Origin of the sequence: Geobacillus sp. CX412 (genome assembly GCF_027942335.1) — a bacterium.
GTDB lineage: Bacteria > Bacillota > Bacilli > Bacillales > Anoxybacillaceae > Parageobacillus_B > Parageobacillus_B toebii.
Genome location: NZ_CP103461.1, coordinates 1,902,412 through 2,017,754, shown reverse-complemented (window position 1 = coordinate 2,017,754; position 115,343 = coordinate 1,902,412). Strand labels below are relative to the sequence as shown.

Here is a 115,343-nt window from a genome sequence, read left to right as displayed (position 1 = left end):
GGTTGTAAAGCAAATCGTTGAATGCCTTTTTTGCTTCTGATTCCATAATGGCCATTTACCGCCACCTCCTATCTGATTATGTATTTTCTTTGTGAATAAGGGACATCGAATTATGACAATTTATGTAACTAGTAATTTAATGATAGTCAAACCCCAGCGGGAATGTGAAAATTCCAGCTGAGGTTAGGGGAATGTTATTTGTTTGGCAAAATTTCTGTAACCGTATCAATCGGTGCTTTCACAGCTTCACGGGCTCTTTTGACAGCGGATTCATCCGGTGCATTATAAAAGCAAAGGCATTTTGTCATATCTTCGCATACATACGTTCTAGAGAAAGTGACTTCCGGTACTTCTGCATAGTGTACGGAATTCTTTTTCTTTCTTTCTAAATAATCTTCCATGGTGAGATTTTCAGGAAGGTTCCATTCGACTACGTAGTTTACGGTATCCGCTTCTTTTTTGACTTCTTCGATATCTTTTCCAACTAAACGGACCGGTTTAATAAGAGTAACAGGAATGCCTAACAGTCTTAAGCGATCATTAATAATATTTCGTTCTTCGCTTTCAAAAATGAAAAATGCTCTTGAAAAATCTTTGGAAACTTGGACTTCAATGAGATTTGCATTGTTTTTTCTTACCTCTTCCTTAATCTCGGAAACTTTCTTTTCAAATCCTTCTTTGTCCTTTACTGCCCCATTTAAAATCGATTCCACTAAGTAAAGCGCCATTTTTATTGCCTCCTTTTATTATTATAACCTTAAATTCTTATAAAATTAATATGATTTTATGGTAATTTTATTATAGTTAGTTCAAAAAATCAACCTTAAAAATAAATTATTCTGAATTTATTACTTTGTCACACAAATTTGGCAAGTATGCCTCCATATCACATGTTTTGGGCCATGAACATGCACTATACCAGAAGAAATTGAAAATTCGGCGTCTGATGAAATAAGAAGTTTTTTGACGTTCAGAGGCAAGTGTGGAACATGCTCCTTTGATAAAAAATAGTGGTAAACGAAATTTCTATTCTGCGAAAGGTAAGTTATAATTGAACCGAAACGAGAACAGGAGGTTTTTTTATGAAAGATAGATATGATTTGCCATGCAATATCGCCCAATCCTTGAACATCATCGGTGATCGCTGGACATTGTTGATTGTTCATGAAATTTTAATGGGGCGTCAGACATTTAATGAAATAAGAAAATCGTTAAAAGGGATATCCTCCAATCTTTTATCGGATCGTTTAAAATATTTAGAAGAAACCGGTTTGATCACTTCTGCTTTATATTCTGAACACCCGCCAAGATACAAATACATGTTAACGAAAAGCGGAAAGGATTTGGAAATGGTGTTTAACGCCCTAATCCTTTGGGGCAGAAAGCATTTAAAAAAATGTTATAAAAAATTGGTGCATGAATCTTGCGGGCATGAGGTGGAAATTTCCTACTATTGTCCGCAATGTAAAACAAATGTAGAGAACTTGGCCGTTGTCGAAGTCGATTCTGAAAATATTCCCGAAAAGCGGTGATAATGGCTAGTAAAAAAGACAGAGAGCATGATACTTTCTGTCTTTTTTACTAGTTTATTTATTCGATAACATTCCCCATTGCTTTTCTACCCATCTTTCGAATAATTGGATTGCCTTGTCAAGAATAAGCCCCAAGATGCCGATGAAGATGATTCCGGCTAAAACAAGATCCAAACGTAAAGAATTTCTCGCATCGACTATTAAATAACCCAATCCGGATTGGGCGCCGACCATTTCACCGGCAACGAGGAAAATCCAAGCGGTGCCGAGTGCGATGTGAAGCCCGTTGGCGATAAACGGAAAAGCGGCAGGAAAAATGATTTTCGTCATTAGATGGGGCTGCCTGATCTCAAAATTTTCCGCCACCTTTAAATATATACGGTCCACTTTCCTTACAGCGGAAACGGTGGAAAGCAATACTGGGAAAAACGCTGCGATAAATATAATCACAATCGCAGGGATGTCTCCAATTCCAAACCACAAAACAATAAAGGGTGACCAGGCAATCGGTGAGATAGGTCTTAGGACTTGAACAATCGGATCAATAATATTCCATAATTTTACTAGACGGCCTAACATGAGTCCCAATATAGCAGCAGTAACCACCGCTGAGAGATAACCAATGAAAAACCGGATGAGGCTCACTTTTAGATGTACAAATAGAGTGCCGTTGGTAATCAGAGCCCCAATTCCTTCCCCTACTTTTAAAGGAGAAGGGAAGAGGGCCTCTTCATAATTTCCAATTACAATCACGGTTTGCCATACAGCAATTAATATCGAAAATCCTATGATGACGTTGGTGAATTTCTTTATCATGTTCATACGATCACTTCACTTTATCTATTAATGAATTATCGACAAATTCTTCATAGGACGGAGGATTCTTGGACAATCCCGTTTCGACCATGTACTGACTTAGTTCTTCGTATGCGTTTTTATCTATTCTTAAATCTTTAAATGAAATCCATTTTAAGGATAAATTGAGCACATCTTTATTTACCTTCATGTATTTGGAGGAAGCTTCATAGGTATACTCATCTTTTAATTCTGCTTTTTTTCCGGCTTTGACATATTCACTAACAAACTCTTGAGCGACTTTTCTTTCGTTGCGGATAAAGTCATTTCTTAAAACCAGCGCGCAGCACACAGAATGTTTCCAAAGGTCTTCAGATTGGAATAACACCTTACCCTTATTCATTGCTACAGACAGAGCCCCAAAAGGTTCTGCCACTGCATATCCGGATATTCTGCCTTCTGAAAGGGCTGCCGGCATTTCAGCAGGAGGCAGTTCAACGATATTCACATCTTTATATTGAAAACCTTCCTGCTTTAACATTTGATAGAGCAATAGATTATGTGTAGAAAACTTATGAGGAATCGCAAAGTTTTTCCCTTTTAAATCTTTTACGCTGTGAATATTATGGGACGTCACAACCACATTTCCATCTCTGTGTCCTAACGCCACTGCTTTTAAATCAACGCCTTGTTCTTTTGCTTTCATCGCCAATTCCACAAGCACGCTCGCTCCATCAATCCGACCTGTATTCAGTGCATCCATTAGTTCAGGCCATGAGCCGAATTTAATGAGTTCGAGATTAAAATTCCGGGACTGGCCTTTTTCTAGTTCTTTTTCTATATATAGGGGTACGGCGTGGGTAATCGGCAAGTATCCTATTTTAATGGTCCGCTTTCCGTTTGTGTTGGAATGAGCACTATTGGAATTACAAGCGGTTAGGCTAAAAGCTACTGTCATGATGAATAAAGAAATCATAAGTTTCCTTAATTTTTTCTTCATGGAAATATACCTCCTTTATTATTGCGCTGCATGACTATACTATCTAAAGATTTGGGCAATTTTGCGTGTATAAGGGTTTGTATACATCCTTGGTTAAGTTAGTTAAATATTATAATCAATGGGAGGGGTCGGACGATGAAAATGAAATTCTTCAAGAATAATCTTTCGATAATATTGGAAGTCGCTGTGACTTCGATCTCTAGGCCTTGGGGTGTCAATTTTTAATTCTCTATGGATTCGGCCAGGATTTGCGCTCATGATCAACACCCGATCTGATAAATATACTGCTTCGTCAATATCATGGGTCACAAGAATGATGGTTGTCTTTTCTTTATCTTGAAGACGCAAGAGTTCGTCTTGTAAATAATAACGGTTAAAAGTGTCCAGTGCGGCAAACGGTTCGTCCATTAATATTACCTCTGGTTGAATCGCAAGCGCCCGGGCAATCGCGACTCGTTGTTGCATCCCGCCTGACAATTCATGGGGAAAGCGTTCAGCATAGTCATGTAAACCAACTAGCTTTAGATAATCGAAAGCCCGGCTTCGCCGTTGTTCGGAGGTTAAGTTCATCCCTTCGAGACCTAACTCGACATTTTTCAGGACGGAACGCCAAGGCAGGAGGCCATAATGTTGGAATAACATTACACATCGCCGGCTAGGTCTTTCCACTACATTTCCATCCAACAGGACATGACCTTTGTCTGGTTTTTCGAAACCGCCGATAATATTTAAAAGTGTACTTTTTCCGCAGCCGCTCTGGCCAAGGATGGAGATGATTTCCCCTTTTTCTATGCGAAAGGAGATTTGTTGGAGCACTGGTTCTAATTTTCCTTGATTAGGAAAGCTTTTGCTCAAATTCTCCACTTGAATGATTGCTGAATTTTTCAATCGCCTAACCTACCTTTCATTGTTTTATAGAAACGGACAGACATTTTAGGCAGTGAATAAACGCGGCATTTATGTTTTTTAAAATAATTAATTCCTATATGTTTAATATGATTAATATTTGCTAGTAATTTTATGATACTTTGTTCAAAAAATCAACCTATAATTTTAAGATAATTCTAAAACGTTTGTTTGGAAATCCAGATAGAACACATTGAGTATTTCAAGGGCATTCTTATTCGTTATTGCTTAACTCCAATCAACTAAAATTTGCTAGAAGGCTTTTGGTATATATGGTAATATTTTTACACTGATATGCGATGTTGGTTGTCCGATTTTGATACAAAAATCAAGGAGGCAAACGGTGATGCGGTTAACAGAGGAGGAAGTGCAAACCCTTTTACACGAGATGGAAGGTTGGAAGTTGGTGGAGGAGCGATGGATTGCGAAAAAGTATCGCTTTCAAGACTATTTGCAAGGAATCGAATTTGTGCGGCAAATTGCGGCCATTTCGGAAGAAGCAAACCATCATCCGTTCATTTCCATTGATTATAAGTTAATCACGGTAAAGATTTCGTCTTGGCGAGCGAAAGGACTCACGAAGCTCGATTTCGAACTGGCGAAAAAATATGATGAGGTTTACGACAAAATGAAATGATCAACGCAGAGTAAGAGGGGAAAGCAATGCTTTTGAAATGGATTCGATGTGAAGTGGAGGAAGAGAAGAAAGCTTTGTTTTCCGCCGCGCAAGAAAAATGGCGCGATTTGAAAGGATGCCCTGGTTTTCTCGGGCAAATTGGCGGCTGGAATATTGCAAAGCCGCAAGAAGCGTGTATATTGGCGTTTTGGGAAAATCTTGATTTTTATCAATCCTTTATTGAGTGATAAACATGACGAAATTTTTGAACAAAGCAGGCAAAAAGGAACGTATTACAAAACTAGTTCAATAGAAGAATTTGTTGAAAAACTTATTTCCTATGAAAAGCTAATGTCAATCGAGATACTCCATTCATCGCAGGATTTTGTATTGACTGGAATCCTAGCTTTTCTTTTTCACGTTCGTCCTGCTGGCTTGGAGAAAACAAAAAACAAATAATCGGCAAGAAAATACAGAAAATTCATTGACTTTTATGGGCAAAGAAAATATCCTAATTATAAAGTTTAAAAAGCAGAGGAGAGATGAGTGATGAGTTTAGTTCAGCAAAGAAGAGGTTATTTCGGAGAGTTTGGCGGAAGCTTCGTGCCGCCAACATTGCAGGAAGCGCTTGATTATTTGGAGGAGCAATTTCTCAAGTACAAAGATGATCCAGCGTTTAACGATGAATTTAAGTTTTATTTAAAAGAGTATGTCGGCCGTGAAAATCCGCTTACATTTGCGGCTCGGCTCACTGAACGTTTAGGTGGGGCGAAAATCTATCTAAAGCGCGAAGACTTAAACCATACAGGTTCGCATAAAATTAATAACGTCATCGGACAGATTTTGCTTGCAAAACGAATGGGGGCGAAACGCATAATTGCCGAAACCGGGGCGGGACAGCATGGTGTCGCCACTGCAACGGCTTGCGCGATGTTTGGCATTGATTGCACCATCTACATGGGCGAGGAAGATACAAGGCGTCAGGCATTAAACGTGTTTCGCATAGAGCTTTTAGGAGCAAAAGTCGTTCCGGTATCAAAAGGACAAGGAAGATTAAAGGATGCAGTAGATGAAGCGTTGAATGACTTTGTGCAAAACTATAAGGATACGTTCTATTTGCTTGGTTCAGCGGTTGGACCTCATCCGTATCCAAGCATCGTTAAACATTTTCAGTCTGTCATAAGCGAAGAAAGCAAACGGCAAATTTTAGAAAAAGAAGGACGTTTGCCTGATGTCGTCATCGCTTGCGTTGGCGGCGGAAGCAACGCGATTGGCGCGTTTGCTCATTATCTTGATGAACCAAGCGTGCGCCTGATTGGCGTCGAGCCGGAAAAAGCGGCGACACTTACCAAAGGTGTCCCGGCCGTGCTTCATGGGTTTAAATGCTTAGTATTGTTGGATGAAGAAGGAAATCCTCAGCCGACTTATTCGATTGCCGCTGGTCTTGACTATCCGGGAATTGGTCCTGAGCATAGCCATCTGAAAGTATCCGGACGTGCCGAATATTATACGGTGACAAATGAGGAAGTTCTTGAAGCATTCCAGCTTTTGTCGAAAACGGAAGGGATTATTCCAGCGCTTGAGAGCGCCCATGCGGTTGCTTATGCAATAAAATTGGCACCAACATTGGATAAAGATCAGATTATAATCGTTAATCTTTCAGGGCGTGGCGATAAAGACGTTGAGCAAGTGTTTCATATGTTAAAGTAAGAAATACAAACGCCGCCAAAAGCGCGGCGTTTCAACGATTTTGTCAAACGACAGAATCGTTTTTTTTTATATATGCTGAGAAAATAATTAAGAAGAAGCTGCTTCCGTACTACTGCCAATCTAACCTAGAGATTCAACAAAATCGTTAAACTTATGAATCTGTGATTTCTGTTAACGTGTCTGGCCATCGTTTTTTAGAGACGAGCGTTTGAAGAAAACGAGGTGAGAGGAATGAAATTTTTTCTGCTTTTTGTTCTAGGTGTATTCGATGCTCTTTTTTCCTTCGGCTTTCTGTCAAATACAACGAAAACACATAGAGAAAATAAAAGAAGAGGCAGCGAAGTGCTTCCGCCGTTTTATCATGATACTTCATCCAGCAATGATCACAACGATTACTGCGATTTCAGTGGCGATGGCGGTGGAGATGGTGGAGGGGAAGGAGGCGATTGAACGTTCATCAAATGGTATTGGTGGAACCTTGCAACACTTCGGAAGCACCATGCAGCCCTTTTTTGAAATCCATTGACTTGTCAGTCAATATTTTTTATAATTGGATTGACTCGTAAGTCAATTAACACAAAGCCGCCCAAAGGAGTGGGAAGTATGAAAATTGTAGACGTCAAGAATTTGACCAAGACTTATAAAAAGAACCAGGGAATTAAAAACCTTACATTTTCGATTGAAGAAGGGGAAATTTTTGGTTTTATCGGCCCGAACGGAGCAGGCAAGAGCACAACCATTCGAACACTTTTAAATTTCATTTATCCGACTAGCGGAAGTGCGACTATTTTCGGAAAGGATATCATCAAACACTCAAAAGAAATAAGACAAAACGTAGGCTATTTGCCGTCTGAAGTCCATTATTATGATGATATGAAGGTGATCGATTTATTAAAATACTCCGCTGGCTTTTACAAAAAATTTGATTCAAAGAGAATGAAAGAGCTGGCAGAAAGACTTGACTTGGATCTTAATAGAAAAATTGAGGATCTTTCATTTGGAAACCGAAAAAAGGTTGGGATTGTCCAGGCGCTTTTGCATGAGCCAAAACTTCTAATTTTGGATGAACCGACAGGCGGACTCGACCCGCTGATGCAAAACACCTTTTTTGAACTTCTTGCAGAGGAAAGAGAGAAGGGAACAACGATCATTTTCTCCTCCCATATTCTTTCTGAAGTGCAAAAAATGTGTGATCGGGTCGCCATTATTAAGGAAGGGGAGCTTATTAAAGTAGAAACAATTGAAAATCTTACGAAGAAAAATTTGAAATATATCACGATTACATTCGAACGAGCGGAACAAATAGACCTTAAACTCGAAGGAATAGTGAAGAAAGAAGTAAAAGGAAATGAAATATCGCTGCTTTACAGCGGGGATATGAAGGCGCTTCTGCATAAATTAAATACTCTGCCGGTTAAGGATCTATTAATCGGAGAACCGACTCTTGAAGAAGTATTTATGCATTACTATGAAAAGTGAGGGAAGGATCGAAAATGATTTTTAAGAGAGAGTTTAAGCGAAATTTAAAGTCATTGATCATTTGGAGCATCGTACTCAGCGGACTTATTTTGTTGACATTAAGCATTTATCCTCAGTTTGCCGAGCAGCAAAAAGAAATGACCAAACTGCTTGAGGCCTATCCGGAATCGATTAAAAAAGCGTTCGGAATGAATGAGTTAAACATGGGAGATTTGATGGGTTTTTACGGGGTAGAAATTTATATGATGACCACCCTTTTGGGAAGCATATACTCGGCAATTCTTGCATCCAATATTCTGGCCAAAGAAGAAAATGAAAAAACGATTGAATTTTTGTTATCAAAGCCTGTCACAAGAAGCCGAATCGTAACAGAAAAACTTCTGGCCGTTTTGGTAAATATTTTGATTTTTAACGTAGTTTCAGCCGTAGCAAGCATCATTGGATTTCAATTTGCAAAAGACCCGGATGTTCCGACAGACACATTTAGTTTATTAATCGCCGCAACGATATTGCTTCATTTGACGTTCGGTGCAATTGCGTTTATGTTGTCGTCGATGATGAAAAAAACAAGAAACATCCTTTCGATCTCACTGGGGATTGTCCTAGCTGCCTACTTTATGAATGTGATGGCAGGGATATCGGAAGACTTAGAGTTCCTAAAATATATAAGCCCGTTTAAATATGTGGACGCTGCCTCCATTATCAATGATAACGAGATTGAGCCTTTGTATATCTTTATTATGGCTGCGGTTATTTTGATTAGTATCTTCGCTTCATATATGGTATATAAAAAGAAAGATATTGCAGTCTAATGAAATTAGAGGTGTTAAAATTGTATTCAGCATTTGAAAAGCAGCCTAAAGAGAAAAAAGACTTGATCATCAAAGTGGCCATCGAGGAATTTGTGAAGAATGGTTATGAAAAGACCTCTACAGATGTTATTACGAGACGGGCGGGAATTTCCAAGGGAATCCTTTTTCATTATTTTAAGAGCAAGAAAAACTTATACCTTTATTTAGTGAATTATGTGAAGGACTTTCTGACGGAACTAGCAATGGAAGAAATGGAAAAAATCCAATCTGATGATTTCTTTGAAAGGATCAAAGAAATCGTCCTGTTGAAACAAAAACTAACGGTTCAGTATCTCCAAGAAGCTCAGTTTATTACGGATGCCTTTACTAATCCTCCAGTGGCAGTAAAGAAGGAAATGGAAGAAATTATTAAGAAACATTACGAAGCTTATCAGGAAGATTTTTTGCTGAAGCATGTCTATATTAAAGATCTGATCCAAACGGAAAAACTTAGAGAGGATATTTCCGTGGATACCGCGATCCGCATGACGATGTTTATCGTTGAACAGCTGACGAATAAGTATCTGACTCTCTACAAAAATAAGCAATTTGATTTTATTCATAATCCCGAGTCTTTAATAAAGGAACTTAATGATTATCTTAAGATTGTGAAATATGGGATCTATAAACCAGAATAAACTATTGGCACCTTTCTCCCGCGGTGAAAAGCCGCGGGATTTTTGCATATTATTGATGTTACACAAGTATTATTTTATATTTGTTGAAAATTTTTAAAAATAAGACATTTTCAAGGTGTATTGCGTAACAGATGAATATGTTGTAATCTTTTATTTGTTTTATATAACGAAATACAACTGCTCATCTTCTTATCTAGAGAGGCGGAGGGACTGGCCCGAAGAAGTCTCGGCAGCGGACTCGTTTTCGAGTGCTGTGCCAAATCCAGCAAGCATTGTGCTTGAAAGATAAGAAGGGTTTCTTATATAGATACGTATAAGGCCTCTTCTTATGTTCAGATAAGAAGAGGCCTTTTCTCTAAGTGGAAAGCTCCTTCAAAAAAACATAAAATGAGGTGGAAAGAGTGGAGTTAAGAAAAGGCAATCTATTTGCGTTATTTCCGTTTGTGGTCTTTTTAGTGTTATTCATTGGTGCAGGCGTGGTTACAGGCGATTTTTATAAATTTCCAGTCATTGTAGCAATTTTGATTGCGGCAAGTATTTCGTTGATGATGAATCGGAAAGAGTCTTTAACGAAGAAAGTGGAAGTGTTCACAAAAGGGGCTGGAAATGCCGATGTCATGTTAATGGTCATCATTTTCTTATTAGCAGGGGCATTTTCGGAAGTAACTAAAAAAATGGGAGCTGTTGAATCAACGGTTAATTTAGCTCTTTCCGTTGTTCCGCAAAATTTATTAATAGCCGGTTTATTTGTCATTGGATGTTTTATCTCCATTTCGATGGGAACGTCCATGGGAACGATTGTAGCGTTAGCGCCGATTGGAGTCGGAATTAGTGAACAAACCGATATTTCTTTGGCATTATCTATGGCAGCTGTCATTGGCGGTGCTATGTTTGGAGATAATCTATCTTTTATCTCTGATACAACGATTGCGGCAGTTCGTACACAAAATACAAGAATGAAAGAAAAGTTTAAGGTGAACTTTTTCATTGTTTTACCAGCGGCAATCATCACCATCGTTCTTTTCTGGGCCATTACTGCTGGAGAGCAAGCGGAAATTACGAATCAATCTTTTAATTGGATGAAAATTTTACCTTACCTTGGTGTATTAATAACAGCATTAATGGGCGTTAATGTACTAGTCGTGTTAGCAGGCGGTATTTTATTAGCAGGAATCATCGGTCTTCTTGATGGAAGCTACAGTGCAATGGGCCTCATTCAAGCCATCGGTGACGGGGTCGCCGGAATGCAGGAATTGTCATTGCTTGCGATCTTAATTTCCGGTATGGTGGAAGTCATTAAACATAACGGTGGAATCGATTATTTACTTCAATTAGTAACAAGAAATGTAAAGTCAAAAAAAGGAGCACAATTCGGTATCGCGGGATTAGTGAGCTTAACAAATCTTTCAACAGCAAACAATACGATCTCCATTTTAATTGCTGGTCCACTTGCAAAAAACATTGCTGATCAATATGACATTGATCCGCGTAAATCTGCCAGCATATTGGATATTTTCTCATGCTGTTTCCAGGGGCTCATCCCATATGGTGCGCAAATGCTTGTGGCAGCAGGTGTTGCTTCCATTTCACCATTAAGTATTTTGCAGTATTCGTTCTACCCATTCTTAATTGGAGTTTGTGGCATGATCGCGATTGTGTTTGACTTTCCGAAATTAAAAACACAAAAAGAAGTAAAGGCAGACTTACAAGCGAATAAAGCGGTATAAAGGAAAGGGGCTGACTCAAAACATCCCTTGGAGCGATGTTGAGTCAGCTTTCATTTTCACCAAATGGAGCGATTCTATTTTTTATGATCGAAAAAAGAGTATATTAGTGAATAATTTTGCAAAGTTGAAATCTTTCTTTAATAAGCTGGTTGACTTGTTCAACATTAAACATTTCTAATATAATTTATGAATATTTCACAAAAATAAATTAAGAGAAGAGAGTAATAAAAAATAGGTTCATCACCAAATTTTGTGATTTAGTGATAAAAAAGAGAAAGCATTAACGAAATCCTGGCAATAATGTCAGCGACGAAACAAACATAAGGAGGCTTCGCAAGTGCTTTCTATATCACTAGGATTGCCAGAATTCAAATTGTTAAACAAGAACTTCTTTCCTATGGTTATGCGATTCATGTGGAGAAAACAGAGACACAAGAACGTTGTCCACATTGTGGGTTTCTTACTTCCACTGTCCATGACAGACGGACACGAAAAGTACGGGATTTAGCGATTTTCCGTCAACCGGTGTACTTGTTCGTAGAGGTGAAGCGTTATCGATGCTGGAATTGTTTCCAAGTGTTTTCTGCCTCTTTCGAATCGATTCCACCAAACCAACATTACACCAATCGATGTTGCGGGTACTTGTATGAACTTTGTAAAAGCTCCACCATTCAAGAAGTCAGCCGAAAGCACCGTATCCCATATACGACATTGGAACGCATTTATTACTCCATCGCATCGAAAAAAGCAAAAGAGCGCCAAGCAGCGATGGAGGCCTCTTCTCCAGAAGGGATGGTGCTTAGCTTAGATGAAACCGCGGTAAAAAAGGGATATCAGTATGAAACCGTATTGATGGATGCCAAAGCAGGATCGGTCATGGGATTGCATGCCGACCGCCAATGTGACTCCGCCATCAACTTGTTGAATCAAAACGTCCTGTCGAAAGAAATGGTGCAAACCGTGATTCCTTGACATGTGGGAACCCTATCACAAGGCGGTTCGTGCTCTGTTTCCATCTGCTTCGATTGTGATCGATAAGTACCATGTGGTTCAAAAGGTGACACAAGCCCTGGATCAAGCGAGAAGGAATTCTCCTCATTGAAAAAGGCTAGATTCCTTCTATATAAAAGGCTACTCGAATGGAGGGAACGAATCACAAGATCAAAAACATCAAACGCCGGGCATTGGCTATCGAAATCGAGAACGGTTTCGTTTGCGTGTATTTCTGGAGTGTACAGGGAACACTACAGGCAGTCAGGCTGCCTAAGCTCTCACTTCTTCCGCTATCGGTATGATAGTTGGTAGAATGGAACCTGTCAAGGAAAGCACTTGACTGTTTCCATTCTACCAACTTGGTGGTCCGTATGCGGAAGAAGGAGCCCATCGGATGAACCTGTTTCATCCAGCTAACATGTTTCTAGGATTGAGTAAATGGTGAATTACCCATTTTTTTATGTTGTTCCAACCTTCCTGTCACAATATTAGATTTGGAAAATGCGTATTGCTGAACGGCCTTTCCCTGATGGAATATCGAGAAAAGTCCATGGCATCATAATATACTCTTTTTCATTGTCTACTTGACAGGGGTATGTGCTTTAATTTTAGATTATAAAAAGTTTTGTTTCATCACCCAAAAAATTGATGGCAAAATTTGCTGTTTTTTGTTTAAGTATATATTTCAAATAGTGGATTAACCAAGTATAATTTGATTAGAATTTTCTAAATAAAATGAAAACTAAAAATATTCGTACCTACAAAAATACTTTTCTATGGACATCCGAAAAAAATGATACCGCTTTCAATTGAAAATTAATCTAATGTGAGGGGGGAATGGAATTGATCAAAACATCTAATGGTGAAGAAATTTTTATTATTGATGCACACATTGCCTTATGGGATGGAAGTAAGGAGAATCAATTAAATATCCACGGAGAACAATTTATTAGTTGCTTTTATGATTATCACAAAAATCTAAGTCCGAAAGAATATTGGTGGCCTAAAGATGAGTTCGTAAAGTATTCTCCAGAAAAACTTGTGAATGATGTGTTTATTGAAGGATATGTGGATATGGCGATTTTCCAACCAGTTCTTCTAAAAGAGTTTTATAAAAATGGTTTTGGTAATTTTGATGCAAATGAGGAACTTTCAAAAAAGTACCCTAATCGTTTTATTTGCAATGGAACATTCGATCCCCGACATGGTGAACGAGGTTTAGAAAAATTAGAAGAAAATAAAGAAAAATACAACTGGCAAGGTGTCAAGTTATATACAGCTGATTGGTACGGTAATTCAAAGGGCTATAAACTATCTGATGACTGGTCAAAAAGATATCTTGAAAAATGCCAAGAGCTGGGGATAAGAAATATTCATATTCATAAGGGTCCAACGATCACTCCTTTAAATCGGGATGCATTTGACGTAGCAGATGTTGATGATGCAGCAAGTTGTTTCCCTGAACTTAACTTTATTGTAGAACACGTAGGGCTTCCAAGATTAGAAGATTTTTGTTGGATTGCTACACAAGAGAAAAATGTCTATGCAGGTTTGGCAGTTGCCATTGCTTTAATTCATACTCGACCTCGTTATTTTGCTCAAATTATTAGTGAATTGTTGTACTGGCTTGATGAAGACCGAATCATTTTTGGAAGTGATTATGCTATATGGGAACCGAAGTGGATCATTGAAAAGTTTCTTGAATTTGAACTTCCAGAAGATATACAAGAAGAAACTGGAGTTACATTTGATTTGGAAGTTAAGAAAAAGATTTTAGCAGGAAATGTAGCGAGATTGTATAACATTGATATCGAAGAGCAAAAACAAAAGTTAAAAAATTGCAAATTATCTAGACAAACAGCATAACTGATAATCCATTGAATGGGGGGTGCATCGAAGTTAATGGATGAAGAAAAGCAAGTGTATAGCATGCTTGAAAAAGTGTATGATCCTGAACTGGACCAGCCGTTAACAGAGTTGGGATTTATCGACCATGTTGTAATTAAAGACAATCATGTTGAAGTAGTCATTCGTCTTCCAACTTATTGGTGTTCTCCTAACTTTGCATACATCATGGCTGAAGATATAAGGAAATATGTGTCTGAGTTAGAATGGGTAAAAACGGTTCAAGTTCATTTACTGGATCATTGTGCATCCGATGAAATTAATCATGGAGCATCAGCAGGAAAATCATTTAGCGAAGTCTTCGGCGCTTTATCTGACGGAGACCTCGAAGAATTGCGTAAAACATTTGATATAAAAGCTTACTATGCAAGGCAAGAGAAACTTATTAAGTATCTTCTAAATAGGGGTATGACAAAGAAAGAGATCACGTCCTTATCTCTTCAAGAATTAAATGAACTGCCCCTGCCCGAAGAAGGGAAGTTGTTAAGAGAAAAGTATTTGGAGAAGAAAAAAGTATTAAATCACTCAAGTATATTGGCCATAACAACTCCAGAAGATAAACCATTGTCTGAAGAAGAGTTTTCGGATTACTTGCAAGGCGCCAAGCTGACACGGTTGAGTATGGAGTTTAATGCCCATTATTGCCGGGGATTATTAGAGACACGATATAATTTGCCTAATGCCCATGAAGGCGGTTTGGTAAAATGATTCATTATTTTAACAGTCTGCAAATAATTTAATTAATAATATAAAAGGAAAGGTGATGTAAGATGAGTAAAAATGTTCTTATTATTACTGGTGATGCTGCTGAAGCATTAGAAGTGTTTTATCCTTATTATCGTTGTATTGAAGAAAATATTAATTGTACAATTGCCTCTCCTGTTAAAAAGAAGCTTCAGACAGTTGTTCATGATTTTCTTCCTGAAATGGAGACTTTTACAGAAAAATGGGCATATAAAATCGAATCTCATGCATCAGTAGATGAGATTAATCCTGCCGACTATGATGGATTAATTATTCCAGGAGGGCGTGCGCCTGAATATATTCGTATGAATCCAAAAGTTCAGGAAATTGCTGCTCACTTTTTAAAAGAAAATAAACCTCTTGGGGTTATCTGTCATGGACAATTAGTCTTAACAACTGTAAGAGAATATATTAAAGGAAGAGAGATGACGGCTTACACTGCTTGTAGACCAGAAGTGGAAGCAGCAGGCGCTATTTATGTGGAAAAAATGCTTCATGTTGATGGAAACATTGTATCAGGGCATGCTTGGCCGGATTTACCGGGATTCATGAGAGAATTCTTTAAATTGTTGAATATAAGAGAAAAAGCTTCTGTTTAAATAATAAAAAGGCTGATGTATCCGAAATGTACCCCGAATATCAGATACTTTAAAAAGGTCCGATATTCGGGATTTTTGTTTCATTATGAAAAAATACGTTTACAATCGAATCAAAGGTGTAAGCGGAGGAGATCAAATGAGCAAGGATTATTTTTAATGAAGTTTGTTTAATGAGGCAATTTGAGAGAATAATCAGAATGTCGAACATGTGTCCGAATGTTCGATTGCCTTATCATCTACAAGTCCAAATATTATTGTGTAAATTCCCCTTTGATAGACACCGCGGAATCGATGGCTTGACCTATTAATAGGTAAGTCCGGCAAGTCTCCCTACCGGCTACCTCACCGAACAACATTTGCCGATGTCCTCCTCATTCACTCCCGTGGCGATCAAAACAGCTCTGGAGTGCACTCGCCCATTCTCCTGGACATTTGTATAATTTGCATAAATGGTATCCACTAGTACAAACGGATATACGTGTTCATGCAAGGAATGGAAATTCCAGTCCTGGATAATCGGATCTAGCTCCTTGTACAGCTAGGAGACCATGAGCTTGGAAAACGAAGTCCCGCACAACTTCTTGGTGATTTGCGTCACCTTTCGTGTAACCACCCGTTACCACCATTTCCATTCGTGTCAGTACTAGAGCTTGTTCACTCCGTTGATATCGTCTAAACAGTTCGATGGAGAACTCTCCACCTCTCATGGAATGCGCAAGGTCAACCGCTACCCGGTGGCGTCAGCACCCGTTTCGAATCGTCTTTTTGTCCTTCCGTACGCTTATAACGGCGTGCTTCAGCTATTCTTCAACTTGCGTCTTGAGAATTTGATTCGGGAATTGTTCCAACAGTTTAGATGATCCTTCACTCTGATGTTTGTGAAGCCAATCGTTCTCATTATGGATGAAATGGGATGCTTAAAACTGGCCCCGAACAGCGCACATTACTTATTTCAGGTGATCGCCCGTCGGTACGAATATGTCCTGATTATCCTAATCTCCAACAAAAGCTTTGGAGAATGGAGAAATCGTGGGAGATTCAGTTCTTGCGACGGCGATGTTAGATCGATTACTACATCATTCCATCATTTTCAACCTAAAGGAGGAAAGCTATCGATTACGGGAAAAGAGGCTCCAAGAAGAAAAACAGAAGGATCAATGAGGTCCTTCTGGGGAGTTTTAAACCGGGGATTTTGGGGAAAAAATAATCGGCCTTGATATTACATGTAAATTAGCACATTATTTCAGAATCCCTTTTTCAAATTATTTCAGGCGGATTCGGAAATAATGTGCAAAATTTTTGCGGATTGTTCCGGATTTTGCACATTCTTTCGGAACGTTTGCACGCTCTTTCAGATGAAGATTTCCAGCGCGCCTGATGGACCGATGGAAAAGAGAAAGCACAAAAGAGGCCGATTCGGCCCCTTTCGTGCTAATACCCCATTTCCTCTGCGGCCATGCGCACCATTTCTTCGTCAATGGCGTCCTTTTTCAGCTGATACCCGTATAACAGGCACGTCGTGGCCAACGTGTTGATCACCCGAGGCCATCCCCGCGACTGCAGGGCAATCGCCTCTAACGCCGATGGGGTGAAGATCGGATGCTTCGCCCCAGCCTGTTTCATCCGATGTTCGATGTAGCCCGCCACCTCTTCCTTCTCCAGCGGTCCCATCCGGTATCGCATGATGATCCGCTGGTCGAGAGGGCGGTGCTGATTGAGCCGCAGCTTCCCCTGTAAATGGGGCAGCCCGGCCAAAATCAAGACAAATGGGTTGGTCGAATCCATCTCAAAGTTGAACAAGATCGCGATGTCCTGTAAAAATGCATCCTTCGCTAAATGCATCTCGTCCAAAATGAACACCGGCGTGATCCGCCGTTCATGATACAATCGCTCGATCGCCTGCTGGATTTGGCGGAAGAGGTCTACCTTGCGGTACTTCGGTTCCTCTCCTAATCCCAAGGCCACACCACGGTAAAAATCCATCACGCCTCCGGTGGATAACGGAAAGTAGACGACATGATACAATGATGGATTCAATGACTCTTTCAGCGCCCGAAGGGCGAACGTCTTGCCCGCCCCTGGCTCTCCGATTAACAGCCCGATCCCCCGGGTTCGTTTCACGTACTCCAGCGCCCGCAACGCTTCCTGAAACGGTGCCCCTTGATACGCCTCGGACGGGTCTGTTTCTTTCGCAAACGGCTCCCGCGAAAGGGAGTAAAACGATTTATACACCGTGTTCTCCCTCCTTCGCCGGAATCGCCGCAAACGGGGACCGATGGCGTTTTACATAGGCGTTGTCCTCCAAACGAACCCGAACGGCCTCCGCCACCTTCCTTCCATCTTCGTACACATAGACGCCCCGTTCGTCATAGCGGAGTTCAATCGATTGCCCAATGAACCGGGGCGGCACTTCATACAGCTGCTTGTTCAAGGTGATCGTTCCATCGGCTTTGACCTTGCGGTGCTCCCGCTTCAGAAAAATCGCATCCAGCCAATCGCCATCTTCGATGAACGACACGAGATGCACTTGCGATTGAAACACCTCATGCGGCGTTTTTCCGTCCAGCGAGGCGTGCGGTTTTCGATGATACTCCTCTTCAAGCCACCTCCAAAAACGCTCGTTCAGCTCTTCGAGCGACTTCGGGGGATCCAACTCCAGCAGCGGATAAAACCGCGTCTGTACGGTGCGGAAGAACCGTTCGATTTTCCCTTTGCTTTGCGGGTCATACGGCTGGGTGTGGATGAGCGTAATTCCCATCTCGGCGCACGCATACTGCAGCACCTCGGATCGATAAATTTTCCCGTTGTCCGAGTAAATGCGCTTCGGCTTCCCGCGACGAAGCACCGCTTCCTTCGTGACGATCCGCAGCCCGTCAAACTTCTCCGAAGGGAAACTATACGTACGGCACAAACCGCGAGCAGTCATCGATATAGGCGATCAAAAACGTTTTCTGGGCTTTCCCATTGACTCGAATCGTTGGTCCATGGGATAAGTCCCCTTGCCAAAGCTCATTGATCTGGTCATACGCAAAGCGCTTTCGCTCCGGCATGGGCAAGATTTCTTTCCCGACAAGGTTGTGTTTTTTCAACAATCGGTATATAGTAAAGTAAGAGATATGGTTTTCTGGGATTTCCCCCTGCTCGATCAGGTGTTCGTAGAACACCGTCACGGGCATGGTGGGATGTTCTTTTCTTAGGGCTAAAATATGATCCTCATCATCGGGCGACAGACGCCTTGAGTGGCCGCGGTCCGAACGGCGCTTCGGCTTTAAGGCGTCAAAGCCCCCTTTTTTGTATCGGGTGCACCAATCGAGGATCGTCTTGGCTGCGATTCGTTTGTCGCCCTGGTGGGGAACATGGTGCATTCGCTCGCTCACCTCTTTCAGATACGCCTTCGGTTCCACCTGCCCATTCACCAACGGAGCGATTAGCCCGTACCGAAACAGGGCAATGTCGTGTCTCATCGACTCATCCATTCGAATCTCCTCCTTGTCTCACTTGGAATCAGGACCGTTCCGGTCCGTCTGCCCTTATCGTACCGGATCGCTTTTTCTCCGTCGATAGGAAAGGTTTGTGGGAACCTCAACCATTTCCAATTTAGGATATGTATGTAAAATCAGGATCCCATTTGATTCGCAAAAGGGTGTCGGAATCCGTCCTTCCACATGTCTCTGATGACCGAATAGAGACCGTGTTTCTCCAACGTCCGGATCCACCAGGAAGCCCGTTCCTTTTCTTTTTTCACGATAGGGCCTATGATCCTCCACCGCCTCGCAAAAAAGCTGTGAAGGTTTGATAGGTTTCGGCAGAACCGCCGGACATAAAAGATGATGCCGTCCTTTGTCGGGAGAAACGGAGCCCGGTTCGTCCCCTCGGTCAATTCCAACTGCTCTTTCACGACTTGCCATATGGCGGACAACGTATACTGAAAATACGGGAGGAGAAAGGAAGGCAGCACACTCACCGTCTTCAAGCATTCCCGACAGCGATACCGGACAATCCAAATGCGATAATCACCATGTGGGGTCAATGCGTTTCGCTCATAGTAACCGTGGCGGTGTAACGGGCGCTTGGCCTGGCAATGCGGACACTGTGTCAGAAGAGGGAAGTCGTTTTCTTTTCCACGCTCTGCATACGTTTGGACGTCAATGCCAAAGTCATGAAATTGAATCACGTCCTCCTCCCCCTCCTCTGAACCGATGGATTTTCTCTTCCGAAATAATTCACAAAAAATTTAGCACATTCTTTCAGAAAAGGGGAGAGGGCTTTCTGAAGGAATGTGCAAAAAAATGGCTCTTTTGTTCCGAAATAAAGTGATAATTTACATTACACAATTATGCGGACTTAATTATTCAAAGAATTCAATAACATTAATGATATATAAAATATTACAATTCCTTCTGTTGTTTTAGGGTTAATTCCTGTTAGCTCTTTGATTTTATTTAAACGGTAGTGCAGTGTATTAATATGGATATTCATTTCCTCTGCAGTTCTTTTGATCGATTGATTATTGTTAATATAGTGTTGTAAAGTTTCGACTAGAATTTGGTCTTTTTCAATCGTATGAATCGTTCGTTTTAAAAAATCCTTTTGTATCTCTGTTGGAATATCTTCCAAGATGATTTCTAATATGAGATCCTCATAAAATACAATGCCTTTATTTTTTCGAGCTACCTTTAATGCTTTTTGTGCTTCTTTAAAAGATTTATTGATCATGTGTTTGCAAACTGTTTTTCCTACACCAATAGCTAAAGCGCTTTTGTATCTGCTTTCGAATCTTTTTTTAAAATCATTTAACTGACTGTAAAAATAATTTTGTTTATAAGAAGCATCCATCTTTTTTAATGTTAAAAAGCGCTCTTGCCCCCATCGGACAATAAAATGTTTTTCTTTCCCGAAAATAGCATAAAACAACTCTATGATTTCTTTTTGAATTCGATGAATGTCGTAATCATTTAATGTTTGTATCTCTAATTCCATGAGTGTACAAATATGAGCGTCATACACAGGAATTCCTAACATAAACCCGCGCTCTAAAAAATCTTTATCTACAGATGAAGCGTTGATCCATTCATAAAGATACGATTCTATTCCTCTTATTTCCCATTCGTTTCTTTCGGTATAATACGCTTCTTGTATAATGAGTTCTGTCATTCTTCTAATTAAGTCTGCATAAGGCTCCACTTGTTTCGGTTCGCCAGTTATTCCTATAACCCCTATTACTTTCTTATTAAACATAATGGGCATATTGATTCCTGCTTTGACACCTTTAAGCACTCGTGCTTTGACTTGATCAATGTAAAGCTTTTGTTTGGACTTAATAACAATCATAGCTCCTTCATGAAAAGAACCAATTCTACTTTCGTCAGTAGAGGATATAATGGTCCCATTAATATCAACTAATATGATATCCTCTTTGACTACTTCCTGAACCTCTGAAATAATTTTAGAAGCTAGCTTTGGGGACAAATGCATTTCGTATCACCACCTTTTTGGTCTAAAAAACAATAAAAAAGGTATTTTTTGTATTTTAATTATATCATCATACATAGATAATATGACCTTCATTCTTTATAATAAAACGAAAATGATAAAAGTGAGGGGTTTTAATGATTACTCCTGATGTGAAGAATCGATTAATAAATATTGTGGGGGAAGAAAATTTTGAAGATTCTGAAGTAGAAAGGTTAGTATATTCATATGATGCTACTCCTAATTTTCAATCGATTCCGGACGCGGTAATTTCACCTAGAAATACAGAAGAAGTATCTAAAATACTTCAATTGTGTAATGAATATAAAATACCAATTGTTCCGCGAGGCTCGGGTACTAACTTAAGCGCTGGTACTTGTCCTGTTGAAGGGGGAATTGTTCTTCTATTTAAACATATGAACAAAATTTTAGAGATCGATGAGGAAAACTTAACCGTCACTTGTCAACCAGGAGTCATCACACTTGATTTAATCAAAGCGGTGGAACAAAAAGGCTTGTTTTACCCTCCAGACCCAAGCTCAATGAAAATATCAACAATTGGAGGTAATATAAGCGAAAATTCTGGTGGGTTAAGAGGACTTAAATATGGAGTAACTCGTGATTATGTATTGGCTTTAGAGGTAGTTCTTCCTAATGGAGAAATTGTTCGAACAGGAGGAAAACTAGCTAAAGATGTAGCAGGGTATGATTTAACGCGATTATTTGTAGGTTCTGAAGGCACTTTAGGAGTGATTACAGAAGCAACATTGAAGCTTATCCCACTACCTGAGTCAAAAAAGACAATGCTCGCTTTATTTCAAAATTTAGAAGCTGCTGCGCGTTCCGTATCGAAAATTATTGCGAATAAAGTAATCCCGGCAACCTTAGAGTTTTTAGATCAGCCTACGTTAAAAGTAGTGGAGGAATATTCACAAATCGGTCTACCAACAGATGTGCAAGCTGTATTACTTATTGAACAAGATGGAACTCCTGAAAATGTGAATAAAGATATGAAGATCATAGAAGAAATATGCAGAAGTGAAAATTCTGTATCTGTACAAATTGCCCAGTCTGAAGAAGAAGCCGAAGCTTTACGAACAGCGAGACGTACCGCTTTGTCTGCTTTAGCCAGACTGGCACCAACTACCATTTTAGAAGATGCTACTGTTCCAAGATCAGAAATTGCAAAAATGGTCAAAGCCATTAATGAAATAGCCAAAAAATATAATGTAAAAATATGCACGTTTGGTCATGCGGGAGACGGAAACCTTCATCCTACATGTACGACAGATATTCGTAATAAAGATGAGATGGAACGAGTGGAAAAAGCTTTTGCTGAAATATTTGAAAAGGCCATTGAACTTGGAGGAACAATTACTGGAGAACATGGAGTAGGAGCCATGAAAGCGCCTTATTTAGAATGGAAATTAGGGAAATCTGGAATCAGTGTGATGGAATCGATAAAAGATGCATTAGATCCCAACAATATTATGAATCCTGGGAAATTATTCGCAAAAGATACACGAAAACGTGTGGTGATATCAAAATGATGACGGAATCAGAAAAACAAAATATTCAAAAAGCATTCAAGGAACGTATGGACGAAGATGAGCTATTAAATTGTATGAAATGCGGTTTTTGTTTACCATCTTGTCCAACATACATTGTATCTGGGTATAAAGAAAGCCAATCACCAAGAGGAAGAATTTCTTTAATGAAGGCAGTATATGATGGGGTCATTCAACCAGATGATGAATTTGAGAAGTCTTTAAACTTATGTTTAGGATGTCGTGCGTGTGAAGTGGTATGTCCATCAGGTGTGAATTATGGACATTTATTAGAAGAAGCAAGAGACATAATAAACCAAAATAAAAAACATTCTTTACCTGTGCGAGCAGTTCGAAATGCGGTTTTTAAACAACTATTTCTTAAGAAAAGTAATTTAATAAACATAACTAGCTTAGTTGGATTTTATCAAAGATCTGGACTTCAAAAAGTGGTACGTAAAATAGGATTCATGAAACTATTTCATGATCATCTCAGGGAGATGGAAAAAATATTGCCTGATGTTCCTAAGAGAAAAACATTGAAACAGCGATCTGAATATATACCGCCGAAAGTGACGAAAAAAGCAACTGTTGCTTTCTTTTCCGGATGTTTAATGGATACGTTGTTTCTCGAAACTAATAACGCCACGATTCAATTATTACAAAAAGCTGGGTGTGAAATAGTTATTCCCAAAACACAAGCATGTTGCGGTGCTTTACATGGTCATAGTGGAGAAAAAGAACTAGCGAAAGAACTAGCGAAACAAAATATTGAAGCATTTGAAAAAAGCAATGTCGAATTTATTATTACAAATGCAGGTGGATGCGGTGCTTTCTTGATTGAATATGACCATTTATTAAAAGATGATCCACAATGGTCAGAGCGTGCTAAAAAGTTTGTTGCAAAAATAAAAGACATTACTGCAATTTTATTTGAGCTTAATTTTCACAAAAAATATCGTCTTTCTCTCCCTGATCAAATCGTAACATATCAAGATTCTTGTCATTTAAGAAACGTCATGAAAACTTCGAAAGCTCCCAGAGAATTACTTCGTTCAATTAAAGGAGTAACATTCATAGAAATGGAAAATGCTGATAGTTGTAACCAAAACATCCATAAAATTTTAGATCATAAAATGGAAAAAATGAAGGAAACAAAAGCAACGACAGTAGTAACAGCAAATCCAGGGTGTTTAATGCAAATGAAGCTTGGAATTGAAAGAGAAGGACTAAAAGATGTAAAAGCTGTTCATATCGTTGATCTATTGTTAGAAGCAACGAAATAACAAACAATAAGTAATATGTTTTTATATAATTTGAAATTTGAAGTTTTGTTGTTGAAATTGTTCCAATTTTTAATACCAAGCCGTAGTCTTTGGTCCGGGAGGATTATGTGTAATGGTGAAGTCATTTCAGGTGTTTTTCTTAATTGAAAACTTCCTTTATTAGAGTTTCAAATTAAACATCAAAAAAGAAAAGCAACGAAATGTTTCGAGCGTGTATTCCGTTATTTCAAGCACCGCCAAGATATCATTACAGTTGGCAGAACATAAAGCTTTAACGATGAATGAAATGGCCAAGCGTTTCCGTTTATTCCAGACCTCATTCTAATTATTGGAAGATTTTGCTTGAGGAGTTAGCTAGTAAAGGTCAAGCGCTGCTATTTGTTTTCGTTTGATTATGCAGTCCAGCTGCTTAAGCAGCCTCATTCTCTTCGTAGAACGAGAATACCTTTTATGACTTCAAGCCGATCGATGATTCGATCGGCTTATCATATATCGAAGACTCAACGCATGAATACATTCGTTAGCGTTTCCGCTTGTGAGATGATCGAACCACAGCCAAAATGGTGGCTTCACCACGTAAACAAGTCATGATTGCTCCGCTAAAAAATAAATCTTTTTCACTTTCTCTTTAAACTGTTCAACATGAACAAATCTTGCCTCTCGTAAAACTTCTTTTCCATCGACATATAAAATCAAAACAGGTGCGGTAAATATGGAAAGGTGTCCTGCTATGTTTGGGACATCATCGGCGTTGACAAAGGCCATATGAATTTTTGGAAATTCCGCCATGACTTTTTTCACTTTTGGCAGCAACGCATGACAAACACCGCAATTTGTTTTCGAGATGTATAAAAATGCTAAATGATGGTTGCTTACGAACTGCTCGATTTCTTCTATGGAAAATAGTTCATTCATTGCATTCAAAGTTCATTTCGTCTCCTTCCATGCTGATTTCCAACAACATTATACTACAGTAAGCTGCCAGAATTCTTGTTTCTGATACTGCAGTCATCTGCCCTGACATTGTTGAAAAGGAGGAGCGCGGCTGTTTAGTTTTCGCTATTCGATTGAACATGCATTCAGCCAGTGAAAGAGCATGGGTTAGAGTAGCCTCGTAGAACCGCTATTACTACACGCACCATTATGCGTAAATTTTGAGTTTTTGCTTTGCAACACTTTGATTATAGAAGAATTGTAGAATCAGAGATACAAGTGCTTACTGGCGATGCCATATATCCATTATTTTCGGTCAACTACTGATACGCGGTGCAGGTAACATTAGTTTTATGCACCGCTTGTTCTTCCTCTGTATCGATGCGAGTGAGGAATTTATCCGCTGATTGCTGTAACGCCGGAGAATTCGTGATAATGTCCCCCGCCTGGAAGTGGAATAGCCGGTCCGGTAACGCCTCTTATCTCATGCCTATGCCCATCATCGAAGGATGTAAATGTAAAATAACGGTGTGTATGCGGAACACCGCTTGGCGCGGGTTCTGTCACGCCAACATATTGATGTCTATGGCCCGCGTCGTAAGAAGTAACCCCGGAGAATTGGTGGACATGCACAGGCCTGCCATCCCAAGTAGTAATATACAGGTTATGGGAGTATGTGTGTCCGAATCATCGGAATGAACTAAATATCCGCTAACAGGTATCTCCATCGTTTTTCCCCTTCATTCATTTTCCGTATATCATATGATGATGGTCGTCTAGATGTTATGGGGGAGTATTGTCTGCCAAACAAAAGAAGAAAGCATAGAAAATGAATTTAAATCTATCAAAAGTGATTGACCAACTCAATCCGTTTTTTTTGGCATCATACCAATTTTCAATGCTACAATATAGAAAAACAGCCGGAATGAGCCAGTCTGAACGATTCAAACACCGAAAACATCCTAAGTCTAATAGTTACTTCATTCTGATGCTGAAAAATAGCAAACTAGTTCACGGATAAACCACCAACCCCTTGATATGTGGCGGAGGTGTTTTGGCGTGAATAGTCGGCGGGAGGATGTCAAAGAAATGTGGAAGCGCTTTATTTTTAAAAATGAACTAGATGAAAAGCTTTCCCCCATTGTCAAAGACTCATGGATTCGATCAAAAAAATGGAAGGTAGATCCTTTTCAGCCATATGGCCATATAAAAAAAATCAAAATAGAACGGTATAGAAATCTTATTGATTGGTCCATGCCATTCATGGAAGGACTCTATTCCATCGTAAAGGGATCTGGATTTTTAGTCATCCTTTGCAACGAAGAAGGACAGCTATTAAAATCAATTGGTGATCCCGATACACTAGAAATGGCTGCTAAAATCGGCTTTGTCGAGGGAGCGGATTGGAGCGAACAAACCATGGGCACCAATGCAATTGGAACATCCATTGTTATCGATCAGCCTGTACAAATATTTGCTGAGGAACATTATTCGCAAATATGTCAATCATGGACTTGTTCCGCAGCCCCGATTCATGATTCCAAAGGCAACATTATCGGAGTATTAAATGTCTCCGGCCCATATGAAAAGGTGCATCCTCATACGTTGGGCATGGTGGTTTCAGCAGTCAAAGCCATTGAGTATCAATTGAAATTAAATGAAAATACGGAAAAAAATATCATGATGCAAAGGTTTCTTGAAGCGACAACCAATAATATGAAAGAGGGTATCCTAATTATTGATACAGAAGGAAAAATTATAAAAGCCAATGATCAGCTGAAGAAACTTCTTTGCCTCGATCAATCGCATCTAGAAGGGAAAAGGGTCAACGAAATTTTTATAAATAAATCTATTGTTTCGAATAAGCCTGTCTATCTGCAAAACAAGGAACTCCATTTAAAAGTGAAGCCATCAGGAAATATCCATCATGTAATGATCGATAAAATCCCCATTTATAAAGACAAACGTTGGATTGGTTCGATGATCATGCTGAAAGAAATCGAAAAAGTGCGCCAATTTGTCAATTGTTTATCCGGAAATCAGGCAAAAATAACGTTTGATGATATTATCGGACAGCATCCGCATTTCATTCAAAAACTAAATGAAGCCAAACTTGCCGCAGCAACCGATTCCAACGTTTTAATATTAGGGGAAAGCGGAACGGGAAAAGAAATGTTCGCACAAGCCATCCATAACGCGAGCAAGAGAAAAAACAAACCGTTTATTGCCATCAATTGCGGCGGAATTCCTCGCGATCTTCTCGGCAGTGAACTGTTCGGCTATGTGGAAGGGGCTTTTACGGGAGCCAAAAAAGGAGGAAGCGCAGGAAAATTTGAACTTGCTGATGGCGGAACGCTCTTTTTAGATGAAATTGGCGAAATGTCTTTGGAAATGCAGGTCCTTCTTTTACGGGTCATCCAGGAAAAAGAAGTGATGCGGATCGGCGGCCATAAAGTGATACCAGTGGATGTCCGAATTATTGCAGCCACAAATAAAAATCTCCGCGAGGAAGTCCAAAAGGGAAGTTTCAGGAAGATTTGTTCTTTCGTCTCAATGTCATGCCGATCACTCTGCCTCCTTTGCGGGAAAGAAAAGAAGATATACCGCTTCTTGTCCATCACTTTGTCGGTAAACTTTGCAAAAAATTAAACAAGCCGTTTCCAGAAATCAGACCAGACTTTTTAGAAGCTCTCATTCAGTACGACTGGCCAGGGAATATTCGGGAATTGCAAAATATACTAGAAAGAACGTTAAACCGAAATACAAAACCAATTTTATCTGCAAAAGATTTACCGGAAGAAGTGTTTCAAATGTTTCCAGGGCAAAAAAGGGAGGAGATGTCGTTACATAGGGATGAGATCAAAAAACAATCTATTATCCAGGCATTACGTTTATGTAACGGGAATATCACGAAAGCAGCCAAACATTTAGGGATTTCCAGAAGCACTTTTTATCGGCAAATGAAAAAATTTAATATTTCCTATTAAGTAAATAATTGTTTCATTTTGTATCAAATTGTATCAGTATGTCGCAACAAAGTGTTCCAAAATGGGACACTTTATTTTTTTACTAAAAAACTATTAGCAGAATCTACATCTCATAGAAAACTTCTAGATTTTTTTGATAGAACGATGAAACTGATCAATTTTATAGATTTTCTTCCTCTCATCCGCCTATGTTGGCACGTTTTTTGCATCTTAATATAGATGAAAACGTTTTATTTTTAATGAAGGAGGAGAGCAAGTTGACGACGATTTCTTTGGATCATCTTACTTGGATGTACGAAACAATGTACAAAATTCGTTATTACGAGGATAAAATGGCAGAAGCTTATGCCGAAGGAAAGAACCCTGTCTTTAATATCGGTGCAGGGCCTGTACCGGGCGAAATGCATCTGGCAACGGGACAAGAACCGGCTGCTGTCGGTATATGTGTTCATCTAAAGAAAGAAGATACGGTAACGTCTCCGCACCGTCCGCACCATCACGCGATCGCCAAAGGAGTAGATTTAAATAGAATGACCGCTGAAATCTTTGGCAAAGTGACCGGACTCGGAAAAGGCAAAGGCGGCCATATGCACTTATTTGATCCGGATGTCAAATTTTCCTGCGGGGGAATTGTCGGAGCGGGCATTCCGCATGCACTTGGGGCAGCGCTTGCCGCAAAGAAAAAAGGAACGGATTGGGTAGCGGTTGCTTTTATTGGGGAAGGAGCGGCCAATCAAGGGGCTTTCCATGAATCTTTAAATATGGCGGCACTATGGAATTTGCCTCTTATTGTCGTGATTGAAAACAATCAATACGGAATTTCGGTCCCTAAATCCGCATCTACATCGGTTCCATCCAATGATATAAGAGCTGTCGCTTATGGAATTAAAGGATATTATGTGAAAGATAATGATCCGTTCGAAATGTACCATGTTTCAAAAGAAGCAGTGGAACGAGCGAGAAAGGGAGAAGGGCCGTCGATTATTGAAATTGAAACTTACCGTTATTTAGGGCATTTCCAAGGAGATCCGGAAGTTTACAGAGATAAAAATGAAGTTACTTTACTAAGAGAAAAAGACCCAATTGTTCGCATGCGCCAAATTTTAATCAAAGAATACGGAATAGAAGAACAACAGCTGATCGAATTGGAAAATAAGGCGAAGCAAGAAGTCGAAGCTGCTTATCAGTTCGCGCGCGAAAGCGATTATCCTGAACCGGAAGATGCTTTAAAAGATCTGTTTGTCTAAATCACTATAGAAAGGGGTTATCAAAATGCAAAAAACAAAGCAACGCTTATTAACAGGAAATAAAGCGATTGCAGAAGCGATTAGATTAGAAATGGAAAGAGATCCAAACGTGTTTGTCATGGGAGAGGATGTCGGTGTATACGGAGGCATATTCGGGGCAACAGAAGGATTATTTCAACAGTTCGGTCCTGAAAGGGTGATCGATACACCGATTTCTGAAACGGCATTTATCGGTGCTGCCATTGGAGCCGCTGCAGAAGGAATGCGGCCGATTGTTGAATTAATGTTCGTTGATTTCTTCGGCGTCTGTATGGACCAAATTTATAACCATATGGCAAAAATCCCGTACATGTCAGGAGGCCGGGTTAAGCTGCCAATGGTGTTGATGACAGCCGTTGGTGGAGGATACAGCGACGCTGCCCAGCATTCGCAAACATTATATGCCACTTTTGCGCACCTTCCGGGAATGAAAGTGGTAGCGCCATCCACTCCGTATGATTTAAAAGGAATGATGATTTCCGCCATCCGGGATGATAATCCAGTTGTCTTTATGTTCCATAAGACATTGCAAGGACTAGGATGGATGGATCAATTGGATGCATCCGTCGGCCATGTTCCGGAAGAAGCGTACACCGTGCCAATCGGCAAGGCAAAAGTAGTAAGAGAAGGGACAGACATTACGATTGTAGGCATCCAAATGACAACCCATCACGCTTTAGAAGCTGCGAAAAAGCTAGAACAACATGGCATTCAGGCGGAAGTCATTGATTTGCGCTCTCTCGTTCCTTTAGACCGTGAAACGATCCTTCAGTCGATTAAAAAGACGCATCGTTTGCTGGTAGTTGATGAAGATTACTTATCATACGGCATGACGGCAGAAATTGCCGCAATCGCTGCCGAAGAAGGTTTATATGATTTGGATGCACCGGTCAGAAGATTGGCCGTTCCAGACGTGCCAATTCCATACAGTCGTCCGCTTGAACAATTTGTCTTGCCAAATGCAGACAAAATTTTTAACGAAGCAATGAAACTAGTAAATGAATAAAATCGATTTTCCAATACAGGAGGTAGCCATGTTAATCGAAGTAAAATTACCTCGACTATCCGATACTCATGATGAAAGTTTGATCACCTTCTGGCACGTTTTAGAAGGTGATTCCGTAGAAAAAAACGATACGCTCGTTGAAGTTCAGACAGAAAAAGCTGTTTCGGAAATTGAAGCTCCGGAGTCAGGCGTTGTAAAAGAAATCCGGAAAAAAAGAGGCGAGACTGCGGCCGTTGGGGAAGTATTGGCCGTCATTGAAACAGCATCTTCCACAGAGGAACAACCAAAAGTGGCGCAAGAGGTTCCGGTGGAGAGAAAAGCTACTCCGCGTGTAAAAAAATTAGCCAAAGAACTTGGGGTCGATTGGCGCCTTGTCACTCCAACAGGACCTAACGGCAAAGTCACGGAAGAAGACATCCGAAACGCGGCAAAGCAAAGCGAAGATGAAAAACAACCAAACCGGTTTGTAAAAGCGGCACCATCTGTACGCAAATTTGCGAGAGAACACAATGTGAACCTTGATGAAGTGACACCAACTGGACCAAATGGAAGAATACTAAAAGCGATGTCGAGGCTGTCATTGCCAAACGAAAATTAGAACAAACAGAAGCGGAGAAAGAAGCGGCAGCCGGCAAGGAAACAACGCAAAAAGAGACGATCACGCAAAGTCAACGAAGAATCCCGCTTACTGGCATTCGAAAAGTGATTGCAAACGCCATGGTTCATTCAAAATCGGTGATTCCGCATGTGACTCATTTTGATGAGGCCAATGTAACCAAACTTGTGGCTCATCGCCAAAGAGTAAAACCATTTGCAGATGAAGAGGGAATTAAACTTACCTATTTAGCATACGTGGTCAAAGCGTTAACAGCTGTGTTAAAAAAATATCCAATGTTAAATGCTTCATTGGACGATGAACGAGAAGAAATTATCTTAAAAGATGAATATCATATCGGCTTTGCCGCCGACACCGACCGCGGCCTTGTCGTTCCGGTGATTAAACACGCAGATCAAAAGCCATTGTTCCAAATCGCCAAAGAAATTCAAGAGCTAGCGAAAAAAGCAAGAGACGGTTCCATCAAAGCGGATGAAATGACAGGATCCACATGTACGATATCGAACATCGGATCAGCGGATGGTTCCTGGTTCACGCCGATTATTAATCATCCAGAATCATGTATTTTAGGCATCGGCAGAGTGGAGAAAAAACCTGTCGTCATCAATGATTCCATTGAAATCGCCTCGATGATGGCTTTATCACTCAGCTACGACCATCGGTTAATCGATGGCGTTTTAGCGCAAAAAGCTTTAAACGAACTGAAAAAATATTTAAGCGAACCAGATTTGTTATTTGTAATATAAAAATCTTGGCAAACAGAATGGTTTCAAGCAAAAATAGGCCTTGGGGAATTCCCCAGGGTTTTTGTTTGCTTTTCACCTTTTGAGAAGTTCAAAAGGAATTGAGAGTGCAAGACAATTATTAGCAAGAGATATAATGGAGTTAAGAAGAGTATATCCAGACATTCCTAATTCTCAACTTCGAAAATTAATTGAATTAAATAAACAATTGGGTACCGTCAAGAATTTTGTGTAATGTAATGGGGTAGGGTTTCTCTGAAATGGATTTGAATTGATAGGGGACTGATTTTCTCCACACAGGAGACTGAATATTCGGTCTCCTGTGTGGAAAGGGAGAATCCCCCTATTTTGTTTATTTACAGTATTTGGTTAATGATAACGTTCTTCAAACATTCGCTCGAGGGCTTCATGCGCTTCGGCAAATCCTCGTAACTTTCTTCCTGCCCATTTCTCATTAAAATCTTGAATCGTCAAATACACGATTTTTTCAGCGGCTTCTAAACTACTCAAACTGTTCATGGGCTTGAGACGTTTCCGAATTTCCTTGATCGTTCGTTCGATGGCATTGGTCGTATAAATCACACTTCGAATACTGCTTGGATAATCCATAAATGTAAGGAGGACATCCAACTCATTGGCCCAAGATTGGACTTCCCTTGGGTACTTGCGAGACCATTTGGATTGAAACTGTTGAAACATCTCCAATGCGATTTCTTTATTCGGAGAACGATAAATGAGTTTCAGATCCTCCGCCATTTCGAATTGGTCTTTTTTCCGAACACGATTTAAGGTATTACGTACTTTGTGCACGACACAACGCTGCATATCGGCTTTCGGATACACCGCCTTAAAGGCTTCCTCCAGCCCCGGTCATCCATCGAATACGCCCAGAAGCACTTCCTTGCCGCCTCTTTGATAGAGGTGTTGAAGAATTTCCTGCCATCCATAGGCGCTTTCTTGTCCTCCCACGAAGAAATCAAGAATTTCGCGATACCCTTCTTCATTCACTCCTAACACCACATAAATGACTTCTTTCTCTACCGTATCGCGGCGAAGTTTCACGTACAAGCCGTCCAAATATAAGACAGAATAACGTTTGGATAGTGGACGATGGTGCCATTTCTCGATGTCTTCTTTCACGACATCGGTAATACGGCTGATCGTCGCTGGAGAATAAGCATTTCCTAGAATTCGTTCGATAAACTTGCCAATTTCCCGTGTACTCATGCCACTTTGATACATCCTGATGATGGCTTCCTCCAGCCAGCCGGTGTGGCGTTGGTAAGGAGCGAACAATTGGGTTTGAAATTCCCCGTTTCGGTCTCTAGGGACCAAAAGACCTTCCATCCGGCCATATTGCGTATCTAGATTTCGTTGATAGTAGCCGTTTCTCCTATTCGGCGTTCCATCCTGTTCGATTTCGAGGAAATTCTTGATTTCTTCCCGCATAATCAGCTCTAATTTTTCCTTCACAAACTGACGAATGACACTTTCCAGTTGATTTGCCCAGTCGACATTTGGTATACTTTTAGATATGGGTAGGGTTCTCCCTCTATAAATGTTGATATATCAACGGTTGTAGCCGTCTCAGGGGTGTCAAAAAAATATTTTTCGACAAAGTTTCTAACATTATTTCTTAAATATGTGTATATCTTACATTGATGGGGTACGCTTCGCGGCCACTACTGGTTAAATTTGGTTGTAGTGGGGGAAGCGTATGGGATGCACCGTGGATCTCTGCATCGCTGATGATGACGAACCCTCCCATGTCTCTTGGCATCCTTGTGCCTACATTCCTTCGTTCGGTCTAGTCATCAGGCAGAGGCTGGCTAAGCTCCTTTAGGGACTCAAGGTCGAATGGATGATATCGCGCCAGCTTCTCCGTGTCATCCTTGTTGTCTAGAGAATCGAGACTATAGGCATCAAGCAGCCGTTTCGAGGCCAAAGATGTCCTGCATCATTCGCTTCGCATCGAACGCTTGGTGCTTCGTACATACAGCGTGCAATACCTTCAATAATTTTCCGCTTTAAATTAATCAACAGTATTGATTAACGGAGCCTATGATAAAATGAATGGCAAACATACCAACAGAAAATTCACCAATGTTGTTTATTTGGACTACCCAACAATCGAGGAAGCACACAAAGTAATGAAAGATGAAATGATTGTGATCTACCGTGACTTGTTTCGGAATTCCGGAATTTGGCAATATCCTGGGCTACAAAGATAAACGAAAATCACGAATATTATATTCACATCATTCATCTTAAAGGAAGTTTCCATAAACAGACCCCCTTGGCACCCAAGGGGGTTCAACTAAGCCACTGAAGAAGGATGGTTATTATACTGTCTACTTGACAGGGATATGTTCAAATTTTTCTTTTTTCTTCAATCCAAAACTTTCTCCACATTCACCCTCCCTGAAAAGAAAGTCGCTCCATTGCCCATATCGGCAACTCGGTCAGGAGTAAGAGAATTTACCAGATGTTTCGTACCTGGGGCATCGGCCCAGAGACCTTGAGTGACAACGACACCTGGAAGCACGTCTTCTCCAATAGAAACCTTCAATACACATTCTCCTCGATTGTTCCACACTCGAACTTGATCCCCATCCTTGATCCCCTTCGATAAAGCATCTTTGATATTCATATGCAAACGTGGTTCTTTTTCAAAAGAAATGTGTTTTTCATTATTAGAAAAGGTTGTGTTTAAAAAATTATGGTTAGGACCAGGCACAAACAAAAATGGAAAGTCTCCATCGTTAGCAAGTGGCGTATAGGTTGGCAAAGGAGGGTAGCCATCTTGTTCCATCTTCCTTGAATAAAGTTCAATTTTTCCGCTAGGTGTTGGCAATTTTCCTGGCAACAATGGTTTTACATTTGCTTTTACATACTGCTTTTTAACCAATGTTTCATAATCGATTCCTTCAAGGTAAGGATTGTTTGGGTTATCTAGGGCTTGCGAAATCATTTCAGCTTCTGTCTCATAGAAACATGGATCCTCGAAACCCATTTTTTTCGCAAGCAATTGGAACACTTCGACATTTGATTTGGACTCCCCATATCGTTCAATAACTGGCTGCTGAATTTGAACATAATGGTGCCAGTATGATGTATAAAGATCCGTATTTTCGAATGAAGATGTTGCAGGAAGTACAATATCTGCGTATTTTGCTGTTTCTGTCAAAAATAAGTCATGCACAACGACAAAGAGATCTTCCCTTGCCAGACCTTTTCTTACTTTATTGCTATTCGGTGCAACAACCGCAGGGTTTGTCCCGTACACAAATAATGATTTTATCGGTGGGTCTAATTCCAATAATGCTTGACCGAGCAGATTCATGTTTATGATTCGTGTATGTTTATTTTGCAACAAATCCGGGCGTTGCAAGCTCCTTGTATTAAGGGCCAAATAACCACTATTTGATTTGATGGCACCGCCGCCTTTTACAAGCCATTGTCCTGTCAGGGCAGGAAGACAAGCAATGGTACGAATACACATGCCCCCATTGTCATGATGCTGAAGACCATTGCCGATTCGAATAAAGGAAGGTGTGATTTGGCCATACATTCTGGCTAGTTTATAAATATCTTCAACGGGAACACCTGTTATTCCAGAAACAGTGATGGGATCGTACTGGACAACATGCTCACGCAACTCTTCATGTCCGACTGTATACTTCTTCAAGAAATCGTTGTCTACCATGTTTTCGGCAAATAAAATATGCATCATGCCCAGTGCAAGAGCAGCATCGGTACCCGGCAATATTGGAATGAACCAATCTGCGAATTGGCCGGTTTGATTTTTATGTACATCAATGACAATAATCTTTGCTCCATTCTTTCTAGCCTTTTGCGCAAGCACAACTTGATGCATGTTTGTGCTTACAGCATTGATTCCCCAGAAGATGATTAATTTTGAATGAATAGTATCTTCAGGGTCTATTCCAAAGCCGCCTCCCATTGTATATTTAAGGCCTTCCGAGCCAGCTGACGAACAAATTGACCGATCTAGCAGGGAGGCGCCCAACCGATGAAAAAACCGCCGGTCCATTCCTTCAGCGCTGAGCATTCCCATGTTGCCATAAAAGCTATACGGAAGAATGCTTTCAGGCCCATCTGTTTCAATCAGCTCTTTCCATTTGGAAGTAATTGTCTCGATCGCTTCGTCCCAGCTTATCCGTTCAAATTTCCCTTCTCCTTTAGCTCCTGTACGTTTCATTGGATATTTTAAGCGCTTTGGATCGTAGATTCGTTCAGTCATATTCCGTACTTTATTGCATATATTTCCCTTTGTCACAGGATGATTCGGATCTCCCTGTATTTTTACAATTTTTCCATCTTGTTTATGTACCAGTAACCCACATTGATCAGGGCAATCCAGAGGACAAACCGATGGAAATACACCTGTTGGCTGCTTTACAAATGAATGCATATATAGGCTCCTTTCATAATCTGGTTATATCTATCATAATACTATTTTGTTAATTTAAAAACTCTTGTCTCCATAAAGACAAACACCTCCATCAATCGAATGAAGTTATACTTCGATTCAGGAGGTGTTTTTTCCTTGTCCCATTTTACTAAGGCTTACTATTCAATCTGAGTTTTTTAATGCTAATAACAAGATATTGCCATAAATAATAACTAGGAATGGCTGTGTTTTTAGAAATACAACCCACGAGACCTATAATGTCCAAATTTTAGAGATTTTGCACCAGACTCTTTTTTCCTTTATATTCACAGTTTTTTTCTCTTCCGTTTCTGTTCAAAAAAGAAAATGTGGCAAGCAGCACTAATATGATAAGGCAAACGGTAGAACCGATGATATTATCTTTATTAAATAGAAAAGAGATGAAAATGATCAATAAAGATACGATTGCTAAAATAGTTGTATATGGAAACCATTTTACTTGGAAGAACGGTTTCTCCTTATAATGGGAACGGAGCTTTAGTTGTGCCAAGCAAATGCTCATCCATACTAAAAGAACCGTAAAACCAGGTATCGTCATTAGATAGCTGATGACTTGATCTGGAGTCATATAAGCGAAAAATACCCCAATCAATATACATATGGTGACGATAGAAATACCGTTTATCGGTATTCCTTGTTTGGAAATCTTTAATAATCTTTTTGGAGCTTCACCGTTTTGAGCCATGGAATATAACATTCTCGAAGTTGCATAGATCCCCGTGTTTGCTGCTGATAAAACGGCTGTTAAGAGAACAAAATTCATGATATGTGCTGCTCCAGGCAGCCCTGTGATGCTCAATACTTGAACAAATGGACTGTCTTCCCCCGAAACGTTGTTCCATGGCATTAAACCACATATAATAAGAATAGGAAGAATATAAAAAAGAATGACTCTCCATACGGTTCCCTTGATTACTTTTGGCAATACCTTCTCTGCGTCTTTTGTTTCTGTAACAGTAACACCAATCAATTCTGCCCCGCCATATGAAAAGATGACGACTAAAAAGGCGCTCAACATTCCTTCGATTCCATGTGGAAAGAACCCACCGTGTTCCGTATAGTTAGACAAAGGATTGTCAATAGCACTTGGAATGATTCCTACTAAAATACAAAAACCTAAAATAATAAAAGCGGTTAATGCGATAATTTTGATTCCTGCGAACCAAAACTCAATCTCCCCATAGTACTTTACATGGAACAAGTTAATTCCGACGATCAAGACGGTACAAAGGAAACTTAAAAGCCATAAAGGTACGGATGGAAACCAATATTTTAGGAAGCTTCCTGCCGCTAAAATTTCGACAATGGTGACAATCGTCCAGTTGATCCAATAAAGCCATCCTACGATAAAGGATATATGAAATCCAAACGCTTTATATACAAGATGTTGAACGTTTAAGTTGGGGTAGACAATGGCCATCTCCGCCAATGCCGCCATCACAATAAATAATAATAGGCCTCCTAATAAGTAAGCAAAAACGACACTTGGCCCCGCTATATTTAACGTATCTGAACTTCCTTTAAAAATACCCGTTCCAATCATGCCTGCTAGAGCAATAAACTGAACGTGCCTAGGCAATAAACCTTTCTTTAAATCTTGATGATTTTTTTCCATGTTTGTCCTGCCTTTCTGTCGCGATATTAAACAATGATAGAGTTCTAAAACTGAAATAAACATGCTAGAAAGAAAAGGTAAAATAATGACCAAAGATTGTTAAGACAAAGGTTGTTTTTTCATTTTAATATATTCCTTTTCGAAACTTTTTCACTTAAACGCTTCTACGCTTTTATGCTTTTGTGCAGTTAAGTATAAAATATATGTTTTTAAAATATAATAATGTCCTTTTGTTTGTCAAGAGTATGTTGCAAACTCATTGTTATACAATTAATCTTATATATTTGTAGAAGGTTTTTTCTATATATGGTTTTACACTGATATGTAATGTTGGTCGACCGTTTCTGGCTACAAAATGCGAGGGGGCAAACGGTAATGAGGTTGACAGATGAAGAAGTGCAATTCCTTTTATAAGATGTGGAAGGTTGGAATTTGGCGGGAGAGCGATGGATTGCAAGAAAGTGCCGCTTTTAAGACTATTTGCAAGGAAGCGAATTCGTGCGGGAAATCGCGGCAATTTGATAAAAAATGATTTTTTAGGGAATACTAATGAAAACAAAAACTGGAGGAAAAACAGGCATGCCATGGATCGAAGGGCGCATTATTTCCGGTGAATATGACAATGAAATGAACGTTTTTACCATCCAAAAGTTCAAACAGTTTTTTATTGAATCCGTCCTCCAACCACATCAGCTGCAGCATCTGTCAGACTATCTGAAGAATCATCAAAATGAGGAAGAAGGACAGCTACTCATTCTTTACGATCAAATGCCTGTGAAATTGTCACAAGAAGAAATAAAGCAGCTCATAGCGGATTTAGATGAAATTCAGTCCCGCTGTAAAGGTTTTTCATAAAAAATGCACAAAAATACATCCAAACTACAGATATTTTGGCAGGATATCTGGATGAACGAAATCAATCCCTTGCTAACGGAATTAAAATCGATTGATTGAAATAGTTAAAAGCCCCATCGGAACCATTCGATGGGGCTTTCTACCACACGAAGACACTCCTCTTTTTCGAAACTTTGTACATGCTTGAAAAATGAATTTATTAATACGTGTTAGAGAAGCAAGATCATGCTTGGAAAAGAACTACTAATATCTTAGTTATATTAAAACAACTATTATTGAATTTGCAACGATTATTTTTTTTAGTAAACGGTTACAAATGGAATTGTTGACATTTATTTTAACATTTCCATCGATATGTTGAAAAATAGGTGGGAAGGGCGTATGTTATATATCGTAAAGAATGTGAAAAAAATCACAAAATAGAATGAAAGAGAAGTGTCGGAGAGATGGAAGCAGTTCAAAAATGTAAAGAGTTGGCTGTAAAAAAACGAACCATTCTCGATCGTTCCCTTGTTCAATATGTGATGCGGGCTGCTTTGGCAGGGGTGTACATCGGATTTGCACTTGTTCTTTGTTTTCGTGTAGGCGAATTTTTCCGTGAAGCGAATTCTCCTGCTACTTATTTAGTAAGCGGTATTTTTTTCGGAATCGCCTTAGTATTAATTATGTACGGTGGCGCAGAACTATTTACTGGTAATACGATGTATTTTACAATCAGTACTTTGCACAAAGAAACGACAATCAAAGATACGTTGCGGAATTGGCTTGCATGTTATAGCGGTAATTTATTAGGTGCTGTATTTTTCGCTTTTCTTATTTCACAATCCGGTGTTTTTGATCATATTCCACAAGACCATTTATTATTTCTTGTGGCGGCGAAAAAAATGCATGCAACAACGATGCAGCTCTTTTTTAAAGGAATTCTCTGTAACTGGCTTGTTTGTTTAGCGATTTTTATTCCAATGCAAATGAAAGAGGATATGGCAAAAGTATTTTCGATGATTCTTATTGTTTTTATCTTTTTTGCTTCTGGATACGAACACTCCATTGCCAATTTCGTCCTCTTTTCAATTGCATTAGCAGTCCCGCATCCAGCGGCGATCGACTTAGCAGGAGTGGTGCATAACATTATTCCTGTTACACTAGGCAATATTGTCGGCGGTGCCCTGTTTATGGGAGCGTTGTATACATATTTGACATCTCAAAAAGAAGGGCACGTTTCAGCAAAACAGTCAGTTGGATACTTGTTTCATAAAGAGAAAATTTTAAACAAATGATGAAATGCAAGCCCATACTCAAACTATTTTGTTCAAAATGATGAATGACGATTGAAAATATAGAAAAAGAAAATTTCCAATCCTCTGCAATTGACTTCGTAAAAAACGGCTTCAACATCCATGAAAATGGAAAAATTGAATTGTCCATCGGTATTCATAATGGGAAACTTGAAAAACTGATGTTGCTTACTATTCCGTCGAAAAGGCTTCCGATGGGTTCATCCGAGTAGGGGAAGGAGTCCTTCTTCTTCGTCGAAGCTTCTTTGATGAATTTAGTAAAAACTCCCACCTTCAAACGGAGTGTAGGTGGGAGAGATTCATGAATAACCTTAAATCAGATAGGGTGTTTTCAAAATCAGGGGGTAATCCGGTAAAAGAGGGGCAGTTTCGCTAGGCATTACACGTTTAATAACAAAATTGGAAATCATGTTCACCGTTTGGAAGTGTGTTTTTTAGTCACTGCATATGGTTTCCAAGACGGGAGGAATGCTCCTTTTTGATGTTTTTCATTTAGCCAAGCTACTACATATTAAACGTTTTTTTACTGAAAGGTGCCTTTTTATCAATAATTAGGCTCGAAAACCTGGGAATGGACATGAGGTTCAATTTGAACAATGAATATGCATGGTCTTACAAAACAGAAGTCTTATTCCGATTTTTTAGGTTATATTCTCGTTTTTTCTTGGCAAGCAATCTATGATGGTGGTCTACTGGCAGATACAGTAGACCATTTTTTATTTAGTTTTAAATAAGCGTACTTAGGCACAATGCTCAGAACATTGCGTCAGATGTTGTGCTTCATTCATTTTCAGATGGGAAATGGCACAAACCTTTCACATCTGATTGCCGTATCATGTCTTAAAATCTGTTTAATGCCGGGTCGTATAAATAGGCTCCCGCCCAATATACAGTAACCACATCACAATCGCATGTATACAATATTACACACCGAGAAAATGAGGAAGAGAGGAAACGTATATGAAATGGCTTTATCTAAACGAGATTGTTGCTCAAATTGGCGGGTCATTGGTGCAAGGAACGGGAAATCCTCTCATTAAGAATGTGGTAACGAAACGCTATAAGGTAGATAATCATACACTGCTCATTGATTTATATACAAAAAGAAAAATCCGCTCCAAGCTGTTTCAAAAATATAAACCTATTGTTGTTGTAACGGAAAAGCCACAAGACTTTAACCATCTTGGCGATGATGTGATTGTCATAAAAGTAGAAGATGTAGATGAGGCCTATTGGAAGTTCATTGATTATTACCGCAGCCTTTTTGATATCCCCATTATAGGGGTAACAGGAACCTGCGGTAAAACAACAACAAAAGAAATGATTAAACATATTCTTGAAAAACGTTATAAAGTCCAAGCTACTTATAAGAGTTTCAACGGCGGTCATCGAAATCATCGTTATCTTCTTGGAATTGATGAGACAACAGGAGCAGCCGTGATTGAAATGGGCGTAGACTCCCCAGGGGATATCACTTTTTATATAAAATATTTTCGCCCACAGATAAGGATTTTGTTAAACATTGACGTGTATCATTTGGTGGGATGTAAAACTCCGGAACGTTATCTGGAGGCGAAAGCGGAAATCCTGCATGATTTAGATCCGGTGAACGGAACTCTCATCATAAATGCGGATGACGAGAACATCAAAAAAATTGATGTGAGTAAATTCCGCAACATCATTCTCTATTTCGGCTTCAGCGACGGATGCGACTTTCAAGCAACGGATGTCGCCTATGACCGAGAAGGTATGAGGTTTACGCTCCGTCATCAAAATCAAACCTATCCCGTCTTTGTGCCAGGGTATGGCAAACATAACGTGTATAATGCGCTTGCCGCCATCGCAGCGGTGTGGAGTGCAGGGGTGGATATAAAGGAAGCGTGCGAGCGATTGGCGTCGTTCAATCAAGTAATCGAACATTTGGAGTTCCATTCCGGGCTCGGTGGCTGCACCGTCATTGACGATACATGGAATGTAACTCCTCTTTCTATGGCAAACGCTCTTCAAGTAATGAAAGAAATTGCCGGTTCCAAAACGAAAATCGCTCTTTTAGGATATATGCCCCAGTTAGGGGACGGAGAGTATGCACGGCAAGAGTATGCCAAGATGGGAGAGAAAGTAATCGAAACACAAGTGGATTTTCTCATTGTGGTGGGGGATGAAGCGAAGGAAATCGGAAGAAAAGCCCTAGAACTCGGGATGGATCCAAGTAAAGTTTATTTTTCCAACAGCGGGACGGAAATCTATGAGATCCTTCACCCTCTTTTAAACGAGGAAGCGATCGTGCTTCTCAAGATCCCTCATCGTGTCATGGTTCAGGACTCATTTAAAGAACTAAAGGCGAAAATCATCGTTTCATGAATAAAGGGGAGAATGCACATGAAAAGTTTATATCTCCAAGAAATTCTTGCGGAGATAGGTGGCACTGTCATACAGGGATCCGGCAATCCCTTGATACAAAATGTCGTCTATCGACCCAAAAAAATGAAAGACCAAACGATGCTGTTTTACCGTTACAACGATATGAAAATTGACAAAAAATTATTTCAAAAGTACAAATCGGTCGTTGTTGTTACAGACAATCCTGATTATTTCCAAGATATAGGCAAGGATGTCATGATTATTAAAGTACCAAATATAGAGGAGGCCTATTGGAAGTTTGTTAACTATTATCGCCATCTTTTTGACATCCCGATTATCGGCATCACTGGTACCTGTGGCAAGACAACGACCAAAGAAATGGTAAAGCATATATTAAGAAAATATTATAAAGTCCAATCCACCTTTCTCAGCAATAATCAAAGATCCCTTAATTTAAAATATTTGCTCGGTATTGATGATGAGACACAAGCAGCTGTCTTTGAAATGCCTGTTGCTTCCCCAGGTTATTTGGCCAACACCATTCAATATTTCCAACCCCAAATCAGAGTCTTGCTAAACATTGATGTCTACCATTTAAAGGATTGCAAAACACCGGAAGCCTATATGAAGGCGAAAGCCGAAATCATAAACGGATTAGATCCGAAGACAGGGATTATCATCTTAAACGCTGATGACAGCAACATAAAAAAGGTTCTCGATGTTAGCGGATTTCAACGGGTCATCTATTTTGGCTTCAGTGACGGATGCCATTTTCAAGCAAAAAATGTCCGCAACGTGGATGGCGGAATGCAGTTCACTCTTAAGCATCAAGATCAAACTTACGAGGTTTTTGTGCCGGGTTACGGCAAGCCTAATGTATACAACGCCCTTGCCGCTATCGCGGCCGCATCTAGCGCGGGCATGAGTGTAGAGGAATGTTGCGAACGATTGGAATCGTTTGAACAGATGAAAGAACATCTGCAATTCCGTCACGGAGCGGGCGGATGCACCATCATTGACGATACATGGAATGCAGCTCCTCTTTCCATGGCGTCCGCACTTGAAGTACTTCAAGAAACCTCCGGCTCGAAAACGAAGATCGCGATTTTGGGATATATGCCCCAGCTTGGGGAGAGTGAATTTGCAAGGCAACAATACGCGAGGATAGGCGAAAAAGTGGTGGAAACACAGGTTGACTACCTGTTTGTCGTAGGGGATGAAGCGAAGGAAATCGGAAGAAAAGCCCTAGAACTCGGAATGGATCCAAGCAACGTTTATTTTTCCAACAGCGGAACGGAAATCTATCAAATCCTTAAGCCTTTTTTAAACCAGGACTCTGTCGTGCTTCTTAAAATCCCTCACCGCGTCATGGTTCAGGACTCCTTCCAAAAGTTAAAACAGGCAATAATGCCTTAACTCAAATTTCATGCGATATCAAAAAATGAAATTTTATAAATGAAAGGGATCAGCGATGAAAAAGACAACTCAGTTAAGGAATCTAATCAATTCTAATTCATTGGAATTTATCATGGAGGCTCACAATGGATTGTCGGCGAAAATTGTGGAAGAGGCCGGATTTAAAGGAATTTGGGCGAGTGGACTGTCCATCTCCGCTTCCATGGGAGTAAGAGACAACAACGAAGCTTCATGGACACAGGTGCTGGAAGTTTTGGAGTTTATGAGCGATGCTACGTCCATACCGATTTTGCTGGACGGGGATACCGGCTACGGAAACTTCAATAATGCCCGACGTCTTGTAAAAAAATTAGAATCAAGGCAAATTGCCGGTGTCTGTATAGAAGACAAATTATTTCCGAAAACCAATTCTTTTATCAGTGGAGAAGCACAACCGCTTGCGGATATCGAAGAGTTTTGCGGGAAAATCAAAGCGATGAAGGATAGCCAGACTGACGATGACTTTGTTGTCGTTGCGAGAGTGGAAGCCTTTATCGCAGGATGGGGGCTCAGAGAGGCGCTTCGCCGCGCCGAGGCTTATCGTCAGGCGGGGGCCGACGCGATTTTGATACACAGCAAGAGAAACGATGCTGCGGAGATCGAAGTATTTATGAAAGAATGGGGCAACAGACTTCCAGTCGTGATTGTACCGACAAAGTATTATTCCGTTCCAACGCAGAAGTTTAGAGAATTGGGTGTTAGCCTCGTGATTTGGGCTAATCATAATCTAAGGGCAGCGATCAAGGCGATGCAGGAAACGAGCCGGCAAATTCGTCAAGAACAAAGCCTTGTGAATATAGAGCCTAACGTTGTTTCCGTGAACGAAGTGTTCAGGCTTCAGGGAGTAGATGAATTGAAACAAGCCGAAAAAAGATATCTTCCGGCTTCTGGAAAGAACGTGAATGCCATTATATTGGCGGCGAGCAGAGGCGATATGGATGAGCTGACTGCAGAGATTCCAAAGACTCTGCTTGAGGTCGGAGGAAAATCCTTGCTCGCGACGCAAATTGATGAATTTAATAAGGTTGGCATCAAAGATATTTGCGTGGTTAGAGGCTTTGCCAAAGATAAGGTTGCCGCAGCGAATTTTTCGGTTATTGACAATGACTTGTTTGCAGAAACGAAAGAACTTTACTCCTTATATCTAGCCAAGGACAAAATTAAAGAGAATACTGTGATCAGCTATGGAGATATTATTTTCAAAAACTATATCCTCAACGATCTTCTGAACGATATGAACGACATTACCCTCATTGTTGACGCTGATGTAGAAACGATCAGTCATGATAAAGACCTCGTATCCACCGATACACCTTATTCTAAGAAACTTTACTCCAGCACTGTCCGGTTTATCAAAATGTCAGGGGACTTGAAAGAAGAAGAAATCCATGGTGAATTTATCGGTCTCTGGAAGGTGACAAAAAACGGTTCTAAAATTGTAAAAAAAGCTTTAGAAGAACTATCAAAAAGAGAAGACTTCAAACAGCTGACAATGGCGGACCTTTTTAATTACATTAGTTCGTTCCGCCCTATTGCGGTGAAATATATCAAAGGTTCATGGCTTGATATCGATACCATCCGCGACCTCCAAAAGGCAGGTGATTTATTTGATAAACACTAAAATGTTCGGTGAAGAATTAAAAAAGATGGGCTTTCATTTCTTCAGCGGGGTACCGTGTTCTTTTCTAAAGAACTTAATCAATTATGCGATTAATGATTGCGACTATGTTGCGGCAACGAATGAAGGTGAAGCGGTGGCGATTGCCGCGGGGGCTTATCTGGCAGGCGAGAAGCCGGTCGTTCTCATGCAAAATTCAGGGTTAACCAATGCCGTATCGCCATTGGTTTCCCTGAATTATCCTTTTCGGATTCCTGTGCTTGGATTTGTAAGCCTAAGAGGCGAACCAGGCATTCCTGATGAACCGCAGCATGAATTGATGGGACGTATCACAACGAAAATGCTCGATCTTATGGAAATTAAATGGGAATATTTATCGGCTGACTTCGAGCAGGCAAAAAATCAACTTGTGCGAGCTCATTCATATATCGAAAGGGACCAAACCTTCTTTTTTGTCGTGAAAAAAAATACGTTTGAGAAAGAGCCGTTAAAGGATCAAAAACAACGATCTAACTTAAACGTGTTAAAGGTCGGGAAAACGAAAGATGATCAACTTCCAACCCGAATCGAAACATTAAAGCGGATCAATTCATTAAAGGATAACAACACCATTCAGTTGGCCACAACCGGAAAAACAGGACGGGAGCTCTACGAGGTTGAAGATGCTCCGAATAATCTATACATGGTGGGTTCCATGGGCTGTGTCAGTTCTCTGGGGCTTGGGCTTGCACTGGCCAAAAAAGATAAAGATATCGTCATTATTGAAGGAGACGGGGCTTTGCTTATGCGCATGGGAAGCCTGGCTACAAATGGATACTACGCTCCAAAAAATATGCTGCATATTCTATTGGATAATAACACACATGATTCGACAGGCGGCCAGAGCACTGTATCACACAACGTCAATTTCGTGGATATAGCGGCAGCTTGCGGCTACTCGAAATCGATTTACGTTCATAACCTTGAAGAATTGGAATCGTGTATCAAAGATTGGAAGAGAGAGAAAAGTCTTACGTTTCTATACATGAAAATAGCCAAAGGATCCAAAGAAGGTCTCGGGCGGCCGAAAATGAAGCCATATGAAGTGAAAGAAAGATTGAAGGTGTTTCTTCATGATTAAAACGGCAGTCATTTTAGCGGCGGGAATGGGAACCAGACTGGGAGAAAGAACGAAAAATCAGCCTAAAGGCTTTTTAATGCTTGATGAAAAGCCAATTGTAGAACAGTCTATTTGTAAATTGCTTGAGATAGGAATCGAAAAGATCGTGATTGGAACAGGCTATTTGGCGGAAGCTTACGATCGTCTGGCCACGCGATACCCGCAAATTGCATGCGTACGCAATGACGAATATGAAAAAACAGGCAGTATGTACACCCTTTACCATTTAAAGAATCATATTTCGGATGACTTTCTTCTTCTTGAGAGTGACTTAATTTATGAAAAAAAAGCGTTGGATATATTAATCAACAATAAAAGGCCGGATGTTATTTTGGCGAGTGAGTTGACAGGTTCGGATGACGCAGTATTTATCGAGGCCGATGAATATCGTTTTTTGCGAAATATGGCAAAAAAAGAAAATGAACTCAACCATATCTATGCGGAGTTAGTAGGCATTACGAAAATCTCCTATCCTACCTTTCAAGCCATGTGCAAATTTGCTGAAATGAGCTTTGATGATGACCTTAAACTCGATTATGAACACGCTCTTGTCGGCATTTCCCATCAAGTGAATCTATACGTTCACAAGTTGGATGATCTTGCCTGGTGCGAAATTGACAACGAACACCATTTGCTTCGCGCACAACGTTATATCTATCCGATGATTAAAGCGAAAGAAAAGAATGTTCCGCCGGTAAAAAGAAACATCTTGCTCAATCCGGGGCCTGCGACAACGACGGATACCGTTAAATACGCGCAAGTAGTCCCTGACATCTGTCCGAGAGAAGAAGAATTCGGCAATGTCATGCAATTTATTTCCGATGAACTTACAAAATTTGTTGCAGACCCGAGCATTATACCACTGTTTTGTTCGGGGGATCGGGCACCGCGGCCGTTGAGGCAATTTTGAGCTCGGTTGTTGGCGAGGAGGCTGTGCTTATTGTCAATAATGGCGCGTATGGCAAGAGGATGTGCCAGATTGCGAAAGCCTATGGGTTAAATTATATCGAATATCGAAGCAGACCAGACGAACCTTTGGACCTTGCTGCGATAGAAGCGATGATTCAAAACTCTGCACGTAAAATTTCCCATCTGGCCGTCGTTCATAATGAAACAACGACAGGCCTCCTGAATGATATTGAATCCATTGGACGTCTATGCAAAAAATATCAAATCCAAATGATTGTCGATGCCATGAGTTCCTTCGGGGCGATCCCGATTGATATGGAAGCCATGAATATTAGTTATCTTGCCGCGTCTTCCAATAAAAATCTTCAAGGAATGGCCGGTGTTGCATTTGTAGTTGCGAAAAAGGATCATTTAGAAATGACTAAACACCTTCGCCCGCGAAATTTTTATCTTCATCTTTATTCACAGTACAAATATTTTTTAGAAACGAAGCAGATGCGGTTCACCCCTCCGGTGCAGACACTTTATGCACTAAAGCAGGCGATCATTGAGACGCGTCTGGAAGGGATTGAGAAGAGGTATGAGAGATATACCAAATCATGGGAAGTGCTGATCAATGGCATTACTCGCTTGGGTTTAACCCATCTAGTCAAGAAAGAGCATCATTCCCGGATCATAACAGCCATTATGGAACCGAATATCCCTAGCTACGATTTTCAGGAGATGCATAATTATTTTTATCGCCACGGATATACCATTTACCCCGGCAAGCTCGAAGGACAGAATACCTTCAGGGTAGCAAATATCGGGGATATTACCTATAAGGATATAGAATTTTTTGTAAGTCTGCTTGAACAATATCTAATAAGCATAGGTTACTGCACGGAAAGGAAGGAGATTCATGGCGATTCCAAAACATAGATTAGCGGCTTCCGTAGCTGTTGTTAATAGTGAGAACAAAATTCTATTGGTTAAGAATTGGAAAAGAGGGTGGGAATTCCCTGGCGGCTATGTAGAAAACGGCGAATCCATCAAGGAGGCAGCCATCAGGGAAGTCAGGGAAGAGGCAGGCATTGAAGTCCGTTTGACCAAATTTTGTGGAATCATTCAAGATATCAAAAACAGCAGATGTACGGTACTTTTTCTCGGGACGCCGGTAAGCGGTGAATTAGCGGGAGGAGACGATGCTTTAGATGCGGGGTATTTTACCATCGATGAGGCCTTGCAGAAGGTGAAGTGGAAAACATATAAAGAAAGAATTTTGAAATGTTTGAATGAAGAAGAACACCCTTTTTTCATCGAATCCTAATTGAGGGAGGGTGAATGATGCCTGTTTCCTATGTATCTTTGACAACAGAAGAAGCGGTCGCTAAATACAAAAAGAATTATGATGACTATGTCAATAATGAATTGGTGAAAGTGGCTCAGTATAGAGAAGCATATAAACATATCAAGGGAAGTCTGGCTGATCAAATCGTAGAACGCGCGATATGGTATATGGAGCATGGCTATACGGTATACGGCCATGGCTTCAACTCATACCATTCCCACGGAGTTGTCGATTGTTCGGGGTTTACGAAATTAGTCTATGGCGACTTTGGTTTTGAATTAACTGGCGTCGCTAAAAAATATGACAATATCGGTACAAGAGTGGAAGGCGTCTATACGAAAATCGTCGATGGGTATTGGAGCCTCGAAGGGTTAGAAAACCTTCGTCCCGGAGATATACTCACTTGGTGGAAACAGCGGCCCGACGGTACTTTTTACATCGGCCATGTTGGGATTTACATGGGGCAACTCGACGGAAACCCAGCGGTAATCTGCACAGCAAGTGGAGCTCCTACAGCCATTGGGATTATCACCGGCTTTAAACGCTGGTATGGACTGCGTTTCTATAATGCTCAACGAATTCTGCCGGAAGGATCATGGACACCAGGAAAAGTGATTCCAGGCCATGAAGACAGAGGGCCGGTTATTCCAGAGCGATATGTACTCCCGCCGCAAAAGCCTATTGTTATGCCTAACACCCAGAATTCCCAAGAGCAATAAACCTTTTTGCTCTCCTTAAACATGTGATGTCAATAGGGGGGGTTAAGCTTTTTTAAATAGTTCCTTTTACTTCTTCCATCGAGTCTGCTTCTGTTCGCGCTTTTCTGCTCTTTCGTCTTGAATGAGCTTGACCTAAATGCTTTTTATTTATGCCAAATGATTTATTTGGACTTATACACCAATAAATGACGCAGTCATAAGATAGAGTATTGAAAGCTGTTATCTGATCGGAAGTAAAGAGGTGAAACTAGTGCAAACAGAAACCGTTGACTTTGGTTTTATATATAATGCAAAAAAACAGCAGCACATTTTTCCAAAAATGATTGACCATTTCAGCAAATTATCAGAAGAATACAACATAAGAACCGTCTTGTTTACATTACAAAATCTAGATTTGGAGGGGCAGGCCATTAGCGGCACGATCATAGAAGGAGATCGGGTAAGTCAAGGATTTTGCGAATTACCCCCTCTTATTTATAATTTTGCCCTTCATTCGACCGAAGATAAAATTGGGAAAATGAGGCACTTAAGGAAAATGGAAAATATCATGGTCATCAATCCTGTTAATCGTTTTGTTCAGGGCATCATTTTCGAAATGTTAGCCTCTTTAACAGGCTCTGAACAATTTCTCTTGCCCTCCGTAACATTAAATGCCGCCACTTTAACGGAGTATCTTCACAAGTACGATACGCTATTTCTTCTGCCGGAAAAAACATTCCATCCACCAAAAGCTGTCGTTATCAAAAAAACTCAGAACGACAACTACATGATTTGTATCGGCCAAAACGGACAGATATGCGAAAAGAACGATATTGTTAACTATATCCAAAAAATGACGAACAACAAAAAACATATTCTAATGAAGGGAATCGAATGCTTTCAGTGGGAGAACGGCCCCTTAGAAGCCAGAATCTATCTTCAAAAGGACGCAAATGGAGGATGGTCCGTTACAACCATAGCGGCCAAGAACGGCATATTTTCAAGAAATGCATTCTGTTCTTCTAAAATAAGTGATATACTCTGCGATCCTTATCATAACAAAAATGTTGAGGAAACATTAGCCGATGTTTCTTTACGAATAGGAGAATTTTTAGATTTTTACATTCCCTTCATGGGGAGTTGTACACTTGATTATATATTTGATGAGAATGGTTGTCCCTACCTCATTTACGTTGCTGGTTTTGAACAAGATCCATACTTGTATCGTCACATGGATTCGGAAGCACAATCGAATCTTCTGAATAATGCTTTTCATTATCTGTTATTTCTCATGCATAACCACGTAACGGAAAGGGGGCAACGAAATGAAGTGGATCAAAGTGGAGAGAGAGGACACGGGGGGGATTGAAGATTCAGGAAATACGATATATGTTTCAAAAAATCTGGCAGACAAATTGAAAACTCAGACTAAACTGATATTTGGCCAAAACGAAATCCCCATCACAGTGCAAGCTTCATCCTCCATTGATGAATGTACGGGAGATCATTTTCATGATCCTGCTCTGATCCGGCTTTCCCAAAATGTGTTTGATCAGCTTTTGATTCAGAAATCTGCCACGTATCAAATACGCTATACCAACACAACCATTTATATCGGTCCAGTTATTGGCTTTTTGCTTGGCGACCAGCATTATTATTATCACCATCGCAGATTAAAGGAATTAACGGATGCTATGGGAGTTTATGAAAAAGTAGGGGGGCTTTTCATCGCGTTCAGGCACTGCTCCATAAGCTGGCGAGAAAAGTGTATTTATGGCCTATACTTCAACTACGAGAACAAAAAGTGGGTATATGGCAAATTGCCTCTGCCGTCGGTTGTTTATCGAAGAGGATTTAATTCCAGGAATAATTTCGTTAACGAATGCAGCGACGTTTCCAGTTGGGAAGTATTTAATGCTGTAAGGTTTGATAAATGGCAGTTGTATACTCAGTTAAAGGAAAATGATCGGCTGAACCCATATTTGCCAGAAACGGCATTATTAAGTGTTGACAGCTTATCAGCGTTTCTTCATAAATATTCAAAAGTCATTCTGAAACCGAATAAGCTTTCTAGAGGCAGAGGGATATCGATTATCACATCCAAGCCTGACGGGACCCTCGAAGTTCATGATTATCGACAGTTTACCAATTTTACGATTCCCGCATCACAATTGGAGGATTATTTGCACGAAGGAAAATATTTAAAACGCGATTATATCATTCAGCCTTTTTTGGATTTAGCGCGAATCGATGGCAGTCCCTGGGATATAAGAGTAGTGATGCAAAAAAACAGATGGAAGCAGTGGGTTTGTAATGGAATAGAGTGCAGACTTGCAGGGACGGGGAAGATGATTACGAACATTTCCAATGGAGGCAGAGCGCTTGAGTTGAGTGAAGCGTTAACATTAGCCTTTGGTTCTGAAGTGGATCCCACACAAGTGAGAAAAGATATTCACTCCATTTCGATGGAGTTTTGCAAAATGATGGATCAAACAGGATTCCATTTTGCTGAATTTGGATTGGATCTTGCTCTTGATCAACAAAAACATTACTGGTTTATAGAAGCTAATGTTCGCCCAACCTTTAAAGGATTTAAAACATTGGATGATGACATCTACCGGCGGATATGTTACGAACCCATTCTTTATTCAACTTCTATTGCCGGTTTTGGCTGGGAGGATAGCGATGAATCCGAAATATAAAATCATTCCGGACCTGCAGGCTCAAGACTGTTTGACGATCCATCCGAACACCGCGAAACAAAAAAATATTTCCGCCCTAAAAAAATGGTTTCTTCGCTTTGGCATCCAAGCGTTAGAAATTAAGCTGAAAATATCTTCTAGGTTAAACGAAAACGAAATGAAATTATCGATTGGGGTGATTGAGTCCTTAAGGATTCCTCTCAGCGGCCGTTACGAAATCCGGCGGGAGGGAAATGAAATTCTAATCGGGCCTTATATAGGTATTCTGACCGCATCAAAGAAGAGCAGTTTGGACGATAGCGTGCAATATTTATCCAACTACTTATACGATTATGACCGCATTGGCGGAGCGATTGTTGCTTTTTCACTAGAAGGCATGGATCCTTTCAAATATACAATAGAGGGATATATGTTTAACCCGGACACGAAAGAATGGGAACAAGGCGTTTATTCGTATCCAGCCGCCGTGTTTAAAACGATTTATCTTAACAAAAGCTGGAGAAATCATTTTCAAACGATTTTCGGCAACCGGCTATTTAACAGTTATGTATTCAATAAGTGGGAAATGTATAAATGGTTAAGTCAAGCATCTCACTTAAAGCAGTATTTGCCTGAGACGATTCTCTACAAAAAGCCACAGGATCTTGAATCTTTTTTGAACCTTCACCGGCAAATTTATGTAAAACCGCTTCATGGCAGCATGGGTGAGAGAATTTTCAAGGTTTCCAAAAGCGAGGAACATGGCCTGAAATTGCAGTATCATCAAGATGGCATCCCTTATGAGATGACCTTTTCCAATCTCTTTAGCCTGGCTGATTTCTTCAAAAGCCAATTCAAGGGGAAAAAGTATATTTTGCAGCAAGCTCTTGACCTGATATCGTTCGAAGAAAAGAAAATCGATTTCCGCATCGTGATGGTAAAAGACCAAGCAGGTGTGTGGAATGATATGTGCATGGTGGCCAAATATGGCCAGCAAGGCAGCATTGTGACCAATATTTTAGCGGGCGGCACTGCCGAAATTGGAGAAATTACGCTGCAAAAAATATTTGGCCTTTCCACTGAAGAGGTCTTTAAGTGGCGAAAAGAAATATCGCGTATCGTACATGAAGCCGCACAAACGATTGAACAATGCGGGGTACATTGCGGAAATTTAGGCATTGATATCGCCATAGACACCCAGAGAAGGATGTGGATCATTGAAATGAACAACCTAAACCCTAGTCCGTTGTTTGCTCTTGATATTCATGATCGTCCGCTGTTTTATCAAATAAAGCTTATGAATATGCTTTATGCCAAGAGACTTGCTGGGTTTCCGGAGGTATAAGCAGTTTGTTAAACATCTATAAAAATGTATAAAATCATGTAAATATCTCTTGTTATTGGACGTAAAGAGGTGGATGTTCTCCATCTTTTTCATCGTTTCTTGTCTGATGATAAAAAATCATCTCCCTCTTCCTCATGTAAAAAGGAAATGAAGAAGATTTGGCGAATATATGTTCTAAATGATTCAAACATAGGGGGAAGGCAAGGGGATGAAAACGGTTCGGGTGATGAAAATTGTTTCCAATGATGAAACACACCTTCGTTCATTAGATGAGTTGATGCGCGTCTTTGGTTCCGCGAAGCGATACGCGTTCAACCGTTTGCTGGAGGGAAGGAACGCAAAAGAAATCATCAAACACCTTCCGCACCAATTTCGGCTCAACAAACGGTTTGCCGAAGATGCGGTCTTGCTTGCTCAATCGCTGATTTCTTCTCAACGTGAGCTGCTTCCAATACGCTTGGAGGATGTGCAGGCGAAAATCGAAAAAACCGAAAAGAAAATCGATGAGTATCAACACGGAAGAAAAATACCGAAAAAAGTCGATCTTCCAACGTGTTTAGATGGATTACAGCGACGATTAGAAAAACTGAAATCCAAAGAAGATGAGCTAAAGCACCATCTCGACCAAGGAACGATTCCACGTGTGATTTTTGGCGGAAAACAGAACTTTTATAAGCGCTTGAAAGGAAAAATCACGAACGAAGAATGGAAAGATTTGCGTTCGAATCAGTTGTACGCTAGAGGTGATAAAAGTAAAAAAGGGAATTTGAATATTCGCCTCACCTATGACGACAAGACGTACCAATGTTATGTAGAAATCGCCAATCCACTTGGACAACCAAAAGGGAAATACGCTCCCCGTTTACGATTCCCTGTGTCTGTTCCTGAAAAATATGAAGAGGAAATCATCCATCTCGTCATGGGAGAACAAGTTGGAGTGAATGCAAAAGGCAAGCCGATCATCGAATATCAACCATACACCGTCGAAATCAAACGCAAAAACGGGGAATATTACATTCATCTCATCTATGAAGAAGAGGTATATGGCAAGGAACTTGCCTATGATGAACCAATTCAAGCGGAACGAATTGCAGGAATTGACATCAATATTGACCGCATCGCCGTAAGCATCGTTTCGAAACAAGGAAACTTTCTTAAATCAAAGGTATTTTACTGCCATGAACTGGAATACGTAAGAGCGAATAAGAGAAACAACCTCATCGGTGAAACGGTGCGCGATGTGTATGACTGGCTGCTTCAAGAGAATGTTGGGGCAGTGGTCATCGAAAACATTCAACTAAGACAGCAGCACGATACGGACAAACGATTCAATCGCTTGACCCACCATTTCAAAAAGAAAAAGCTGACAGAAACAATCCTTCGTCGGGGCTTAAGACTGGGCTTTTGTATCAAAAAGGTGAATCCGGCATATACAAGCGTCATCGGGCGGTTCAAGTATATGAAAAAGTATGGGTTATCCGTCCATGAAAGTGCCGCATTTGTCATTGGCAGAGGGGTTGGGTATCTGAACGTTGCCAAAAGAACTCATTCACATCATAAAAACGAAAGTGAAGCGCCATTTGATTGCTGTGTTAGGGTCGATGGAAGAATCCTACAAGCAATCGAAAAGCGGCAAGAAACAACGCCAATATATCGCGACGATGTTACACAAAATCGAGAATTTCAAACAAGAGCATGAATGGTCATTATGGAACATATTGCACAAATGTTGTTGGCTGAACCAGTACCAAATTCAACTAAAGGAGGGGTAGACCTGGTTGCTAAAATCGTTGTCGTGTACTGACCGATGGAAGGAATGGTGCACGACAGATGCCGTCGCTAACAGCGAGCCACGGGATGTCTTTCACAGCAGGTGAATGACAAGGGGATTCCCTTCCTGATGGAACTCGGTGAGAATCCGAGTGGTAAGCGATGTTTCCTGGTTCCATCGCGATGTGTCGATTTTTATAGATTTTAGTAACCAGGGGTTATCATGAAGTGGTATATAAAATGGATTCCAGAGAAAAAATTCAACACGATTTTTCTTCCCGAATCAATCATAGAAGAAAGGGAAGTGATACCTCGGCGGATGATCTTACAAGTTGGCATATGGAAACAGGAAGTCGAAGTGGAGATTCATAGCAGCATACCTGAAAATACGGTTGGCTTATCAAGCGCAATAAAACTGCCTTTCCAATTGCCGGAACACCTTCCATATGAAATAGAAATGAAAGGAAGAGAACTGCATCTCGGCCCGGTGATTGCCTTTATGGCCTTCAAGGAAGAACGGGATATCACGCCTGAGTCATTAAATGCATATAAGGACTACTTAAGCAGCTACTCAGACATACGAGGACTCATTTATATTTGTGCAGCCAATAGAATCCATTCATCCGCCCAAACGGTTGAAGGTTATTACTATGACCCGGCTGCGAAAGAAGATGAAACTCCATGGAAGTATGGTTTCTTTCCGTATCCGAACGTCATCTACCGGAAAATAGATGTAAAAAGATTAGTGTATGATCGGATTATCTCTAAAATTGGCGAAAATATGTTTAATTCCTATTTATTTAATCAGTGGGAATTGTGGCAATGGCTCTTCCCATATCCTTATTTGCGCGAACACTTGCCATATACCCAGCAGTTGGAAAACGTTCAAAGCTTGGATCATATGTTGTCTTTGTATGGAGAAGTCTATTTAAAACCGATAGAAACAAAAAATGAAAAGAGACTTTTCAAAGTGGATCAAACATGCGGCGGATATCGTTTTCTTGACGAATCTAAGGGGGAAAGATTTCATTCCAAAGAAGAAGCAGCGGAATTTCTTAACAGCTTAATAACGCATGAGGACTATCTTATACAACAGGCAGTTTCGGCCAAGAGCTATGGAGATCACCGCCTTGATTTCCGAGTCATTATGCAAAAAAACAGTTCTAAACATTGGAACTGTTCGGGCATTATTGCCCGTTTGGGAGACACAACAGGAATTACTGCCAACTTTGACCGGGCAGGAATCTTTTTAACTGGAAAGGAAGCGTTGAGGAAAGTTTTTCAAATGAACGAAAGGGAAGTATTTTTAAAAGAACAGGAAATGATTGATCTTTGCGTCTCAGCTTGCAAAACCCTTGATCAATGCGGAGGGAATTATGCGGATTTGGGTATTGATCTGATCATCGATGAAAACTTAAAAGTGTGGCTAATCGAAATCCATCCGCTGTATGACCACCAATTGCTTCTCTATTCGATCAAAGATAGGCAAATGTATTTAAAAGTAGTGACCACTCCTTTCGAATATGCGAAATCTCTGGCTGGTTTCAGTTAATGAAGGCCGCTCCCTTTAACCATCTCCTCTATCCTCGTTCCCGGCCAGGCGATTATTATTCCTCATCTTCCTGCCAAAGGTTCTATTCCATATACAATCCATATTTCTGTCAGCCGCCGGCAGTTAACGTTAAAAAGGAAGGGAAGCATCGTTCGTACGTATCCGATTGGTGTTGGAAAAATGGTGACCGCAACACCTGTTGGCGACTTTGTCATTGTCAATCGCCAGCCGAATCCTGGCGGGCCTTTTGGCGCTATGTGGTTAAGTTTATCGAAGATTCATTATGGCATTCACGGCACCAATAATCCATCTTCCATCGGAAAATATGTGTCAAAAGGATGCATCCGAATGCACAACAAAGACGTACTACAATTAGCTTCGATGGCGCCAAACGGAACAGAAGTTTTTATCCGTCCATAACATCAAGAAATGTTTTTTTTACATCAGACGTTTAAGTGAAAGATTAATAAAAGGCTGAACGAAAGCAAGTGTCAGACTCCACAGCGCAATTATAGGACATAAATATTGGATCAATGAACGATATATTGTGAAATGCACGTGAGGTCAGGCACTGATGGGTCAGCCTTTTTGTTTTTTCAGCAATAGTTAACACATTAATACTTATAAAAAATAGAAAGTTCGGATTTAATTTGATCCGAACTTTCAGACTGTTGAAAAGAGAATCCCTCTTTTAAATAAGGAATACCGCCTGGAGATGATATAGCTATAAAAAGCAATCTCTTTGTAAAAGTGAAGGAATAAAAGTCGTTGCCCATTAAAACAAGTAATTGGTGATTTCTAGAAGCAATGATACGATGAGGTAGCGGCCGTTAATTATCAATGCTACGCCTGCAAAAGATTGCGAACACGATCTTGAAATTAAGGCAGCCGGGAATGGATCTCGTCATTTTCCCGAAATACAGCACTAGATGGGCATCATATACGACAGGAAAGATTAAATGCTGTTCCATATTTCTAATTTAATTTTTGATTCATAAAGTTAATAGACCCATATATATATTTCATTGGATACCATCCAAAATAATATAAGGGGAAACGGTCATGGCTAAAATTCGAAATGAAAAGTTGAACAAATCCGTTTTTGGAGGGCATGAGACAGTACGCGTAGCAGCAGTGCAAGCACCGCAAATTGTTTTCAACAAAGAAAAATCTATTGAAATCGCCTGCCAAAGAATCAAAGAAGCAGGAGCAAACGGCGCGAAATTAGTGGCGTTCTCCGAAACCTACATACCTGTCTTTCCGGCATACTATAAAGCCGGTTACGCGAGCCAAATCGATGAATGGTATGAGTGGAATGTAGCGCTTCAAAGCAACTCCATTGCCATTCCAAGTGAAGATACTGAAATCATTGGAAGAGCATGCAAAGACGCAGGGGTCTATTGTGTAATGGGAGTCAACGAGATCGATGATACCGATGGAGCGCGCACGTTATATAATACGCAAATCCTTTTCGGTCCTGACGGCTCCATACTCGGACGGCACCGTAAGTTAATGCCAACCTTTAATGAGCGTCTTTACCATGGGCTGGGAGATGGCAGCGATCTAAGAGTGTATCAAACCGATATCGGACGAATCGGTATGCTTATTTGCTGGGAGCACCATACCATTTTGGTTAGAGCAGCCCAAATGTTGATGGGAGAAGAGTTCCATATCGCCAACTGGCCTGGAACTTGGACGTTCGGGCAAAAGACCGGCGATGGCAAGAGAAAAGGACGAATTTTCCACGCAACGACGGAACCAGGAGATCCATGCGATTTACAGTTTGCCATCAGAGAATACGCTTTTGAATCAGGAAGCTTTGTCATCAGCGTGGCTGGTTTGTTAAGAGAACAAGACTTTGAACCTCAATATAAGCATTTTATTGATAGCCCAGAAATGGATTTCAGCTGGGCGGTAGGCGGTGCCGCAATCGTTAACCCATTTGGTGAATACATCGCCGGACCAGTTTATAACGAGGATACGATTGTTTACGCGGATTGCCATGCGAATGAGATCAAGGCGGCGAAAGTGGTATTTGACGGATTGGGCCATTATTCGAGACCAGATGCGGTTCAACTATTGCTGCATGATCATGAACAAAGAAATCTTCTCCGCAGCTCAAAAGGACTTTCCTACCAAGATTTGAAAAATATTTCCGAAAGCACAGAAGTGCCGCTTGAAAAATTAGAAAAAGTTCTTGAAAAAGTGGAGACAAAATTGAGCCAAAAATAAAAACGCGAGCGATAGAATCCCTATCTTTCAGCTATGGAGATAAGAGCGAGCGTCGGACGGGAGAGGGTGTTTGCTCTCTCTCAAGTCCGACTTTTTTTACTGGATTTGTTAAATATATTGATCTAATTCTTTTTCTAGTGAATAAAACAAATATAAATTGAGAAAGAAAGCAGTCTTAGAATGCAAAATATTCATCAAATAAATAAATGGTTCTTTTTCAACTAAATTGCTGAATAGCTCATAACATTTTATAACCTAATATCTGGATCATGATTTGTATGGATGCTATCACTGTCCGAGTTCTTGAAATTTCAAGACATTCGGGAAGGTGACAGCTTTTTTGCGTTTTTTACGATTTCATTTGTTTCAATGTTTCTCTGATTCCTATCTCTAGGGAGTTAGCGGAACGGGACCGATTAATCTCTCGTATTTGCTGCCGTCTAATACAACGGGTTTTTCGTTCAAATACATCATTTCAGCATATTCTCTCATAAAGGGGTCAAATAAGCCGACTAATTGGATCATCCATTTATATATCGGCTTTACGCGGATTTCTTTTTTTAAATATTCTCCAGCGATCTTGGCAATTTCCTTTCCGGAAATTGTACCGGCTCCAGGAATGTTCCATGCCTGTCCAAAAGCTTCTTCTCTCAGAGACAGCTCTACTAATGCTTCGGCTCGATATTTTTATGTAGAAAAACTCTCTCTGAGAGGAATAAATTATGTGGAGATGAGTGTAGGGGTAAAATATTCTATAATAATTCAGATAATGAATCGAAATAATTTGAAAAAGTAAATCCAATAATGCGCTAATTTACAGTCAGGAAGAAGTCATGATTCGCTGAATCTCCCTATCCCGATCGGAGAATTGCAATGCAATATAGAAGGGGATGGGGGGATTAGTCCATAGCCATCAAGTTAAGAATTTGATCTTTTTTCAGCGCCAAAAACATGGTATCCTTTCTAACGAAAATCATCGTTGGAAAGGATTGTTTTTTGATGGCAAAAAAGATGAAGGCATGGATAAAAACGATTCGTCAACTCTTCTCCTCTGAAGAACTGACCCGTCTGGCACGGAAAGTCGGATTCATTCAGCGGCAGCGTTCATTAACAGCGGAAGCCTTTCTGACGCTATGTGCTTGGGGAGACGGATCGCTCGCCTGTCAGTCGCTTCAGCGGTTGTGTGCCGATTTGGCGCTCTGGCATGATTGCTCTCTCTCGAATGAAGGACTGAATCAGCGGTTTACGCCTCGTGCCGTGGCGTTTTTAAAAGAGGTCTTTTTTACTCTCCTGATGCATCAACGTCCGGCACTCTCTTCCATCACCGAGACGTATCGCGCTTGTTTCACCCGTCTGCGGATCTTAGACTCTACCAGTTTTTTACTCCCGGCCGACTATGGTGAGGACTATCAAGGTTCGGTTTCATCTGGCGCCAAAATCCAATTTGAGTATGAGCTGTTATCGGGCACCTGTCTTCAGCTGTGCGTCCAACAGGCCAATGATTCCGATGCCCGCTTTGCTTATCATACCCAGCACACGATTTTACCGAATGACCTTTGCATTCGGATCTGGGGTTTTTTTCACTCGCCACGCTGGCGGAGATCGATGCTCGAGGTGCTTATTATATTACCCGGTTGCGTTCCGATATCAAAGTCTATATCAAACAGGACGGGGAGTGGCACGAATGGGATTGGGAATCGATAGGAAATCGATTGGGCGAGGGAGAAGCCGTGGAAGTGGAACACGTGTATATCGGACACCAACGCCTGTATGTTCCGCGTCTGATTTTTCGCCGTCTCACGGCGGAAGAATGGGAAAAACGGCTGACGTATGTGCGGAAAAAGGAAAAAAAGAAAGGGAAGGCGCTGTCACGCCAAACCCTTGAACAAAAGAAATATCACATCTTACTGACCAATTTACCACAAGAATCGTTTGATGCGCAACAAGTTTATGAGCTGTATTCGCTGCGCTGGCAAGTGGAGCTGTTATTTAAGGGCTGGAAATCCTTATTTGACCTTGACCGTGTCAAAAAGATGAAGAAGGAACGATTCGAATGCCACTTATATGGGACATTGATTGCCATTTTAGTCACGCAGACTCTTCTGTTCCAAGCCCGAAGGTATTGGCATCAACGGGAGGGAATCGAGATCAGTGAATGGAAAGCGCTTAATATCCTCCAATCGTATTGGCATCGGTTTCTTTTGCATCCCCAAGCGATGGAAACCGCCCTTCCATCTCTCCTGTCTCTGTTAAGGAAACACGCGAGGAAAGACCGAAGGAAAGGAGAGGAAACGGTATCGGATCTTTTAAAGAAATTGGGGATATGGTAGTGTGGGTTATGGATATAAATGCCAAATAACCCTCTTCTTGAGGGGTATTTGGCATGCCCAGCATTTGGTTTTCTCTTCATCCTTTGATTGATTTTTCGAACATGCGTATCATCCTAAAAAATTTTATACAGCTAACTTGACGGGTATGGGGGATTAGTCCCCATAGCCATCAAGTTAAGAATTTGATCTTTTTTCAGCGCCAAAAACATGGTATCCTTTCTAACGAAAATCATCGTTGGAAAGGATTATTTTTTGATGGCAAAAAAGATGAAGGCATGGATAAAAACGATTCGTCAACTCTTCTCCTCTGAAGAACTGACCCGTCTGGCACGGAAAGTCGGATTCATTCAGCGGCAGCGTTCATTAACAGCGGAAGCCTTTCTGACGCTATGTGCTTGGGGAGACGGATCGCTCGCCTGTCAGTCGCTTCAGCGGTTGTGTGCCGATTTGGCGCTCTGGCATGATTGCTCTCTCTCGAATGAAGGACTGAATCAGCGGTTTACGCCTCGTGCCGAGGCGTTTTTAAAAGAGGTCTTTTTTACTCTCCTGATGCATCAACGTCCGGCACTCTCTTCCATCACCGAGACGTATCGCGCTTGTTTCACCCGTCTGCGGATCTTAGACTCTACCAGTTTTTTACTTCCGACCGACTATGGTGAGGACTATCAAGGTTCGGTTTCATCTGGCGCCAAAATCCAATTTGAGTATGAGCTGTTATCGGGCACCTGTCTTCAGCTGTGCGTCCAACAGGCCAATGATTCCGATGCCCGTTTTGCTTATCATACCCAGCACACGATTTTACCGAATGACCTTTGCATTCGGGATCTGGGGTTTTTTTCACTCGCCACGCTGGCGGAGATCGATGCTCGAGGTGCTTATTATATTACCCGGTTGCGTTCCGATATCAAAGTCTATATCAAACAGGACGGGGAGTGGCACGAATGGGATTGGGAATCGATAGGAAATCGATTGGGCGAGGGGGAAGCCGTGGAAGTGGAACACGTGTATATCGGACACCAACGCCTGTATGTTCCGCGTCTGATTTTTCGCCGTCTCACGGCGGAAGAATGGGAAAAACGGCTGGCGTACGTGCGGAAAAAGGAAAAAAGAAAGGGAAGGCGCTGTCACGCCAAACCCTTGAACAAAAGAAATATCACATCTTACTGACCAATTTACCACAAGAATCGTTTGATGCGCAACAAGTTTATGAGCTGTATTCGCTGCGCTGGCAAGTGGAGCTGTTATTTAAGGGCTGGAAATCCTTATTTGACCTTGACCGTGTCAAAAAGATGAAGAAGGAACGATTCGAATGCCACTTATATGGGACATTGATTGCCATTTTAGTCACGCAGACTCTTCTATTCCAAGCCCGAAGGTATTGGCATCAACGGGAGGGAATCGAGATCAGTGAATGGAAAGCGCTTAATATCCTCCAATCGTATTGGCATCGGTTTCTTTTGCATCCCCAAGCGATGGAAACCGCCCTTCCATCTCTCCTGTCTCTGTTAAGGAAACACGCGAGGAAAGACCGAAGGAAAGGAGAGGAAACGGTATCGGATCTTTTAAAGAAATTGGGGATATGGTAGTGTGGGTTATGGATATAAATGCCAAATAACCCTCTTCTTGAGGGCTATTTGGCATGCCCAGCATTTGGTTTTCTCTTCATCCTTTGATTGATTTTTCGAACATGCGTATCATCCTAAAAAATTTTATACCGCTAACTTGACGGGTATGGGGATTAGTCCCCTTCCTGCTTATTACTTGAATATTTTCGCTTTTTTTAATAAGGAGAAAAATCCTCGCTTATGGTTTTCTAAATCTTCTTCGACAGATTCATTTTCCGCTTTAAGAAAGGTTGTTTCATTTTTTAGAACCTTATCCTGCGTTTGGGAAGATGTTTTTGGAGGTTCGTCATGAAAGGTTGGTTCTGCTGACGGATGTGGAGGTGCTGCTTGAATTTCTTGGCTAGAAGAATCATTTGTTTCTATCTCTAGTGTTTCTTGCACATTCTCTACCATTATGGAAACAGCGGCGCTCTCTATTGGAGATGATACGTTTGTTTCGTCTAAACCCTCGCTTTCTGTTTCTGGATTTTCAGATTTTATCTCTTCAAAAATTTCGCGGTCGTAAATATTTTTGCTTTTTTCTTCTTGAGCAGCAGTGGGATTTTCATGTTCGATAAGAATTATATCATCATGAATCTCTTCTTCAGCCTGTTTGGACATAGCTGGATGTGTTATCCATTGCTCAGCTGCCTTTTCCTCTATATGTGTGATTGGCTCTTCCTCTGTTGCTGCTTTCAGTTTGGTAGTTGATTCAAGTATATCGTCACTAACTAATGTATGGGTAAGGCTTTGGATGTCTGAAAGATCATCTTGAGGGTCTGTGTCTAATAGTGTTGGTGTTACTGGATTGGGTGATTTATCATCATCCTCTCCCGACTGCTTATGTTGAAATGGTTGGCGAGTGCTTTGGAAAGGTTGTTCAACTCGTACATTTTTAATCTGGCTGGATTTCTGAGGATATACATTGGACGTTTGCGGATTCATTTGGTTTTGACCTTTCTTTTTAACCGGAGATACAACGATTGATTGCTGTGTTTCATCAATGAATTCCTGTAATTTTAGAAAGCTATTGGTAGGTGGTGATGTCGTGTTTCCTGTCTGTTTCTTTATAACAAGACTTTTTTGCGAAGGAGTTATTTCTTTTGGTTTCTCTTTAACAGGAGGAACTTCTTGTTGAGTTGCTAACAGTTGTACTAATTGTGACAACATTTCTTTCATTTCGTTCGTTTCTGAGTTGGGAGAATCCCCGTTTTTCTGTTCTACTATTTCTGTTAACTCGGAAAGCTGCTTCGATATTTTTTCTATCTCTGTCGCAAAATGAGATGTCTTTTCGAGAAGGGTTTCAATTTCAACATATTGATGTAAAATATGTTTTTGTAAAACCGCCATATCTTTTTGTTTTTCCGTGTCTAACTCTGATAACATTTCTTCGATTGTATGAAATTTTTTGGTTAATACACGGACTTCTTCTTTTAAATCTTCTGTTTCTTGTTTTTGTGTAAAGAAAACGTCTTTCAACTCTTCAAAATCCCTTAAAACCTTATCGATGTTTTCTTTCAAAAAATCATCATTTTTTTCCATCGTCTTGATCCTTTCTGTCCAAGATGCAAATGATTCTAATTGTGATTTGAATGAAAGATACTCATTCATAAGAGCGCGGTGGGAAGAGAGTTCTCTCTCCAATGCCTGTGTTTTTTCCCCCATGATCTCTTTTTCTTTTTCCAGTTCAGCTTGCCTTTGTTTATAGTTAGATAAGTCACTTAATAAGGATTGGATTTTTTCTTCATTTGCTTCTACTTTTTGCTGAAGAACGAGATTTTCATTTTTTAATTCTTGAATCTCATTATGCAATAAGCGATTTTCTTTTTTTGTTTCCTCCAACTCTGTGGATAAGCGGTCAATCTCATGATTTTGAGTGGAAATCGTTTCTTCATAATCATGGCATTTCTCTTTAAGCTGGGCGTTTTCGGTTGTTAACTGTTCCATTTGTTCTTGGAGATGGTTCCGTTGTTGATCAGATTGAAACGAAGCAAGCAAGGTTTTGTATTTTTCCAGTTCTGATTTGAGGTGGATAATTTTTTGTTCCAATTGGATGCTTTTATGTTCTTCGTTCACGACCTCACCACCTTTTTTGGCGATTTTTCACATAGGAAATGCCCATTTCTTTACAATTGTATGCAAGAGCCTAATAAAGGTTGACATGGAAAACCATTTGCGCATATTAGGAAATTTAGGCATTGATACTGTCACTCATGATGGCGAATTACATAGTATAGAGTAGCCTGAAAAAATCATGAAAGGAAGGTTGCTCGATGGCAATTAACTTAGAGCAGTTTGCCCAAGAATTTCGCCCTGAGTGTATTCAAGTATGTAAAGTATATGACTGGACAACAAACGTTGTGGCGATCACACGAGATATCACATTTACTTTCCCTACAGGTTCTCTTGCTGGTTTAACAAATCTTACAGCTGATTGTTCACTGACGCTTTTAGAATGTACGGAAGAGGGTCGCCGTGATATTGAATGTATGGTAGGAGATGAAACAGTCGAACTTCAAGCCGTTACATTAACCAAAACGATTTCCGTTACTTTAGAAGTGACAGGAACAAACGCAGCTGGCGCACAAGTGACTGTAACCAGCAACCCAGTAACGATTACAATAACTGAAGAAGTGATTCTTTGCGCACCAGAAGGCACAACCGTATGTTGTACATCTACATCAGATACTTTCAACGGCTGCCGAGTGATTTCATTTACACCGCCAGCAGCAGGTGTGGATACGATTACTGCGACAATTTTTGCGAGAGTTTGTCAAAATATTGTCGTCACATTTGAAGTCATTTTAGAAGTGTTTGCGAAGTTTTGCCAACCTCGTCCGCAAATTATTTGTGAGGACGAATGTCCAGTCGATGTATTTCCACCGCAATGTCCAACTATCTTTCCGCTTAACCACGAATAATTTTGCAAAAGAGGAGAGTTCCAAACTCCTCACCATTTGGAAAAAGAGGGGATTTCCTCCTCTTTTTTTCATACATATAACATGGAAAGAAATCTTTATTTCGCAAGGAGGAGGAAAATGAGCGATCTGCTTTTGGACGTGGAAAAAAAAGTTCATGCGCTGGAACGGGACATTCAGGCAGTCAAGCAAACATTGAACGAAATAAAAAAAGCAAAAGAACAGGGGAAAGGGATTGATCAAATAAGTATCATTCCCTATTTCACGTATTCGCTATTATTGCCGAAAACGGAAGAGCAAAAGGGAACTGTCATCGGAAACTTTGTCATTTACAATACCGGTTCGGTTCCGCTCGAAAACCCAATTATATGTCTGAAAGTGATGCCAAAAGAACGTGCCATATTGTCCGCTAAGCTTGGAGAGGATGTCCAATATGACCGCCGTTTGAATCCATTAGTGATGGAACCGTGGCAATATATTGATGAAGAGGCGAATAAAATCGTGGAGGAAAAAGGAGAATTTTGGCTAAAGCCTGTCCACATTTCAAAGATCGAAGATGGACAGAAATTATCTTTTTCCAATTTCCAGCTAAAGTTTGATATCGGTGAAGAACAAACGACTTATAAAGTGGAAGGGTTTTTTTATTGCAAACAACTTCCAAATGGCGTTCGGGCTTTGAACAATATTGTCATTCATGCGTAGCAAAAATGATTTGACCGAAATTGGAATGTTCATAGAAAAATGAAGACGAGAGAAGTGAAATGGATTTGCTAGCAACGTTAGTGAATGGAAAATGATATGTTTTCCATTAGATAAGGAAGGCTGACTCAATATCTACTTTGTCCTGTTTGAGTCAGCCATTGTTTATTTATGCTTCTCGAACGACAAGAGCGTTTAATGCGCGAGTTTCTGCACTAAAAGTAATGCCAGCTATAGTTGGAACGTTTATAACGACACGGTAAGTGTGTGTTCCGACGCCTGGTACGTCTACCCAAGTAAGGTTCGGATATAAAGTAACCGTAGCAGCACCAGTTATTTGAGTGTCTATATCAAGCTGAGCCAAATCCGCGAACGCTCCTCCGTTTGTAGAGCGCTGTAGAATATAAGTTGCACCTGTTACGTTAGTTGTTTCTGCGTTAGCGGATGTAATTGCTAATTCAACGATCGAATCTAATTTTACCTCATCTCCGCTAAGGGTAACGATTGGCCCAAGAGTAAGCACTACATTTGGATTAGTAGCAGCTGTTAGCGCTTGAGGGGTTAATGATTGTGTAAAAAACAATTGCGGAAATAAGCCTCCATTACATAAGCAAGCCATTATGCATCTCTTCCTTTCAGATGGTTTTATGCTTTCGCACCTATTGTATTAAATGAAAAAAATAGAAAAATGTTTCGGACGAATAACTATTTCTTTCACCTGTTTTGATAAATAGGAGAGTAACCAGAAATTTAGTTAAAAAAAGTGGACACACCAAAAGAAACGTTATTATAAAACAAATTGCATGGAGGGAGCGCCAACGTGGGAAAACGTATTGATAAAGAACGGAAATTTTATGCAGTCAAACTTTTCGTGGAAAGAGGAAATACCGCCGCTGAAAAGGCTCGACCATTGATTGATCACCGATCTTTCCTTCAGAGAAGCCCTATTTATCTTACATTTAAACAAAATTCTTGACGGTACTATAGTTTTTGTTTATATATTGTCATAAAATTATAACAATTCAGTTTCCATGAGCGTTTTTATCGTTTTTTATAACCGGAATATGATAAGTTATAATTAATCACTTGTTAGGGGGAAGCAAAATGAAGTTTTTGTATATTCTTTTAGCCTTGTTGGGCGGGATGATGGCGGGGATTCAGGCGCCTATAAACGGAAGCCTCGGCAAAAAAATTGGCAGTGTTGAAGGAGCGTTTACTTCCTTTTTTATTGGAACGCTGTTTTTAACATTTTTCGTCTTGTTTTTTGGAAAAGGGCAGATCGCTCATTTGTTTCAAGTGCCTAAATGGAATTTGCTTGGTGGTTTGTTAGGGGCCCTTTTTGTGACGATTGTCATTCTTTGTGTACCGAATGTAGGGGTGGCCTTAACGATTTTTGCGGCAATCGTTGGCCAAATGGTCATCAGCATTATCATTGACCATTTTGGTTTGTTCGGTGTGGAAAAAATTCCGATGAATGCAAGCCGCTTGCTTGGCCTAGGGCTAATGTTGGCGGCTCTGTTCTTCATTTATCGGGGCAGTGTTTCATCATAGAACGCATGCCTGTCGTGTTCAAATAAGTTCAATTGTTTGATTTTCTATAAATAAAATGTAATAATTTTTGTTACAGAAGGCGTGTTCCCAATTGCGTGTCTTTTTTAAAAGATATTATAACACTTTAAGTGGTGGTGAATTCAATGGATAAAATAAGTAATTCGCCAGTAGAAGTAGGGGATTGGGTAAAAGGGAAAACAAAAAATGGAGAATTGATATACGGTTATATTGAAGCAGTAAATTCATTACAAGGAACTGTCAAAATAAAGGTGATGGATTGTGATAATGAGCAAATCATTGGAAAAACCGTTGAAACATTAAAACACTGGGTGAAAAAACTGCCGATGTCGACCTTTGATGGTGAGGAACCGATTAAGGCATTAATTGATTTGGCTTTATTAACTAAGGATGAAAGCTGGTTTATGGAGCTGTCCGCCAAATTAAAATCAATAAGACAAGTTGCAAAAGAAAGTGAAATGCAAAATGCCTCTCACCCCTCTTTTCAAAATAGATTGGGAACATACGGCACGAGAGATTGAAGGATGAAAATACTCTAGGGCACACCAAGAGCGACAAGCGTAAACAGGTTGAAAGAATGGAAGAAGATCGGTTAACAAAGAAAAAAAACGCCTCATCTGTTTCGTTTTTGACGATCCATCTCGGTGGAAACTCACAGTTTGCGCGAGGCAAGAAGGAGTCCGCCAATGGTTCAAAGCAGAGAAATCTCGTGGATAATGAAGGTGCTCTTGCATGAGAAATCTCTCTTCATGATGTAGGATGACATTGTTATTTTGGCGAGATTTCTTGTGCAAGAGCTATTTTACGCTTATATAGCGCTATGAATAGATAGCCTAAATTTCCCATAATATTTTAAGAGATTAACTTCACTTGCCTAAAGAAGCATTCCGTGACATGGAACAGCGTCTCGAAGCACATCCGCACTGGACAGACTTGCAATTGCTTCCGTAAAATATCATATTGAAATGAAGGAGGGGCTGAATCCCAGAGTTTGGGATCAGCCCCTTCATCATTGTTTGGAGCAAACCTTCACGATCGCTTTGGTGCGAGGGCGGTTGATTCCCTTTTAATTAGTTTAGAGGAGAGCAGGATTTCTTGGAATGGTTCATTTTTGTTTTCCATTCTCCAGAAAAGCAGTTCGACCGCTCTTCTCCCGTAAAGTTCCAAGTCAATGTCAACCGTCGTCGTTTTCGGTGTAGAGATTTTCGATAATTGACCATTATCGTAGCTGCATATGGATGCTTGATCAGGAACTTGAATGCCTTGCTGCCTTAAGCATGAGTTGACTAAAAATCCTAATGCATCATTGACACAAAACCAAGCAGTCGGTTGCCGCTCTAATTGCTTAATGTACTGAAGTATCAATTCTTCTTTTTCTTCCGCATTTTTGAAAATAAACTCTTCATTTGGTTCAATGCCATATTCCCGCAATGCGAGCAAATATCCTTCATAGCGTTCTTCATAGCTAGGAGAATATTCTACATTGCCGACAAAAGCAATGTCGTGATGATTTAATTCAATTAAATGCTGTACGGCCAAGTAAGCGCCAAAGCGATTATTCGTTAATACGGCATCCGCGTGGATATTAGGATGATGATGGTCAACAAGAATGGTTGGAATGCCGGTTGAAATCACTTTATTAATGTATTCCGTACTGATGTGAGAAAGAATTAAGATTCCGTCTACCATCTTATTTTCGATAAATGAAGGCAAAATAAGCTTTTCTTTTTGTTCTTGATTAACCGATTGGATGTGTAAGTTCATGCCTCGTTTTACGACTTCTTTTTCGATGCTCAAGTAAATTTCGCCAAAAAAATTTTTTAAGGAAAATGTTAAATCCGAAGCGATTAATCCGATGTTCCCCGTTCTTCCTTGTTTCTTTTTCTTGCGCGCTCCTGGATATTGATACCCCATTTCTTCGGCCACACGTTTAATTCGCTCGCGAGTTTCTTCGCTCACCCCTTCTTTTCCTCTTAAAGCTTGGGATACCGAGTTTTTTGATATATTTAATCGATCGGCAATATCTTGCATTGTTACTTTCTTTTTCATATTCCACACCCATTATTCATTTTTAGGAAAGCATTAAAATATCAAACATTTGTATCACAAAAACAAGTCATATGAATAAGTTGGCATGATTACAATTGTATAAAATCTAATGAATGAAATACTGTGATTGATGATGCCATAAAATCTGGGGAAGAGTGACAATTAATATTGTAATATGAAATGAACAGAATTGGAATGATAATGGACTTGTTAAATTTTTTAGGTAAAGTCCTTTTTATTCAGTAGAGTACAAATTTCATTACATTATTTTTTCATTTTAAAAACAGAAAATCAAGGTCTTTTTTTAATGTTACAAAATTAAATAATGTATGTAATTTTTGGTTAACATAAGCTTTTTACATATGAGAAAAAGCTTTTAATGAAAAATTCCTCTTCATTATTTTCTATGATTCCTATTCAATCCTAGGATGATGATAGCTGGAGGGAAATACCCATCAGATGAATTTTTTCTTTCACTTACAAAGCATTACATCCAAGCATTATTTCTGGAGTTGTAAGTGTTTTTTTCTAAATTATAAATGTGATGATGAACCTAACAAATCTATTGACTATAAAAATAAAAGATGGAATAATTTACTTGTAAAGATTACAAATCGATAATTAAAAAATGATATGTAACGTTACAAATATATTTGGTTTTTACATAAATAATCTTAAAATGTTTTCGCTGGGATGTACATCTAATCAGGGCTTTCTGACATTATTGGAAATACATTAAAAAGATAAAGCCGCAATCTTTTCTAAGTAACTGATGAGGTAATTAGCTTTCGTTCCATTATTCTAGTGAAAAAAGAGGGAATTATTATGGAATACATATTAGAAGTTGGAGGAGATTTACTGTGAAAGTCAAGCGGTTTCCGGAAAATCCGTTAATTACTCCTGGCGATGTAAAACCATTCCATCAAGATCATGAAGTGATAGGAGTTTTTAACGCTGGTGTCGCTCAATACAATGGTGAAATTTTGTTATTGCTTCGTGTAGCTGAACGTCCCATTAGTGAAGATCCGAATATTGTCAGAACGTCTGTTATTGATTTTTCAAGAGGAGAAGGAAAGCTGAAAATTATTGATTTACATAAAGATGATTCGAGATTTGATTTTTCTGATCCGCGAGTCATTTTTTACAACGATTCTAATCGAAGAGTCGCGTATCTTACGTCTATATCTTATATTCGTATTGCACGCAGCAAAGATGGACGCAACTTCACCATTGATGAGAAACCTTTTATTTATCCCGAAACGAAACGTGAAGCATGGGGGGTTGAAGACCCGCGCGTAACTCAAATCGATGATACTTATTATATTCAATATAGTGCAGCATCAGCAGAAGGCATTAGTGTAGGACTTATATCAACAAAAGATTTTGTGACTTACGAACGCCTTGGTTTAATTTTTCCTCCTGAAAATAAAGATGTGGCAATTTTCCCTGAAAAAATTAATGGAAAATACTATGCGTTACATCGACCTGTGCCAAAAGGAGTTGGCAGGCCTGAAATTTGGATTGCAGAATCAGATAACCTTCGTTATTGGGGGAATCATCAATATTTGTTAGGCCTTAGTGAAAAGGGGTGGGAAAGCGGGCGAATTGGCGGAGGTGCTGTTCCGTTTAAAACGGATAAAGGCTGGTTAGAAATTTATCATGCTGCTGATAAAAATGATCGCTACTGCTTAGGAGCCGTTCTTTTGGATCTCAATAACCCCGCCAAAATTCTGGCCAAAACGGAAGAGCCTATTTTAGAACCTGAGGAAGATTATGAAAAAAGCGGCTTCTTCGGTAATGTTGTTTTTACTTGTGGTTTAGTTGTAGAAGGAGATACCGTTAGAATCTACTATGGCGCGGCTGATGAATCTATTGCCGGCGCGGAACTTAGTCTGCAGGAAATCATGTCAAAATTAAAGTATTTATAAATTAATGTGGGAGGGAGTAAACATGAAAAAGAAAGGTTTTGCGAAACTCATCGCCTTATTGCTGGCAGCCGTTCTTATTGTTACTGGCTGTCAAGGGCAAAATGGGAATCAAGAGAAAAACGCAAAAGATGATGAAGCTGGCAAAGTTGTTCAATTTGAGTTCTGGGCTGCGCCAAACCCTACACAACAAGCTTTCTGGAAAAAGATGGCCGAGGCTTATATGAAAGAAATAAAAACGTTAAAATTAAGGTTACGCCAATGCCGGAAGCCTACTTCTGAAGCAGGGATTCAATCAGCGATTGCATCAGGGAAAGCGCCTGCGGTCTCTGAAAACATTTCCCGCGGTTTTGCAGCTCAGCTAGCGGCGAGCCGTGCGATTGTGCCATTGGATGAATTTGAAGGTTTTGATGAGTTAATTGATAAACGTCAAATGAAGGAAACCATTTCAAGCTGGAAGTTTGCAGACAACCATCAATATGTTTTGCCGATTTATTCTAATGCCATGTTGTTTGGTTGGAGAATCGATATTCTAAAAGAACTTGGATACGATGCACCGCCAAAAACATATAGTGAAGTCATTGAAGTTGGCAAGAAATTGAAAGAAAAATATCCTGATAAGTTTCTTTGGGCGAGAGCTGATTTAGTAAAACCGACATGGTGGGCAAGATGGTTTGACTTCTTTATGTTGTACAATGCAGCATCGAATGGAAATAACTTTATTAAAGGAAACAAATTTATTGCGGATGACGAAGCCGGTGTAAAAACACTCCAATTCTTTAATGATTTAAGCAAGAATAAATTGCTTTTGACTCGAGAAGCGACTGACCCGTTTGAAACAGGTACATCCATTATGGTGGATCTTGGGCCATGGACATTCCCATACTGGGCTGAGAAATTCCCGGAAATGAAGTTCAATGAAACTTATGTATTATCGTTGCCGCCTGTGCCTGACGGCGTAGATCCAGCAAATTCTAAAACATTTGCAGATACAAAAGGCCTTGTCATCTATGCTTCTGCAAGCAAAGAACAACAACAAGCAGCTTTTGACTTTATTAAATGGGTATTTTCAGATGCGAAAAATGATTTAGCTTGGTTCAAACAAACAAACTTGCCACCTGCACGTGATGATTTATCAACTAATGAAGCTTTTGCATCCTATCTTGAAGAAAACCCTCAATTAAAACAGTATGCGGAAAACATTCCAAACGCAATTCCACCTGTGGATAACGAAAAAACGGTAGAAATTCAAGAATTGATTGGTAAAGAGGCCTTAAATCCTGTTGTCAAAGGCCAAAAAGATCCTGAAACAGCTTGGAAAGATATGAAAAAGGCTGTTAACGGGGTGTTAAAGTAAATGAATAAAAAGACAACATGGTTGGGGTGGCTTTTTGCCAGCCCCTACCTTATCTATACACTCATATTCTTTCTGTTTCCGTTGCTATGGGCTGTTTATTTAGCTTTTACAAATTGGAACATCATTGCTCCTGATTATGAAATGGTCGGATTTCAAAATTTTATCGAAGCTTTTTTTAGCAAAAGCGTACGGGCCGCATTTTTGGTAACTTATAAATTTATGCTCATGTTTGTTCCCATCGTTATTGCGGGTTCACTCCTTTTAGCTTTAATTATTCATTCTTTGCCTAGACTTAAAGGGTTGTTTGCTGTAGGATATTTCCTACCTTACTTGGCATCAGGAGTGGCTTCTTCCATTGTTGTCAATGGGGTGTTATCTTATAACAGTCCATTAAACGTTTTTTTTCGTAAGCATTTAGGTTTAGATATTGATTGGTTAGGTTCTCCAATTTTAGCGCCACTAATCATTGCCCTTATGATGGCGTGGAAATTTGTGGGTTATTATGCGCTGCTGTTTTTATCAGGTTTAGAAAGTATACCTAAAGAAATCTATGAAGCAGCCGAAATGGATGGTGCTGTTGGTTGGAAAAGATTTTGGTACGTCACTATACCGATGTTGCATCCAGCGTTTTATACTGTCACCATTTTAGCAGTAGGTCTAATGTTTGGGATTTTTACTGAACCGTATGTATTAACTGGTGGAGGGCCAGATTATTCCACGCATACATGGCAGTTAGAAATTTATAACCAGGCATTTGAAAGATTAAATGCAGGATATGGAACGGCAATAGCAATCATAAACTCTGTTGTCACATTCGTTTCTATTCTAGTGTTTCGAAAGCTTTTGGAAAAGTGGGGTGCCAGACATGGTTGGGAGTAAGAAATTAAAGACCACGCTGTTGTATATTTTGGCTTTTGTTATCCTTATCATCATGGTGTTTCCTTATTTATATATGGTCTTAAATTCTCTGGCCCCATGGGATCAAGTGGACCGTAAAATGATTCCAACTAAGTTGACCTTGCGTTCATATGAGTGGTTATTTACTGGTGGGGATGATGTTGTTCCTAGACCGTGGCTCCGAGCCTTTTTTAACAGCTTTGTTGTGACTTTATCTTCCACTTTGCTAATGATGGTGACAGCGATCCTAGTAGGATACGCTTTAGCTAAATTAAAGTTTAAAGGCAGCCGTTTGATCAACAATATTATTTTGTTTCAAATGTTTTATCCAGCGGTTATCCTATTAATTCCACTTTTTTTAATCATCCGCTACTTTGGGATGTACGACACCTATTGGGCTATGATTTTGCCAAAGGCCGTTAATTTGTGGGCGATATTTATGTACACTAACTTTTTCCGCAGTATACCCGATGAATTAATTGAAGCTGCCAAAATGGATGGAGCAGGACAATTAACCATTATTGCTAGAATTGTCTTGCCAATGTCTAAGTCGATTACAACCATTATATTCCTATTCCTTTTTATGGAAAGATGGGTAGAACTTTTATGGGATATGCTGGTGGTTAACAGTGAAAATATGTTAACGTTAAACGTATTGCTAGCTCAAATGTTTGGTCCATATGGAGCGTTTCCAGGACCGATGTATGCGGCTTCGGTATTACTGACATTGCCAATTCTCGTCCTATTCATTATCTTTAGCAAAAACTTTAAAGAGGGAATGCAGTTTGTATTGAAGTGAAGGTTTGTTGGAAAAATATAACTGATGCCGAAAAAAGTTTTTTATAGAGACCGCCTGTGAACGATATGAAACAAGGTTTGGTCTCTTTTTCTTTACAGGAAGGAGGAATGAAGAATGTTAATCAATAAAAATTGGAAGATACAGCATTTTGATGTAGGACAGGTAAGGGATTTAACGATTGCAGATCCAAACTATATTGATCACTTTTGGATACCAGCAAAGGTGCCAGGAGATGTACATTCGATTTTACGGGAAAAGAAATTGATTGATGATCCCTTTTTCGGCTACAATGATTTGAAATCGAAATGGGTGGAAGAAAAGGTTTGGTGGTATCGTACGGAATTTACATTTGATAAAAACAATCTAGACAAAGATGAACGGTTAGAGTTGATTTTTGAAGGCTTAGATACCTTTGCGACTGTTTATTTAAACGGAGTGGAATTAGGGACTACGGAAAATATGTTCATTTCTCATGCTTTTGATGTTACTAGAGAAATAGTGGATGGAAGAAATGTTTTGGCAGTGAAATTTAATCCCGTTTCCTATCAGTTAAAGGAGAAAGAGAAAAATTATTGGGCTGGATTTGGAAAAGATCGCATATGGGCGCGCAAGGCTCAATATCATTTTGGCTGGGACTGGGGTCCGCAAATTCTAACAGTAGGAATTTGGAAAGAGGTGCGTTTAGAAAAAAGAAAAATTGCCAAAATCGAAAGTGTTTACGCAAGAACACTTGACTTGAAAGATTCTCGGGCCATTGTTCAAATCGATATTTACACCAAAAACTTTGTTAAGGGAAAAAGTTTACAGGCAGAAGTGACGTTAAAAGATCGAGAACAACAATTTTTCCAAACCGTAAATATTGATCAAAATCGAGCAACACTCACTTTCAACATCGACAATCCAAATCTTTGGTGGACGCATGATTTAGGAGAACCGAATCTTTATCAATTATCCGTCGTTTTAAAATGGGAAGGGGAAGTTCTAGACACATATCAAACAGAAATTGGGATTCGTACGGTGGAAGTAATGAAAAGAGATCGCGAAGGGAATCCGCGGTTTACCTTTGTTTTAAATGGTGTAGAGATATTTGCGAAAGGAGCCAACTGGATTCCTATTGACAGCTTTTTAGGATCTGTACCGGAATCACGCTATCGTCATCTTATTCAGCTTGCGAAAGAAGCGAATATGAATATGCTGCGTGTATGGGGCGGTGGGATTTATGAAAAAGACATTTTCTATCAAGAATGCAATCGCCAAGGTATTTTAGTTTGGCAGGACTTTATGTTTGCCTGTGCGTTATACCCGGATTACAACCGCGATTATATGGAAAACGTCCGCGAAGAAGTGATTTCGGTGATTAAGCGGCTTCGCAATCATCCTTGCATCGCTTTATGGTGCGGAAATAACGAAAACGATTGGTTATATGAAGTGGAGCATGCCGCTGGAAAAATTCACACTCCTTTTTATGGAGAAAAAATATATCATGAGTTAATTCCTGAACTACTGGAAGAATTAGATCCTTCCCGTCCATATTGGCCAAGTTCGCCATATGGCGGCAATGATCACAACTCACAAGAGGAAGGCGACCGGCATAATTGGCAAGTTTGGCACGGGAATATGGAACCTCGAAAATTCGGTCAGAATTTAGGACAAAACATCAGTGTGGAGGGGGTTTCGTTTCGAAATTATAAAAAAGATCGCACCCGGTTTTGCAGCGAGTTTGGCATGCATGCTTCTGCCAATCGTTATACGCTGGAAAAAAATCTGCCTGACGGAACTTTTTCTTGGGGCAGCGATGAATTGGCATATCGCAATAAAGATTTTCATCATGAAAAAGGGCTCTTATTAATGGAAGGGTATACCGGCATTCCAAAAAATGTTGAGGAATACATGAATTATTCGATGCTCACACAGGCTGAAGGTTTAAAGTATGGAATGGAACATTACCGCCGCAATAAACCGCAAACAAGCGGGGCTTTAATCTGGCAATTGAATGATTGCTGGCCTGGCACGAGTTGGTCGATGATCGATTATTACTTGTTGCCAAAGGCTTCATATTATTATAGTAAAAAATTTAATGCCCCTCTTTTATATACGCTTGAACATGACCCTGGCGATGATTTACATCTATGGGTTGTGAATGACCGATTAGAAGATGTGAAAGATACGTTGGTATTCGAAGTGTTCCGATTTAATGGCGAGTTAGTGTATTCGAAAGAATTTTTGATCCATGTGAAAGGAAATGCTTCGGTTCAAATTGCTTCCTTAACAGAAGCGGAGGTTTTACAAGGCAATCCTGCTGAACAAGTTGTCGTCCGCTTAAAATCGTTGAATAAAAAAGCAGAGGAAAACTATTATTACCTAAGAAATCATAAAGATCTTCAGCTGCCTAAGGCGAAATTGCAAGTAAAAGTGATGCCGGAAAAACAAGAAGTAGAAATTTGGACAGATTGTTTTGCGCGTTTTGTTAAACTGGAACTTCCAGCAGAAAAAATTATTTTTTCGGATAACTTCTTCGACCTACTTCCATCGGAGCGAAAGATCATCAAGATTAGACATTTAGATGGCAAGACCATTTCTTTAGACGGTTTAAGCGTATCAGCCATCAACGGCAGTGCTTGATCGGATGATTTTTTATCTAAAAAAGTATGATGGAGGGAAAATCATGAAAGCGGCGGTTTTATTAAAAAAGGGGAAAATCGAAATACAACACTCATCCAATGGCCATTTCCTTGATTGAAAAAGGAAAAGTGAAAGTACAACCTTTAATTAGCCATTATTTTACTTTGCAAGACATTCCGAAGATTATGCCGAAATATGGAGAATTAAAAGTAACAAAAGGGATATTGAAGTTTGAATAGGGGAATAAGCATTGCTAGTCCCCTTTCTCTTTTAAAAACTATGGTGTAAATTCCCGTGATTTGATATATCTTTCTGATTCATGTGGCATCCATCGTGAACAAATAAGCGCCCTTAGCTTGACTGAAAAGCTAAGGGCGCTTGGCATGAAGAGATCAGCTGACAACAAACTCAAAACTTCCGAATATTTTTACTTCTTTTCCGATAAGAAATCCTCCTGTTTCAAGGGCCGCGTTCCATGTTAAGCCATAATCTTCGCGATTAATTTTTCCTTCTACGTCAAAGCCGGCTACGATGCTTCCGGTTATCGGATTTTTGGATTGTCCGTTAAATTCGACTTTGAACGTCTCTGTTTTTGTAACATCTTTAATCGTTAATTGACCTGTTACTTCATATTCATCATCTGAAACCTTTTTAACAGAATCGCTGATAAACGTGATGGTTGGATAATGTTCTACATCGAAAAAGTCGGCTGAGCGAAGGTGGTTGTCTCTGTCTTCGTTTTTTGTATCAATGGAAGCTGCTTGGATGGTCACTTTCACTTTGGAAGATTCCAGCTGATTGACGTCGCCTTCCACTTCAATATCAAATTCGTTGAACTCTCCTTTTGCCTTAGCAATCATCATATGTTTTACTTGAAAAGATATGGAACTATGAATTTTGTCTAATTGAAAATTTGTCATGGTTCCTTTTTCCTCCTTTTGTTTTGGTTATAATAATCATATCTAAAAAATATCTTGAATTCAAATATTTTTATTTAAATTTAAAAAATTTTAAAAATAAGTTAATATTTCTCAATCAATGAGCGGATGAATACATGAATATGTGCATCCATCTCTCTTAATCCAAAAAGCCGCATCTAACGGTTTTTTCTAAGTATAATACCAACATATGCGCTGCTTTCACTTGATAATGGATGCATGATAACATTAGATTAAGTGTGAAAGCGGACAGAGAGGAAGAGGAATCATGATGAAGCAGTTAAGCATTTTAGCGAAAATCGAAAATCAAATGGAACGGTTTTCACCAGCTGAAAAAAAGATTGCTACGTATATTATGGAACATGCGGAGCTTGTGCCAAATATGACGACGAAGGAACTGTCGAAAAACGCAGGATCTAGTGAGGCGAGTGTCGTTCGCTTTTGCAAAACGATCGGCATTGGCAGCTTTACCGCGTTAAAATTGGCGCTTGTCCGTGAATTGACGATTGCCGATATGAACATTAACGATTTTTCGATTATTGAAAAACAAGATGCTCCGTATGATTTATTTAATAAAGTGACCTATGTCAACAAAGCGGCGATCGAAGCGACAACGACGACGATTGATAAACGGGAATTGGAAAAAGCAGCGGAAGTGATTGCCAATGCGAAAAAAATTTTATTTTACGGAGTCGGAGGATCAGCTTCTTCGGCGATGGATGCATGCTATAAATTTACAAAGCTAGGCTATGTGTCGATGATGTCTCCTGATTTTCATACGATGCTTCCGCTTGCGGCAAACTTAGAGAAACATGATGTATTTGTCGCGGTTTCCACATCGGGAAGAACAAAGGATGTGTTGGAAATTGCCCGGTTTGCGAAAAAACAAGGCGCCACGGTGATTGCGATTACAAAACTCGATCCATCTTCGCCATTGTATAAGGAAGCAGATATCAAACTATGTCTTCCAGATGTCGAGCAAGATCATCGGATCGGAAGTATGGCATCGCGAATGACGCAGCTGAATATCATTGATGCGCTTTATTTAATTACGTTCCATCAAGTGGGAAGCCGTGTGCTGGAAAAATTTCATGAAACGAGAGAAGAAGTAGTCCGGTTGCGGAGATAAGTATTTATGGAAGCGAGCAGTCAATGCTTGCTTTTCTCTTTTTATGGAGATTTTTTGAAAATGGAAGAATAAAATTGATATTTTATTTCATATATATATAATTAAAATAAGAAATAAAATTTCAAATCTATAAGAAGGTGACAAGATTGCTAGAACGTTTAACAACCGAACAACGAAACAACAAAACGCAGAATTTAGATGAAATGACGACGAAAGAAATTTTGCAGGTGATGAACGAAGAAGACCAAACAGTGGCCATTGCTGTTTCGAAAGAATTAGAACACATCGAAAGGCTTGTGCAAAAAGTGATTGCGTCTTTCCGGCAAGGCGGTCGGCTCATTTATATGGGAGCTGGTACAAGCGGTCGGCTTGGAATTTTAGATGCGGTGGAGTGTCCGCCGACATTTGGGACGGAAAAGGAGATGGTGCAAGGATTAATTGCAGGTGGTTTGGAAGCGTTTACAAATGCAGTGGAAGGAGCGGAAGATAACGAAGAACTTGCAGTAAAAGATTTACAGTCAATTGGACTGACGGCAAAAGATACGGTTATTGGCATTGCGGCGAGCGGACGAACGCCGTATGTGATCAGTGGGCTCCGATACGCAAAGCAAATCGGTGCCACAACCGGGAGCATTGCCTGCAATAAAGGAGCGGAAATTAGCAAATACGCTGATGTCAGCGTTGAAGTGGAAACAGGCCCGGAAATCTTAACAGGATCCACTCGCTTAAAAGCAGGAACAGCACAAAAGATGGTATTAAATATGATTTCCACCGCTTCCATGATTGGAATCGGAAAAGTATATAAGAATTTAATGGTCGATGTGCAGGCGACAAACTTTAAACTAAAAGAACGAGCTAAACGAATTATTATGGAGGCAACCGATGTAGATGATAAGACGGCGGCGCGTTATTACGAAGCGGCGCGGGGACATGTGAAAACGGCGATTGTCATGATTTTATTGCAATGCAGCTATGAAGAAGCGACAGAGCGTCTGCAAAAAGCGAATGGATTTGTTCGCCAGGCGCTTCAATAAAAAAAATATGTGAATAAGGGGAGAGGTTGAAATGAAAAGGGAACAACAAATGGCCGTTGAAATATTGGAACGGCTTGGAGGGAAAGAAAACATTACACGTATTGCTCATTGTATGACGAGGGTGAGAGTGTCATTGCGCGATCATCAAAAAGCCGATATCGCAGGTCTTAAAAATATTGAAGGTGTCATGGGCGTTATTGAAGATGAAACATTGCAAATCGTTGTCGGCCCTGGAGTCGTTAACAAGGTAGCTGCTTCGCTTTGCGAATTAACAGGGTTACAACTTGGAGAAGTGATGGAAGATATTGCAGCACAGAAAAAAGCCGAGATTCAACAACGCAACCAAACGCCATTTAAACGATTGCTGCGCAAAATCGGAAGCATTTTTATCCCGCTTATTCCAGGTCTTGTCGCATCGGGAATCATTAACGGAATCGCTAACTTTGCGAAAAACGCCGGGGTCGATCCAACAGAAACATGGCTGCAGCTATTATTGCTCATTGGCGGCGGCATTTTCGCTTCGCTCGGCGTTTTAGTCGGATACAATACGGCAAAAGAGTTTGGCGGTACACCTGTGTTGGGAGCGATTGCTGGAATTTTAGTATTTAACCCGGCGCTTGCCGATATTAAACTGTTCGGGGAAGCGTTGACGCCGGGACGGGGCGGATTGTTTGCGGTGATGTTGGCCGCATGGCTTATGGCGGTCATGGAAAAGCGTGTCCGCAAATTCGTTCCAAATGCGATTGATATTATTGTGACGCCGCTTTTAACCGTGTTAATGGTATGTTTATTTACGCTCATCGCCGTTCAGCCGCTTGCCGGATGGTTATCTTTAGGTATCACAAGCGGAATCAAAGCAGTGTTGGATATTGGCGGTGCGGTTGCTGGCGCCATTTTGGCAGGTACGTTTTTACCGCTTGTGATGGTTGGATTGCATCACGGTCTGACACCAATTCATATGGAGTTTATTAATAAAATCGGTTCAACTCCAATTCTTCCGATTTTAGCGATGGCAGGGGCAGGCCAAGTAGGAGCGGCGATTGCGATTTTCGTCAAAACGAAAAACAAACGGCTTCGCAACATTATTAAAGGGGCGTTGCCAGTTGGATTTTTAGGAATTGGAGAGCCGTTGTTGTATGGGGTAACGCTGCCGTTAGGAAGACCATTTTTAACCGCGTGTCTCGGCGCGGCAGTCGGCGGTGCGTTTCAGGCAGTTGTGAAAACAGCCGCGCTCGGAATCGGCGTATCTGGTTTATCGCTCATTCCGTTAATCGCCGACAATAAATATATTCTATATTTCTTAGGATTGGTCATTTCGTACACGTTTGGTTTCCTTTTTACGTATTTCTTTGGCTTTAAAGAAGAAATGGCGGAAAACATTTAATTCTAGGTGGTTTCGATGTTCTATCTATCTTTCTACTTATCAGAACAAACGGATCAAATCGAAAAAAGATTTGCACAGGCAAATTTGTTCGGATGTCGGGAACTATTTACATCGCTTCATATTCCCGAAGACGATCTTACCTTTTATCGCAAGCGATTACAGGAGATCGGGCAGTTAGCGAGAAAATACGAAGTCGGGATCATCGCTGACGTTACCCCGGCTTCTTTATCCAAAATTGGGGTGAATGGAGACAATCTTGATTTGCTTTTTGATGGAGGAATTATTGGACTGCGGCTTGATGATGGATTTTCTATGAAAGAAGCAGCAACGTTTTCTCACCGGATGAAAGTTGTTTTCAATGCGAGCACGATGACGGAAGAAGAATGCGATGATCTTGCTTTTTGTGACGTGAACTGGAATCAAATTGAAGCGTGGCATAATTTTTATCCACGTCCAGAAACAGGATTATCAAAAGAATTAGTCATTCAAAAAAACAAGATTTTACGCCGAAAAGGAATTCGAACGATTGCCGCGTTTATTCCGGGAAATAAAGAAAAACGAGGTCCGCTCCATCAAGGTCTTCCTACGCTAGAGGCTCATCGGTATATGGATCCGCTTTGCGCGTACGTGGAATTAGTGCGGGATTGTGAGGTAGATAAAGTATTTGTGGGCGATGGCGGGATGACAGATGATGTGCTTGCGCGAATGAAGGAGTTTCGGGATGGGGTTATTCCGCTGCGCTACCGGCCGCTTGTGCAACAACATGAACTGCTTTCCATGGTCGAAACGGTTCAAACGAATCGGCGTGACGCGGCAAGGGATGTCATTCGATCACTGGAATCCCGCTTATCTTTCTCATGGCCAAAGCATTTATTAGCACCAGCATGTACGATAGAGAGACAAAAGGGAAGTGTTACGATTGATAATATTAGATATGGAAGATATGCCGGCGAACTGCAAATCACATTAACCGATTTGCCAGCAGATGAGAAAGTCAATGTGATTGGACGAATTTTCGAAGACGATCTTCCTCTCCTTGCGTATGTCAAAGGAGGACAACAGTTTCGCCTTGTGCGGATCACATAAAGCTTACGGCCACCGAATTCGGTGGCGTTTTATTTATCTGTTTATGATAAAATTACATAATAGTAAAAACTTTACAGTTAACGTTCAACAACGGATGCGAAAGGAAGGAACGTTTGACGCACCAACGATCAGAATAAGTGTTACGCCTTTTTTAATTCCATATAAAAAGCGGTTAAAAACTTTCTTACATTAATACGGCATTTTGTTGTTTTTTCTCCTGCTTCGAGCTCTTTCATACGCTTTCGGATTTCTTCAAAATCAAAAAGACGGGGAGCGAAGTGTTCGAACGTGGGATTGGTATAGTCCGTGAGCCCGAGAGAAGATAAATGGGTAAATGCTTGCAGCACCATACGGCGAATGCGTTGTTCCATGGCACGCACTTCTTTTTGAATGGTGGATTCATGATGATGGTGTGTTTGTCGCACAAGCTCGGTGTATAATTCTTTTAAAGACGGCAATTCGTGAATCGTCTGTCCCAATTTCTCTTTTTCTGCTAAGTGGCGCATGATCAGTAATAAATCTGCCGCTCCTGCTTCTCCAGCAATGCCTAATAGAAGAAGAAGATGTTGCACTTGGTGTTCCAGTTGCGTTTGTTCCTTTTGATGTAAAGGGGAAGCGGTTGTTGCAGTTTGATCTAATGCTTTCAGCAGCTGGCGAATTGAATCAAGGGAATGGGAGATAGAGATATGTTCCGCTACTCGCCTCAATACTGCCACCACTTCGTAACGATTAATTGGCTTTTGAATGTATGTATCGACGCCGTGAAGGTATGCCTGTCCAATCATTTCTTTATTTTCCACCTGGGAAATCATCACAAATTGCCCTTTAAACCCTTCTTCTCTTAATTTTTTCATCGTTTGAATCCCATCGCGTCCGGGCATCAATAAGTCGATAAGCACCACATCGACCGAATACAATTGGTCTGCAGTAACGTTTAAGCCATCTTCTGCTTCTCCAACAACCTCGCCGAGCTGGTTTTCTGTAATAATTTTTTCAAGCATTTTTCGTACGACGGCGTCGTCTTCAATAAGAAAAAAACGAAGCGGCATGAATTACATTTCCTCCTTTCGCAGCAACTGGCTGGTAGGAATGGTCAATCGGAATATTGTTTGTCCTGGATTGCTGCTTACAAGTTGTATATGTCCATGAAGACTTTGTACGATATCCCGTGCGTGGGTAAGACCGATTCCTGTCGACGGATTTCCTTGTTGATCGTATTTTGTGGTAAAGCCGGGTTGAAAAATCCAGTCGGCATCTTCCTTGGCAATGCCTATCCCAGAGTCTGTCACCTCCACAATGAGATTGCTTTGTTGCAATTCTACTTGCAGATGAATCGAACCGGATGTCGGAATGGCTTCCACGGCGTTCGCCACTAAGTTGTTTAGTACAGAGAGTAAGGCATAGACATGGTCGGTCGATAAATCGACATGGCACGTTTGGGCAAATTGAATCTTTTTTCCTAATAGCTCGGCGTATTTTTCATTAGCGCGTACCACCATTCCACAAAGTTCATTGATAGGAAGCCTCCGCCGCAACGGTTGTTGCCCGATTAATTTCGATAAGCCTGCAAAAATACGCTGTACATCTTTTTTGACTTCATGAATATGTTCGGCGATATAAAGCGCGGCATGCGGCTTCACTTTTTCTCCTTCCATCAAACGCGAATATAGCTCATAACTTTTTCGTGTAATCTCTTCTAAGTATGTCATCGATTTTTGCAAGTAAAATGTTTCCTCATACAGCCCCGTATTAATCATCATTAGACGTTCCAACTCTTGTTGTCGCGCTTCCCCTAAGGTGCGAAGATGTTTCATTACGAAAATATTATATAATCCAATGACACAGAAACTTCGTAAAATAGCGAATAACAACATTACCATCATCACTTGGTATGTCACGATGAACGACTCACCAAGGAGATAACGAAAGAGCAATTCGCATGAATTAGACGAAAAATCAAGAACTGCGCCGAGCAGGCCAGCGCGGATGGGAAATTCCAGCAAGCGGCGGAAGCGAGTGATTTGTACGATCAAGGCAAAATTAATATAGTAACACGCGGCTGGAGCATGAGTAAAAAAACTATCTGATAACGCAGCTTGCCCAGTCAGCATGTCAAGGGCGATACGGAATCCGACGACAAAACATCCTGCGCAAATTCCGATAAAAAGCGGGGAAATCATCTCAAATGAAATAAGTCCGAAAAAAAAGATAGCACTCCCTAATGAGAAGCGGAACGGGCTATTAAACGGATTAATTTTCATTTCCCCGAAAAAAGCAGTGGCCAATATTAGAATGGTTACGATCAACAGGCGTTCACGCATCGTTTTTCCTTTTTTCACACACCTTTTCACCACCCCAGTTTCTATTATATAACAGATGAGGTGGAAGTAGTTTCATATTTTTCAAGAAAAGAATCATTATATGAGTCTAACGTTGTCGATATTCGAGCCTTCTAGAAACAAGAGATAACGAATAATTGACAACAAAATACATAAGCGCAACAAGAATAAAAATCGGTATCACATAATTGACATTTCTTCCGTTAATAATTTGTGCGTGGTTCATCAATTCTGGGAGGGAGATCACGATCGCTAGCGATGTATCTTTCAGCAATGAAATAAATTGGCTGACAATCGGCGGCACCATTCGGCGCAATGCTTGTGGCAAGATAATATACCATAATGTTTGTATATAGGTGAGTCCGGACGAACGCGCCGCTTCGATTTGGCCTTTGTCAATCGAGTTTAATCCGCTGCGAACGATTTCCGAAAGCATCGCCGATTCAAAGACAACTAGGGCGACAATAGCGGCATAAAATTTATCCAGTTTTAATCCCACTTCCGGCAGCGCGAAATACGTAAAGAAAATGATCAAGAGCAGCGGAAGGTTCCGAATCGTTTCCACCATAACGGCAAAAATTTGTGAAATGCCAGGGATTTTTGTATAGCGTATTACACCAATGATAATTCCAAAGATAAAACTAAAAATAATGGATATAAACGCAACTTCCAACGTGACCAAAAATCCTTGCAGTAAAAAGGAGAGATGTGCTGGAGCGTATGCGCCGATAAAGTCCATGTGTCCTTACCTCCTCGATTACCGACTTTTTGCCAAACGTTGTTCCAAATATCCAACACCTAAACTTAACGGTATAGTTAGCACAAGGTAAAACAACGCGACGAAGATATAAACATCAAATGTAACAAACGTTTCGGATGAAATTAAATCACCGAAATACATTAGGTCAAGCCCGGCGATGACTCCTAAAACGGACGAGTTTTTCACAAGGTTAATAAATTGGTTGCCAAGCGGCGGAATAACAATTTTGACCGCTTGCGGCAAGATGATATAGCGCATGGTCTGCAAGTATGTCAATCCAGAGGAACGCGCCGCTTCCATTTGGCCTTTTGGAACAGCAAGGATTCCAGATCGGATTACTTCCGCAATAAATGCAGCGGTATATACCATAAGGCCTAATGTTCCTGCTGTAAAGGAATCAAAACGTATACCGATAGCGGGAAAGCCGACAAAGAATACAAAGACGATTAAAATAAGCGGAATGTTGCGAATAAATTCTACATAGACAGTTCCGATCCAGTTTAGCGGGCGAATTGGCGCGATGCGGAAGATCGCGATAATGATGCCAATGACTAAGCTGCCGATAAGAGCCAGAACGCTTGCTTTTAACGTGTTGGCAAACCCTTGCAAATACATATCCCAATGTTCTAGCAGGATCGAATATCTTAACATGATGATTCCACCTCTTTCCTAACCTAAGATGAAACAGATGAGCGAAACAGGCTTCGCTCATCTGTTCTTTCATGATTTATTGTTGCGGTTTTTTCCCAATCCATTTTTCATAAATTTTGTCGTATTCGCCGTTTTCTTTAATTTCTTTTAAGTATTCGTTAATGACTTGCAAAAATTCTTTGTCTCCTTTGCGGACGGCGATGCCGTATGGTTCTTCGGTAAACGTTTCGTCAAGAACGCGGTAGTTTGGATCTTGTTTTGCCATTCCCAAAAGCAAAGCATTGTCCGTTGTGAGCGCATCGCCTTGTCCAGCTTTTAGCGCTGTAAACGCTTCAGCATAGTTTTCAAATTCTAATACATTGACTTCTGGCGCTACTTTGCGGATGTTTTGCGCGGATGTAGAACCTTTTGCCGTTAACACGGTCATTCCTTTTTTCAAATCTTTTACGCTGTTAATTTTGCTGTCTTTTTTGACAAGTAACGATTGTCCGGCCATGAAATACACATCAGAGAAATCAACTTCTTTTTTCCGTTCTTCTGTGATGGTCATTGTCGCGATAATCGCATCAATTTCTCCGTTATTGAGCATTGGAATGCGTGTTTTGGATGTCACTTCTTTTAGTTCGATTTTATTTTCATCACCAAGAATTTTTCTCGCTAATCCTTTGGCAATGTCAATATCAAACCCTTCTACTTTTCCGGTTTCTGGATTTTTTAAACCGAACAAGTTCAAGTCATACTTTACTCCAACAACGAGTTTGCCGCGTTTTTTAATTTTTTCTAACGTGTTCGTTCCGCCCGACGTTTCCGTCGATTTTGCCCCATCCCCTTTGTTGGATGTTGACGATTCGCTGCTGCACCCGGCTAAAGCAGTGATGCTTAATAGTGCGATAAGCGCAAGCGTGATCCACATTTTCCAAACTGTTTTTCCTTTCATGAAAAAACCCCCTTTGTTTGATTTGAAACATTTTTTTGCTTATTAATGGTTGAGAATGCGGCTCAGAAATACTTTTGCCCGTTCTTCTTTTGGATTGGCGAAAAATTCTTCCGGCGGCGCTTCTTCCAAAATACGGCCTTGGTCCATAAAGACGATGCGGTCCGCAACTTCACGGGCAAATCCCATTTCGTGTGTCACAACGACCATCGTCATGCCTTCTTTTGCCAATTGTTTCATGACATCAAGCACTTCACCAATGGTTTCTGGATCGAGCGCCGATGTCGGTTCGTCAAATAGCATAATTTTCGGCTTCATCGCCAGTCCTCTGGCGATAGCAACGCGCTGCTGCTGCCCGCCGGACAGCTCGGACGGATAGGCGTTCGCTTTGTCCGGAATTCCTACTTTCTCTAAATAGTACATCGCGGTTTCTTTCGCTTCTTTTTCCGGAATGCGAAGCACTTTCATCGGTGCTAACGTAATGTTTTGCAATACAGTCATATGTGGGTATAAATTGAAATGCTGGAACACCATACCGATATTGCGCCGCAATTGGTTAATGTCGATGTTTTTGTCATTGACTTTGACGTTATCCACGATTAATTCGCCGCTTGAAATCGTTTCCAAACGATTGATGCAACGAACTAACGTGCTTTTCCCAGAACCGGATGGACCAATAATGACGACAACTTCCCCTTGATGAATGGTTAAATTGATATCTTTTAGTACGTGGAAATCGCCGTAATATTTGTTCACTTGATGAAAATAAATCAATGAACCCCCTCCTTCCCGAATAATATGAATAGTTTGTTTTTTTTTAAGATTTATTGTAAACATTATCTACTGAAATCTACTGAAATCGACGATAATCTTCTCTTTGGATGCAAAAACTCTTTCTGCGGAGACGTTTACGCAAATGCCCGCGACAGCGTTGAATGTTATGCGCGGAAAAAGATGGTGACAGAGAGGTATTGATAGAAGAAATCTGTCTTTTGTTGGGAGCTTTCAGTAGAAGAGGGTTTTTCTTATTTTCATGAACAAAATGCACAAAATTCATTTTATTTTCAAAAACTTATTATTCAGAAAATTGTTGTTATAATTACTTTCAAATATGTAAACGCTATCAAAAAATAGGGGGATAAGGAAATGTTAAAAAAGTGGTGGAGCTTGATTGTAATGGGAATCATGATGTTTGTGTTAGCTGCTTGTGGAAGCACTGCAACGACGAACCAGTCTAGCAAACCATCAAACTATCCAACGAAGCCAATTGTGTTTGTCGCACCTTCCGGGGCTGGTGGAGGATGGGATTTGACAGCAAGGGCGATTACAAAAGTATTGGATGAAACAAAATTAGTGAAGCAGACGATTACGGTGGAGAATAAACCAGGCGGCGGCGGGGCTGTGTTTATGGCAGAATACGCAACACAGGATAAAAACAATGATTATAAGCTGTTTGTCAATTCCCCACCAATCATTATTAACAACTTAAAAGCGGAAGGAAACAGCCCATTCGGTTATAAAGACACAACACCGCTTGCTCAGTTGACGAAAGATTTCGGGGCGATTGTTGTTAAGGCGGATTCGGAATTTCAATCATTGTCCCAATTGTTGGAGGCGATTAAGCAAAATCCAAAGTCTGTGACAGTAGCCGGCGGGTCGGCGCCAGGGTCGATGGACCATTTGATCGCAATTCTTCCTATCTACAAATCTGGGATTGATCCGAAAGTAGTGAAATATGTTTCGTATGACGGCGGAGGGGAAGCAATCGCAGCGCTTCTTGGGGGAAATGCGGATGTGATTGCGACGGATGCATCTTCTGTCGGTGAATATGTGAAAGCAGGGAAAGTGCGAGTGCTTGCCATTTCTGCGCCAGAGCGTCTTGGCGGCGCTTTAAAAGACGTGCCGACGATGAAAGAGCTTGGCATTGACGCGGAATTTACGATTTGGCGCGGCGTCTTCGGGCCGAAACAAATGTCTGTGGACGCGAAAAAGTTTTGGGAAGATACTTTGAAAAAGCTATCCGAACACGAAAAATGGAAGCAAGAATTAACGAAACAAGGATGGGAACCAGAATATAAAGGGTCAGAAGAATTCGCTAAATTTTTACAAGAACAAGAAAAGCAGATCAGTGATATGTTAAAATCGCTCGGAATGCATAAATAAACGAACGGGGAAGAACATTCTTCCCTGCCTTTATCAAAAATGGGGGTGTACGTGTGAGCAAAACGTTTGATCGCATTGCCGCCATCGCCTTTTTAGCTGTTGGAGCTTTGTTTATGGTGGAAAGTCTAAAAATCTCAAAAAGCGCTTATGGAAGTGCAGTCGGCCCGAACGTGTTTCCGTTTTTGTTAGGGCTTGTTCTTGCGCTGTTAAGCATCAAATTGTTGCTAGAGACGATGCGATACACAGATTCACGCAAAGAAAGGCAGCCATTGCAGTATAAAAAGTTTTTCATCATTTTGCTTGCCGCCATTTTATATGCCGCCTTATTAGAAACTATTGGTTATGTGATTACGACTTTTTTATTCCTAGTCGTCGGGTTTCAAACGATGGAAAAAGGAACTTTGTGGAAATCGGTAGTGATTGCTGCTTGTTTTTCACTTGGGGTATACGGGTTATACGTTAAACTGTTGCAAGGAACATTGCCGAGTTGGCCGATTTGGTTTCAATAAAGGGGGGAGAGTATGAGTGCACTGACATTTTTAATCGATGGCTTTCAAACCGCGCTGCAGCCGCACAATCTGCTTTTCGCTTTTCTTGGCGTGCTCATTGGGACGGCGGTAGGAGTGCTACCAGGGATTGGCCCGATGAGCGGGGTAGCGCTGTTAATCCCGGTAACGGCTTCGATGACGTCCGGGCTTGACCCAGCTCAAGCGGCGACCAGTTCGATTATTTTGCTTGCCGGTGTCTATTACGGGGCGATGTACGGCGGTTCGACGACATCGATTTTGTTGAATACGCCTGGGGAGTCTTCCTCTGTCGTCACCACATTGGACGGTTATCAAATGGCCAAGCAAGGGAGAGCGGGATCAGCGTTAGCAATTGCGGCAATCGGTTCGTTTGTCGCTGGCATTGTTTCCTTAATTGCCCTCGTGTTGTTGGCGGAGCCGCTTTCCAATGTAGCATTGAAATTTGGGCCAGCGGAATATTTTTCACTAATGCTTCTCGGATTGGCCGCTGTCAGTGGATTGGCAGGAAATTCGATGACAAAAGCGTGGATGATGACCGTTTTCGGTTTGCTGCTTTCGACCATCGGTCTTGATAATGTGTCAGGTGTGGCGCGATTTACGTATAACATTTCTTTTCTATATGGGGGCTTGGAATTTTTAACAGTTGCGGTCGGTTTGTTTGCCTTAGGCGAAGTATTCAAAGCGATTCTTCATAAGGAGAAAAATGACGGAGAAATCGCAAAAATCGGCCGTGTCCTTCCATCGAAAGCGGAGCTGAAAGAAAGCGCGGGTCCGATTGCGCGCGGTTCGCTGCTCGGATTTTTCGTCGGAGTATTGCCGGGAGCGGGGGCGACGCTCGCCTCGTTTTTCTCCTATATCATGGAAAAGAAAATAAGCAAAACGCCTGAAAAATTCGGAAAGGGAACGATTGCTGGCGTGGCGGCTCCGGAATCTGCGAATAATGCCGCCTCGGGAGGGGCAATGATTCCACTGTTGACGCTTGGAATTCCCGGTTCGGGAACGACCGCGATTTTAATGGGGGCGTTAATTATGTATAACGTCCAGCCCGGTCCGCTGCTCTTTGATGAACACCCGGATGTAGCATGGGGATTAATCGCCAGCATGTTTATCGGCAATGTGATGCTGCTGATTTTAAACATGCCGCTCGTCAAAATATTTGCGAAAATTATTGAAACGCCGCCTAAATATTTGCTGCCGCTTATTATTGCGATTTCTGTATTTGGTGTTTACGCGGTGCAAGTGACGACGTTTGATGTCTTTTTATTAATCGCATTTGGTGTATTAGGCTATCTGCTGGCAGAACATGACTTTCCGCTGGCGCCGCTTGTATTAGGGCTTGTGCTTGGCCCGATGATTGAAAATAATATGCGAAGAGCGCTTACGGCTTCAAACGGAGACTTTATGGTATTTTTCGAAAAGCCAATCTCGCTTGTTTTGCTTATCATTGCGTTTTTATGGATCGTCGTGCCATTTGTCATGAAACTAAAAGGGAAATCGGTTATTGTCAGCGAAGATATGTAAGAGAAGAGAAAGACTATTGCCTTTCGGCGGATAGTCTTTCTCTATTTTCCGTTAAGGAGAGATAGCATGAAGCTACAAACGCGGCTCATTATCATTATTTGTTCCTTGCTTTTATTTGTCATCGTTTTTCTTTCCTTTTTGTTTCAGCACATGTTTGCCGCCACGCTAAAAGAACAGATCGGAATGCGCGCGTTGAACGTAGCGGAAACGGTTGCTGCTACGCCGCTAGTCAGGGATGCTTTTAGGCAGCCGGACCCGCACCGACAAATTCAGCCGTTCGCAGAAATGATTCGCCGCAAAACCGGCGCGGAGTATGTCGTGGTTGGAAATAGACAAGGAATTCGTTATGCACATCCGCTTCCAGACCGGATTGGAAAGAAGATGGTGGGAGGAGATAATGACGAAGTGCTCGAAGGAAAAGCGATTATTTCGGAAGCGGTCGGTTCGCTCGGTCCGGCGATACGCGGAAAAGCGCCGATTTTCGATGAGAAAGGGAATGTCATCGGCATTGTATCGGTAGGGTTTTTGCTTGAAGATATTGAGGACATCGTTTGGTCATATAATGCAAAAATTTTTTTCTTTTCTATCCTTGCGCTATTGTTGGGGGTTATTGGAGCAGTTGCCATTGCAAAAACGGTGAAAAAATCGATTCACGGATTAGAACCAAAAGAAATTGGGATGTTATACCAGGAGAAACAGGCAATTTTGGAAGCGATTCGTGAGGGAATTATTGCGGTGAATCGGGAAGGAATCATTACGATGGTCAACAAAACGGCGATGGAGTTGTTGGGATATAAAAAGGAGTATGACGTGCTAGGAAAATATATTTTACATATTATTCCTTATTCCAGATTGCTAGAAGTGATTCGAACGGGGAAAGCGGAATATGATGATGAGACAATATTAGGAGGGGAAACGGTGATTGCCAATCGCATTCCGATTGTCGATAAAAAAGGAAATGTCATCGGGGCGGTATCGACATTTCGCAATAAGTCGGAACTATATCGTTTGACGAAGGAGCTTTCCCAATTAAAAAGCTACGCTGACGCGCTGCGGGCGCAAACGCATGAGTTTTCCAACAAATTGTATGTCATTTCCGGACTCATTCAGCTGGAATCATATGAAGAGGCGTTAGAACTTATTTCTAAAGAAACCAATCTTCATCAGGACATCGTTCGTTTTGTGATGAAAGAAATCCCTGATCCTGTTATTGGAGGGCTGTTCATCGGCAAATTTAACCGCGCAAATGAATTAAAGATTCAGTTTGAAATTGACCGGCAAAGCAGCTTTAAAGATATTCCAAAGCATTTGGATCGCGATCACCTTTTGACTATTATCGGCAATATTGTGGATAACGCAATGGAAGCGGTATTGCACAACGGATGCGAAGAAAAGAGAGTGACCGTATTTTTAACTGATCTTGGCGACGATTTGATCATTGAAGTGGAAGATAACGGACCAGGAATTCAAGCGGAAATAGCCGATCAAATATTTGAACGAGGTTTTTCGACGAAAGCGGCCGCCCATCGCGGCTATGGCCTGGATTTGGTGAAAAAATCGCTGACGGTGCTTGGCGGTCATATTACTTATCAATCGGAACAGGGAAAAGGAACTGTCTTTACGATCATCATTCCAAAACAACGGAGGGTTGATGATGGCTCGCAATATTCAAGTGCTCATTGTCGAAGACGATAAACGTATTGCCGAGATTAACCGCCGTTTTGTCGAAAAGGTGGAAGGCTATGAAGTGATCGGAATCGCCACTAACGAGCAGGAAGGAAAAGAACTGGTGGAAGTGTTGCAGCCGGATTTAGTCTTGCTCGATATATATTTTCCGGATATGAATGGACTTGCGTTTTTAAAATGGATTCGTGTGCATTTTACTAATATAGATATTATTATGATCACTGCGGCAAGAGAAATTGACACCCTGAAGCAAGCGATGCATGGAGGGGTGTTTGACTACATTATCAAACCCATTATGCTCGACCGGTTTACCGAAACGCTGGTGAGATATAAAGAATACTATCATAAAATGCACGAACTGATGAAAGAAAAAGAATTAATCGGACAAGAGGATATCGATCAGTTAATCCGGCGTGAACAGACGGTTAGCGGTACAGATAATCAACTGCCGAAAGGGATTCATCCGCTGACATTAGAGAAAGTGCTAGCGGTGGTAAAGCGATATGACGATGGCATTACAGCGGAAGAAGTAGGAAAACTCATTGGCGCAAGCCGGACGACATCGCGGCGCTATTTAGAATATCTTGTTTCGATTTCCCAAGTGACGGCCGATATTTCGTACGGCTCGGTGGGAAGGCCGGAACGAATTTATAAGCTAAAACGATAGGAGGAGGGGAAGTGGATATTTTTCTTCTTATTTTACTCCATGTGATACTGCCATTATTTTTTCTTGTCGGCCTTGGGGCGCTTTTGCATCGCATTTTCCATTTTGACATGAATACCTTGTCCAAATTAAATGTCTATGTGCTACTACCGGCTGTTGGGTTTACAAATATTTATGAAAGCAACATGAACGGCGATGTTCTGTTGGGCGTACTCGCGTTTTTACTGCTGCAAAATGGAGTGCTAATCGCCATTAGCACAGTCATGGCAAAATTAATGAAGCTGGACCGTAGTTTAGCGGCGACGTTTCAAAATACAATCGTTCTTAATAATTCCGGTAATTTCGGCATTCCAGTAAGCCAGCTTGTATTTCACCAGCAGCCGTTAGGGCTGTCGATTCAAATTGTCGTGGCGATTTTCCAAAATTTCCTTACGAATACATACGGTGTGTTTAATTTTATATCTGCTAGTCAAAAGAAGGGGAAAATGACGGCAGAATTTTTGAAAAACCCGATTATATACGCACTGTTGCTTGGATTGCTTTTTCGGTCGCTGCATATTCCGGTTCCATCGTTTATTTGGAATCCTCTTCAAAATGTCGCCAATGCATTTTTGGCCATTGCTTTACTGACACTGGGAGCGCAAGTGGCTTATATTAATTTGAGACAGCTGCCGCCGTTGTTGTATCTTAGCGTTTTCAGCCGTCTGCTTCTTTCACCGGCGGTTGCCGCTGTGATTATTTTTGCGTTGCATCTTGAGGGAGTGACCGCTCAAGCTTTATTCATCGCAAGTTCGTATCCTTGTTCGAGAAACACCGCGCTTTATGCGCTCGAATACGGCCACCATCCGGATTATGCCGCCCAAGCGGTATTTGTGTCAACGCTGCTTAGTTCGGTGACGGTGACGATGATCGTGTATCTTTCCAAGATTTTATTCTAAAAATCAAAAGGCGCGAATGATTGTTTCGCGCCTTTTGATATACTATCGAATTTGTTGAAAGAGCTTGATGGCATGTTTTGGAACCCAAAACTGGTCCGCGCTGTAAACGACAAGTCCTTCTAATTCATACGTTTTGTTTCCAACGGTCATGATGTTTTTGTTTACAGGGAGTTTCGCCGTCGTATTTCCTTTCTTTACGATGAGGGCAGGATTTTGTGCGTCCGTTTGGTCAATCGTAACGGTTGCCCCTATTGCTTCGAATTCTTTTTCGGCGTTGACAAATAACCGTTTATTTAAATCTTTTAAGTCAAAGCCCATCGCTTTTGCCATGATGTGGGCTAAATCCGTATTTTCAAAGGTGCCAATTGGACGATTCGGACCGTAAGCATAGAGAAATACATCTTCCCCTGTATGTCCGCCTGTTGTAAATCCGAGATTAGCACGCGCGGCGAGCAATTCTGAGAATGTTTTGCGAAGATTCGTCGATTCGCTTAATCTTTTCTTCTCTTCGGCTGTTAATGAATCTAATCCGTATAAACGGGCAACTTCTTCTAGGTTTGATTTGTCTGCCTTTAATTGGCTCATTGCTCCGTCTAATGTCATTTTCGCTTTTTTCAGCGGGTCGATATATGCGGAAACAGGGGTTTCAGGATATGATTGATCGGTGTTGCGGTTTCCGATTGTAATACCGCTGTTGCCATGGTCTGTCACAGCAATTACAAGCGTGTCGTTGCGTTTTTTCGCAAAGGAAAGCGCTTCTTTGACCGCTTTGTCAAACGCTAACACTTCGCTGATGATGCCGACAGGATCGTTCGCATGCGCGGCCCAGTCGACTTGGCTTCCTTCGACAAAAAGGAAAAATCCATCTTTATCTTTTGACAGTGTATCGATTGCTTTTTTCGTCATTTCCGCTAGCGTTGGTTCATTAGGTCTTATATATGGACGGTTCATATCTTGCGCAAGCGCGTCATCCGCAAACACGCCCCAAATTTTGTTCGATTTTGAACGAAGCAGTTCTTCGCGCGTTTCTACGATGTCATATCCTTTTTTCTTAATAACTTCTAGCATGTTTTCGTTGTCTTTTCGGTTGTTTGTTTTGTTTCCAGGGAGCAATGCATCCTTTCCTCCACCTAAGACAACTTCTATATTTTGATATACTTGTTGTTCAGCGATGTCTGGAAACAAGTTTCGGTGTGGAACATGTGCGGAGAAACCAGCTGGCGTCGCATGTTGAATGGCGGCTGTTGCGATAATCCCTGTTGATTTTCCCACTAGTTCGGCTCCTTCGAGTACATTGGCTGCCGGCTTAAGCGCTTGTTCTTTCGGAATCGGCTGTAATCCAGGCGAATTGACGACACTTGGGAGGACCCCGATATACTTATCATTTGATTTAAATCCGGTAGCCATTGCTGTTGCGGCCGGAGCTGAATCGGTAATCGCCGATTCCGCTGAGTACGTACGGACAGCGCCGCTTGCCATTTCGTCTAAAGCGAGCGGTTCTCCTTTGTACCATCTTGCTAATGTCGTAGCTCCGGCGCTTGTCCCATCCATCACCATCATAATGACATTTTTAATCGGTTTTTGTTTTTTCTCTTGTTTTGCTTCTTCGCGCGCAGCGAAAGCAAAAGAGCCAGCTGTGAGGGATCCGATTAACGCAAAACTGATAATTTTCTGCCCAATATTTTTCAATTTTGCTTCCTCCTTACAATAATTATGTACTTATTATGATCATAAAATTGATTTGTTAACTTATTTTTTAAATAATGTAAATATTTCGTTAAATATGTTTATTTTTTTCTTTTAAAATATGGTTGTAAAACGTTTTCAATTTGTTTTATAATTCTACTAAACCGGTTTATGAAAACGTTTCTAAATACTAAATCGATTTAGTAATGAAAGAGGGATCCCCTTGAAGAAAGTAACGATGGCCGACGTTGCGAAGTTAGCCAATGTTTCGAAAAGCACCGTATCGCAATATTTAAATAAACGTTATGAATATATGAGCGAAGAAACGAGAAAACGAATTGCTCGAGCAATTGAAGAGCTAGGATATCAACCGAATATTATTGCTCGCAGCTTAAAACAGAAAACAACAATGACAATCGGAGTCATTGTCTTCAATATTTTGCACATGCTTACGACGCAGGTGCTGCATGCCATTGAGGAAGCATGTCAAGAGCGCGGCTTTCATGTCATTGTCTGCAATTCCGATGACGATCCGGAAAAAGAGAAAAAATATATTGAGATGTTGCTCGCGAAACAAGTCGATGGCTTGATCGTTTTCCCAACAGGAAAAAATACCGATATATATCAAAAAATGGTCAAAGAGCGATTTCCGCTCGTGTTTGTGGACCGGATGGTTCCGGGGATTGAAGCGGATGCGATCTTGCTTGATAATAAAAAAGCTGCCGCATTAGCGGTCGAATATTTTGCCGATCGTGGCTACCAACGCATCGGAGTCGTTGCTCCTCCGCTTGTTTCCCATGTCATTCCAAGGGTGGAGCGCATTGAAGGATTCCGGCAAGCGTTAGTGGAAAAAGGGCTTCCAGTTGTTGATGATTATTTTATCACAATGAAAATCCCATCTATTCAGAATGGATTAGCGAAATTATTTGCTTCTGGTCGTCCTCCGGAAGCGTTGTTTGCGATTAATGACTTAACGTTGATGGAAGTTTTATATTTTATTAAAGATAATCATATTAAAGTTCCTGATGAACTGGCCATCATTAGCATTGACGATGTTCCGTTTGCCCATGTCTATACACCGACGCTGACGACAATCGCACAACCGACGTTTGCGATGGGAAAAAAAGCGGCAGAGCGCTTGTTTCTGCAAATCACAAAAGAAAAAAAGCATCAACCGCAAATTTTTCGCTTTCCGCCTACGTTTATCGAACGAGGATCGGTAAAAGAAAAAACGTAATAGGAAAGAGAGGGAATCAACATGAAAGAAGGACAACCAATTGTGATTGGCGTCGATATCGGAACGACGAGCACAAAAGCGGTAGCGTTTGGAGAACAGGGACGAGTGCTTGCCTCCCATGCGATTGATTATCCGATTGTACAGCCCCATCCAGGCTGGGCGGAACAAGATCCAGAGGAGATTTTCTCGGCTGTTGTCCAAACTGTAAACGCTGTCATGTCGAAATTGAATATTGCTTCTAATCAGGTGAAAGCGATCGGATTTAGCGCGGCGATGCATTCTTTAATGGCGCTTGATGCCTCAGGACGCCCGCTTACCCGCTGCATCATCTGGGCGGATAATCGCAGTGTTGAACAGGCAGATCGTCTTTTGAATGAAATGAATGGATTGGATATTTATAAGCGGACAGGAACGCCGATTCATCCGATGTCCCCGCTTCCGAAATTGCTTTGGCTAAAAGAAGAACAGCCGGATTTATTTCGTCAAGCACATAAATTTGTGTCCATGAAAGAATATGTGTTGTACCGATTATACGGTCAATACGTTGTCGACTATTCGATCGCTTCAGCAACGGGGCTGTTCCGTTTAGATACGCTTGACTGGGATGCGGATGTTCTCGAGTTTCTCGGTATCACAAGAGCGCAGTTGTCAAGCTTAGTGCCAACGACACACATATTGCGAGGAATGAAAAAAGAATGGGCGCAACAAATGGGCTTGGATCCGGACGTACCTGTCGTTGTCGGGGCTAGTGACGGGGTGCTGGCCAACGTTGGTGTCGGGGCGATTTTACCAGGGGAAGCGGCGATTACGATCGGAACGAGCGGTGCGGTGCGTACGATTTCTTCTGTTCAGAAAACAGATGAAAAAGGGAGAACGTTTTGTTACGCGCTGACACCAAACCATTGGGTCGTCGGTGGGCCGACGAATAACGGCGGCATTTTGCTAAGATGGCTCCGTGATGAATTTGGCGGCCAGGAACGTGAAGTGGCGAAAAAGCTCGGCATTGATCCGTATGATTTGCTTACAAAATATGCGGAACGGGTTCCGGCAGGTTCGGAAGGGCTTTTGTTTCTGCCGTTTTTATCCGGTGAACGGGCGCCGTACTGGAATGCGAACGCAAGAGGGACATTTTTCGGCATCAGTCTTCATCACAAGCGGGAACATTTTATTCGCGCGGTGATGGAAGGTGTGTGCATGAGCGTCTTTTCTGTTGCCTTGGCGATTCGTGATGTTACAGGACCGCTGTCGGAAATCCGCGTATCGGGCGGTTTTGCGAAATCACCGTTTTGGCGGCAAATGCTTGCGGATATGATGGGGAAAGTGCTGCTTGTCCCAGAAACGCACGAAGCTTCCGCATTAGGAGCCGCAGCGCTTGCCCTGTATGCGCTTGGCGACATTCCATCACTAGATACGGTGAAAACTTGGATTCAAATTACATCACGCCATGTGCCAAATCAAGAAAATACCCTTATTTATTCAGAACTGTTTGATATGTATATGCGGTTATACGATCGATTAAAAGATGAATTTGATGTTATTGCATCGTTTCAACGGAAGAATTCATAGTTATGCATCATTACTAAATCGGTTTAGTTCACATCAAGAACAACAGAGGGGGAACAAACATGGGAATTGCTATTGTCATTGCAGCCATTGTTGTATTGCTGTTATTGATTACGGTTGCGAAAATGCATCCGTTTGTCGCCTTAATTTTAACGTCCGTTGGTGTCGGGCTTGCGATGGGCATGCCGCTGATCGCGCCATCACCAGAAACGCCGGGAATTATTGATTCGATTAAAACCGGTCTTGGAAATACGCTTGGCTTTTTAGCGATTGTTTTGGCGCTTGGGACAATGCTTGGAAAAATGATGGCAGAGTCCGGAGGTGCGGAACGAATCGCGAAAACGTTGATTGATCGTTTTGGGAAAAAACGCGTCCATTGGGCAATGATGGTCGTCGCGTTTTTAGTAGGTATCCCGGTATTTTTCCAAGTAGGGTTCGTACTGTTAATTCCGCTTGTATTTACGATTGCAATGGAGACGGGGATTTCGCTCGTGACGATTGGAATTCCGCTTGTTGCCGGATTGTCGGTTGTGCATGGGCTTGTGCCGCCTCATCCAGCTGCGATGGCCGCAGTCGGTATATTTAAAGCAGATGTTGGAATGACGATTCTTTACTCGATTATTGTCGGGCTGCCGACAGCGATTATCGCCGGCCCGCTCTTTGGAAAATGGATTGGGTCGCGCATGCATAAAAAAGTGCCGGCAGAAATTGCCGAACAGCTTGTACAGCATAAAGAAACGAAAGATTTGCCTGGCTTCGGAAACACATTATTCACCATTTTACTTCCTGTTATTTTGATGTTAATCGCTTCCATTGCCAATGTAACGTTGGATCAAACGTCTGATGCGTCTAAAGTGCTGCGATTTATCGGAGATCCGATTGTTGCATTGTTAATCGCAACGATTTATTCATTCTTCAGCCTTGGCTACGTGCGCGGCTTTAATCGCGATAAAGTGTTAAAATTTGCGAACGACTGCCTTGGTCCAGTTGCGAATATTTTACTAGTTATCGGCGCTGGCGGAGCGTTCAATAAAGTGCTCCTTGACTCAGGCATTGGCGAGCAAATTGCCGATTTAGCGAAGCATTCCCATTTGTCTCCGCTCCTATTAGGATGGGGGATTGCCGCGCTTATCCGGATCGCGACAGGTTCTGCGACGGTATCGATGATGACTGCAGCCGGCATTGTCGCCCCAATTGCCGCCAGCATGCCTGGTACGAACACAGAATTGCTCGTATTAGCGACGGGAGCTGGATCTCTCATTCTATCACATGTCAATGACTCTGGCTTCTGGATGATTAAAGAGTATTTCGGAATGACTGTCAAAGAAACGTTGATGACATGGACCGTGATGGAAACGATTATTTCTGTAGTGGCATTTATCTTCATCCTATTGTTAAATGTAATTGTTTAACATATTTACCGAGAAGTCTCCCACCTCTTAACAGAGTGTAGGTGGGAGAGGTTCATCAATCTGGTAACCTCATTTTTGATAAAAGCGCAATGCGTGCAAATTATCGTTCGTCGTGATTAAGCGGATTGTGACACATCCATGCTGCGCGGCGAATGTTTCCGTTTGTTTCAAAAGAGCACTGCCGACTCCTTGTTTTTCGATCACGCTATCTAGCGAAACGATTTCGCATTCCTCATCACGGTGACAAAGGTGATTATATTTCCCCGTTGTCTTGGAGAGAGGCAAAACCGTCCAGTTCGCCGCAATCATACACTCCCGTTGAAACAACCATTTGCGGGCTTCCCCAATGGGCAATAAAAAACTTCTGCACTGTCGAACGGTCAGCAAGGTGAGTAGGATAATGTTTATATTAATCTACCTTTCATGTCTGATTGATGTATATCCTAATCTTCAAACTCTATGGCGACCGCTCTTACTGGAGAACCATCACTTTCCGGCAAATAAAGGGGAAGCGCAATAATGTACGGATCGGCAAAGTCGATTTTATCAAAGTTCGTAAAATTTTCCCCGATCACTCCATTCACAGCAGTAATCGCTTCATGCGCAGGGAAGGAAGAGCCATCAGGCGGATCGATATTTAACGCATCGATGAAAAACGTGCGGATTCCTCTTCCCAACATTGCCTGGATGACGTCGACGGCAATGTAAGGATGGCGAAAATAGCGCTCCGTTTTTGCGTATTGGGACCAGCCGGTATGAAATAAAACAATCATTCCAGGTTCCAGTTGCGGCAAATAATGTTTGACATCGCTTAATGTAATCGCCTCGCCATCGTTTTTTCCTGTCACATCAATGACAATTCCTTTGCCGAGGAAATACGTTAACGGAATTTCCGCTATTCGCGCGCCATCTTCCCGAAAATGAAAAGGAGCGTCCACATGTGTGCCGCTATGCGAACCGAGAACAAGCCGACTGACATGATAGCCGTTTTCGGCGAATGTTGCCGCCGGTTCGATATGCGGTCTGGGATCCCCCGGGTAAACCGGGATTTGTGAAGTAATTGGCATCGATAGATCCACGATTTTTTTGATGTTCATGTCCATTCCGCTCCTTGATAAACATCTGTTCGCCGCTCATTCATCATCGTGTAAAAGGTTTGCTTTAATTCCTGACGCCAGTTCTCATCTATCGTTGCTCGTATGATTTCTTCTTGATCATCCATGTTGGCAATGGCGATTTCGCTTCCATCTGGTCCATAAATAGAGGATAAACCAAAGAAACGGAAAGAGAAAGACCATCCTACTTGATTACATGCGGCGACATAGACAGTATTATCGAGCGCGCGTGCCATCGCAAATTTTTGAAAAGGCTCGTGAAACGGGGATTCCCAAGCACACGGAACGAGAAGAAGCTCGGCTTCATGGACCGCCAGATGCCTTGCTAGTTCTGGAAAAGCCAAGTCCCAACAAATCATTAAACCGATGCGGCCGAGCTCTGTATTCACTAGTACTGGTTTGGATCCGGGAGTAAACCACGCTTTTTCTAACGGGGTTAAATGGATTTTTCGATAATTCCCTACACATTGTCCGCTTGGATGAATCAGTATGAGAGAGTTATAGAGATTTGCCCCGTCATCTTTTTCAACGTATCCGTAAGCAATATATAATTGAAGTTTTTGCGCAAGCTGGCTCATTCGCTGAAATATAAAGCCATCCCATGCTTGGGCAACACCTTTCAGCGTTTCCGACAACACGTAACCAGTGGTACAAAGTTCCGGAAACAGGAGAAGGCGAACATTGGGAAATTTTTGTTTGCATTCGTTTGCGATGGCTTCCATTTTTGCAAGGTTGCCAGAAATATTGCCATTTACCGGCGTCATTTGCGCCAAGGCTATTTCATACGATGTTGCCATAAATTATCCCTCCATGCTAGTTGGAGATTGGAGTTCCACGGTATGCGCTGGGCTCGATGTTTGTTTGGTGACTTTCATCAATCCCCAATAGCCTGCTCCTGATAAGAGAAACGTTAACATGGTCGAGCCGATTGTAAGCGGATGAACATACGTAAAGTAATAGGCGAAAACGGCTCCGATGATATACGTCACATATGCGGCCACATTGACTCCTTTTTGATACCGATACTGTCCTTTTGTATCAAAAAGAATATCTTCCGCATCATATGTTCCTCTTTTGATTAAAAAGTAATCGACGAGCACAATGGCGAATACCGGAATGAACAGTGTGGCAATGAGCAGAATAAAATTAAAGAAATGGGACATGAGAGTTTCTTTTAACAAGGCGCCGAGAGTACAAATGATTCCCATGATCAATGTCGGCTTCCAAAATCCCGCGCGCGGGAATACGTTCATAAAGGACATCGTCGCACTATATAATGCCATGACATTGGTAGATAGTACAGAAAAGAAGACGACAATAGATGCGATCAACCCAAATCCGTAAGCGGCAAGGAGAATGGCAGGGTCGTATGTTCGTTCCATGTTAGAAGCAATGCTGAATCCGCTTACAACAGCACCGAGCCCCATCGCTACAATCGAAGCAACAAGATAGCCAAAGTAGGTTCCCCAAAATCCGCTCTTTTCCGACTGGCAGTTTCGGTTAAAATCACAAACGGTTGACATCCACGAAAATGCTGTCGCAACCACGATATCAAAAGCGATAATCGTGGTGACCGCTGGATGTTCGCTTGCTTTTATTTCTAATAGTGTTGAGATATCATATGTCGTAAAAATTTTGTAAAAAACGAGAAAGGATAAAAGCAACATGGCGATCGATATATATTTTTCGATCCGTTCCACCCCGCGGTGGCCGAAAATCGTAATAATGACGACAAGCAGTTCGGTTAAAATCACAAATAAATTAATATTGCTGTATCCCGTAGCGTAATGAATTGCATAATTAAGACTAAGGCCAGCCATATACGCTTGAATCCAGCTCCAGCCAATTAAAATAATGGTATTGACAATGGCTGGAAGAATTGCTCCTTTGTGTCCGAAGGAGGCTCTGGTGATAACCATGGTTGGGAGCCCGGTCCGAATGCCGATGTTTCCGGTAAGAGCGAGCGGAACGGCGCCGATCGCGGAGCCGACAATAATCGCAAGCATCGCACTGGAAAAGGAAATATCGGGAACAAACATCATGCCTGTCATCACGGTAGTAATGACGACGTTCGCAGCAATCCAAAGAGTAAAGGTACTAAAAAAATTCATACTCCGTTCGTTCATCGGTGTTGGCCGAATATCATCATGTCCAAAACGTTCTGTCCATTTCTCCATCAACAACTCCTCCTTACATAAAATTTATAATATTCAGAATAATTAGCATATACATCGATTTCGTCGCAAGGACGAAATCGAAAAGCTATTGATACCAGCCGAGTGGTTTTCCATTTTGGCTTATATTCACATGTTTTGTTTCCGTAAAAGCGGTGAATCCTTGTGGACCAAGCTCCCTGCCGATTCCGCTTTGTTTAAAGCCGCCCCACGGCGCATCGACATAAGGAGTATGATAACTGTTAATCCAAATCGTTCCTGCTCTAAGCTTTCCAGCGATTTGTTCTGCCCGTTCGAGATCGCGGCTAAAGATGCCAGCTGCCAGCCCATATACTGTATCATTTGCCAATTCGATCGCTTCTTTATCACTTTTGAAGCGTTGTACGGTAATGACAGGACCAAAGATTTCTTCTTGCACGATGCGCATGTCTTGGTGAACATTTACGAAAACGGCGGGGGAGAGGTAATATCCTTGTTCTTTGATGCGTTCTCCGCCCCGGAGCAAGACAGATCCTTCCTGTATCCCCATTTGGATGTAGTCTTCGACTTTCACCAAATGGAAGGCACTAATTAATGGCCCCATCTCCGTTTTTTCATCTAAAGGATCCCCGATGCGAAGGGAATCTAGTCTTTTTATCAGTTTATCTATAAATGAATCATAAAGACTTTCGTGGATAAGAATTCGTGAAGCGGCGACACACACTTCCCCTTGGTTCAGAAAAGAAGCAAACATTGTCCACTCTACTGTGTTATCAAGATCAGCATCTTCGAAAACTAGAAGCGGAGATTTTCCGCCGAGTTCCAGGGAAACCCGTTTCAAGCTACCAGCGCATTGTTCGTAAATCCATCGTCCTGTTTTTGTTCCGCCGGTAAATGATATTTTTTCCACATGAGGATGTGTCACCAATGTTTCTCCAACAGGAGAGCCGCCTCCAGGAACAAGATTAAACACCCCTGGTGGAAGACCGGCGGAATCGATAAGTTTTGTTAGTTCTATTAAAGATAATGGAGTTAATTCTGAAGGTTTAAAAACCATGGTATTTCCTGCAGCAAGCGCAGGTGCAATTTTCCATATCCCCAATAAAAGCGGAAAATTCCAAGGAACAATCAGCGCGCAAACTCCAATAGGTTCTTCGATGATTTTACTTATTGTTCCATCAGCCATTTTCTTTTCTGTAATGGTTCGTTGTTCAAGAAAGTCGGCATAATAACGAAGGCATTGTACAGAATCGCTCACATCGAGACGTGACTCGCGAATTGGCTTTCCCGTATTGATCGTCTCAATATAAGCGAATTTTTCTTTGTTTTTCTCTAGTAGATCTGCTAATTGACGAAGAACGGAAATTCGATAACTTGGATTCGACGGCCAATTTGTGTATTGAAAAGCATGACGGGCGACTTCGATCGCTTCCAATGTTTGTTGCAAGGACGCTTCATTAATTTCTGTTATCGCTTGTTCATTAGAAGGATTGATGATCGTTCTTTTTTCTCCGTTTCCTATATGCCATGCACCGTTTATGTACACATGGTAATTGGACATAAAAACTCTCCTTTTAGTGAGATGCTCTTATTGTGTTGTTGTTGCAGACAAGTTTTTTTGCAGTGATCGTCTTTTCTTTAAAGCAACCAGCGTGATCATTTCATATATAATTGCAGATGCTAACACAGCTGTAATTTCTCCGCTATCATAAGCAGGCAATACTTCCACTAGGTCAAATCCGACAATATTTAGCCCATCGAGTCCTCTTACATATTCTAGTGCTTCATAGCTAGTTGGTCCTCCTACTTCCGGTGTGCCAGTGCCGGGAGCAAACGCAGGATCAACAAAGTCGATATCATAGGAAACGAAAACAGGTTTGTCACCGACACGTTTGTGAATGCGTTTCATTACTTCAGAAAATCCAATTTGTCGAACTTCCTTCATGGTAATCACTTCAAAACCAAGCCGTCGCGCATCCTCTATATCATCCGCGCTGTAAAGCGGTCCGCGCATGCCAATTTGGATGGAATGATCAACATCTAGCAATCCTTCCTCGACAGCACGGCGGAATGGCGTACCATGCATATATTTTTCACCATAATAATGATCCCAAGTATCTCCGTGAGAGTCGAAATGAACAAGTGCCACAGGCCCATAGTGCTTATAAAATGCCCGTAAGTTTCCTAATGTAATGGAATGGTCACCGCCCATAATAATCGGAACGATATTTTTCTCTAAGAGTGGCAGCAGCTCTTTTACGATATTATCGTATGTTCGCAGCGCGTTTCCTGGAATGACATCAATATCTCCATAATCTACTCCAGAACAATATTCAAAGATATTAATATCCATATCTGGATTGTAAGGTCGAAGCAATACGGAAAAATTTCGGATGTGCTGCGGGCCATATCGTTGCCCAGTCCGGTTAGAAGCAGCGGTATCAAATGGCACACCCAGTACAACAAAATCAACATTGTCTGTTGTTTTGATATTTTCTAAACGCATAAATGTTCGAACTCCACAAAAGCGGGGAGATTGGGATGAATCTTTTGGCTTATACATGCAAAAACCTCCTTTAAAAATGAAAATTATTCTGCTTTTTAATTAAGATGCAAAAAGCGTGCCAAAAAAGAATACAGTTTTTTTGCAAAGAAATACGATAAATTGATTCAAAAATGGATTTTAATCCATTTTTGAATTGATGCCGTACTTTTTCAGTTTTCTCACCACGGTTGGTTGACTAATTCCAAGATAATCTGCCATTTCATAAGTCGTTTTACATTGTTTTGCTGCGCGCAGGAGCCATTGTCGTTCTATCTGTTCTATTGCTTCTTTTAATGTAGTAGGTTCTTTCTCTTTTTCTAACCATTGATTAGATCGTGTAGATTCGGGATATTTTTGGATAGAAAAAGGGAGATATTCAGGATAAATGGCTTTTGTTTCGGAGGTAATGACCAATCTTTCGATCATATTTTCTAATTCTCGTACATTACCTGGCCAATCGTAATGAATGAGATGATCAACAATGGATGGGTGAAAATATTTATCTGTTTGATATTTCTTGTTGAATTTTTCTAAAAAGTATTGTGTTAACATGAAAATGTCTTCTTTTCTCTCACGTAAGGCAGGTACGTAAATAGGAATAACATGCAAACGATAAAATAAATCTTGGCGAAATTTCCCCTGCTTCACCATTTCCTCTAAGTTCTGATTTGTCGAGGCAATCAGACGAAAATCAATCGTTCTTTCTTTAATTCCCCCAACGCGTGTTACTTTTTTCTCTTGTAAAACTTTTAGTAGCTTCGCTTGCATGGAAAGTGGGAGTTCGCCAATTTCATCAAGAAAAAGAGTCCCTTTATCTGCTAATTCGATCAGTCCAGGCTTCCCTGTTTTTTGTGCGCCAGTAAACGACCCTTTTTCATATCCAAACATTTCTGATTCAAATAGTGATTCGGGAATAGCGCTGCAGTTTACTTCGATAAATGGTTGGTTTCGTCTCGGACTATTTTGATGGAGGGCACGAGCAAATACATTTTTCCCAACTCCGGACTCGCCAAGAAAAAGAACCGTTGCATCTGATTTGGCAACACGATGCACTAGCTTCCAAATACGCTGCATGACTTTGCTTTGAATGACGATATTTTCATGTTTTAATTCATCCATTTCGATTTGATAATGTTCCATCTGCATTCTTAGTTTTTCATAGTCTTCTTTTAGACGTTCTAACTCTGTTAGATCATGTGAAAAACTAATCACGCGAATAATGTTGTTTTGTTTATCAAATACAGGCACGCCTGTTGCCATTACGACACGGCCTGTCGCAGTTCGCTGCATGACTTGAACTTCTTTTTTCTCTTTCAGTACTCTGGCCGTAACAGAAGGAGAAAATATATTTTCTTTCTCTAATTCATATACGGACTTTCCAATAAGATAGGAAACTTCTTTTCCGTAAATGGAAAGACAGTTGGGGCTCGCACGGAGAACAATGCCGTTTCCGTCTGTGATGACAATATTATCGTTAGAAGATTTTAATATGGCACATAACTCTAATTCCAAAACACCCGTTGCACTTTGCATGATCTCCCTCCTAGCTGTCTATCAGAACTTACATTACTAATTATTCAAAGAAGCAGAAAATCCCTTTTTATTTGTCATGAAGTTTTTGGCATGTTTTTTGCATCTATAAGAAAGTGAATACAAAACAATGGAGGGAGAAGCAGATGAAGACGGAAGCAAAAAAATTTATACAGTTAAAAACAACGATCCCGGGACAAAAAGCAGCAGAATTACTAAGAAAAAAAGAACAGAACGTTCCTCGTGGACCGTTTAATACAGTCCCTACGTTTGCAGTCAAAGGGGAAGGGGCGCTCTTAACGGATGTGGACGGAAACACGTTTATAGATCTTGCCGGTGCGATTGGAAGCCTCAATGTCGGTCATTGCCCGCCAAAAGTCGTAGAAGCGATAAAAAAACAGGTTGATCAGTATATTCATCCTTGCTTTCATGTGATGATGTATGAGCCATATATTCAATTAGCAGAAAAACTCAATGAAATTACCCCAGGCACCCATCATAAGAAAACATTTTTCTTAAATAGCGGAGCTGAAGCGGTGGAAAACGCTGTAAAAATTGCACGGAAATATACAGGCAGAAAAGCCATTATCTCCTTTGAAAGAGGGTTCCACGGGCGTACACTTCTTGCGATGTCGCTGACAAGCAAAGTAAAACCATATAAATTTGGATTCGGTCCGTTTGCGCCAGATACGTACAAAATGCCGTATCCATATTATTACCGAAAGCCATCTGGCATGACAAATGAGGAATTAGATGCAGAGATTTTGAGACGTTTGGAGGACTTTTTTGTATCTGAAGTTCCAGCAGAAGAAGTAGCAGCGATTATTATGGAGCCAGTACAAGGTGAAGGCGGTTTTATTGTTCCGTCAAAAATGTTTGTGCAAGGAGTAAAACAAATTTGTGAAAAATATGGTATCCTATTTATAGCAGATGAAATTCAAACAGGATTTGGACGAACCGGAAAGATGTTTGCCATTGAACATTTTGATGTTGTACCAGATTTAATAACCATGTCGAAATCGATTGGAGCAGGTGTACCAATAAGTGCGGTTACTGGAAGAGCAGAAGTAATGGATGCACCAAATCCAGGAGAAATCGGTGGGACATATGGAGGCAGTCCTCTTGGCTGTGTAGCGGCATTAGAAGTGATTAATATGCTGCAACAAGAACAGTTAGTCGAGCGTGCCAATGTTATCGGGCAAACGGTAATAAACCGGTTTAGACAGCTCCAGGAGAAATACGAAACAGTTGGTGATGTACGAGGACTTGGAGCGATGGTGGCAGTTGAATTTGTGAAGGATTCCAAAACAAAAGAGCCGAACAAAGAATTAACAGCAGCTATTTTAAAAGAATGCCATCAACGCGGTGTGATTGTCATGAGCGCTGGTATATACAGCAACGTCATCCGGCTACTAACACCGCTTATTATTACCGATGAGCAGTTAGCGGAAGCATTAGATGTGATTGAGGAAGTTATTAGTGAATTGGCATGAAAGAATAAAGAAAGAGGGGAGCACGATGAAAACAACCGTTGAAAGAAAGAAGCTTTATATTAACGGCGAGTGGGTTGAAGCGAAGTCGTATACGATGTTAACTTCCCCTTATTCAGGTGAAACACTAGCGGAAATTCCTGTGGCGACGGAAGAGGAAGTCGAAGAGGCGATTGCCGCAGCGTATAAAGCAAGAAAAGAAATGGCCAGTATGCCGGCATACAAACGGGCGGAGATTTTAGAAAAAGTAGTTGCACAGCTGCAAGAACGAGCAGAAGAAGCAGCGCGGATCATTGCCCTCGAAGCGGCCAAACCGATTACAACGGCAAAAGGAGAAATAGCGCGGACGATTCAAACGTACAAATTTGCCGCGGAAGAAGCAAAACGAATTCACGGAGAAACAATTCCGCTTGACGCGGCGCCAGGCGGGGAAAATCGCGTTGCTTTCACCGTCAGAGAACCGATTGGGGTTATCGGCGCGATTACGCCATTTAACTTTCCAATGAACCTTGTTGCCCACAAACTAGGTCCAGCGATTGCTTCCGGAAATACCGTTGTGTTAAAGCCGGCAAGCCAAACGCCGCTTTCCGCGTACTTTATCGCGGAACTATTTGAAAACGCAGGGCTTCCAAAAGGAGCATTAAACGTCGTAACGGGAAGCGGCAAAACCGTTGGCGATAAAATCGTGACAGACCCTCGCATCAGCATGATCACCTTTACCGGCAGCCCGGAAGTGGGAATCGGCATCCGCAATAAAGCGGGGTTAAAACGGGTTACGCTCGAGCTTGGTTCTAACTCCGCCGTCATTGTCGATGAACAAGTGGATATCGACCGCATTATTCCACGTTGCGTTTTTGGCGCGTTTTCGTTCCAAGGGCAAGTATGCATTTCGCTTCAGCGCATTTACGTGCATGAAAAGCGGTATGAGGAGTTTGTCGAAAAATTTATCGCTGCGGCGAAACAATTGAAAGTGGGCGACCCATTGGATCCAAACACCGATGTTTCGGCATTAATTACTCCAAAAGACGTCGATCGGGCGCTCGAATGGATCAAAGAAGCAAAACAAGATGGGGCAACCGTTGCCCTCGGTGGAGAAAGAGAAGGAAATATATTACTTCCAACCGTTATTTTGGACGCAAAACCAACGATGAAAGTATCGTGCCAGGAAGTATTCGCGCCAATCGTTCTCATTAACCGCGTTCGTTCGATTGAAGAGGCGATTGAGCTCGTCAATGATTCACGCTACGGATTGCAGGCAGGTGTATATACGGATAACGTACATGTTGCATGGGAAGCGGCGGAAAAATTGCATGTCGGCGGTGTACTCATCAACGATATTCCGACCTTCCGTGTCGACCATATGCCATACGGCGGCGTCAAGGAAAGCGGAATCGGCCGCGAAGGGCTTCGCTATGCGATTGAAGAGATGACGGAGTTGAAGCTTGTGATTTTCAATCACAATCGGTAATCATGAACCGTATCACCTTTTATGGTGGTACGGTTTTTCTTTTTTGCTTGCATGAGAAACATCAAAATAGCTTTATATTTTGCATGAAGCAGAAAAAGGAATAGAAATCGCTGATTGATTTAGAAATGAATTTTTTGATTCAAAAATGAATTAAAAAGCTGGTTGCTTCAGTAATGGAGAATAAAACGGAGGAGTAGGGAACGTTCTTTACAAGATGCTTTCCGAAATTTTAGAGAATGTAGAGAAACAAGTTCTTATGAAAGCAAAACAAAGATAAAATGGCAAAATCCATTGATATGAGACAGATATTTGTTATCATTAAATTAAAAAAATATTGAATTATATAAATGTTGGCACGGTATTTGCGTGTTATTTTTGTGAACAAACTGATTGGCTAAAGGGGAGAATGTACATGACTGAAAACAACTGGATGCAACTCTATCACAAAATGTCTGACTTGCTTGCGCCAACGATGGCAAAAGACCATCCTAACTTGCCGGTTGTCAAGGAAGAAGGATGCTATTACTACGGACTGGATGGAAAAAAATATCTTGATTTTACTTCCGGCATTGCCGTTGCTAACACCGGGCATCGCCATCCGAAAGTAGTACAAGCAATCAAAGATGCCGCGGACCGCCTTATGCACGGGCCGAGCGGAGTAATCATGTATGAATCGATCCTTCGTTTGGCTGAAGAGTTAACACATATTCTACCTGAAGGATTGAACTGTTTCTTTTTTGCAAACAGCGGAACGGAGGCGATCGAAGGTGCTATTAAATTGGCAAAACATGTGACGAGAAGGCCATATGTTGTTTCGTTTACGGGATGTTTTCATGGTCGTTCTTTAGGGGCGCTTAGTGTAAGTACGTCCAAAAGCAAATATCGAAAATATTTACAGCCGAACGGATTGACGTATCAACTGCCGTATGCCAATCCAAAAGATTGTCCGGATGGGGAAGATCCGGATGTGTATTTTGCGAATAAGCTTGAAAAAGATGTAGCTTCTTTATTTGCCCACCAAGTCACTCCAGAAGAAGTGGCATGTATGATCTTGGAACCGGTGCTTGGAGAAGGCGGGTATATTGTGCCTCCTAAAGGCTGGCTGCACAAATTAAGAGAAATTTGTGACCGTCATGGAATTTTGCTCATTTTCGATGAGGTGCAGACGGGTTTTGGCCGCACTGGTGAATGGTTTGCGGCACAAACATTTGGCGTCACTCCGGACATTATGGCGATCGCCAAAGGAATTGCTTCCGGCCTTCCGCTAAGCGCGACGGTTGCCTCGAAAGAGTTGATGCAGCAATGGCCGCTAGGGAGTCATGGTACGACATTTGGCGGCAATCCAATCGCATGTGCGGCAGCGCTTGCCACATTAGAAGTATTTAGAGAAGAAAATTTGCTGGAAAATTGCAAAAAAGTTGGAAAATACGCCCGTGAGAAGTTAGAAGTGTTAAAAGCGAAGCATCCAGTGATTGGAGACGTACGTTCAATTGGACTCATGATCGGCATTGAGATTGTTCATCCACATACTGGCGAACCGAATGGAGAAGGAGTGATGAATATTTTGAACCGCTGCCTCCAAAAAGGAGTTCTTTTCTATCTATGCGGGAATAAAGGAGAGGTCATTCGCATGATTCCGCCGCTGACCGTGACGAAAGAGCAGATTGATGAAGGATTAAGCATGCTAGATGAAGCATTGACAGAATATGAAATAGAAATTGGCGCACATCCGCTAATGACTGAAAAATAATAAGCAGTTCATTTGCCTAATATAAGAGGATGGGGGAATTTTCATGAACATACTTGATACGGGGGTTATTCTATTTTATTTTCTTCTTTTAATTATTGTGGGGATTTTGGGGGCGAAAAGAGCGAAAACAGTAGAAGACTATGCACTTGCTGGCAGAAATCTTGGATTGTTTGTCTATCTTGGATGTCTGTCTGCGGTCATTCTTGGCGGCGCCTCGACGATTGGAACAGCTAAATTAGGGTATCAATTCGGGCTTTCAGGCATATGGTTTGTATTTATGATTGGGCTTGGGATTACCGTACTTGGTTTGTTTTTTACTAATCAAATTTATGGTGCGAATGTTACTACGATTAGCGAATTGCTTGGACGCCGGTACAATAAAGAAACTCGCTTGATTAGCGCGCTTGTAGCAGCTATTTACACGATGATGGTCTCTGTTACGCAAGTAATAGGAATGGGCACTATTATTCATGCCGTGCTAGGTTGGAATATGACTGTTTCGATGCTAGTCGGTGGGGGAATCGTGCTGTTTTATACGATTCTCGGGGGAATGTGGAGTGTTACCATGACAGACATTATTCAGTTTATCATCATGACAGTCGGCATTTTTTTCGTTCTGCTGCCGATGAGTTTGTCCCATGTTGGCGGATGGAAATCGCTCTCTGAACAATTGCCTGCCACGCATTTTGACCTTACGTCAATGGGATGGGCGAACATTTTTCAGTACTTTTTACTATATACTTTAGGAATGGTTGTATCACAGGATATTTGGCAGCGGGTGTTTACGGCACGTACAACAAAAATTGCCCGGAGTGGTGCTGTATACGCTGGTCTATACAGCTTTGCCTATGCATTAGCATTAAGTATTATCGGCATGTGTGCGGTAATAGTTTTCCCAACCATTAACGATCCGCAAAATGTATTTGCAAAAATGTCGCTGACGATCTTGCCGCATGGCTTGTTAGGACTCATTCTTGCAAGTGTATGTTCTGCACTCATGTCCACTGCTTCTGGAACATTGCTCGCTTCTTCTACTCTTTTATCACATGATATTTTGAGGCACTATTGGCTAAAAGACATTAGCGATCAAAAGTTTGTTTTTCTGTCAAGAATGATCACTTTAGCCATTGGGATTATTGCTATTACGTTTGCCATTTGGATTCAAGATGTGCTCGTTGCGCTAGATGTGGCTTATGCAATTTTATCAGGTGCGATTTTTGTCCCTGTAGTGTTCGGATTCTTCTGGAAAAGAGCGACCACAAAAGCTGGTTTCTATTCGATTATTATTAGTTCGTTGGTCGTGCTTGTCGGGTTAGCGGTGGAAGGACTAAGTTCTACCAATCCGATTATGTATGGGATTGCAGCCAGCATTATTTCCATGATTATCTTTTCTTATCTTCAACCATCTTCTAACATACAGAAAGACAATGTCATAGTGCAAGGAAATGAAGATGAACAAAGCGTGTTTTAACGTATTTTATGTGAAAATGACAAAAAGAACCGTATCTCCTTTTGGATGATACGGTTTTTTCTTAAAAAATAAAGGAGTTTTGTAATAAAATGAGGAATTTAATATCAAGAAAATTGGTCAAACAAGGGGGATGAACATGGAAACAGTAGTACTTTCGTTTTCAGGAAATGTAGCCGTATTGGAACTAAATCGCCCAGATTCGTTAAACGCGATGAATGAGCAAATGCTAAATGAATTACTAGAAGCGCTGCGTGAAATTGAACAAAGCGCTGCGTTGATTGTTCTCATTCGCGGAAAAGGGAGAGGATTTTCCGCCGGTGGCGATATTAAAACGATGCTAAGTGTAGATGATCCAGAAAAATTTCCTGAAATTATGAACACCATTCAAGAAGTCATTATGACATTATACAACTTGCCGAAAATCGTCGTTTCCATTGTCCATGGGCCAGCGGCGGGGTTAGGACTAAGTTTTGCTTTGGCAAGTGACTATGTCATCGCGACAAAAGAAGCACGCTTAGCGATGAATTTTATTGGCATTGGTCTCATCCCAGACGGCGGCGGGCATTTTCATTTGGCGAAACGAGTCGGTGAAGTGAAAGCAAAACACATTATTTGGGAAGGAAAACCAATGAACGCCGAAGAAGCGTACCAGCTTGGCATCGTTGACTTTGTCGCCGAAG

At 41.1% G+C, this 115,343-nt stretch carries 88 protein-coding genes, 12 pseudogenes and 1 riboswitch (2 of these 101 only partly in view); of the genes and pseudogenes, 67 read left to right on the top strand and 33 right to left on the bottom strand.

The window, feature by feature from the left end:
* Together NXM86_RS10605 and NXM86_RS10600 are read right to left on the bottom strand one after the other, a co-directional pair.
* A protein-coding gene (locus tag NXM86_RS10605) for an acyl-CoA dehydrogenase family protein (RefSeq protein ID WP_498958002.1) crosses the window boundary here: on the bottom strand, positions 1–55 show its start. 1,010 nt of this gene lie to the left of the window's left edge; only the first 55 of its 1,065 coding nucleotides appear in the window; its start codon is at positions 53–55; its stop codon lies off the left edge, out of view.
* A 139-nt stretch (positions 56–194) separates the two neighbouring features.
* Positions 195–728 carry a DUF4242 domain-containing protein gene (locus NXM86_RS10600; protein ID WP_062755335.1) on the bottom strand — a complete coding sequence of 178 codons (534 nt, stop codon included), beginning with the start codon at positions 726–728 and terminating at the stop codon, positions 195–197.
* Between the two features lie 354 nt (positions 729–1,082).
* On the opposite strand from NXM86_RS10600, the gene NXM86_RS10595 reads away from it, so the two are divergent.
* Positions 1,083–1,532 carry a winged helix-turn-helix transcriptional regulator gene (locus NXM86_RS10595; protein ID WP_062755333.1) on the top strand — a complete coding sequence of 150 codons (450 nt, stop codon included), beginning with the start codon at positions 1,083–1,085 and terminating at the stop codon, positions 1,530–1,532.
* A gap of 54 nt (positions 1,533–1,586) precedes the next feature.
* On the opposite strand, the gene NXM86_RS10590 is transcribed toward NXM86_RS10595, so the two are convergent.
* From NXM86_RS10590 to NXM86_RS10580, 3 genes are all read right to left on the bottom strand, one after another.
* A complete protein-coding gene (locus tag NXM86_RS10590) occupies positions 1,587–2,354 on the bottom strand; it encodes an ABC transporter permease (protein ID WP_089097437.1) in 768 nt (255 codons plus the stop codon).
* Positions 2,355–2,358: 4 nt separating this feature from the next.
* Positions 2,359–3,327, bottom strand: coding sequence for an ABC transporter substrate-binding protein (locus tag NXM86_RS10585; RefSeq protein ID WP_081189673.1), 969 nt, complete (start codon positions 3,325–3,327; stop codon positions 2,359–2,361).
* Positions 3,328–3,429: 102 nt separating this feature from the next.
* On the bottom strand, positions 3,430–4,215 hold the full coding sequence (locus tag NXM86_RS10580) for an ABC transporter ATP-binding protein (protein WP_089097438.1): 786 nt from the start codon (positions 4,213–4,215) through the stop codon (positions 3,430–3,432).
* Between the two features lie 364 nt (positions 4,216–4,579).
* Here NXM86_RS10580 and NXM86_RS10575 point away from each other — a divergent pair, with 364 nt between their 5' ends.
* The 12 genes and pseudogenes from NXM86_RS10575 (at position 4,580) to NXM86_RS10520 (ending at position 15,495) form a co-directional block, all read left to right on the top strand.
* Positions 4,580–4,870 carry a 4a-hydroxytetrahydrobiopterin dehydratase gene (locus tag NXM86_RS10575; RefSeq protein ID WP_015863720.1) on the top strand — a complete coding sequence of 97 codons (291 nt, stop codon included), beginning with the start codon at positions 4,580–4,582 and terminating at the stop codon, positions 4,868–4,870.
* Positions 4,871–4,896: 26 nt separating this feature from the next.
* A complete protein-coding gene (locus NXM86_RS10570) occupies positions 4,897–5,097 on the top strand; it encodes a DUF4937 domain-containing protein (RefSeq protein WP_223812145.1) in 201 nt (66 codons plus the stop codon).
* A gap of 301 nt (positions 5,098–5,398) precedes the next feature.
* Complete coding sequence (trpB, locus tag NXM86_RS10565) at positions 5,399–6,559, top strand: tryptophan synthase subunit beta (RefSeq protein ID WP_328267198.1); 1,161 nt, start codon at positions 5,399–5,401, stop codon at positions 6,557–6,559.
* A gap of 231 nt (positions 6,560–6,790) precedes the next feature.
* Positions 6,791–7,009 (top strand): YxzE family protein, encoded by a 219-nt coding sequence (locus NXM86_RS10560; RefSeq protein ID WP_459558759.1) that lies wholly within the window; start codon positions 6,791–6,793, stop codon positions 7,007–7,009.
* Between the two features lie 153 nt (positions 7,010–7,162).
* Positions 7,163–8,038: an ABC transporter ATP-binding protein gene (locus NXM86_RS10555; protein ID WP_498958001.1), complete on the top strand. Its 876-nt coding sequence runs from the start codon at positions 7,163–7,165 to the stop codon at positions 8,036–8,038.
* 14 nt (positions 8,039–8,052) lie between these two features.
* The gene (locus NXM86_RS10550) at positions 8,053–8,850 is read left to right on the top strand and encodes a DUF2705 family protein (protein WP_081189677.1); all 798 of its coding nucleotides are present in this window, start codon (positions 8,053–8,055) and stop codon (positions 8,848–8,850) included.
* Complete coding sequence (locus NXM86_RS10545) at positions 8,850–9,527, top strand: TetR/AcrR family transcriptional regulator (RefSeq protein WP_375217296.1); 678 nt, start codon at positions 8,850–8,852, stop codon at positions 9,525–9,527. The genes NXM86_RS10550 and NXM86_RS10545 overlap by 1 nt, the downstream gene beginning before the upstream one ends.
* 186 nt (positions 9,528–9,713) lie before the next feature.
* Positions 9,714–9,819, top strand: a riboswitch (SAM riboswitch).
* 109 nt (positions 9,820–9,928) lie between these two features.
* A complete protein-coding gene (locus NXM86_RS10540) occupies positions 9,929–11,254 on the top strand; it encodes a Na+/H+ antiporter NhaC family protein (protein ID WP_089097445.1) in 1,326 nt (441 codons plus the stop codon).
* A 337-nt stretch (positions 11,255–11,591) separates the two neighbouring features.
* A pseudogene (locus NXM86_RS10535) lies at positions 11,592–12,521 on the top strand (transposase).
* A 563-nt stretch (positions 12,522–13,084) separates the two neighbouring features.
* On the top strand, positions 13,085–14,113 hold the full coding sequence (locus tag NXM86_RS10530) for an amidohydrolase family protein (protein ID WP_245842339.1): 1,029 nt from the start codon (positions 13,085–13,087) through the stop codon (positions 14,111–14,113).
* Positions 14,114–14,149: 36 nt separating this feature from the next.
* Positions 14,150–14,860, top strand: a complete 711-nt coding sequence (locus NXM86_RS10525) for an iron-sulfur cluster assembly protein (protein ID WP_089097446.1) — start codon at positions 14,150–14,152, stop codon at positions 14,858–14,860.
* A 62-nt stretch (positions 14,861–14,922) separates the two neighbouring features.
* Positions 14,923–15,495 (top strand): DJ-1/PfpI family protein, encoded by a 573-nt coding sequence (locus NXM86_RS10520; protein WP_089097447.1) that lies wholly within the window; start codon positions 14,923–14,925, stop codon positions 15,493–15,495.
* A 367-nt stretch (positions 15,496–15,862) separates the two neighbouring features.
* Here NXM86_RS10520 and NXM86_RS10515 read toward each other — a convergent pair.
* A pseudogene (locus NXM86_RS10515) lies at positions 15,863–16,400 on the bottom strand (transposase); the annotation flags it as partial.
* Between NXM86_RS10515 and NXM86_RS10510 the strand changes: the two are divergent.
* Positions 16,368–16,656: pseudogene (locus tag NXM86_RS10510) on the top strand (ATP-binding protein); the annotation flags it as partial. The pseudogenes NXM86_RS10515 and NXM86_RS10510 overlap by 33 nt on opposite strands.
* Before the next feature lie 270 nt (positions 16,657–16,926).
* On the opposite strand, the gene NXM86_RS10505 reads toward NXM86_RS10510, so the two are convergent.
* From NXM86_RS10505 to NXM86_RS10490, 4 genes and pseudogenes are all read right to left on the bottom strand, one after another.
* Positions 16,927–17,727, bottom strand: coding sequence for an ExeA family protein (locus NXM86_RS10505; RefSeq protein ID WP_498958000.1), 801 nt, complete (start codon positions 17,725–17,727; stop codon positions 16,927–16,929).
* Positions 17,720–18,971, bottom strand: a pseudogene (locus tag NXM86_RS10500) (IS481-like element ISBst1 family transposase). The gene NXM86_RS10505 and the pseudogene NXM86_RS10500 overlap by 8 nt, the downstream one beginning before the upstream one ends.
* Before the next feature lie 140 nt (positions 18,972–19,111).
* Complete coding sequence (locus NXM86_RS10495; RefSeq protein ID WP_498957999.1) at positions 19,112–19,669, bottom strand: DUF6431 domain-containing protein; 558 nt, start codon at positions 19,667–19,669, stop codon at positions 19,112–19,114.
* Between the two features lie 170 nt (positions 19,670–19,839).
* Positions 19,840–20,970 (bottom strand): CdaR family transcriptional regulator, encoded by a 1,131-nt coding sequence (locus tag NXM86_RS10490; RefSeq protein ID WP_285753935.1) that lies wholly within the window; start codon positions 20,968–20,970, stop codon positions 19,840–19,842.
* Between the two features lie 134 nt (positions 20,971–21,104).
* Here NXM86_RS10490 and glcD point away from each other — a divergent pair, with 134 nt between their 5' ends.
* Together glcD and NXM86_RS10480 are read left to right on the top strand one after the other, a co-directional pair.
* Entirely contained in the window at positions 21,105–22,517 is a 1,413-nt protein-coding gene (gene glcD / locus NXM86_RS10485) for a glycolate oxidase subunit GlcD (protein WP_498957998.1), read from the top strand.
* Positions 22,517–23,800 (top strand): (Fe-S)-binding protein, encoded by a 1,284-nt coding sequence (locus tag NXM86_RS10480; RefSeq protein WP_498959028.1) that lies wholly within the window; start codon positions 22,517–22,519, stop codon positions 23,798–23,800. Before glcD ends, NXM86_RS10480 begins: the two co-directional genes overlap by 1 nt.
* 585 nt (positions 23,801–24,385) lie before the next feature.
* On the opposite strand, the gene NXM86_RS10475 is transcribed toward NXM86_RS10480, so the two are convergent.
* Positions 24,386–24,715, bottom strand: a complete 330-nt coding sequence (locus tag NXM86_RS10475; RefSeq protein ID WP_081189684.1) for a thioredoxin family protein — start codon at positions 24,713–24,715, stop codon at positions 24,386–24,388.
* 414 nt (positions 24,716–25,129) lie between these two features.
* Positions 25,130–25,461: pseudogene (locus tag NXM86_RS10470) on the bottom strand (YmaF family protein).
* Between the two features lie 310 nt (positions 25,462–25,771).
* Between NXM86_RS10470 and NXM86_RS10465 the strand changes: the two are divergent.
* The 4 genes and pseudogenes from NXM86_RS10465 (at position 25,772) to NXM86_RS10450 (ending at position 31,374) form a co-directional block, all read left to right on the top strand.
* Positions 25,772–27,720, top strand: a pseudogene (locus NXM86_RS10465) (sigma-54-dependent Fis family transcriptional regulator).
* Positions 27,721–27,959: 239 nt separating this feature from the next.
* A complete protein-coding gene (locus tag NXM86_RS10460; RefSeq protein ID WP_081189685.1) occupies positions 27,960–28,967 on the top strand; it encodes a thiamine pyrophosphate-dependent dehydrogenase E1 component subunit alpha in 1,008 nt (335 codons plus the stop codon).
* A gap of 25 nt (positions 28,968–28,992) precedes the next feature.
* A complete protein-coding gene (locus NXM86_RS10455; RefSeq protein WP_081189682.1) occupies positions 28,993–30,012 on the top strand; it encodes an alpha-ketoacid dehydrogenase subunit beta in 1,020 nt (339 codons plus the stop codon).
* Between the two features lie 28 nt (positions 30,013–30,040).
* Positions 30,041–31,374 (top strand): annotated as a pseudogene (locus tag NXM86_RS10450) (dihydrolipoamide acetyltransferase family protein).
* 366 nt (positions 31,375–31,740) lie between these two features.
* Here the strand turns inward: NXM86_RS10450 and NXM86_RS10445 are convergent.
* The 3 genes and pseudogenes from NXM86_RS10445 to NXM86_RS10435 form a co-directional block, all read right to left on the bottom strand.
* Positions 31,741–32,907, bottom strand: a pseudogene (locus NXM86_RS10445) (IS256 family transposase).
* 853 nt (positions 32,908–33,760) lie between these two features.
* On the bottom strand, positions 33,761–35,806 hold the full coding sequence (locus NXM86_RS10440; RefSeq protein WP_498957997.1) for a molybdopterin oxidoreductase family protein: 2,046 nt from the start codon (positions 35,804–35,806) through the stop codon (positions 33,761–33,763).
* Positions 35,807–36,074: 268 nt separating this feature from the next.
* Positions 36,075–37,460 carry an amino acid permease gene (locus NXM86_RS10435; protein ID WP_097354540.1) on the bottom strand — a complete coding sequence of 462 codons (1,386 nt, stop codon included), beginning with the start codon at positions 37,458–37,460 and terminating at the stop codon, positions 36,075–36,077.
* Positions 37,461–38,009: 549 nt separating this feature from the next.
* Between NXM86_RS10435 and NXM86_RS10430 the strand changes: the two genes are divergently transcribed.
* The 20 genes and pseudogenes from NXM86_RS10430 (at position 38,010) to NXM86_RS10335 (ending at position 62,636) form a co-directional block, all read left to right on the top strand.
* A complete protein-coding gene (locus tag NXM86_RS10430; protein WP_318282003.1) occupies positions 38,010–38,315 on the top strand; it encodes a hypothetical protein in 306 nt (101 codons plus the stop codon).
* Positions 38,316–38,761: 446 nt separating this feature from the next.
* Entirely contained in the window at positions 38,762–39,592 is an 831-nt protein-coding gene (locus NXM86_RS10425; RefSeq protein ID WP_062754356.1) for a formate/nitrite transporter family protein, read from the top strand.
* Between the two features lie 978 nt (positions 39,593–40,570).
* Entirely contained in the window at positions 40,571–41,971 is a 1,401-nt protein-coding gene (locus NXM86_RS10420) for a UDP-N-acetylmuramoyl-tripeptide--D-alanyl-D-alanine ligase (protein WP_081189739.1), read from the top strand.
* A gap of 18 nt (positions 41,972–41,989) precedes the next feature.
* The gene (locus tag NXM86_RS10415; protein ID WP_498957995.1) at positions 41,990–43,387 is read left to right on the top strand and encodes a Mur ligase family protein; all 1,398 of its coding nucleotides are present in this window, start codon (positions 41,990–41,992) and stop codon (positions 43,385–43,387) included.
* Between the two features lie 130 nt (positions 43,388–43,517).
* Positions 43,518–45,047, top strand: a complete 1,530-nt coding sequence (gene aepX / locus NXM86_RS10410) for a phosphoenolpyruvate mutase (protein ID WP_498957994.1) — start codon at positions 43,518–43,520, stop codon at positions 45,045–45,047.
* Positions 45,034–46,164, top strand: a complete 1,131-nt coding sequence (gene aepY, locus NXM86_RS10405; RefSeq protein ID WP_498957993.1) for a phosphonopyruvate decarboxylase — start codon at positions 45,034–45,036, stop codon at positions 46,162–46,164. Before aepX ends, aepY begins: the two co-directional genes overlap by 14 nt.
* Positions 46,157–46,579, top strand: a pseudogene (locus NXM86_RS10400) (NTP transferase domain-containing protein); the annotation flags it as partial. The gene aepY and the pseudogene NXM86_RS10400, both read left to right, overlap by 8 nt.
* Positions 46,580–46,864: 285 nt before the next feature.
* Positions 46,865–48,033 (top strand): annotated as a pseudogene (locus NXM86_RS10395) (2-aminoethylphosphonate aminotransferase).
* Positions 48,014–48,421 (top strand): NUDIX hydrolase, encoded by a 408-nt coding sequence (locus tag NXM86_RS10390; protein WP_062754344.1) that lies wholly within the window; start codon positions 48,014–48,016, stop codon positions 48,419–48,421. Before NXM86_RS10395 ends, NXM86_RS10390 begins: the two are co-directional and overlap by 20 nt.
* A 14-nt stretch (positions 48,422–48,435) precedes the next feature.
* Complete coding sequence (locus NXM86_RS10385; RefSeq protein ID WP_498957992.1) at positions 48,436–49,161, top strand: NlpC/P60 family protein; 726 nt, start codon at positions 48,436–48,438, stop codon at positions 49,159–49,161.
* 250 nt (positions 49,162–49,411) lie between these two features.
* Positions 49,412–50,509 (top strand): YheC/YheD family protein, encoded by a 1,098-nt coding sequence (locus tag NXM86_RS10380; RefSeq protein WP_375217064.1) that lies wholly within the window; start codon positions 49,412–49,414, stop codon positions 50,507–50,509.
* Complete coding sequence (locus NXM86_RS10375) at positions 50,466–51,842, top strand: YheC/YheD family endospore coat-associated protein (RefSeq protein ID WP_498957991.1); 1,377 nt, start codon at positions 50,466–50,468, stop codon at positions 51,840–51,842. Before NXM86_RS10380 ends, NXM86_RS10375 begins: the two co-directional genes overlap by 44 nt.
* On the top strand, positions 51,826–53,166 hold the full coding sequence (locus NXM86_RS10370) for a YheC/YheD family endospore coat-associated protein (RefSeq protein ID WP_498957989.1): 1,341 nt from the start codon (positions 51,826–51,828) through the stop codon (positions 53,164–53,166). Before NXM86_RS10375 ends, NXM86_RS10370 begins: the two co-directional genes overlap by 17 nt.
* Before the next feature lie 208 nt (positions 53,167–53,374).
* Complete coding sequence (locus NXM86_RS10365) at positions 53,375–54,865, top strand: IS200/IS605 family accessory protein TnpB-related protein (RefSeq protein ID WP_498957987.1); 1,491 nt, start codon at positions 53,375–53,377, stop codon at positions 54,863–54,865.
* Positions 54,866–55,159: 294 nt separating this feature from the next.
* On the top strand, positions 55,160–56,488 hold the full coding sequence (locus tag NXM86_RS10360; protein WP_498957985.1) for a YheC/YheD family endospore coat-associated protein: 1,329 nt from the start codon (positions 55,160–55,162) through the stop codon (positions 56,486–56,488).
* 33 nt (positions 56,489–56,521) lie between these two features.
* Positions 56,522–56,908, top strand: a pseudogene (locus NXM86_RS10355) (L,D-transpeptidase); the annotation flags it as partial.
* 642 nt (positions 56,909–57,550) lie between these two features.
* Positions 57,551–58,720, top strand: coding sequence for a carbon-nitrogen hydrolase family protein (locus NXM86_RS10350; RefSeq protein ID WP_328268136.1), 1,170 nt, complete (start codon positions 57,551–57,553; stop codon positions 58,718–58,720).
* 951 nt (positions 58,721–59,671) lie between these two features.
* Positions 59,672–61,050 (top strand): annotated as a pseudogene (locus NXM86_RS10345) (IS4 family transposase).
* Positions 61,051–61,257: 207 nt separating this feature from the next.
* Positions 61,258–62,217, top strand: a complete 960-nt coding sequence (locus NXM86_RS10340) for an IS4 family transposase (RefSeq protein WP_498957984.1) — start codon at positions 61,258–61,260, stop codon at positions 62,215–62,217.
* A complete protein-coding gene (locus tag NXM86_RS10335) occupies positions 62,118–62,636 on the top strand; it encodes a transposase (RefSeq protein ID WP_498957983.1) in 519 nt (172 codons plus the stop codon). The genes NXM86_RS10340 and NXM86_RS10335 overlap by 100 nt, the downstream gene beginning before the upstream one ends.
* A gap of 171 nt (positions 62,637–62,807) precedes the next feature.
* On the opposite strand, the gene NXM86_RS10330 is transcribed toward NXM86_RS10335, so the two are convergent.
* Positions 62,808–64,730, bottom strand: a complete 1,923-nt coding sequence (locus NXM86_RS10330) for a hypothetical protein (RefSeq protein ID WP_498957982.1) — start codon at positions 64,728–64,730, stop codon at positions 62,808–62,810.
* Positions 64,731–64,927: 197 nt separating this feature from the next.
* Between NXM86_RS10330 and NXM86_RS10325 the strand changes: the two genes are divergently transcribed.
* Both NXM86_RS10325 and NXM86_RS10320 read left to right on the top strand, forming a co-directional pair.
* Complete coding sequence (locus tag NXM86_RS10325) at positions 64,928–65,575, top strand: BMQ_0737 family morphogenetic spore coat protein (protein WP_081189938.1); 648 nt, start codon at positions 64,928–64,930, stop codon at positions 65,573–65,575.
* A gap of 117 nt (positions 65,576–65,692) precedes the next feature.
* On the top strand, positions 65,693–66,274 hold the full coding sequence (locus tag NXM86_RS10320; RefSeq protein WP_081189937.1) for a hypothetical protein: 582 nt from the start codon (positions 65,693–65,695) through the stop codon (positions 66,272–66,274).
* A 166-nt stretch (positions 66,275–66,440) separates the two neighbouring features.
* Here the strand turns inward: NXM86_RS10320 and NXM86_RS10315 are convergent, their stop codons facing one another.
* Positions 66,441–66,890, bottom strand: coding sequence for a hypothetical protein (locus NXM86_RS10315; RefSeq protein WP_081189936.1), 450 nt, complete (start codon positions 66,888–66,890; stop codon positions 66,441–66,443).
* 485 nt (positions 66,891–67,375) lie between these two features.
* Between NXM86_RS10315 and NXM86_RS10310 the strand changes: the two genes are divergently transcribed.
* Together NXM86_RS10310 and NXM86_RS10305 are read left to right on the top strand one after the other, a co-directional pair.
* Positions 67,376–67,822, top strand: coding sequence for a DMT family transporter (locus NXM86_RS10310; protein WP_081189935.1), 447 nt, complete (start codon positions 67,376–67,378; stop codon positions 67,820–67,822).
* A 143-nt stretch (positions 67,823–67,965) separates the two neighbouring features.
* Positions 67,966–68,361, top strand: coding sequence for an IDEAL domain-containing protein (locus tag NXM86_RS10305; protein ID WP_190305500.1), 396 nt, complete (start codon positions 67,966–67,968; stop codon positions 68,359–68,361).
* 508 nt (positions 68,362–68,869) lie between these two features.
* On the opposite strand, the gene NXM86_RS10300 is transcribed toward NXM86_RS10305, so the two are convergent.
* On the bottom strand, positions 68,870–69,889 hold the full coding sequence (locus tag NXM86_RS10300; RefSeq protein WP_498957979.1) for a substrate-binding domain-containing protein: 1,020 nt from the start codon (positions 69,887–69,889) through the stop codon (positions 68,870–68,872).
* An 860-nt stretch (positions 69,890–70,749) separates the two neighbouring features.
* On the opposite strand from NXM86_RS10300, the gene NXM86_RS10295 reads away from it, so the two are divergent.
* From NXM86_RS10295 to NXM86_RS10275, 5 genes are all read left to right on the top strand, one after another.
* A complete protein-coding gene (locus tag NXM86_RS10295) occupies positions 70,750–71,817 on the top strand; it encodes a BtaManbiosPhlase (protein WP_081189889.1) in 1,068 nt (355 codons plus the stop codon).
* Positions 71,818–71,839: 22 nt separating this feature from the next.
* The gene (locus tag NXM86_RS10290; RefSeq protein WP_498957977.1) at positions 71,840–73,171 is read left to right on the top strand and encodes an extracellular solute-binding protein; all 1,332 of its coding nucleotides are present in this window, start codon (positions 71,840–71,842) and stop codon (positions 73,169–73,171) included.
* Positions 73,172–74,050, top strand: a complete 879-nt coding sequence (locus tag NXM86_RS10285) for a carbohydrate ABC transporter permease (RefSeq protein ID WP_015863736.1) — start codon at positions 73,172–73,174, stop codon at positions 74,048–74,050. It abuts the gene before it with no gap.
* Complete coding sequence (locus tag NXM86_RS10280) at positions 74,037–74,867, top strand: carbohydrate ABC transporter permease (protein WP_041269645.1); 831 nt, start codon at positions 74,037–74,039, stop codon at positions 74,865–74,867. Before NXM86_RS10285 ends, NXM86_RS10280 begins: the two co-directional genes overlap by 14 nt.
* Before the next feature lie 114 nt (positions 74,868–74,981).
* Positions 74,982–77,489 carry a beta-mannosidase gene (locus tag NXM86_RS10275; protein ID WP_498957975.1) on the top strand — a complete coding sequence of 836 codons (2,508 nt, stop codon included), beginning with the start codon at positions 74,982–74,984 and terminating at the stop codon, positions 77,487–77,489.
* A 392-nt stretch (positions 77,490–77,881) separates the two neighbouring features.
* Here the strand turns inward: NXM86_RS10275 and NXM86_RS10270 are convergent, their stop codons facing one another.
* On the bottom strand, positions 77,882–78,409 hold the full coding sequence (locus NXM86_RS10270; RefSeq protein ID WP_285753822.1) for a YceI family protein: 528 nt from the start codon (positions 78,407–78,409) through the stop codon (positions 77,882–77,884).
* A gap of 289 nt (positions 78,410–78,698) precedes the next feature.
* Here NXM86_RS10270 and NXM86_RS10265 point away from each other — a divergent pair, with 289 nt between their 5' ends.
* From NXM86_RS10265 to NXM86_RS10250, 4 genes are all read left to right on the top strand, one after another.
* Positions 78,699–79,556: a MurR/RpiR family transcriptional regulator gene (locus NXM86_RS10265; protein WP_041269876.1), complete on the top strand. Its 858-nt coding sequence runs from the start codon at positions 78,699–78,701 to the stop codon at positions 79,554–79,556.
* A 146-nt stretch (positions 79,557–79,702) separates the two neighbouring features.
* A complete protein-coding gene (gene murQ / locus NXM86_RS10260) occupies positions 79,703–80,590 on the top strand; it encodes an N-acetylmuramic acid 6-phosphate etherase (RefSeq protein WP_062754309.1) in 888 nt (295 codons plus the stop codon).
* 31 nt (positions 80,591–80,621) lie between these two features.
* Positions 80,622–81,974 carry a PTS transporter subunit EIIC gene (locus tag NXM86_RS10255; protein ID WP_081189577.1) on the top strand — a complete coding sequence of 451 codons (1,353 nt, stop codon included), beginning with the start codon at positions 80,622–80,624 and terminating at the stop codon, positions 81,972–81,974.
* Positions 81,975–81,989: 15 nt separating this feature from the next.
* A complete protein-coding gene (locus NXM86_RS10250; protein WP_375217258.1) occupies positions 81,990–83,060 on the top strand; it encodes a DUF871 domain-containing protein in 1,071 nt (356 codons plus the stop codon).
* Positions 83,061–83,200: 140 nt separating this feature from the next.
* Here the strand turns inward: NXM86_RS10250 and NXM86_RS10245 are convergent, their stop codons facing one another.
* The 6 genes from NXM86_RS10245 to NXM86_RS10220 all read right to left on the bottom strand — a co-directional run bounded on the left by NXM86_RS10245 (position 83,201) and on the right by NXM86_RS10220 (position 88,581).
* Entirely contained in the window at positions 83,201–84,109 is a 909-nt protein-coding gene (locus tag NXM86_RS10245; RefSeq protein ID WP_171699111.1) for a response regulator, read from the bottom strand.
* Between the two features lie 3 nt (positions 84,110–84,112).
* Positions 84,113–85,381, bottom strand: a complete 1,269-nt coding sequence (locus NXM86_RS10240; RefSeq protein ID WP_015863745.1) for a sensor histidine kinase — start codon at positions 85,379–85,381, stop codon at positions 84,113–84,115.
* A gap of 106 nt (positions 85,382–85,487) precedes the next feature.
* The gene (locus tag NXM86_RS10235) at positions 85,488–86,138 is read right to left on the bottom strand and encodes an amino acid ABC transporter permease (RefSeq protein WP_015863746.1); all 651 of its coding nucleotides are present in this window, start codon (positions 86,136–86,138) and stop codon (positions 85,488–85,490) included.
* 18 nt (positions 86,139–86,156) lie between these two features.
* Positions 86,157–86,810 (bottom strand): amino acid ABC transporter permease, encoded by a 654-nt coding sequence (locus NXM86_RS10230; RefSeq protein ID WP_498957973.1) that lies wholly within the window; start codon positions 86,808–86,810, stop codon positions 86,157–86,159.
* A 76-nt stretch (positions 86,811–86,886) separates the two neighbouring features.
* The gene (locus tag NXM86_RS10225; protein WP_498957971.1) at positions 86,887–87,747 is read right to left on the bottom strand and encodes a glutamate ABC transporter substrate-binding protein; all 861 of its coding nucleotides are present in this window, start codon (positions 87,745–87,747) and stop codon (positions 86,887–86,889) included.
* A 42-nt stretch (positions 87,748–87,789) separates the two neighbouring features.
* On the bottom strand, positions 87,790–88,581 hold the full coding sequence (locus tag NXM86_RS10220) for an amino acid ABC transporter ATP-binding protein (RefSeq protein ID WP_498957970.1): 792 nt from the start codon (positions 88,579–88,581) through the stop codon (positions 87,790–87,792).
* 309 nt (positions 88,582–88,890) lie between these two features.
* Here NXM86_RS10220 and NXM86_RS10215 point away from each other — a divergent pair, with 309 nt between their 5' ends.
* The 6 genes from NXM86_RS10215 to NXM86_RS10190 all read left to right on the top strand — a co-directional run bounded on the left by NXM86_RS10215 (position 88,891) and on the right by NXM86_RS10190 (position 95,243).
* Positions 88,891–89,907 carry a tripartite tricarboxylate transporter substrate binding protein gene (locus tag NXM86_RS10215; protein ID WP_498957969.1) on the top strand — a complete coding sequence of 339 codons (1,017 nt, stop codon included), beginning with the start codon at positions 88,891–88,893 and terminating at the stop codon, positions 89,905–89,907.
* Between the two features lie 53 nt (positions 89,908–89,960).
* On the top strand, positions 89,961–90,416 hold the full coding sequence (locus tag NXM86_RS10210; protein ID WP_062678068.1) for a tripartite tricarboxylate transporter TctB family protein: 456 nt from the start codon (positions 89,961–89,963) through the stop codon (positions 90,414–90,416).
* Positions 90,417–90,428: 12 nt separating this feature from the next.
* Positions 90,429–91,955 (top strand): tripartite tricarboxylate transporter permease, encoded by a 1,527-nt coding sequence (locus NXM86_RS10205; RefSeq protein WP_498957967.1) that lies wholly within the window; start codon positions 90,429–90,431, stop codon positions 91,953–91,955.
* Between the two features lie 66 nt (positions 91,956–92,021).
* A complete protein-coding gene (locus NXM86_RS10200) occupies positions 92,022–93,650 on the top strand; it encodes an ATP-binding protein (protein ID WP_498957966.1) in 1,629 nt (542 codons plus the stop codon).
* The gene (locus NXM86_RS10195; protein ID WP_498959027.1) at positions 93,610–94,308 is read left to right on the top strand and encodes a response regulator; all 699 of its coding nucleotides are present in this window, start codon (positions 93,610–93,612) and stop codon (positions 94,306–94,308) included. Before NXM86_RS10200 ends, NXM86_RS10195 begins: the two co-directional genes overlap by 41 nt.
* Before the next feature lie 11 nt (positions 94,309–94,319).
* Positions 94,320–95,243: an AEC family transporter gene (locus NXM86_RS10190; RefSeq protein ID WP_498957965.1), complete on the top strand. Its 924-nt coding sequence runs from the start codon at positions 94,320–94,322 to the stop codon at positions 95,241–95,243.
* Between the two features lie 42 nt (positions 95,244–95,285).
* Here the strand turns inward: NXM86_RS10190 and NXM86_RS10185 are convergent, their stop codons facing one another.
* Complete coding sequence (locus NXM86_RS10185; RefSeq protein ID WP_498957963.1) at positions 95,286–96,932, bottom strand: alkaline phosphatase; 1,647 nt, start codon at positions 96,930–96,932, stop codon at positions 95,286–95,288.
* Between the two features lie 220 nt (positions 96,933–97,152).
* Between NXM86_RS10185 and NXM86_RS10180 the strand changes: the two genes are divergently transcribed.
* The 3 genes from NXM86_RS10180 to NXM86_RS10170 are packed head-to-tail and all read left to right on the top strand — an operon-like array spanning position 97,153 to position 101,141.
* Positions 97,153–98,166 (top strand): LacI family DNA-binding transcriptional regulator, encoded by a 1,014-nt coding sequence (locus NXM86_RS10180; RefSeq protein ID WP_062754277.1) that lies wholly within the window; start codon positions 97,153–97,155, stop codon positions 98,164–98,166.
* Positions 98,167–98,187: 21 nt separating this feature from the next.
* The gene (gene gntK / locus NXM86_RS10175) at positions 98,188–99,732 is read left to right on the top strand and encodes a gluconokinase (RefSeq protein WP_081189567.1); all 1,545 of its coding nucleotides are present in this window, start codon (positions 98,188–98,190) and stop codon (positions 99,730–99,732) included.
* 59 nt (positions 99,733–99,791) lie between these two features.
* Positions 99,792–101,141, top strand: coding sequence for a GntP family permease (locus NXM86_RS10170; RefSeq protein WP_081189566.1), 1,350 nt, complete (start codon positions 99,792–99,794; stop codon positions 101,139–101,141).
* 69 nt (positions 101,142–101,210) lie between these two features.
* Here NXM86_RS10170 and NXM86_RS10165 read toward each other — a convergent pair whose 3' ends face one another.
* The 7 genes from NXM86_RS10165 to NXM86_RS10135 form a co-directional block, all read right to left on the bottom strand.
* Positions 101,211–101,495 (bottom strand): GNAT family N-acetyltransferase, encoded by a 285-nt coding sequence (locus NXM86_RS10165; RefSeq protein WP_498957961.1) that lies wholly within the window; start codon positions 101,493–101,495, stop codon positions 101,211–101,213.
* Between the two features lie 89 nt (positions 101,496–101,584).
* Complete coding sequence (locus NXM86_RS10160) at positions 101,585–102,238, bottom strand: cyclase family protein (protein WP_081189565.1); 654 nt, start codon at positions 102,236–102,238, stop codon at positions 101,585–101,587.
* A complete protein-coding gene (locus NXM86_RS10155; protein ID WP_081189564.1) occupies positions 102,235–103,053 on the bottom strand; it encodes a carbon-nitrogen hydrolase family protein in 819 nt (272 codons plus the stop codon). Before NXM86_RS10155 ends, NXM86_RS10160 begins: the two co-directional genes overlap by 4 nt.
* Before the next feature lie 3 nt (positions 103,054–103,056).
* Positions 103,057–104,433: a purine-cytosine permease family protein gene (locus NXM86_RS10150; RefSeq protein WP_081189563.1), complete on the bottom strand. Its 1,377-nt coding sequence runs from the start codon at positions 104,431–104,433 to the stop codon at positions 103,057–103,059.
* A gap of 85 nt (positions 104,434–104,518) precedes the next feature.
* Positions 104,519–105,970 carry an aldehyde dehydrogenase family protein gene (locus NXM86_RS10145; RefSeq protein ID WP_498957958.1) on the bottom strand — a complete coding sequence of 484 codons (1,452 nt, stop codon included), beginning with the start codon at positions 105,968–105,970 and terminating at the stop codon, positions 104,519–104,521.
* 27 nt (positions 105,971–105,997) lie between these two features.
* Entirely contained in the window at positions 105,998–106,972 is a 975-nt protein-coding gene (speB, locus tag NXM86_RS10140) for an agmatinase (RefSeq protein ID WP_042411808.1), read from the bottom strand.
* A gap of 120 nt (positions 106,973–107,092) precedes the next feature.
* Positions 107,093–108,487 (bottom strand): sigma-54 interaction domain-containing protein, encoded by a 1,395-nt coding sequence (locus tag NXM86_RS10135; protein ID WP_498957956.1) that lies wholly within the window; start codon positions 108,485–108,487, stop codon positions 107,093–107,095.
* A gap of 143 nt (positions 108,488–108,630) precedes the next feature.
* Between NXM86_RS10135 and gabT the strand changes: the two genes are divergently transcribed.
* The 5 genes from gabT to NXM86_RS10110 form a co-directional block, all read left to right on the top strand.
* Complete coding sequence (gabT, locus tag NXM86_RS10130; RefSeq protein ID WP_081189560.1) at positions 108,631–109,977, top strand: 4-aminobutyrate--2-oxoglutarate transaminase; 1,347 nt, start codon at positions 108,631–108,633, stop codon at positions 109,975–109,977.
* 25 nt (positions 109,978–110,002) lie between these two features.
* Positions 110,003–111,442 carry an aldehyde dehydrogenase family protein gene (locus tag NXM86_RS10125; protein ID WP_081189559.1) on the top strand — a complete coding sequence of 480 codons (1,440 nt, stop codon included), beginning with the start codon at positions 110,003–110,005 and terminating at the stop codon, positions 111,440–111,442.
* 412 nt (positions 111,443–111,854) lie between these two features.
* On the top strand, positions 111,855–113,192 hold the full coding sequence (locus tag NXM86_RS10120) for an aspartate aminotransferase family protein (RefSeq protein WP_081189558.1): 1,338 nt from the start codon (positions 111,855–111,857) through the stop codon (positions 113,190–113,192).
* 43 nt (positions 113,193–113,235) lie between these two features.
* Positions 113,236–114,663, top strand: coding sequence for a sodium:solute symporter family protein (locus NXM86_RS10115; protein ID WP_081189557.1), 1,428 nt, complete (start codon positions 113,236–113,238; stop codon positions 114,661–114,663).
* Positions 114,664–114,799: 136 nt separating this feature from the next.
* Positions 114,800–115,343 carry the 5' portion of an enoyl-CoA hydratase gene (locus tag NXM86_RS10110; RefSeq protein WP_498957955.1) on the top strand. 221 nt of this gene lie beyond the right edge of the window, so the window shows 544 of its 765 coding nt (coding positions 1–544); the start codon lies at positions 114,800–114,802; its stop codon lies beyond the right edge, outside the window.

What these genes read in the sequence shown, in the direction of transcription:
- NXM86_RS10600 (WP_062755335.1), bottom strand. Translation starts at nt 728, where the DNA reads ATGGCGCTTTACTTAGTGGAATCGATTTTAAATGGGGCAGTAAAGGAC.
- NXM86_RS10595 (WP_062755333.1), top strand. Translation starts at nt 1,083, where the DNA reads ATGAAAGATAGATATGATTTGCCATGCAATATCGCCCAATCCTTGAAC.
- NXM86_RS10590 (WP_089097437.1), bottom strand. Translation starts at nt 2,354, where the DNA reads ATGAACATGATAAAGAAATTCACCAACGTCATCATAGGATTTTCGATA.
- NXM86_RS10585 (WP_081189673.1), bottom strand. Translation starts at nt 3,327, where the DNA reads ATGAAGAAAAAATTAAGGAAACTTATGATTTCTTTATTCATCATGACA.
- NXM86_RS10575 (WP_015863720.1), top strand. Translation starts at nt 4,580, where the DNA reads ATGCGGTTAACAGAGGAGGAAGTGCAAACCCTTTTACACGAGATGGAA.
- NXM86_RS10570 (WP_223812145.1), top strand. Translation starts at nt 4,897, where the DNA reads ATGCTTTTGAAATGGATTCGATGTGAAGTGGAGGAAGAGAAGAAAGCT.
- trpB (WP_328267198.1), top strand. Translation starts at nt 5,399, where the DNA reads ATGAGTTTAGTTCAGCAAAGAAGAGGTTATTTCGGAGAGTTTGGCGGA.
- NXM86_RS10560 (WP_459558759.1), top strand. Translation starts at nt 6,791, where the DNA reads ATGAAATTTTTTCTGCTTTTTGTTCTAGGTGTATTCGATGCTCTTTTT.
- NXM86_RS10555 (WP_498958001.1), top strand. Translation starts at nt 7,163, where the DNA reads ATGAAAATTGTAGACGTCAAGAATTTGACCAAGACTTATAAAAAGAAC.
- NXM86_RS10550 (WP_081189677.1), top strand. Translation starts at nt 8,053, where the DNA reads ATGATTTTTAAGAGAGAGTTTAAGCGAAATTTAAAGTCATTGATCATT.
- NXM86_RS10545 (WP_375217296.1), top strand. Translation starts at nt 8,850, where the DNA reads ATGAAATTAGAGGTGTTAAAATTGTATTCAGCATTTGAAAAGCAGCCT.
- NXM86_RS10530 (WP_245842339.1), top strand. Translation starts at nt 13,085, where the DNA reads ATGGAATTGATCAAAACATCTAATGGTGAAGAAATTTTTATTATTGAT.
- NXM86_RS10525 (WP_089097446.1), top strand. Translation starts at nt 14,150, where the DNA reads ATGGATGAAGAAAAGCAAGTGTATAGCATGCTTGAAAAAGTGTATGAT.
- NXM86_RS10520 (WP_089097447.1), top strand. Translation starts at nt 14,923, where the DNA reads ATGAGTAAAAATGTTCTTATTATTACTGGTGATGCTGCTGAAGCATTA.
- NXM86_RS10490 (WP_285753935.1), bottom strand. Translation starts at nt 20,970, where the DNA reads ATGCATTTGTCCCCAAAGCTAGCTTCTAAAATTATTTCAGAGGTTCAG.
- glcD (WP_498957998.1), top strand. Translation starts at nt 21,105, where the DNA reads ATGATTACTCCTGATGTGAAGAATCGATTAATAAATATTGTGGGGGAA.
- NXM86_RS10480 (WP_498959028.1), top strand. Translation starts at nt 22,517, where the DNA reads ATGACGGAATCAGAAAAACAAAATATTCAAAAAGCATTCAAGGAACGT.
- NXM86_RS10475 (WP_081189684.1), bottom strand. Translation starts at nt 24,715, where the DNA reads ATGAATGAACTATTTTCCATAGAAGAAATCGAGCAGTTCGTAAGCAAC.
- NXM86_RS10460 (WP_081189685.1), top strand. Translation starts at nt 27,960, where the DNA reads ATGAAGGAGGAGAGCAAGTTGACGACGATTTCTTTGGATCATCTTACT.
- NXM86_RS10455 (WP_081189682.1), top strand. Translation starts at nt 28,993, where the DNA reads ATGCAAAAAACAAAGCAACGCTTATTAACAGGAAATAAAGCGATTGCA.
- NXM86_RS10440 (WP_498957997.1), bottom strand. Translation starts at nt 35,806, where the DNA reads ATGCATTCATTTGTAAAGCAGCCAACAGGTGTATTTCCATCGGTTTGT.
- NXM86_RS10435 (WP_097354540.1), bottom strand. Translation starts at nt 37,460, where the DNA reads ATGGAAAAAAATCATCAAGATTTAAAGAAAGGTTTATTGCCTAGGCAC.
- NXM86_RS10430 (WP_318282003.1), top strand. Translation starts at nt 38,010, where the DNA reads ATGAAAACAAAAACTGGAGGAAAAACAGGCATGCCATGGATCGAAGGG.
- NXM86_RS10425 (WP_062754356.1), top strand. Translation starts at nt 38,762, where the DNA reads ATGGAAGCAGTTCAAAAATGTAAAGAGTTGGCTGTAAAAAAACGAACC.
- NXM86_RS10420 (WP_081189739.1), top strand. Translation starts at nt 40,571, where the DNA reads ATGAAATGGCTTTATCTAAACGAGATTGTTGCTCAAATTGGCGGGTCA.
- NXM86_RS10415 (WP_498957995.1), top strand. Translation starts at nt 41,990, where the DNA reads ATGAAAAGTTTATATCTCCAAGAAATTCTTGCGGAGATAGGTGGCACT.
- NXM86_RS10390 (WP_062754344.1), top strand. Translation starts at nt 48,014, where the DNA reads ATGGCGATTCCAAAACATAGATTAGCGGCTTCCGTAGCTGTTGTTAAT.
- NXM86_RS10385 (WP_498957992.1), top strand. Translation starts at nt 48,436, where the DNA reads ATGATGCCTGTTTCCTATGTATCTTTGACAACAGAAGAAGCGGTCGCT.
- NXM86_RS10375 (WP_498957991.1), top strand. Translation starts at nt 50,466, where the DNA reads ATGAAGTGGATCAAAGTGGAGAGAGAGGACACGGGGGGGATTGAAGAT.
- NXM86_RS10370 (WP_498957989.1), top strand. Translation starts at nt 51,826, where the DNA reads ATGAATCCGAAATATAAAATCATTCCGGACCTGCAGGCTCAAGACTGT.
- NXM86_RS10365 (WP_498957987.1), top strand. Translation starts at nt 53,375, where the DNA reads ATGAAAACGGTTCGGGTGATGAAAATTGTTTCCAATGATGAAACACAC.
- NXM86_RS10360 (WP_498957985.1), top strand. Translation starts at nt 55,160, where the DNA reads ATGAAGTGGTATATAAAATGGATTCCAGAGAAAAAATTCAACACGATT.
- NXM86_RS10350 (WP_328268136.1), top strand. Translation starts at nt 57,551, where the DNA reads ATGGCTAAAATTCGAAATGAAAAGTTGAACAAATCCGTTTTTGGAGGG.
- NXM86_RS10340 (WP_498957984.1), top strand. Translation starts at nt 61,258, where the DNA reads ATGGTATCCTTTCTAACGAAAATCATCGTTGGAAAGGATTATTTTTTG.
- NXM86_RS10335 (WP_498957983.1), top strand. Translation starts at nt 62,118, where the DNA reads ATGGGAAAAACGGCTGGCGTACGTGCGGAAAAAGGAAAAAAGAAAGGG.
- NXM86_RS10325 (WP_081189938.1), top strand. Translation starts at nt 64,928, where the DNA reads ATGGCAATTAACTTAGAGCAGTTTGCCCAAGAATTTCGCCCTGAGTGT.
- NXM86_RS10320 (WP_081189937.1), top strand. Translation starts at nt 65,693, where the DNA reads ATGAGCGATCTGCTTTTGGACGTGGAAAAAAAAGTTCATGCGCTGGAA.
- NXM86_RS10315 (WP_081189936.1), bottom strand. Translation starts at nt 66,890, where the DNA reads ATGGCTTGCTTATGTAATGGAGGCTTATTTCCGCAATTGTTTTTTACA.
- NXM86_RS10310 (WP_081189935.1), top strand. Translation starts at nt 67,376, where the DNA reads ATGAAGTTTTTGTATATTCTTTTAGCCTTGTTGGGCGGGATGATGGCG.
- NXM86_RS10305 (WP_190305500.1), top strand. Translation starts at nt 67,966, where the DNA reads ATGGATAAAATAAGTAATTCGCCAGTAGAAGTAGGGGATTGGGTAAAA.
- NXM86_RS10300 (WP_498957979.1), bottom strand. Translation starts at nt 69,889, where the DNA reads ATGAAAAAGAAAGTAACAATGCAAGATATTGCCGATCGATTAAATATA.
- NXM86_RS10290 (WP_498957977.1), top strand. Translation starts at nt 71,840, where the DNA reads ATGAAAAAGAAAGGTTTTGCGAAACTCATCGCCTTATTGCTGGCAGCC.
- NXM86_RS10285 (WP_015863736.1), top strand. Translation starts at nt 73,172, where the DNA reads ATGAATAAAAAGACAACATGGTTGGGGTGGCTTTTTGCCAGCCCCTAC.
- NXM86_RS10280 (WP_041269645.1), top strand. Translation starts at nt 74,037, where the DNA reads ATGGTTGGGAGTAAGAAATTAAAGACCACGCTGTTGTATATTTTGGCT.
- NXM86_RS10275 (WP_498957975.1), top strand. Translation starts at nt 74,982, where the DNA reads ATGTTAATCAATAAAAATTGGAAGATACAGCATTTTGATGTAGGACAG.
- NXM86_RS10270 (WP_285753822.1), bottom strand. Translation starts at nt 78,409, where the DNA reads ATGACAAATTTTCAATTAGACAAAATTCATAGTTCCATATCTTTTCAA.
- NXM86_RS10265 (WP_041269876.1), top strand. Translation starts at nt 78,699, where the DNA reads ATGAAGCAGTTAAGCATTTTAGCGAAAATCGAAAATCAAATGGAACGG.
- NXM86_RS10255 (WP_081189577.1), top strand. Translation starts at nt 80,622, where the DNA reads ATGAAAAGGGAACAACAAATGGCCGTTGAAATATTGGAACGGCTTGGA.
- NXM86_RS10250 (WP_375217258.1), top strand. Translation starts at nt 81,990, where the DNA reads ATGTTCTATCTATCTTTCTACTTATCAGAACAAACGGATCAAATCGAA.
- NXM86_RS10245 (WP_171699111.1), bottom strand. Translation starts at nt 84,109, where the DNA reads ATGCCGCTTCGTTTTTTTCTTATTGAAGACGACGCCGTCGTACGAAAA.
- NXM86_RS10240 (WP_015863745.1), bottom strand. Translation starts at nt 85,381, where the DNA reads ATGCGTGAACGCCTGTTGATCGTAACCATTCTAATATTGGCCACTGCT.
- NXM86_RS10235 (WP_015863746.1), bottom strand. Translation starts at nt 86,138, where the DNA reads ATGGACTTTATCGGCGCATACGCTCCAGCACATCTCTCCTTTTTACTG.
- NXM86_RS10230 (WP_498957973.1), bottom strand. Translation starts at nt 86,810, where the DNA reads ATGTTAAGATATTCGATCCTGCTAGAACATTGGGATATGTATTTGCAA.
- NXM86_RS10225 (WP_498957971.1), bottom strand. Translation starts at nt 87,747, where the DNA reads ATGAAAGGAAAAACAGTTTGGAAAATGTGGATCACGCTTGCGCTTATC.
- NXM86_RS10220 (WP_498957970.1), bottom strand. Translation starts at nt 88,581, where the DNA reads ATGTTTACAATAAATCTTAAAAAAAAACAAACTATTCATATTATTCGG.
- NXM86_RS10215 (WP_498957969.1), top strand. Translation starts at nt 88,891, where the DNA reads ATGTTAAAAAAGTGGTGGAGCTTGATTGTAATGGGAATCATGATGTTT.
- NXM86_RS10205 (WP_498957967.1), top strand. Translation starts at nt 90,429, where the DNA reads ATGAGTGCACTGACATTTTTAATCGATGGCTTTCAAACCGCGCTGCAG.
- NXM86_RS10200 (WP_498957966.1), top strand. Translation starts at nt 92,022, where the DNA reads ATGAAGCTACAAACGCGGCTCATTATCATTATTTGTTCCTTGCTTTTA.
- NXM86_RS10195 (WP_498959027.1), top strand. Translation starts at nt 93,610, where the DNA reads ATGGCTCGCAATATTCAAGTGCTCATTGTCGAAGACGATAAACGTATT.
- gntK (WP_081189567.1), top strand. Translation starts at nt 98,188, where the DNA reads ATGAAAGAAGGACAACCAATTGTGATTGGCGTCGATATCGGAACGACG.
- NXM86_RS10170 (WP_081189566.1), top strand. Translation starts at nt 99,792, where the DNA reads ATGGGAATTGCTATTGTCATTGCAGCCATTGTTGTATTGCTGTTATTG.
- NXM86_RS10160 (WP_081189565.1), bottom strand. Translation starts at nt 102,238, where the DNA reads ATGAACATCAAAAAAATCGTGGATCTATCGATGCCAATTACTTCACAA.
- NXM86_RS10155 (WP_081189564.1), bottom strand. Translation starts at nt 103,053, where the DNA reads ATGGCAACATCGTATGAAATAGCCTTGGCGCAAATGACGCCGGTAAAT.
- NXM86_RS10150 (WP_081189563.1), bottom strand. Translation starts at nt 104,433, where the DNA reads ATGGAGAAATGGACAGAACGTTTTGGACATGATGATATTCGGCCAACA.
- NXM86_RS10145 (WP_498957958.1), bottom strand. Translation starts at nt 105,970, where the DNA reads ATGTCCAATTACCATGTGTACATAAACGGTGCATGGCATATAGGAAAC.
- speB (WP_042411808.1), bottom strand. Translation starts at nt 106,972, where the DNA reads ATGTATAAGCCAAAAGATTCATCCCAATCTCCCCGCTTTTGTGGAGTT.
- NXM86_RS10135 (WP_498957956.1), bottom strand. Translation starts at nt 108,487, where the DNA reads ATGCAAAGTGCAACGGGTGTTTTGGAATTAGAGTTATGTGCCATATTA.
- gabT (WP_081189560.1), top strand. Translation starts at nt 108,631, where the DNA reads ATGAAGACGGAAGCAAAAAAATTTATACAGTTAAAAACAACGATCCCG.
- NXM86_RS10125 (WP_081189559.1), top strand. Translation starts at nt 110,003, where the DNA reads ATGAAAACAACCGTTGAAAGAAAGAAGCTTTATATTAACGGCGAGTGG.
- NXM86_RS10120 (WP_081189558.1), top strand. Translation starts at nt 111,855, where the DNA reads ATGACTGAAAACAACTGGATGCAACTCTATCACAAAATGTCTGACTTG.
- NXM86_RS10115 (WP_081189557.1), top strand. Translation starts at nt 113,236, where the DNA reads ATGAACATACTTGATACGGGGGTTATTCTATTTTATTTTCTTCTTTTA.